We start from the raw sequence: 115,343 nt of genomic DNA, 5'->3' as shown, positions 1-115,343 counted from the left end.
ATAAATCCATGATGTTCTGCCAAATGATGTTTGGCTTATCATTTTACGGTGTATTAGTAAGTCTAACTCGATTTTTTCTAGAGGATCTAAATTACAACGAAGCCGATACGATGATGATCGTTGGTGCTTTTTCGGCGATCGGGCCACTTTTCGCGATCGCGGGCGGCTTTATTGCAGATAAGTTTTTAGGAGCTTATCGCTCACTTTCTATCGCATATTTCGCTTTTGCATCCGGTTACGTATTACTCGTGTTGGGGGCTTCTGCTTCTAACGTTCCACTTTCAATGTGTGGTATTGCGCTCGCCAGTTATGGCCGCGGCCTGATGTCACCCTCTTACCCTAGCCTCTATAAACGAACGTTCAAATCACAAGAAGATTTTGAAAAAGGATACCCAATCAATTATTCAGTGAATAATGTTGGCGCCTTTTTAGGTCAATATTTGTTCCCAATGATTGTCCTTGTGATCGGCTTTAATGGCGGTTTTACCATCTCTGCTGTTATGGCAGCAGCGGCATTGATCATGCTATTGGTATTCCGCAAAGATCTTGTTGGCGTAGCCTCTGAGCTTGATCAAAAAACCGTAAGTTTAAAAAACTGGGTACTCTTTGCATTGATTTCATTGGCAATGATCGCGTTGGTATTTTTCATGTTTTCAAACATGGATATTGGCCAAAATATCGTATACGCCATCGGGGGGGCAGCGATCGCATACTTCATATCTCTGATGCTTAAAGCAAGCAAAGCTGAGTCTTTGAAGATGGGGACCATCTTAATTGTGACCTTGCTGACAACCTGTTTCTTTGTTTACTACGGACAAATGATGACCTCGATGAACATGGTGGCTATCAACACATTAAAAGGCTCTCTATTTGGTTTTATTCCGCTCGAGCCAGAAGCAGCAATGGCAATGAACCCGCTTTGGTGTATGGTTGGTGGCCCTATCGTAGCGGGCTTTTTTGGGTTGCTGGAAAAGAGAGATATCTACCTCTCTACCGCGACAAAAATCGCCTTGGCATTTGTACTGACCGCAATAGCGTTTGGTATCTTGACGTTTGCCGTGACTACCGTGGGTGAAGATGTCGTGATCATGCCAGAAATCTTTCTCGCTATTCACTTCTTCCAGGCGATTGCAGAAGTCATCGTGGGTTCGATGGTCGTAGCGTTTATTCTTTCCGTCGCGCCGAAGCACATCGAAAACTTCTCTGTGAGCCTATTTTCTGTGGCAATCGCATTAAGCGGTATTATTGGTGCTGCATTCTCAACCTCTATCGCGTTAGAGAAAGGACAGACCATCACACAAGACATTGTACAAAACGTATATGGTGATTATTTCCAATTACTCACTGTCCTTGCTGTCGTGATGGTCGCTATCGCAATGGCAGCGTCACTCATTATTCGCAAGATGCTTGATGCGGCGAAAGAAAGCGATACTCAAGCGCAACCAGTCGAGATCGAAGCTGGGGTTGAAGTTCAAAGCTGAGTTTGATGATTTACCTATCTCAAAATATAAAAAATGCCGCGATATTCGCGGCATTTTCTTAACAACAACATGTTCGATTAATCACGTCGACCACGGAGTTCGATTTTTTGTGTAGCAGCATCCGTTTGGATGATTACCCCGCCATAGGCCGTTTCATTCCGACCTTTCAGCGTCAGTTGAGAATCTGCGCGCTCGACGTCGACCTGATTTTTCGTAGCCATCGTCATATCAATCGTGCCCGTGTATGACCCATCGCCAGCTAATGCTATGTTTGTTGAGCAAACCATCAAACCAAGTGCGATTAATTTTTTCATACGTCACCTCTGTTTTTGTTCTTACTTTCTTTCGATGAAAAAACTGTAACAACAGAAACGTGTTCATACGAGGAAAGTCATCATTTACCAAATGGAAATCCAAACCACTAAATTAATATGACCAAGCCTATTTGCTATCCATCGTCGCCTTCAATAAACCATAAGATACGACAGCATGCTTAAATTGACCGAACTTTGTCTTTTATTCAGAAATTCAGAGATATGATTTCTCGGCAGAAGACAAATGAGACGATGTATGAGCATTAATCTGGACATTCAAAACGTATTGGTACTAAAACGGATGTATGAGTTACGTAGCGTCCGATTGGTGGCAGATTCACTCGGAAAGACATCAGGATCAATCAGCAAAAACCTGACAAAAATGAAAGCGCAGCTCGATGACCCTTTGTTCATTCAGACTAAAAATGGCTTTGAACCGACCGCTTTTGTCGAGGCGAACATGCCACATTTTGAGCAAATCCTCACCAGTATTGATTCCATCAAACCACAGAGTTTTTCACCCGCTCATTTTGACGGCTCGATCACTATTTATGCGAATACATTGTTTTGGGATTACTTTGGTGACAAGTTTTACTTAGAATTACTAAAACACGCCCCAAAAGCAAAGTTCGCTTGTTTACGTTGGGGGAGCGACGCGAAAAAGCGATTAACTGAGGGTGAAAACGCTATTGCGATTCATTATTTTGATGAGGATCTTCCGCAATCAATTATTCAAAACGAACTAGGTCGAGGAAAAGCAGTATTTTTTGTTCGAGATGAGCATCCCGCTCAACATTTCCAAGAGCTAGAAAACTACCCCTTTTTACTTTTCAAAACGCCGGGATGGAACGACTACCGATACCCGTTGTTGGAAAGGCTCAATCATATGGGGTTCAGAACCACACCTAAGGTAGAAATTGAACACCCAGCGATGATTCAAAAAGTGCTCCTACAAACGGATCATTTTGGTATAACCATGAGTGGACATGTGCCTAAGGGCTGCCGAAGTATCGCGCTTCCTGGCGGGTTAGAGCTTGATGTTCGCTACGTGATGAGCTGTCGTCGATCACAACAGCAAGCCCCGATAAACCAGTGGCTATTCAATGTCATTAAAGATATCACCCAGCCCTAACCTAAAAGTCCTAGGGTGATGACTTGTCTATGTTTTCTTAGGTACTCGATATCGTTGAGGTAAGCGGTATGATGGCAATCTTCTAGGTTCGCTTGAAACCTATCATCACCTTGAGCTGCGACCCCTCTCATATAATCAACTAACGCGGAGAGTCGATGTGTCATCACCTCCACCAGCTCTTCCCGTTCCAATCTCGAACACCCATAAGCGTCACAGAAGAGTTTTGCACGCTGAATTTGTTGCTCCAAACAGCCCATTTTATCGTGCTCATCGGTTTTAAATGGTGCCCAACCATAGACCGAAAAAGCGACATCCCAAACTCTTGGCGCCGGATGCGCCGTATCAAAATCAAACACACCAACGACAAACTCTCCACGGAGTGCCACGTTATATGGCATGAAATCACCATGACAAATCACCTCTTGTGGTGTTCGTGGTGGCAGCATCCAGTGCAGCGTTTCATTTTGATATTGCTTAAGGAAATCCTCAGATGCATCGTGCATATCGCGTAACATTTTTGCCGCAGATTGGAGCGCGGAAACAGAAGCAATGTTGCCAATCAATGGATAGTTGTAAGTCTCTCCTTCGACATAGCTAACCCACTCTTTTCCTTTTTCAATACCAACCGCTTTAGGGCATGCCGTAAAGCCTCGTGAATGAAGATAGGTAAGTAGCTGATGGATAGTCATCGTCCAATAACTGGCAGGACGAGATATCAAATTCCCTTTTCGATAGATGGCATTTTCTCTACCGCCTTGCATTGTGTCCATAACAGTATCCTGTGTGGATTAAGCGCGCATCAGATAACGTAAAGCTAGATCATCATACACTCAAAGCTTTTAGAGAAGGTTGACTGACCCTATAAGAAACCGCGCATTTTGTTAGGTAAATCGCAAGAATAAGTACCGCTGTAAAAATAGACCGTAAAACATCAAAGGCTTTGTATTAACCATTGGGCAAAGGTGTTTACGTGTGACTTTTCTGATGCTCTAACCATCATATAGTGTGCGCCGGAGCTGGGCATACGCCAATCTCCGATTTGTACTAATATCCCTTGTTGTAACTCATCCTCAACAAGAAAGTCTCTCACCAGCAATATACCAAGTTGATTGGTTGCAGCTTGAATAGCAAGCAATGAATGTTCAAATTCGGCTATCACTTTGCTCACCTTGCCTTGATAACCTTGGTACGCAAACCATACCTGCCAAGATTCATGATAACCGCCGGTGCAGATTTTAGGTGTTTGAGACAGCTTCGTGAGGTCATCAATCGGATTTAACTGAATAAAGCCGGGGCTTGCTACAACGATCCAGTTTTCTTGGGTAAGCTGAATAGCTTGTTGATCTTGCCAATCGCCATCTCCGTTAATAATTTCTATATCTGCAATCGCACTGGCGTTTGGAACCGTATTCGCGGTTGTCGAGATCTTAAAGGAAACATCTGGAAATTGACGCTGAAAATCGGCCATCCTTGGCATTAACCATTGCGAGCAAAAACTGTGGGCGACATGTAAGGTAATTTGCTTGTTCTGTGGGCGAGTAAATAAATGATGGGTCGAGGTTGATAAGGTTTGAAGCACATGGTTAACCACAGGCCAGTATTCTTTTGCTGAGCTGGTCAGCGTAAGGTGCGTACCCTTGCGCTCGAATAATGTTGCATTTAACTGCAGTTCTAGCGATTTCACCTGCTGACTGACGGCCGCACGGGTCACATTTAGCTCCTCTGCGGCTTTAGTGAAGCTCTGTAATCGCGCCGTGGCTTCAAACGCTCGGAGCAAATTAAGCGGCGGTAAACTTTGCATAACACTCTCCCAAATACCTGGCAGCCATGGTATGAACTGGTGATGACAAATTGATGAAAGTGCTGAGTTTGTTAAGCGGGATCAAAAAAGCCAGCGTGATACACGCTGGCTTTTGGAACTGTCTCTTAAGCAGGAATTATTCTGCTTTCTCAGTGGTTTGGTATTCAAACGCAGGGACAACTACTTCAACACGACGGTTCATTTGACGACCTTGACGTGTTTCGTTGCTTGCTACTGGGTTAGCTTCACCCATGCCTTTCACTGTCATACGCTCAGCCGCAATACCTTTTGCTTGGAACTCGTCAGCAACGGCTTTCGCGCGTTTTTCTGTAAGTTGCTGGTTGTACGCAGCAGAACCCGTCGTATCACTGTAACCCGTGATCTCAACTTGAGCTTGTGGGTAAGTGTTCATCAGATCAACGGTACCAGAAAGGGTCGATGCATCTTTCACTTCTGCACTTTCTAGGTCGAATTGTACTGTCGCTGTTGTTTGAGCAGGGTAAACATGCTCAACAATACGTGTTGCAGGGCGTGTTTCTACTACTTCCTCAACCACTTCTTCTTGAACTACTGGCTCAGAGCCGAACTTGTAGTTAAAACCAATACCGAAGAAATCTGAATCCATATCTTCAATCACGTCATCAGACATATCTTGGTAACGTTGGTATTCAGCACGTAGGCTCCAGTTGTAGTTGATTTTGTACTCAGCACCTAGAGAGCCTGTTGGTACGAAATCTTTTTCGTCACCCGCCATCATGTATGCAGCACCAACTTTCGCGAATAGATTCCAAGAATCCGTTAGCGGTAGGTTGAATTTAGGAGCAAGAGTCAACGCCCAAAGATCACCGTCAACGGTGTTTAGGCCCGGCTTTTTGAAGTTTGCAGTGAAGTCACCAAGGTAATCAACACCGTACTCTGCTGCAACGTACTCGTTGAAGCTGTAGCCCAGGTGCATAGATGCTGCAAAACTGTCGTCGTCACAAGGTTCGTTTAGGTAACACGCATCATTTAGAGAGTTGTAACCTACTTTACCGCCCATGTAAGTGTCAGCAAGTGCAACGTTTGAGATCACACCACCAGCAAGTACAGTAGCCACTGCTATAGCGATTTTTTTCATTATTCTTTTCCTTTTTCTTGTACACAAAGCAACACATCGAGGCAGCATACTGCCGTAAAATATGAAGCCGTAACTTTCTCTTTTCTTCGAACAGAAATAGCTAAATAGCGTAGGAAAGAATCAAAAAATGATATTCAAACGCCAATGACGTAAAACGGAGAAAGATAACCTCAAGACCATCTATTCATGAGCTTCATCCGCATACCCAACCGAGAAATAAAGTCTCGTTGCGTTGGTTTAGCCATAGTCAATTCGTTGCGGAGAATATCACAAAATAGCCAGTTTTCTGTGACGCAAATCACCATAAAAACCCATTTTCTCAAATTTAAGAATCGACATTTAAGCCTGTGAATGGCAACAAATTTTTACAGGAGAGAATGGATATCGAAGGCATAAAAAAACAGCTCATTTAAAATGAGCTGTTTTCGAAATAATGAACAGACGTGAACTTATCGAACTAGATTTTATCCGCCACGGTAAGCGTTGCAGCTAAGACATCTTGCCCAAATAATACACTGCGTTCTGGTGACCAACCATAAAGCGGATCTGGGTGATTGTTGTTATCTTTAAATGGCATCTCGATCGTGTACGACAGGCATTTGAACTGCTCCGCGACCCAGTTTGAGCCTACCGTCAAATTCGCTTTACCCGGCTCATCTTTATCATAACCAATCTCATCTTGGAACTCAGGTGTAATAGTTAGTAGCGCTTGCTTAAATGATGCCTCTAAAGCGGCAAGATTTTCATCGTAAGAAGGAATACCTTCTGAGCCAGCGACGAAGTTGTAAGGAATTGCTTCATCACCATGGATATCTAAAAACATGTCAACACCCGTTTCCAGCATACGTTGACGAACAAGGTAGACTTCTGGACTTTTCTCCATAGACGGAGTTTGCCATTCACGATTCAAGTTCACGCCTACCGCGTTCGTACGCAAGTGGCCGCGAATACCACCGTCTGGGTTCATGTTTGGTACCACGTAAAGCACTGCTTTTTCCAGTAATGCACGCGCAACCGTGTCATTTTCATCCAGTAAACGTTGGATCATGCCTTCCATGAACCATTCAGCCATGGTTTCACCCGGATGTTGGCGTGCAATCATCCAGATTTTCTTTTTGCCTTCTTCTGGCTCACCAAACGTTAGCAAGCTCATGTCATTGCCGTCTAATGTGTGGCCTAGTGTTTCTAGTTGGCAGTGGTGCGCGCTTTGTGCCATGTGTAACAAATCTAAATGACGATCGTATGTGTAAGGTGCAAAGTACGCGAAGTAAATTGAGCTACGCTCAGGGATAACAGTGAAAGTCAGCGTGTCGCCATCGAACTCTGCTGGTATACGGAACCATTCTTCACGGTCGTAAGACGCCACGACATCGTAACCTTGCCACCCTTCTGGATAAGCCGACTTAGCCAAATCAAGCAGTTTGATCGTGTGCGACTGCTCGGCTTCGGTTTCTAGACGGAAATGGAACCACTGGTAGAATTCCGACATATTGTCATTAGGGATTTTAAGTTGGATGTCATTTTTGTCGTCCGCTTTCACTACGTGAATGCTGCCGCTATCGAAGTTGCTGAATACTTTCATTATATTACTCACCTTTTAAATCTGAGCTTGAAAGACAGAGGCTAACACAAGGCTACATCGCCCCCCAATGACTTTCACTGCAAACTGTCTCGTTTGTGGCTAAAGTCTTCAGTTTAGTCGAGCTTATCCGCTTTGCCTGCTGGTCCTGCGAGTTTCGCTAGCCATTTATCCCAAACAAACGGATGTTTCTCATTGTCTTCCGCTTCCTCTTTTCGGCGAACAGCATTTCGTACCATCATTGCTCCCAGCCAACGTATTGGTTCTGGTGGAAAATACCCAAGCGGTCCTTGCGCTAAACCACTTCGCGTCCATTCGTTATCTAGCCCTAACACCAACGACGATAAAATTTTTCCACCCATTCTAGTTTGGGCAACGCCGTTACCTGAGTAACCAAATCCGTAAAAGACATTGCTTTGCTTATCCAATTGGCCAAAGAAAGGAAAACCAGTTGCGGAGCGATCCGAACCGCCAGTCCAAGAGTACTCAAATTCAGCCCCTTTTAAGCGAGGAAAAAGGTTGTCGAATGATTTTTTTAGTAGAGTTTGATAACGCGTCGGCTTGTTAAACATCGCGTCAACTCGGTTGTTGAAAGAGAACTGATTACCGCCTTTGCCTAGCATCAAACGGCCATCTGGCGTATCTCGGTAATAATGTACGAAGATGCGTGAGTCCAAGACACTCGAACCCGCTTGCCAACCAGATTGAGACAAAGTATCACCAAGCGGTTTGGTAATACCCATATCAGAAGACACCACAACAATACTGTTTTTGAACTGCTTAAATTGCTCCACCATCCATGCATTTAATGCCAACACCACCTGCTGCGCTTGAATGTTTCCTTTAGGTGTACAGACGGTGGCAGGGCTTCCATAATCTAGACGCGTCATTGGCGTGTTCTCATAAACTTCTACACCCAGATCAATAGCAACACGGCGTAACCCTCGCGCGAGTAAGGCGGGTTGTACGTTAGCAGCAACCGGAGAGTGATAGCCTTCAATATGACGAGGTGAACCCGCATTGGCACGCAGTTCCTCCACCGAGCAACGACGCCAACTGTTCACATCTAGCCGTTGTAACTCGTCGACAACTGGCTGCATTCCACCTTTCTGAGCCTGATTGGTTGCGGTGTAATAAACCCCTTTTAACGATAATTGCGCATCGATATTGTATTGCTGACAAAAGTCGTCAATCTCCAACACCGCTTGTTCCGACTCTTTTACCAACCAAACAGCATGTTCTTCACCGAATAACCGTTTCAACGTTGGGAACTTGGTAGACCATGTCAGCATACAGCCGCCATTCGCGCCAGATGCCCCACTGCCACACAAGCCCTTTTCGATAACAACCACCTGTTTTTCAGGAGATTGCTGCTTAATCATAATCGCTGTCCAAAGTCCGGTGTAGCCACCACCGACAATAGCAACATCGGTATCAATATTTTGATGTAATGGTTGCGGCGTTTCTGGATGTTCAGCTTCAATGGCCTGTTTGAACCAGTATGAACTGTGTGTCATCGGATATCCTTGTTAGTGCGTTGCATCGTTTCTGTAAACACTTTACAAACGATGAGCACAATCAACGAGCAAGAATATCTAACGCTGAGCGATAGCAAATGTTGCGCTGAGAGAGTGGAAGTTTCCGAATACAAAAATGGGGAGCAGCGCTCCCCAAAACAAACAGCAAGGATATAAATTATCGGAAAATCGAGACCGTCTTACTGGTTAGTATTTACCAGTTTCACGCATGCGGTACTCGTATTGAACATTGAGAATAGGCTGGTATACAACTTGCCCGTCACTTTGCAAGAACTCATTCACCATGACTTTTGAGTCGGTGATAGAAAACGACTGGCGATCAACATACTCTGTAAGGCTTGTAAACTCGTCACGAAGCTGACCTGGTGATTTGCTTTGATAGTTCTGAATCATGTCACGACCCATTTCATAAGCCGCTTGTTTGCTATCCATAACATCACCATGGATCGTTTCGGTATCGTTTGTCCACTGATAACCACCAGCAAAAACAACAGAAGGTGCAGCAGTCAGAGCAATCATACTTGCTAAAGTCATTAAGCGTTTCATAAACCTCTCCTTACTTACCTTTATATCGGGCCTAAATTGGCTCGATATTTATAAGGTACGTATAAAGACCAGAAACACGTCAAAATAATTTCAAATAACGTTCAATTCTTGTTCAACTCATTTCACTTTAACTTAGCAACACGGCATCATACTCTGCCAACACGAGCATTTTTCCACCTCGTAATCACAACGTTCAAAGTGGCTTCCAAACTGACATTTCCTTACCAACCCATACAATACCTAAGGTCAATTTTCTCTTAGAATCCCAACAAAAGAACAGTGTTCAAAACCTTATATAAACGTCGGGCACAGCAAAACCTCCCCTTTTAGTAGTGCTTTGCATTTCCCCCTTTTTCGGGTTCTTCGCTGCTCGTCCGTCGGTTCTTAATTGTGGCTGTTGAGCACACGTTAATCTGGAGTGAAAATGACCGCGAACAAATCCATTTTTTACCATAGCAAATCAATTTACTCAGATGATTATGCTGATGTCTATAAGCCAATTTGGACCTACAGAGCGAAGTTCATCTTGCGCGCACTTTACTACAAACGAGCGTTTAAGCACCTGTCAGATAATATTGAATCGTCATTGCTAGAGATGCTTTGTGCACGTACGCACCGATTTTTAGAAAAGCCGTTTCGTCCCTACATCATCAAAAATAACTCAGCGTTCGATCGTTCAAACCTAGTGGTTGATCACTACAAAACCATTTCAGAGCTGTTTTCTAAACAGACCATTGAAGAGATCTATACCGATTCGACTGGCTTAACATTAGCCTCTTTTGAAATTGACGAAATACTGTACTCGGTGAGATTAGTATACGAAGCACGTTATCAAAAAGAAGGCGACATGAGCCTAGTGCTACACAGCGCGGAGGATGGCAACTTCTATACGCTCTCATTTACTCTCGGCCACATAGAGTCTGGACGCAGCATTATGATTGGCGGCTTGCAAGGGCCACGCAGCAGTGAAGAGAACAACGCGAAAATTAAAAAGTTAACTCGTAAGCTTTACGGGCAAAGACCAAAAAGCTTGATGGTGAGTTTGCTCACTTTACTCGCGCAAATTTGGGAAGTGAATACGATTCTAGCGGTAAAAACACAATCCCATACTTATGCTGCACGACGCTACAGTAAAGGACGAATCAAAACGGATTACGATGCACTCTGGCAAGAGTTGGGCGGCACCGAATACAACCGTCATTTCTACTCACTCGATGTGAATGCCCCGCGTCGTGATATCGAAGGCATGTCGCGTTCTAAGCGTTCGATGTATCGACGTCGTTACGAATGGTTAGACAATACCAAAGCGGAGTTCATGACAAGGCTACGTTAACCCAACGCAGCACATGACGCTTTGTTTTTCATTTTATGATTCGGAGTTTTTATGTCTTACAAGTACGCCGTTGCATGCTTACTGTCCGCACTTTCCTTAACGGCTCATGCACAACCAACCCAACATGTTGTTGGAGCAAATTTAGGCTACGGTAATGTTAGTTACGATGTGAACAATAGCCATGATGAAGGTGACATGTTCCTTGGTGATGTATATTACCGTTACATGTTCGATCACAACTTTGGTATTGAAGCCGGCTATAAGGGCGCATTTAACGGCATTGGCTCCGTACTTATCAGTCCCTTAACAGAAATCACCGATGTCAGTTATGGCGGACCTCGACTCAGCGGTTACGCAAGTTACCCTCTGGGAGCTGGCTTTGAGCTTTACGGGAAAGGCGGTGTCACTTACTACACGTTAAGTTATACATTTAAAAATAATGGTCAGAGCAAAGAATATGATGAGTCCAGCCTTGGAGGCGAGGCCGCCGCTGGTGTCGCTTGGGCCTATAAACACTTTGGTTTGAACTTAGAGTACAACTACGCCAAGAATAGCGATTTTGATTCTGGCGGTGTGATGTTTGGTGCACAATTGCGATTTTAAAAATTTAGCTGTGCCAAGGCACCGAATCGACATCGGTGCCTTATACCTCAAGCAGAGCTCAATGACATAATGATTCCGCTCAGGATCAACAGCACCCCGACGCCTCGCGTGAAATACCATTTTTCAGCCAACAACCACACGCCCATTAATAAACCAAATACAATGCTGATTTGTCGCAAAGCCACAACAAGGCTGACGTTATCAGTCATAGTCATCGCAAACAGCACCAAGCCGTAGGTGGATGCCATCATGATGCCAGCCATGCTCGCACTTTTGCGAATCATCCAAGCGGTTTGTAGTTCTTGCTGACTCCCCGAAACAATACACCACAATAAAACCGGTACTCCCATAACCCAAAACTGCACGCCTAGATAAAAAATCGCGCTATAGTGGTCGTTAAGAATGGTCGATGTTTGTTGAGTTAGCAGATTCAGTGCTTGCTTGTCCACAACGGAGTAACCCGTCGTGCCAAACGCCGCAATCAAGGCCCAAAACACACCAACATTCAGGTACTCCCCAAGAGTAATTTGACGAAAACTGGTCACTGGAACTAGGATACAACCTAAAGTAATAAGCAGGAAACCCAACCACTGCTGAGCATTCAACTCATAACCTAAGGCGACGGTGAGTGCGCCCACCATCATTACAGGAAGTGCTCTCGCAATCGGATAAATCACTCCCACATCGGCGTGCTTGTAGGCCACGATCAAACCAACCAAATAGACGATTTGAGATAAACCACTGATAAACAGCATTCCCCAAAACACGCTGGGCAACGTCGCCCAGCCAATGTTAAAGAGATACCAAATAAGGTAGGGCGTGAGCAGAAGGCAAGCAGATAAACTTGCCGCCATCGTAAACGCGAGCCCTGAACCAGCGTTGCTTTTACCAAGAATATTCCAGCCAGCATGCATAACCGCAGACAATACAACGAGTGCTATTGCCAAGAGATCCATTCCGTTTTCCTGTTTATGATATTTAGATACCCTCATGGTGCTTGGGTACAACAAAGGCCCCAATATGGAGCCTTTGAATTTGAGATATAAACTGCTCGCCGCCAACTAGACAGATGACCAGCAAACAGAGATTAATTCAGCTCTGCGACAGACTCGATGCTGATGGCATCATGACGCCAGTATTCGATGTCACAGTCAATCAACTCACCATGTTGGTTGTAGTTGATACGTTCAACCACCATTGCAGGCGTACCAGAAGTCGCGCGCAATGCCTGTGCCACCTCACCCAACAAAGTACTAGTCGAAATGCGGTAACGAATTTTTTGATACGTCACACCATAGTGTTCACGATAAATGTCGGTTAACGAGTTTGATAAATCATAAGACAATAAGTTGGGAAATATGTCTGGTCGAATGTAGTTCGTGACATAAACCACCGGACGCTCTTCTAGGTAACGAACGCGGTCGACACGAAATACGTCTGAAAACGGCTGAAGGTCCAACAAACGAGCGGCCAATTTATTAGCCAAGGTGCCTTTTGCGGCTATCACTTCTGTTTTTGGCACGCGATTTTGCGCTTTTGCCATGTTTGGGAAGTTCAACGTTTGGGTTGGGTCGTAACGCAATGGCTCAGGTGAGATAAACCAACCTCGGCGATCTTCGCGATAGATTCGACCTTCCGCTTCTAGCAATGATAAAGCTTCACGCAGAGTGACGCGTGTAGTATCGAACGACTCCGCCAACTTACGCTCTGCTGGCAGTTTTTGACGCGGCGATAGCATGCCCGCTTCAATCTGTTCAACAATCGAATCTTTAATTTTTACGTATTGCACGAAGTGTCCTTATCTTTTGCGCCAAGCTTGTGTGCGATTCTCTAACAATTTACCCAAAGTCATCTGAACAATCTTCGCAATTGCGGCAGCAATCATGATCATCACCGCCATTGCCGCTGCAGCGCCAGTTTGACCTGCATCGTCCATATTCAGAATCGAGACCGAAGCCGGAATCGTATCGGTTGAGTAAAGGAATACTACCGCAGAAGTGGTGGTCAATGCATTAACAAACAAGTAAGTCGCAATGTCCAAAATCGCAGGTAAACACACAGGTAATGTCACTTTAAAGAACAACTTGTATTGAGGAAGCTTCACTGATGCTGCTGTGGCTTCAATCTCCGATGGCAACTGCTTTAGCGCTGTCAGGGCTGTCATGTGACCCACGGTGTAGTAATGCACTACCGTGTTAATCACCAAGAATGCCATGGTGCCATAAAGCACGTTCAAAGGATTGTTCGCATCATTGAAGTAAAAGATGTAACCCAAGCCAAGCACCATACCCGGAACTGCCATTGGCACCACACTGAGCATTTGCATCACCTGACGAATTGGACCAAACGCACGCCCTTTCTCAATGCAGTAAGCACCGACAAAGATGATGGCTGTACCAATAACCGCTGTCCAACCTGCCAGCGTTAGCGAGTTGAAGAATGGGCTCCAACCGTAAGTGCTCATTTCGGCAAAGTTGTAGTTATTTAGCGTCAGCGCTTTGTTCCAAGGCCAGAACGTAACTAACGAGCCATACACTGCCATGCCAAGCACAGCCAACACTGCGATAGAAATGATACTGCAGTAAACCAAACAAATGCTGTCGCGCGCTTTGTTAGGTTCTGGCTGATAAGGCACTGAACGCGTGTCGAATAAGCTCTTTTGTTTTTTCTGTACCCAGCGGTCTGCACCAAATGCCATTACCGCAGGAAATAAAAGCATAATGCTGGTTACCGCCCCCATAGCAAAGTTTTGCTGTCCCACCACTTGCTTGAAGATGTCAGTTGCCAGAACGTTGTAGCTGCCACCAATCACTTTCGGCACACCAAAGTCCGTGATAACCAGTGTAAAGACGACGATAAGCGTACTGATCAAACCATATTTCGCCGCAGGTAACGTCACCATAAAGAAGGTTTTGATGGGTGAAGTTTTCAGCGCGCGGGCTGCTTCATACAAACGGGCATCAGAAGTGCGCAGCGAAGTGGTCAAAATCATCAATGCATGAGGGAAGGTCCAGAAAATCAAACCCATCGAGATACCAATCACGCCGTACACCGAGTTTCCTAACAGCATCTCTTTGGCAATGCCTTGATTACCGAAAAGGAAGATCAAACTGATCGCTGGTAACAACGAAGGCGCGAGAATCGGCGCAGTACCTAGGATTTGAAACAAACCTTTAAACGGCATACAGGAACGAGTCAGCGCGTAGGCATAACCAAACGCAAGCACACCCACTACCGAGGTCACAATCACGCCCAAAGTGAAGGTGTTGCCCACCGACACCCACAAGCTTGAAGAAGAAAAGTACGTCGCAAAGTTTGCCAATCCGACAAATTCGCCATTGGCATTTTGCACACTCTTGGTCAACATTGCCCAAAGCGGCATTAAGATGAACAGCACCATCATGGTCGACAAGCCAGCGAGCAAACCAAACAACACAAGGTTGTCGCGGCTAACACGTCCGAGTAGGGATTTTGCTTTGTCTTGTGTGGTCAGGCTATTCATCGTCATTGTCTTCGCATCCATGTTTACACCTACGCCGCTAGCGCTTTATCAACCGAGGGCACGGCGTAACCATGCAGCCCTTCTTCAGCAAACTGGATGTAACGTACATCGCCCGCTTTGATATTGAGTTTTTGAACCGTTTCCACGGGCACATCCACTACGATGGTTTTCGTTGAGCTGTCGTTTTGCAATACACAATCAATGCGGAAAAACGCCCCCAGAAACTCGGTTGCGGTAACTCGCACTGGTAAAGAGTTGGTATAGTTTTCAACAAACTTGATGCTTTCAGGACGCACCGCAAGGTCGAAGCGGTCACCACGTTGGATCTTACGATTGGTCAAGCTTGGCGCTGGCATTAAGGTTTCTGCAATGCGTACTTGGGAATCCGTTGCGACTGAGGTTTCAATAAAGTTCATGCTGCCGACAAACTCAGCGACAAAGCGCGTAGCTGGTTGCTGGTAGATCTCTTGAGGTGTGCCGACTTGCTCAATCACGCCATGGTTCATCACCACAATACGATCCGCCATCGACAACGCTTCATCCTGATCGTGCGTAACCATGATGGTGGTGATGCCGAGTTTGCGTTGCAACTTACAAATCTCGTCACGCAAGTGAACACGCACTTTTGCATCCAGCGCTGACAGCGGCTCATCCAGTAGCAGTAGACCCGGAGATAACGCCAATGCACGAGCCAAAGCAACACGTTGCTGCTGACCACCAGAAAGTTGGTTCGGGAATTTCTCGCCAGAGGTTGGAAGACCAATGGTTTCTAACCAGTAGTCCACCTTCTCTAACGCTTCTTTAGTCGACATGCCTTGGTTCTTCAAACCCACCGCAATGTTCTCTTGCACAGTTAGGTTCGGAAACAGCGCGTAAGATTGGAATACGATGCCGAAATCGCGCTTCTCTGGTGGTAGGAATGTGGTCTCTTGACCGTTTTGAAAAATCGCACCAGACGTTGGCAAGTCTAAACCTGCAATGGCACGTAGCAGAGTGGTTTTACCGCAGCCAGAAGGGCCAAGAAAACAAACGAACTCGCCCTTTTCAATCGCTAGCGAGATTTTCTTTAATGCAGTGAACTGTCCGAATTGCTTCACTACATTTTCAATATTTAGGTAATGTTGGTTAGTTGACATAACACACGCTCCAAATGGTATATACCAACTTTAGTTTTGGAGTGTTACGTTCCAATGACAAATTTATAGCCAGAAGATGACAAATAGATGAAGGGCGGGAGGTTTGTTCAAGTGGTAATTAGAGATTCCCGACTCACTCCTTCGTCGCTCTCGAGAATGACGTTGTGAGTGCGGATAGAAGCTCCCAACTTTCTTAAGTCCGTCATTCCAGCGAACCTAGGTGAGACTAGGAATCTACTTGCAGCAAACTTTGAAATAACAGAGAAAACAAAAAATCCACCTCAACCGAGGTGGATTTCAGCATTCAACTCAAAGCAAATTCAATTAAGATTTTGGCTCTGATTTCGCATCGAACTTCTCAGACCATGCTGCTAGAATCTCTGCACGCTTGCTGCCCATTTGCGCGAAGTCCATCTTCGCCATGTTCTCTTGAACGTTCGGGAAGTTAGACACGGTCGCTTTCACGTCTTTATGTGCAACCACTGGGTACATTTCTACGTAAAGCTCGTTTGCTGCTTTAGAGATTGACCAGTCGACAACACGCTTCGCTGCATCCGATTCTTTTACTAGACCAACCGCTTCTGATTCCCAGCCGATGCCTTTTGGCGTGATAACCGCCAGTGGTGCACCTTGTGTTTTCAGCTTCGCGCCGCGGCTCGCCATCGAAATACCGATAGCCACTTCACCCATACCCGCTTGAACACATGGCTTAGAACCAGAGTGCGTGTAGTGTGCAATGTTCTTGTCTAAGTCACGCATGTAGTTCCATGCCTGATCTTCACCCATGTTTTGTAGCCAAGCAGAAACTTGCATGTAGCCAGTGCCTGAAGACGCTGGGTTAGGCATTGCTATGTGACCTTTGTAAACCGGCTTTGTTAGGTCTTCCCAAGACGTTGGTTTAGGCAGATTAAGCTGTTTCGCTACCGCTTCGTTGAAACAAACTGCGTTAAAGAACGCATCGTTACCAAACCAAGCTTGGTTTGATTGAGGGTCGTTTAGGTTCGCATGCAGCTCTTCCAAACCTTTTGGTGTGTAAGGCTTAAGAAGACCTTCATCTTTAAGCAGTGCCATTGACGAGCCAGCCAGACCCCAAACCACTTCCGCTTGAGGGTTGTTCTTTTCTGCCAGCAATTTCGCCGTCATGATACCGGTTGAATCGCGAACCCACTTAATCTTGATATCTGGGTTATCTTTCTCAAACGCAGACTTGTATTTAGCAAGAATGTCAGTTTCGAAAGCGGTGTAAACCGTGACTTCCTGTGCTGCCATTGCATTCGTAGCTAGCAGAGAAACAAGTGCAGCCAGCGATCCTTTCATCAAACGGTTTTTCATCATTTTCTCCAGTTAATTTGGCTAAGTTTTAATTTGGTCTGTACCAGTTGACGATAACCACCCTACTGAGCCTTTGTGACGAAATTATGACCATTAAATGGCAGTTTTACGAAAATTCGCGCTGAATAATCGTTCAATTGATCCGCTATTTTCTGGATATTAAAGTTTTATGAAATTGGAGATTCGCCTATTTACTGCCCTTTTCTTCCTCGTTAGAGTGAACTCGAAATTTGGTGTAGACCAATTAGCCTATTCTGATGGAAATCGAGATGAAAAACGAATACCTACTACTGACTCCAGGTCCTCTATCTACTTCTGAAACGGTACGTGAAGCCATGCTTAAAGACTGGTGTACTTGGGATGATGAATACAACAAAGACATTGTAGAAGTGATCCGCACTAAGCTTGTAAAACTGGCAACTCAACAAGACGGCTACACCAGCGTACTAATGCAAGGTAGCGGCACCGCATCAGTAGAAGCGACGATTGGCAGCGCCATTGGCAAAGATGGAAAATTGTTGGTTGTCGACAACGGTGCTTACGGTGCGCGTATCGCTCAGATCGCTGATTATCTAAATATTCCATGCCATGTAGTTTCCCCAGGCGAAACATCACAGCCACACTTGAACGAGGTGGAAACTGCATTGGCATCGGATCCTACAATCACACACGTGGCGATTGTTCACTGTGAGACAACCACTGGCATGCTTAACCCAATTGAAGAATTTGCTTCTGCAGCAAAAGCGCACGGCAAAGTTGTGATTCTGGATGCCATGTCGAGCTTTGGTGGCATTCCTATCGATATCGCTGAGCTAGGCATCGATTTTATGATCAGCTCTGCAAACAAATGTATTCAAGGCGTACCGGGCTTTGGCTTTGTGATTGCAAAACAAACTGAGCTCGAAAAGTGCAAAGGTCAGGCACGTTCTTTGAGCCTTGATCTTTACGACCAATGGCACTGCATGGAAGTGAATCACGGCAAATGGCGTTTCACGTCTCCTACGCACACGGTGCGCGCTTTCTACCAAGCATTGCTAGAGCTAGAACAAGAAGGCGGCATTGAGGCTCGTCATAACCGTTACCAAACTAACCAGAAAACACTGGTTGCAGGTATGCGTTCTCTAGGTTTCGAGCCACTACTAAGTGATGATCTTCACTCGCCAATCATCACTTCTTTCTACTCTCCGACGCACAGTGATTACCAATTCAAAGCGTTCTACACACGTTTGAAAGAGCAAGGTTTTGTGATTTATCCGGGTAAGGTATCGAATGCAGATTGCTTCCGTATCGGCAACATTGGTGAAGTTTACCCAGCAGATATCGAGCGCTTAATCGGTGCGATTGAAAAAGCGATGTACTGGCAAGTTGCTTAAAGCAGCCTTCTGATTGAGAGAGCGCTATGACTCAGAATATCAAACCGACCCATTTTCGTAGTGAAGGCGATGTCAACACGACACCGGCGCGCCAAGCTTGGAATGCATCGATGGACGACGAACGCACGCAAGCATTATTGAAGCGCGATTCGGAGGTCTTTCTTCATCAAGCCATGTCGACGCCTTGCTTAGATACCTTGGAAGCAGCGGAAGGCATCTACATCCAAGATGCTACAGGCAAAAAGTACATGGACTTCCATGGCAACAACGTCCATCAGCTGGGCTACGGTCATCCGCATGTGATTAAACGTGTGCAAGAGCAAATTGCCAAACTGCCGTTTTCACCACGTCGTTTTACCAACGAGACCGCGATTGAATGTGCCGAAAAACTCACCCAAATCTGTGGCGGCGAATTGAACCGTGTGTTGTTTGCTCCGGGTGGCACATCTGCGGTTGGCATGGCACTTAAACTAGCGCGCCACATCACGGGCAACTACAAGGTGGTGTCTCTGTGGGATTCCTTCCACGGCGCATCGCTAGATGCCATTTCAGTGGGTGGCGAAGCGTGTTTCCGCCAAGGCATGGGACCATTAATGGCAGGTGTTGAGCGCATTCCACCAGCGGTGTCTTATCGTGGCGCTTTCCCAGTCGCGGACGGCAGTGATGTGCATTACGCCGATTACCTTGAATACGTGATCGAGAAAGAAGGTGGAGTGGGCGCGTTTATCGCAGAAGCGGTTCGCAATACCGACGTACAAGTGCCGAGCAAAGCCTACTGGAAACGCATCCGTGAAATCTGTGACAAACACAATGTCATGCTGATCATCGACGACATCCCTAATGGTATGGGTCGCAGCGGTGAATGGTTCACCTACCAAGCCTACGACATCGAGCCAGATATGCTCTGCATCGGTAAAGGTTTGGGCGGAGGCTTAGTGCCTATCGCAGCCATGGTAACCAAAGACAAATACAACACCGCCGAGCAAATCTCCATGGGTCACTACACTCATGAGAAAAGTCCTATCGGTTGTGCTGCAGCACTGGCAACCATGGAAGCCATTGAGCAAGACGGCTTGCTAGATAAAGCCAAAGCCGACAGCCAGTTCATGCGTGAAAAGCTGCTAGAGATGAAAGCTAAGTACCCAGTGATTGGTGATGTGCGTGGCATCGGCATGTTATGGGGCATTGAGTTGGTCACTGACCACGAAAGCAAAGCACGCGCGTATGACGAAGCGGAAGCTGTGTTGTACCAATGCCTCAACAATGGCGTGAGCTTCAAGGTATCGCAAGGCAATGTGATTCAACTCAGCCCAACGCTGATCATCACTCGCGAACAACTGACAGAAGCGTTGGCGATCTTCGAAGAAGCGATCGCCAACGTGTGTAAAGACTTTAACTACTTTTAGGGTCAATAGACCTCAACAAAAACCAATTTACCCAGAGCGCGGTTCAACGTGTAGGCAAGCGCCCTGGCAAGCAAGAAAAAGGATTGAACATGAGCAACTCACCTATTCAAGCAGTGATCTTTGACTGGGCTGGCACTATCGTCGATTTCGGCTCTTTCGCGCCAACCAGCATTTTTGTGGAAGCGTTCAAACAAGGTTTTGATTTCGATATCAACCTTGAAGAAGCGCGTGAACCAATGGGGCTTGGTAAGTGGGACCACATCCAAGCTGTGGGTCGCATCCCTGCGGTTGATAAGCGTTGGAATGAGAAGTTTGGTCGCTCAATGACCAGCGAAGACATCGACGCTATCTACGCAGCCTTTATGCCTTTGCAAAAAGCAAAAGTGGCTGACCACGCAGAACCAATCCTCAATGCGATTGAAGTTGTGAACGGTCTGAAAGACAAAGGCATCAAGATCGGTTCTTGTTCTGGTTACCCGCGTGAGGTGATGGACGTATTGATTCCAGTTGCAGCGGACTACGGCTACCAACCAGATTACGTTGTCGCGACAGACGATCTGCCCCAAGGTGGTCGCCCAGCACCATTTATGGCACTGAAAAACGTGATTGAGCTTGGTGTAACCGACGTTAAAGCATGCGTCAAAGTGGACGATTCAGCACCAGGCATCTTTGAAGGTCACAATGCGGGCATGTGGACGGTGGGTCTGCTGCTTTCTGGTAACGAAGCGGGTCTGACATTTGAAGAATACCAAGCCGCAGACGAAGCAACCTTAGAGAAAGCTCGTGAAAAAGCACGCGCGAAGTTTATCAAGAGTGCACCTCACTACTTAATCGACACCATCTCCGATCTGCCAGAGGTGATCGTAGATATCGAACAACGCCTAGCCGCGGGCGAACGTCCGTAGTTTTCGCTCGCGAATTCAGAATGTAAAAAGCCTCTCCATCTTGAGAGGCTTTTGTATTTATGGAAAGCGGAGGTGTCAGTTAATCGCGGTACTTGCTCGACGCTTTAGCTTAAAGCCCATACTGGTCGGCCGTTCTTCTGACTCACCTTTGATGGCATGCAACAGTTTTTCTGCCGCCTTGGTGCCCATGCGCTCGTAATCAAATTCTGCCGATGTCAAACTTGGGTAAGCGTGCTCCCCCATAGAAGAGCCTTCAAGACAAATAATGGCAATGTCGGTCGGGACTTTGAGCACGCGGCGATGGCACTCAAAGAGCGCACCAATTGCTATCTCCTCATGGCTACACACTAAAGCATTCAAGCTTGAATCGCGCAGCAATAACTTCGCCAATCCTTCCGCACCCAATTGTGAAGATGGCGCTTCATGAGTCGTTAGAAAATGATCTGGGGTGAGATAGTTTTCAATCATCGCACTTTGCCAACCGTGTAACTGGCGTTGCAACGTTGAGTGATTCCCGCGCGCCCCAATAAAACCAACGTTCTTAAAACCTTGTTCAATCAGGTGTCTGGTACAGGCCTTACCCACTTCGAAGTGATCCACGCCAATGTTGAGATAACTGGCCTTTGAGCTCAGTTCGGCAATCTCTAACACTGGCGTATTTGACGCCTCTAACAGTTGATGCGTTCGCTGACTATGCTCACTTCCAAACAGTACGACGCCCGCAGGACGGCTCTCTAAAAAGGTCGAAAGCAACTTTTCTTCTTGCTCAATCGAGTAGTCGCTGTAACCCAATAATAATTGATAACCCGCTTTGTTTAACGCCTGTTGGAAGCTTGGTAAGAAATGCGCGCATGCCTTTTCAAACAGTGACGGAATGATTAGAGCGATGGAATAACTTTCTGCAGATGCGAGTGCCCCTGCGGCTTTGTTCGGGATATAGCCGAGCTCATCAACCACTTGTTGAATTTTTTCTCTCAGCTTATCGGATACCAGCTCTGGCGTTCGTAATGCTCGCGACACCGTCATCGTGCCTACGCCTGCTTGTTTGGCGACATCAGCCAAAGTGACATTGCCGGTACTTCTTCGTTTGCGAGGTTCGCTCATTGTTTTTATTTAATGTTCTCTAATTTCAGCTGCGACATCTTATCACAGCGCTTTAATGGTTTTGATATTAGCGCATTAGAACTCGAACACCAGCACATGAAACTTCGATGCCTAATAAAAATGATAGCGCTATCACAATTAATGGTAGCGCTATCAGATAGCGCTACCATTTGTGATCACTCTCAGGTTTTTCTGGCAAATTGATCGATAAAGTACGCAGCAACAAAACAACAAATCGGAAACATTCCAATGCTATGTGAACTGATTACCTCTGATGTCATTCGCATCCATTCTGACGCAACCGACTGGAAAGATGCGATCAGCAAATCTTGTGAAGCTTTGATTGAAAATGGCGCGATAGAACCAAGTTACGTTGAAGCAATTTACCGCTCGCACGAAGAGCTTGGCCCTTACTACGTGGTAGGTCCGGGCATGGCGATGCCACACGCTCGCCCTGAAGATGGCGTTAACCGTTTATCACTGGCGATCACGGTGATCCAAAACGGCGTCAATTTTAACTCTGAAGAAAATGACCCAGTAAAAATGCTGGTCACGCTAGCGGCAACGGACAGTAATAGCCACGTTGATGCGATTTCGAAACTGGCGGAATTGTTTATGAATGAATTGCATGTAGAGGCCATCTGCAACGCTCAAAGCAAAGAAGATGTTCTTGCGATCATCGACAAATACTAAGTTTTACTCCTGACATACCCCATTCACAAATGGGTATACCCCCTATAAAAAAGAAAAGGTCTGAATTATGAAAATTATGGTTGTTTGCGGTCACGGTCTTGGTACTAGCCTAATGATGGAAATGAGCATCAAAAGCATCGTAAAAGAATTGAACGTCGATGCCGCTGTGGATCACATCGATCTTGGCTCAGCAAAAGGCACAAGTTGCGACATTTTCATCGGCACAAAAGACATTGCAGAACAGTTGGAAGCACTTGGCGTTGAGCAACGTATCGTAGCGCTTGATAACATGGTCGACAAAGTCGCAATGAAAGAGCGTTTATCTGTGGCACTTCAAGAGCTTGGCGCTCTATAAGGTGGCGTTATGGAATTCTTCAGTTTCTTAATGAACGATGTCCTATCAGAGCCAGCGGTTCTGGTCGGTCTCATCGCTCTAATCGGCTTAATTGCCCAGAAAAAACCGGTCACCGAGTGCATTAAAGGCACGGTAAAAACCATTCTTGGTTTCATCGTGCTTGGCGCGGGTGCAGGTCTAGTTGTGACTTCTCTGGGTGACTTTGCGACCATTTTCCAACACGCATTTGGCATCACAGGCGTAGTTCCAAACAACGAAGCTATCGTCTCTATCGCGCAAGAAGCGTTTGGTAAAGAGATGGCGATGATCATGTTCTTCGGTATGTTAGTGAACATCTTGATCGCTCGCTTCACGCCATGGAAATTCATCTTCCTAACCGGTCACCACACACTATTTATGTCGATGATGGTAGCAGCGATTCTGGCATCTAGCGGCATGAAAGGCGTTCCACTGATCGCGCTTGGCTCTGTGGTTGTGGGTTCTGTAATGGTGTTCTTCCCTGCGATCGCTCACAAGTACATGAAGCAAGTTACAGGTTCTGACGACGTTGCGATTGGTCACTTCTCTACCCTTTCTTACGTGCTAGCTGGCTTTATTGGCAGCAAGTTCGGTAACAAAGAACACTCTACTGAAGAGATGAATGTCCCTAAAAGCTTGCTGTTCCTACGTGATACACCAGTGGCGATCTCGTTCACCATGGGCATCATCTTTGTGGTGACGTGTTTGTTCGCTGGCGGTGATTTTGTCCGTGAAGTCAGTGGCGGTAAACATTGGTCTATGTTTGCGCTAATGCAATCCATCACATTTGCAGGTGGTGTGTACGTTATCCTGCAAGGTGTACGTATGGTTATCGCAGAAATCGTTCCTGCATTTAAAGGCATCTCAGACAAACTGGTTCCAAACGCAAAACCTGCACTGGATTGTCCGGTTGTGTTCCCATACGCACCAAATGCGGTATTGGTGGGCTTCCTATCTAGCTTTACAGCCGGTCTAGTGGGCATGTTCCTACTTTACGTGATGGGTCTTACTGTGATTATCCCTGGTGTAGTTCCACACTTCTTTGTGGGTGCGGCTGCGGGTGTATTTGGTAACGCAACAGGTGGTCGTCGCGGCGCAATTCTAGGTGCGTGTGCACAAGGTCTACTGATTACTTTCCTACCTGTCTTCCTAATGCCAGTACTGGGTGATCTTGGCTTTGCAAACACAACATTCAGTGATGCTGACTTCGGCATTGTAGGTATCCTACTTGGCCTGATTGTGCGCTAAGCTTTTATTCTTATGAATGCAGAATTAGGCTCGTCGGCATTCATCTCTAAGAAAAGCATTCAAACAAAACGCCCCTCACGTGAGGGGCGTTTTTCATATTGAGGCTATCTTATTGAGACAACAACTTTCTCGTTGGTTCTTGCTCGGTGTATTCAACGGATTCGTTACCAGATAGTTTATCGACGTCCGCTTGTTCGCCGCTCACCACCAGTACCTGTTGCTTCACCAACGCATCAACCACTTTAAGGTTATGTTGACGAAGAAGCGCTCTCACTTCGCTCTCTTTCCCTTTGTGATACTTAACAAAGTAACGCGTAGGTTGTTGCTCAGCTTGTTCAGAACGTTCATCCACGAGCGGAAATCCTTGATTGTTCGCCAAGCTGGCCGAGCTTAGTCCGATTGCCAATAGTGCGGTAGCACTCACCGCAGACAAAGAAAGTAAGGTCAACTTCTTCATAGCCACTCCTTATTGAAAAGTCAGAGTCCAACTGTTGATTGTGCCTGTGTCTCTTCTGGCACTGTCTACCGCTTTTAGTTCCCAAGAACCTTGTGATTCAAAACCAGAGAAATCCGCTTGGAAAGTGGCTTTGATATCGTTAGCGCTGCCGCCAGTATTATCGTGAAGCACGACTTCTCCACCAGTCGGTGAAGTTAGCGTCACTCGTAGGTCACCGATGTAAGTGTGGCTAATATCAACGTCAATACTTACTGTACCTGAATCACCAGAGCGATCGACATCTACTGCGCTGATTGCGCCAGAAGATTTGTTGTCAGGAATCGCAACAGGGCTGGTGTTTGAGAAGCTAGAGTCCGAAGAGCTACCGCCACCGTCAGGACCGTTACAGCCCGCATCCAAGAACAGTTTCGCCGCTTCCGCATTCACTAGGCCGTGACCTGTGCGGTTGTCTCGTCCAGCGACATCAATGTCTGTTGCCGTTTGAACTAGGGCATTACGTACTTGCGCTGCTGTACACGTTGGGTGGTAACTCCACACCAAGCCTGCTACGCCAGTTACATGAGGTGTTGCCATCGATGTACCATTGTAGTACTCGTAATCTTCACCAGAGGTGGTTGAAACCGTAATTTCTTGACCAACATACCCCAACAGCTCTTGACCAAATGCACGGTCAACCGTCACCGAAACCATACGATAAGCGTTGTTTGTGTCAACCAAGAATGGGTTTTGTAAACCAGGTAGTTCAGAGTTGCTGTATACGATTGCCGCTCGTGCACCTGCATTGTAACAAGCTTGAACCGCATCCACTTCTGGGTAGTTACCTGAAGACTGGTTGCCAATACGTTCAGTCAAACAGATTTTGCCTGACATATCACCACAGTTAAAGTTACCGCCAGATACATCACAGCTATCTAGCATTGCTGTTACTGAACCAGCGATTGGATCTGGCACATACGAAGAACCGTTATTAATCAAACGATTGTGAGGAACAATCCCACGATCAAACTGACTTACACCATTCAAGGTAATATCAGAAAGTTTACCTTCGCCTACCGTAACCGTTGATAAAATCGCCACCCCAGGGCCAGAGATCTCAACTTGATCAGTAGATTGCGAGAACGCCGCATGATCATTTTGGTTATCGACAGCAGCAACAGACATAACTGAATCGTAAGAAGCTGGGTAGCTGTGTGCTGTGTTACCGTCATTACCAGCTGCGGCGATTAGCAGAACGCCTTGATCGTAAATGTTTTGCAGTGCATTTTGCTCAGTTCGGCTTGATTGACTACCACCAAGACTCATGTTCACAACGTTGGCACCATTATCTGCACACGTTTGGATCGCTTTAACAAGCCCAGATGAGTAACCCCAACCTGATTCGTTAAATACTTTCACGATGTGCAAATTCACATTCTGGTTTGGCATCACACCCTTCACACCTTCGGTGTTGGCAATCGCTGCGATAGTACCTGCTACGTGAGTACCGTGGGCGTTATTGTTACCCGGATCGCTCCATGATCCTGTACCACTATCGTTAGTACCTGCAACACGGTTACCGCTTAGGTCGTTGTGCGAGATGTCGTACCCTGAATCGATAATACATACAGTGCGATTACCAGCATTGAAGTCGTCTAACTGTTGAGCATTAACCGCTTCATAACCCCACGGGGTAGTTTCGCTGAGCAAATAGCGAGGCGGATCGACTTCGACATATTCCACATCACTGCGATTACGAAGTGGTTCTAAGTCATCACCATCCAACTCAACGCTGTAAATGGCGCGATTACCCAATTTTTCCACCTTACGTGCCTTCACCTGTTGTAAAACAGACTCCTGCGCGATTCGTGGTCCCCAAAATGAGTTACCACCCATTGAAGATCGGCTGACTGCATCTTCTTTGAATTTGACGATGTACTTCGTCGGTAACTTAGATTCATCAAATCCCATTGGTGGAGCCGCAAACGCTGACATAGAAGTGGTCAGTGCTATCGCTACGGCAGACAACGAAAATAAGCCTTGTTTTTTGCTTGTTGTGTAGTGCATTTGCCCTATTCCTTATTTGAGCTAATTTTTATTCACTATATTCTCATGAAAAGTCATCACCATGATGTTCGCATGAGAGCTTCAGCTATAGTTTATAGGCCAAAAATGCCAAACAATTTGTTTCATGAATATACAACTTTGTACAAAAGATCATTCAATAAACATTTTTAGTTAACATCAAAAAGCATAAACAAAACCTTATAAAGCAATCACTTAATTAACAAAAAGTGCATGTTAAATTAATGTTAGTGAGTAATTATTCTAAATAATACACATTTAATCGATTGCTATGCTGAATGGATTTTTTGACTGTGGTGCCAAAACTGAAATATTGAATATTTAGTTGTTGACTGTCTTGAGTATTTACTCAGAATTAGAAGGTTTAGTGAGAAAAATTCTCATCTAAATACTGTTATAGCCGAGCGTATTCACGTATTCGGAACCATAACCATTACAAGAAGAGTGAATGATGAAAAAAACAATCACACTATTAACTGCATTACTTCCGCTTGCCTCTGCCGTTGCAGAGGAGCCAACATTATCACCAGAAATGGTTTCTGCGTCTGAAGTGGTCAGCACGCAAGAAAATCAAACCTATACTTACGTTCGCTGCTGGTATCGTACGAGCCACTCTAAGGATGATGCGGCTACCGACTGGAAATGGGCAAAAAACCAAGATGGTAGTGACTTCACTATCGACGGTTATTGGTGGAGCTCTGTTTCATTTAAAAACATGTTCTACACCAACACTTCACAAAACGTGATTCGCCAGCGCTGTGAAGAAACACTAGATCTGGCGAACGAGAACGCAGACATTACGTTTTTTGCTGCTGACAATCGCTATTCTTATAACCACACGATCTGGAGCAATGATGCTGCAATGCAACCAGATCAAATCAACAAAGTAGTGGCTTTGGGCGACAGCTTATCTGATACAGGCAACATCTTTAACGCTTCCCAATGGCGCTTCCCTAACCCAAACAGCTGGTTCTTAGGTCACTTCTCGAACGGTTTTGTTTGGACGGAATACGTGGCTAAAGCCAAAAACTTACCGCTTTATAACTGGGCAGTTGGCGGCGCAGCAGGTGAGAACCAATACATTGCGCTAACAGGTGTCGGCGAACAAGTTTCTTCTTACTTGACCTACACAAAACTGGCGAAAAACTACAACCCAGCAAACACATTGTTTACGTTGGAGTTTGGTTTAAATGATTTCATGAACTACAACCGTAGCGTGCCGGAAGTAAAAGCGGATTACGCTGAAGCTCTGATTCGTCTAACAGACGCGGGCGCGAAGAACTTCATGTTGATGACACTGCCAGACGCAACCAAAGCACCACAGTTCAAATACTCAACGCAGGAAGAAATTGAAACGATTCGCGCGAAAGTATTGAAAATGAACGAGTTCATCAAAGCACAAGCGATGTACTATAAAGCTCAAGGTTACAACATTTCATTGTTTGATACGCACGCGCTGTTTGAGACGTTAACCTCGGCACCAGAAGAACACGGGTTCGTGAATGCAAGTGATCCTTGTCTGGACATCAACCGCTCATCTTCTGTGGATTACATGTACACCCATTCATTACGCTCAGAGTGCGCGGCATCTGGCGCAGATAAGTTTGTGTTCTGGGATGTGACTCACCCAACCACAGCCACGCATCGTTATGTTGCTGAAAAAATGTTGGAAAGCAGCAATAACTTAGAAGAGTTTCGCTTTTAATAAGTATTTCTTATAAGCTAAACTCTTAATCATCATAAATACTTTGATGATAAAAATGGCCACGAAATATCGTGGTCATTTTGTTTTCATATACATGAGTCTACTTTTATATTTAAATATAGATGAACAATAATTAAAATACAAAATTCCAAGTTATAAGTATTATAAACAAAACTTTTAAATACCAGCAAACCAGTAAAATCTAAACTTATTCAACATGCAATCCATTTAAATTTCATCATGGTCATTTTTGATTATTGAATTTAAAGAAGAGTTAAGTGACAAGTTAATAAAAAATACCCACATAACACAGGTAAGACCGAGAGGAGTGTGTCATGTGGGTTTAAACGATAGTTCTCTTGCTGATTCGAACTACCAACGTTGGGATGCAATGGAAATACAAATGACTCAGAGTTTCCATCACGGACACTTTATCGCTGGATTTCCCTCTATTTGTTAGGGAACAGTCAGCACAATAAAAATAGAGAAGTAATACCGCAAAAATAAAAATAGAGGCTCTGAGTTTAATTTACACGCAAAATAATCACCACATTCACGATATGAACCATTAATAAATTCATCAATAAATATTTATTAAGTTAATTTTATTTATTGTCAATATACTGTTAGTTTTACTCATAAATATACTGGTCAGATTTGTTTATTTTACTGCTTTTCGTTGCAATACAATTTCTAATTAATTTATGAGAAAAAACATGCAGCGACAATTCACTCTTTCACCGATTTATTTATTAATCGGTTTAGCCTCATCGACGGCTTATGCCGGTGGTTTTCAAATTAACGAACATTCGGCGACGGGTCTTGGTCGTGCTTTTGCTGGTGATGCTGTTATTGGTGATAATGCGTCTGTAGTCAGCCGCAACGCCGCAGCGATGACGCTGTTTAAACAAAATGCCTTATCGTTCGGTGTCACTTACGTCAAACCTGACGTTACCGTTAAAAATGCGCAATATCATCGAGCTAACATTAATGCGGATGTCAATGTTGGTATGGGCGGTTTTCCTCCGTCCCCTCAAGTTGACATTACCCCGTCCTTCTCTCAAACCGTGACCGACATTGATGACGTCGATGGCGTTGGTCAACCAGCCGTTGTACCCAATTTTTACTTTATTCACCCTATCAACGACGACTGGTATCTAGGCTTATCGGCATACTCCAACTTCGGAACCGACATGGAGTTTAAACCAAACTATGGCGCACCTGTTTTTGGCGGTGTCACCAGCGTCGCGAGTGTCAACCTTGGCGCAAGCTTGGCATACAAGGTGAACGATCGTTTTAGTATCGGTGGTGGTATTGATGTGATTTACGGCTCTGGTGAGCTGTACCGCGATATGGACGTGGGTGTTTGCGTTGGTGGGAACATACTTGGAAACGAACTAGAACAACGCTGTGGATCCGTAAAAGGCAACGCACTTGATGTGGAAGCTGGCGGCATTGGGCTTGGCGCGAACATTGGCATGATGTACGAGTTTAACGAACGTCATCGCTTAGGTTTAAGCTACAAGCACAGCCCTAACATAGATGCCAAGGGCGACATCCACTTTGCTGGCGAATCGTACGACTCGCTTGCTATGCCGCTACCGGATATTGCGGAGTTTTCCGGTTATCACCGCGTCTTACCTAAATTTGCCCTGCACTATTCTGTGCAGTGGATTGGTTGGTCAGCATTTGACAGCTTGAAAGCTGATGATCAGTTGCTAAAAGATTTTCAGTGGCAAGACTCCGCGCACTACTCCATCGGTGCGACTTGGTACGCCAATGAACGTTGGACACTTCGCACGGGTTACATGTTCGACAAAACACCTGTCGATGAGCTGACTTCGCTTTCTATTCCAGATTCGAACCGTCACTGGTTATCTGCGGGTGCCTCTTACCAATGGTCATCAGATACCACGGTTGACATCGGCATGACGTACTTGATTGGTGAAGATGTCAACGTAGAAGAGTACGCGTATGAAGGTGTTCCTGCACCGATGGTAACGGGCGTGACCCATTCAAATGCGTTCCTAATTGGTGCCCAACTCAGCCACCGTTTCTAATTTGTCAGGCAGTGATCAAACCTCTAGGTCATTGCCTTGTAACAACGCTTATCAAAGCGACCGAACAGAGACATTATTATGAACAAAACACTACTTGCTTTTTCACTCTCACTTCTCACTCTAAGCGCGGCTCAGGCTTCGGAATGGGGCTATGGCAATGACAAACACGGGCCAGAACACTGGGGAGAAATCGCCAAAGACTGCGCAACCACGAAAAACCAAAGCCCAATCAACATCGACAACCCAGCTGATGCAAAACTGGAAGCACTGAACCTTTCGTACACTGGTCAGGTCATTGGTTTAACCAACAATGGTCATACGCTGCAAGCGCAAGTGAACGGACGTAACAGCTTCACCATCGATGGCGAGACGTTCGAACTGCAACAGTTCCATTTCCACACACCTTCAGAAAACCAAATCAAAGGCCGCCAATATCCACTTGAAGCGCACTTTGTACACGCCAACGAAGACGGCGAGTTGGCGGTAATTTCGGTGATGTTTGATGCTGGTGATCAAAACGCAGCGCTGTCTAAACTGATCAACGCAATCCCACAAGAGAATCAAACCACCTTCTTTAAAGATACGTTTGAGATTAACGACTTACTGCCAAAAACTGCAAACTACTATCGATTTAACGGCTCTTTAACCACACCGCCATGTTCAGAAGGTGTGCGCTGGTTTGTGCTTAAAGACACTCAAACCTTATCCAAAGATCAAGCCGCGAAACTGATGGAAGTCATGGGACAAAACAATCGTCCGCTGCAACCGCTAAATGCGCGCGTTGTACTTTCTAACTAATCGCCACATTCGATAAGGGGCATCGTATTTGCCCCTTGATTTAATTCGCTCTAACCTCACTTCGTTACAGGAACCCCCAATGAAAACTCCATCTGTTCTGTCACTCTTACTCGCACTCGCCCCGACACTCGCCTTCCCTCATAACCTTTCTGTCGGTCAAACCACCCCTTCCGTCAGCATTGATACCTATGGCGAAATGACGCTGCGAGGAGACGATGTGGCTTATCAACCTTGGGCAACTCAGCAGATGTTAGGCAAAGTCCGTGTGATACAAGCCATTGCAGGTCGTAGTAAAGCTAAAGAGATGAACGCGCCGCTGATGTCAGCAATCACTGCCGCTCACTTTCCTAAAGATCAGTATCAGACCACAACCGTGATCAACCAAGAAGACGCCATATGGGGAACCGGTACATTTGTGAAATCGTCGGCAGAGGACAGCAAAAAGACATTCTCTTGGTCTTCCATGGTGTTAGACAAAAATGGCGTATTAGCAACAACTTGGGATCTACAGCAAGAAAGTTCTGCGATTATCGTACAAAATAAACAAGGCGAAATTTTATTCGTGAAAGAAGGGGCTTTAACTCAAGACGAAGTCACACACGTCATCGAACTGATTAAACAGAATATCTAAACCTAAGGTAAGGAAAAGCTATGAAACTGTTCAACACCATCGCACTCTGTCTTTTAGCGGCTGTAGCCTCTTTCCAATCGGTTGCTGGAGACAACGATTGGGACAAGATTGCAGATAAAACCGTCAGTTTTAAATCGGAAACCGACACAGTCAATCCACTGTCACCATTTGCTAACGCTCGTTTCAGCCACATCAAAATCAAATGTACGCAAGGTACGGTCGATCTGAAAAGCGTTAAAGTGATCATGAAAGATGGTCAGGAAAAGACGTTCGACAGTTTAGGTGTTCTGACTAAAGGCATGTCATCAAGAAGCTTAAGTCTACCAACGAAAGATAACGCGAAATTAGACAAGATCGAGTTGAACTATGAATCGGTTGGCAGCACAGCGCTGCAAGTCGCGGGGGTGACCAAGAAAGCAAAAGTAGAAATTTTAGGTAAGAAAATCGACGAGTAAGCGATGGCTCAACGAGCTCTCCCAAACTAAAAACAGCGGCACTAGGCCGCTGTTTTCATTAAAAATTATCATTAAATGAATTTCTTCAGCTTCGCCAAACCATAAGCCGCGATAGTGACACAATCTTTGATCGTGCCGTCGATCATCATTTGTTCGAACTCCTCAACAGAAAAAGCGCGAGTGATCAAATCCTCTTCTTCACTGTCGAGTTGATTGCCCACGTCCGTTAAATCACTGGCGAAGTAGACGTGACATGTCTGATTCAAAAAGCCGTATGCGATAAACTGCGCGCCGACATACGCCATGGCGCTCGCCTGCATGCCCGTTTCTTCACGCAGCTCGCCTTTGGCAAGCTCAAGATGATCCGCATCTGGGTTTGATTCCCACGCCCCTTGTGGGATCTCCCAACAACGTTGACCTACGGTGTAACGGTACTGCTGAACCAAGTGAATCATCCCGTTATCGATAGCCAGAATCGCAGCACAATCAGGTTTGTCGACCACACCATAGATGCCCTCTGCGCCGCTCGGACGTAAAATTTTGTCCTCACGCACCGTCATCCACTTGTTCTGGTAAACGACTTTGCTGTCTAACTGTTTGATGTCTGACATGGTTATTCCTTGATTTTTCTGAGGGTTACAGCGGAATAATACCCGATTCGGTTACGCCACCAAAATGTTCTTTAGTTCACTCAAAGACTCAACGGTGTAATTTGGTGCGATACGCTCATCGACGCTTGTGCCTGTGGTATTTAACCAGCAAGTTTCAATACCAAAATTATTACCACCCAGAATATCGGAATGCAGGTTGTCACCCACCATCAGTACGCGCGTTTTGCATGGGTTGCCCATTTGCTGCATCGCGTATTCAAAAATACCTAAGTCCGGTTTTGCTACGCCCACTTGTTCAGAGATCACCACTTTATCGAAGTACTCAGTCATCCCTGTGCGCTCAAGGCGAATCGCTTGCAACTCTGTAAAACCGTTGGTGATGATGCCCATTTTGGCTTTGCCTTGCAGTGCTTCCATCAACTCTTTTGCACCTGGCAACAAGCTGCAAATATCGGCCATCGCTTCTAAAAATGCGCTATTGAGATCTGCTGTTGTGGTATTCAACTTCTCAGCCCACTCGGTAAAGCGGTTATGTTTTAGCTCATCTGCCGTTACTTTGCCGTCTTGGTAATCCACCCAAAGCGGTTTGTTTACGGTTTGGTAATGAGCAAAATCTTGTTCAGTAAAATCTACGCCTTTGCGAGAAAACATAAGCTGCAAACCTTTGAAAGCATCAAAGTGGAATAAGGTTTCGTCAGCGTCAAACAGGATCCAATCGTACTTCATTTTCTTCTTCCCAAAGTCAAGGTCGTAATACTGGTGCATAGTCTAGATTGTTTTCTTCTTGAAGATAATCTCTATAATTGGAAATTAATTGTATCCTTGTGCTCAACAATAAATGCTTCACGATGATAGGAGATTGATGTGAACGCGATTGCCTCCCTGCCCGTTTTTGTTGCTGTTGTCGAATGCGGCAGCTTTTCCCTTGCGGCCAAACAGCTGAATCTGACGAAATCGGCGATCAGCAAACGCATCAACCAACTAGAAGACGATTTGGGCATTCGTCTCCTTAACCGAACCACGCGTAAGCTGAGCCTGACCGAAGCGGGAGAACGCTATTTTGAGTACGCCTCTCAAGCGCTCAACCTAGCCCAGCAAGGCGTGGACGCGGTATCGGAGCTGCAAGGCTCTCCACAAGGTCGGCTCAAAATTACCGTGCCGATGTCTTTCGGTGTGCTGCATATCGCGCCTTTGATCAGCGAGTTTCTCGCTCGTTACCCGAAAATTGAAGTGGATTTAAACCTCGAAGACAAAATGGTCGATTTGGTTAAAGACGGTTTTGATTTGGGGATCCGTATTGGTGAACTCACCTCTTCCAATCTAATCGCAAAACGTCTCGCCCCTTGTAAAAGTGTGCTTTGTGCCTCACCAGATTACTTAGAGGAGTTTGGAACACCACAAAAACCAAGTGATTTAGTCGGTCACAACTGCCTGCGCTACTCCTATTTCCGTGGCGGCGTCGAATGGATGTTCATCAACAACGGCAGCGAATACAAGGTGCTTCCAAAAGGAAACTTTATCGTCAATAACAGCGAAGCCATTCGCCAGTTGCTGTTAAGAGGTTCGGGCATTGCGCAACTGCCAACGTTTATTGCAGGAAGAGACTTTGCCGCAGGAAATCTAAAACCGGTGATGGAAGAGTATTCTCTACCAGAACACGCCATTTATGCGGTGTTCCCTGAGCGCAAGCACATGCCGTTGAAAGTAAGAGCCTTTATCGATTTTATCAGCGAAAAACTCGGCACAGATTTACCTTACTGGGATCGTTACAACCGCCCAGAAAAATAACCGTATTGATGATAAGTGAGTGAGATTTCACTACTGACATATTCTGACATTCCATCCGCGTAACCTTATTTGGAACTCAACAGGCAATCCGCCAAAACCAATAAGGAATCACAATATGGAAACCGTTATCGAAACTGTGCAATTTCGTCTAACCGCAGGCACAACAGAGCAAGACGTGATCGCCGCCGCCAAGCAGTCACAAACGTTTGTGAAGAATCTGCCGGGCTTTTTGTATCGCTCACTCAGTCACGAAGCGACGGACGATGTGTGGACAGACATCATTTACTGGCGTTCAATGGACGATGCCAAACAGGCGGGAAAACAGCTTAAGCAAGCCGCTGAATTTCAGCCTCTGTTATCGATGATTGACTGCGAAAGTTTCGAGCTTAAACATCACAACTTAAAAATGTGCAGTGAGCTAGAGAAGTAATCAGCCACACTACCACTAACAACCAGTAGGTCTAGATAAGGAACATCATGAGCAAATCAGAACGACTGTTTGAGCTACTGACGCTTTTGCGCGCAAAGCGTTACGCCGTGACAGCGAAAGAGCTCGCAGAAAGAATGGAAGTCAGCGAACGTACGATTTATCGCGATATTCAGTCGTTGCTCAGTTCTGGTGTTCCTATTCAAGGTGAAGCAGGTGTCGGCTACTTGTTGCAAGCTGGCTCTCATCTGCCGCCTTTGATGTTCTCAGAAAAAGAGATGATGGCGCTTGAACTGGGTATGCGGATGGTTCGAGCTTGGTCGGATGCCGAACTTGCCGAAGCGTCTCACTCTGCGTCCACCAAAATACTTTCGGTATTGCCAGATAAGCTCAAACAACAAGTGGAAGATTGTCCGCTGATTGTGCCCGATTATCACACCCAATCCGAGACTGCCAAACGAGGGCAGCTTCTGCGCCACGCGATTGATCATCAGTTTAAGGTCAGTTTGGATTATCAAGATGAAAACGGACAAGTGACCGAGAGAAAAATCCAACCGTTAGGCCAGTTCTTTTGGGGCAAAGTCTGGACGCTGGTCGCCTGGTGCGAATTGCGCGATGACTACCGCCAGTTCCGCCTCGACCGTATCCAAGCACTGCGTATGCACGATGAAGAGTTTCAGAGTGCGGAAACCAAATCTCTCAAACATTATATTGCGCAGTATGAATCGAAAGATTGAGTGTTTTTCATCCTTCCATCACAAGGATTCTAAATTGCTCTGCTCAATGCGCGATATTTGGAAAGGCACATTTGGTTAAACTAATGCTTCATTTTTAACAGATGCGCAACCAACCTAAGATCGTTAACTTAAGTAGCACGTCAACCACACCGGAGCGTGAAGCTATGAAAGTACTGATTCAATACACCCAAGCAGGGAAATATCGAGATCAAGCGTGGGAGTCTTTAACTCTTCGATCTAAAGGTGATATGCAGGCCGTTACCCCTTCTTATGCAGCCCAACTTATCGAACAAAGCAAAGCGACACTTGTGATGACAGAAGATCAACAAATCGTTATTCATCCATAACCGACTATTAGCCTTGTTTAACCAACCTTTGTTAGTTACGCAAGGCTTACACCTCGCCATTACACGTTATCAATTTTATATACGACCACCTATATTTACAAAAAACCAATAAGATAGTTCTTATTTTCATTCTCGACATTCTTCTAAAACGCCCTTCCATTCATAGCTAAGATATAGGCTATCTGTTAGTCTCTTTATTTCTTCATGATAAATATTAGGATATTGATATCCTATAAATAGGATAAACCTTGAAAAAGCATCGGTTTATTATAAGGACAGGTGTAATATGCAATTGATCTGGAACATTATTGGATACTTAATGTTCTCTGGTGTATTAGTTATTTTTTTCCAGACATTCTTTATAGGTATCATGCATATTTTAATGCCAAAAAAAATTGTCAATAGCTACTTTACAGAACCTTATTTTAACACTTTCGAACTAGCTCTATTTACGGGATGGCCTTACGCATTTTTCCGAACATTGATGTTTGTTCGTTTAATCGTCCAACCTAGCTCAGGTAAAAAGCGAAAGTTACCCGATATATCCAAAGAAGTGCCTAGATGGTACCGCTCACTATCACTTCTATTAATAGGAATAATTATTATAAACTCTTCTATGCTAATAGTCGTATTCTCTTCAGCTGGAATACTAGCATTAGTAGATAGTTTAAATGCTTAATACCTTATTATTTTTCAAGATCAAGTTGAAACTTTGAAGTTGAATAATGTAGAAATAGCTTATTTGGGCTTAATGTAACTCGAATAAGCTATATTCTTCTCGAAAGCTATATAATTGTCACAACGACGCTTGCTCTCTTACAATAATTCTTCTTCGCTGAGACGACGAATCAACTTAGCAGGTGTGCCTCCGTATAGACAATCTGGCGGCACATCATGGTTGACGACCGAGTTCGCCGCAATCACCGAGCGAGCACCAATCGTTACACCTTGGTTAATGACGGAGTTACCACCAATCCACACATCATCTTCAATCGTGATAGGTTTACAAAACGTCTCCCAACGTCGGCGACTTCGGTAATCCACAGAATGAGAAGCGGTATACAATTGCACGCTTGGACCGATTAGCACGTGGTTCCCGATGGTAATTTTAGCGCCATCAAGCATGACCACATTCATGTTGATAAAGGTTTCTTCGCCGATTTCGATGGTTTTACCGAACTCGCAATGGAAAGGTGCTTGAACAATGCAAAGACCCGCTTTGCCAAACAGCTGTTTTTGTAATTCGTCGCGCTGACTTTCGTCGGTATTGTTATTGAGCGCTCTAAGTGCTTGAAGAGCATGACTTCTAATGGCGTCAATTTCTTTGTCCATTCCATCAAAGATTTGACCAGACATCATTTTTTCGAGTTCTGTCACTGGGAGACTCCTAAAACCTGCAATTACTACTTTCAGATTAATCACACGGTACGTGAATTGCGGAATAAAAAAAGAGAAAAGCCTGCACTTTTCTCTTTCCTGTTTTTATATTTTGTGGAGTCTGTCGACTTACACGATTTCCCAGCTGTGGGTCATCTCAACACCTTCACCTAGCATTAAGCAAACCGAGCAGTATTTTTCTAGCGAGTCAGCCGCCACTTTTGCTACGACTTCTGGGTCAAGCTCGTCACCTGAAACTTCAAAGTGGATATTCACTTGCGTAAAGATACGTGGTGCGGTTTCACGACGCTCTGTGGTTAGCTTGGCATTAACTGACAAGACCTTTTGTCCTGCCGTTTTCAAACCGTCGACAACATCGACAGAGCTACAGCCACCAGCGGCCATTAGTACCATTTCCATTGGGCTTGGTGCCGTTGCACCGCCATTGCCATCCATCACTACGGAGTGACCCGACTGAGATTGCCCAAGGAATTTAAAATCTTCTACCCATTTAACTTCTGCTTGCATGATTTACCTCATTTAGCATCGCTCGTTGAAGACATCGTTGCCCTATCAAGCGGTGTATTTCGTGTCGATACTTTAGCTTTCTCGCATAAAAGGGCAACGGAATTTTCAACATTGCTGTAATTTTTTCGCTCGGTTGCCTTTCTCTATACGTAACACTTTTTATTTCAGTCACACTTTCTACGGAAAACAAAGTTGAGGTAGCTATGAAGAATATATCTAAGTTATTGGTCGGATTCTCTTTCGCACTTCCTGTCTTGTTTCTACTTTTGAGTAAAGCAGGCACCGCCGATACGATGGATAAGATGAAGACTTCAGAGAATGCAGAAATCGCCACACTGGCTGGCGGCTGTTTCTGGTGTACAGAATCTGATTTGGAACAGTTGACTGGCGTAGTCGATGTCGTATCAGGCTATTCTGGTGGTCATGTTGAAAACCCAACTTATCGCCAAGTTTCATCAGGTAAATCAGGTCACATAGAAGTGATCGAAGTTAAGTACGATCCAAAAGTGGTTAGTTACGAGCAAGTGTTGGACTACTTTTTTCGTCATATCGATCCTACTGACGATAAAGGCTCTTTTGTCGACCGTGGCCCACAGTATCGCCCTGCTATTTTCTATCATAACGCGGAACAAAAGCAGATCGCAGAACAGTTTATGATGGAAATCGACAAGGCGATGATCTATCCAAAACCGTTGAAAACAGAACTGATCGAGTTTGAGAAGTTTTATCCTGCAGAAGAGTATCACCAAGACTATTACAAAAAGAGCAGCTTAAAGTATAAGTATTATCGCTATGCGTCTGGTCGAGATAAATACTTGGATGAAGTATTTGGTGATGATCGTAAAGAGACCCCAAAAACGCTTCGTCAGTTGATCGAAGAAAAAAAGTTGATATCAAAAGTGAAAGCGTACAGTAAGCCTGCTAAGTCCGAGATCAAATCAAACTTAACGGAGTTGCAATACTACGTAACGCAAGAAGAAGGCACCGAGCGTCCGTTCGACAACGAATATTGGGACAACAAAGAAGCGGGGATTTACGTTGATATCGTAACTGGTGAGCCGTTGTTTTCTTCTATCGATAAATACAAATCAGGGACGGGTTGGCCAAGTTTCACTAAGCCAATCAACCCAGGTTACATCGTTGAAAAAACCGATTACAAGCTGATTTATCCAAGAACGGAAGTTCGCAGTAAGTTTGGCGATTCTCACCTTGGTCATGTTTTTAAAGACGGTCCGAAGCCAACAGGATTACGCTACTGCATGAACTCTGCGGCAATGAAATTTGTACCTGTAAGTGAAATGAAAACGCAGGGGTATGAAGAGTATCTGTATCTCTTTGATAAATAGTTCGTATTCATTCAACTTCAAGGGCATACGATGGCGAATGGGGAGGACCAGATGAAAGGTTTTAAAACACAATTACCAACCAAAATCTGCTCTGTTTGCCATCGCCCATTTTCTTGGAGAAAGAAATGGGCAAGAAATTGGGACGAAGTCGTTTACTGTTCTGAGCGCTGCCGAAGAAACAAATCAGTCAAAAGTTAGAACCACAAAAACTTTATGCCGCACTGCTAGCCTCATTTTCCAAGGTAACGTGGCCCAGACCAAGCTGCGCTTCACCAAGGTAACAAGGCACCATCATAAGCCCAAAATGCCCCGCTATCCTGCGGGGTTGCTTTGTCAATCAATCCCCATAAGTCTCGCGCGACACGCTCTGGCCTAAACAGCTTTCCTTCAGGTACATTCGCTTGAAAAGGTGCCGACAAAGCCGTATCTGTTGTGCCTGGGTGAAGAGCGAGTACAGTCCCGTGTTTGACCATTCTCCGCCATTCAATCGACATGGTTTTGAGGAACATATTTAACGCGGCTTTCGATGCACGATAGCTGTACCAACCGCCTAAGTGATTATCACTAATACTGCCAACTTTGGCCGAAATGGTCGCAAACTTGGGGTTGGTACTGCGTTTTAACTTGGGCGTGAAGTATTTCGCCAACAGTAAACTCGGCAAAGTATTAACCATGATGGTTTGCTGAAAAAAGTCTGCGTCGAGCGAGCTAAGATTCTTCTCAGGACCTTTATCTTGGGTATGCAACATACCAACGCAGTTCACCAACCAATCAACATGTTCAATTTGCTCACTGAGTGCTTTCACCTGCTCGTCCTGCGATACATCCACTTGATGCCAAAATACATTTGGGTGTTGCCAATCTGGTTGGTGATTACGATAAGTGGCATGCACGCGAGCTTGGGGAAAGCGAACTAGCGCTTGTTGAACCATCGCCAATCCAATGCCGCCATTTCCACCAACGATCAGTATGTCCATTACAAGCTCTCCAAGTTTTCCATATAGTGCTCTGCGGTATCTAATATCGCTTGGCGTTGCTGCTCTTCCATATTGTCCCAAGATCGGAAAATCATCCCTATACGTGGATTCGTTGCTAAGCGTTTGTCGTGTTTGTTCATAAAGCGCCAATACAAGCTGTTAAACGGACACGATCCTTCCCCGCTCCTCGCCTTATTGTCGTAATGGCAACCCTTACAGTAGTCGCTCATTTTGTTGATGTAAGAACCACTCGCCGCGTAAGGTTTGGTGCCAACAATGCCGCCATCCGCAAACAATGCCATGCCACGTGTGTTCGGCATTTCGACCCATTCAATCGCATCAACATAGATACCGAGATACCACTCATCCACTTGGTCTGGATCTATCTCGGTTAGCAAACAAAAGTTACCAGTGACCATCAAACGCTGAATGTGGTGCGCGTAAGCGTAATCAAGAGACTGGCCAATCGCGTTTCGCATACAGGCCATTTTGGTTTCGCCGTTCCAGAAGAAGTCTGGCAGCTTTCTACTCGCTTCCAGTTCATTCTTTTTCGGGTAATGAGGCATGTTCGCCCAATAAACGCCTCGGATGTACTCTCGCCACCCCAAGATCTGACGAATAAAACCTTCTACTTGAGAAATATCGATGTCGGCATTGGCATGAAATGCCTTAAGTGAAGCGTCAATCACCTCTCGCGGATTCAGCAGCTTGCTGTTCAGCGAGAACGAAATCCGGCTGTGATACAAGCTCCATTTAGCCTCGTGCTGACCTGTCATGGCGTCTTGAAAACGACCAAACAGTGGCAAACAGACCTGACAAAAATGCGCGAGTAAAGACAAGCTTTGAGAGCGACTTACTGGCCAGAGTAAATCACCATTTAATTTACCTATGGTTTGAATGTTATGCCGACCTAAGCGCTCGACAATATCACTGACGTCGTGACTGAACATTAATGGCTTTGGCAGCTGTTCAATGTCTTTTGCTTTAAGTTTATTTCGGTTATTGGCGTCGTAGTTCCACTTTCCCCCCATAGGCTTACCGTCTTGCATCAAGATGTCGAAGCGCTTACGCATCCGGCGGTAAAAGTGCTCCATCATGATGTGTTTACCTTGGGGAAACTGCGATTCTATTTCCTCAAACGGTAACAAAAAGTGTTCCGAATCGACGCTGCGCATCACGACCCCATCAAGCTTTAGTTTGGCTAACTGCTCTAGTAAACGGTATTCGTCGGGGCGTTGATATTCAAACTTACTTGCACCAACTTCACTCACGTAGTGTTGTAAGACTTGCGCAAGATCCTCGAAAGATTGTGTGTCATCCAACGTGAGGTGTAAAACTTGATACCCTTCTTCCTGCAACTCGTTGGCAAAATTCGCCATCGCAGAGAAAAAAGCACACACCTTTTGAATGTGATGCGTAACGTAAGTATTTTCTTGTTTCAACTCAGCGACAAGGTAAAGCACCGAGTCGTCTACACGTTGAAACCACGAATGCTCGCTATTAAGTTGGTCACCAAGAATGAGCCGAACCGTCTCGTAATGCATTGGTTATCTCCCGCTCTCTTTTTTTGGCGCAATCGGCCAATCCACCATATCGACACTATCAAGATGTACGCCTACGCATCTCCCCTGCCATTTGTCGATAAATGAAAAATCTGGGTCATAAGTTTGTGTCTGCTTTTCTAGATTAAACTGACGTGAGCCACGTGGGTCAGCGCCAACACCAGCCAAATACTGCCAGTTGCCCCAATTAGAGCCGACATCGTAATCAATCAGCTGAGTTTCAAAATAAGCTGCACCATAACGCCAGTCGAGTCCAAGTTCATGAACCAGACAGCTCGCGACCAATTGGCGCCCTCGATTAGACATATAACCCGTTTTATTAAGCTGATGCATACATGCGTTGACTATTGGAAAAGGTGTCTCGCCTTTCTTCCACTGTTTGAAGCGTTGCGCATAAAAACTGGTCAGTGGTGGCTGGTTGGCGATACCGCCAAATCGAAACAACTTCTGTTGATACTTTCTCGCGTACCAATAAAAGTATTCCCGCCACAACAACTCGAAATAGATCCAATAGGTTGAATCATTTGCTCCGTTCTTCCGCTCATATTGTTTGAGCATGGCATAAATGATTGTAGGAGAGACGCAACCATGAGCTAACCAAGGTGAAAATTTAGTTGAATACTCCACCCCATCAAGCCCATTGCGCGTCTGTTTATATTCACTCGCTAAACTTGAAGCAAAATAGCGTCGACAATGTTCAAGACCGCTCAGTTCTCCGCCATCAAATGCTGGTTTGGTGTCAAAGTAATATGTCGTGGCGGTAGGAAAATTCATACCTGAAGGTGCTGGCGGTAAAGCATGAACGCCCTCGTAAGGTTGAGAGAGGTCTAAACCTTCGACCTGCTTTCTAAATTTCGTGAAGGTCGCAGGCAGTTGCCTTAATTCAAATGGTAACTGTTCTTCGCACAACAAAGTACGGATCGCTTGCTGTTTTATGTTCACATGGGGAGTGCCTTCAATTACACGCTCTAGTGCCTGTTGCTCATCCGAACCAGCAAACGCATCAGCATAAATATGAGTGATACCGAAATGACTGATGGCATATTTGATCGCTTGATAGGGCGTCAGTTCAACCGTCCATAATCGTTGCCCCAATTTAGCTAAAGATTGATTAAGTTCATTAAGCGATGCCTCGAGAAACTGCAATTTCGCACGCCCTAAAGAGGTCTCCTGCGCAAAGTGCTGCAAGTAAGGTGTCACCGAGGGGCGACAATACAAACAAATTAACTCATCCATTTCTGCATAAGCGTCTATCAACAGCGGGTTGTCATGCAAACGCAGGTCATTAGTGAACCAATACAGTCCTATTTTCTTATCCAAGTCGCACCCTCTTTTTGTAAACTCGTTTTTTGTAAACTCGGAGTCCCGCGTTCTTGTTGCAAATAGCCTAAGCGCTAAGTCTTTTATTCCACTCGTTGTTGTACGGGCAATAGAGCTTTACGATCATTAGGTTACTGACAATCTCACTAAACCAATTGGCTGGTCATCTTAGAGCCCTTAACACCAAAACATCGTTCGCGCATGTTTCATACTAAGATTTTATAAAATTAAAATTTGGCGATATTGATAACGGTCTTAATCACTCATTTTTTATATAAACCATGCAAAAATGATAAAAATTAAAGCGATATTGGTTAATATCCGTTAATCTAAGTACAATTCCATTTTGCTAGTACCATCGCAGAAATGACCGACGAGTTTAAAAAATCGACCGCTAATTTGAAAAAAGCGGTCCCACTAATGATCAAAAATCATGTTGCTGCCACGCCAGCCAACTATGCGCTTTGGTATACCTACGTTGACAAGACCATTCCTGAACTCAACTTTGAGTTAGATACGGTGTTAGAAAACTACGGTATCTGCCCGCCTGCAACCAATAAACAGCTTTATAACAACTATGTTGCCAGTAAAGCAGAAACTAGCCTTGAAGATCTTAGAACCAATGTAGAAGTTCTGCTGCATGAAGTGTCCAGCTCGATGAGCGATACACTTTCAGATACTTCTTCCTTTTCTGAAATGGTAGACAAAAGTTTTAATAAGCTAGAAAAAGTTGAAGACAACAGCTTAAGTATTGAAGAAGTGATGGTGGTGATTCGTCAACTTGTCGCAGAGTCACACGAAATTCGTCACTCGACAAAGTTTTTGAATAGCCAATTAACTAATGCGAGTGAAGAAATTTCTCGCCTCAAAAATCAGCTGGCTGAAGTACAGCAAGACGCATTATTTGATGGTCTATCCAACCTTTACAACCGTCGAGCTTTTGATAAAGATCTGTCTTCGCTTATCGCATCAAATCAAGCAATGACCTTGATCATGCTTGATATCGACCATTTCAAGTCATTTAACGACAATTATGGCCACCTTTTCGGCGATACGGTACTAAAAGCCATTGCCCGTCGACTACAACAAAGCTGTCGAGATGGAATATGCGCGTATCGTTTTGGTGGTGAAGAGTTCGCTTTAATTGTGCCCAATAAATCTCTGCGAATTGCTCGCCAATATGCAGACACCCTACGCCGCATGATAGAAAAACTGCGCATCAGAGATAAGCGTTCTGGTACACAAGTTCACAGCATTACCGCTTCTTTTGGGGTAGCAGAATATGAGGTGGGTGATACACCTGAAGCTCTGGTCAATAAAGCCGATAAGCAACTTTATGAGGCAAAACAACTCGGTCGTAACCGCGTAATGCCCATTTAAATCAACTTGTTATGTAAGCTTGGTTAATAGGACCGACTTTTTCGAAATAGAATAAAAACCCCGCACTATTGAGTGCGGGGTCTATTTATCTGGCGCTTCACATCTTAATCGACACTGTAGCAGTAGCTTAGAATATAGTCGTCACCGTTTTTCGCAGTGTATTCTTTATCTTCACTACATGCCATCGGCTTACCTTTTTTGTCGCCTTTGATTAGGCTGATCCAGTGGCGCATCGCCGTCGGCGCATTACCCGTTAGTTCAGGATTAAACGTAATGCGGGTTTCCAGTTGAATGTCATCAATATCCATCAACTCCACACAACCGGTGCCTTTATGACAGCCAAATAGCACTTCTACGTGGTTACCTGAATCGTCTTTAAACAAGATCGATTTTGGATCTTCTTTCTCACCCGTATACGCCACAAAGTGTTTTGGGCTTTTCAGGCCGCTGTGTGTGCCGTCTTTGAAGTAAGCCAATACATGGCGGTAATCAATTACGTAACTTGATACATCTTGGTGCGACCCGTTCTCCAATGGGAACATGCGGTCTAGTAGTTGCTTCGCTTTTACTTGCTTCTCGCTCTGCTGCTCAGCACTTACCGCTTCGACGGCAAATACAGCTTCAGCGATAAATGGGCGTTGTTGTTGTTGCATCTCTTTTTTATCGAAGTTCAGCATATTCATCGTCATATCCTCGCACTTAAAAAAACTCGTCCTAGAGTAAAAACTTAATTCCTTCGTTTAAGTTTCAGGCAATTCTGTGAAGTTGATGGTTAATTTCCTTGCCTGCTTATTATGTAGACTAGCGAAATATTGACTACAATTTCACAACAAAAATTTTACAATGTGAATTTTACAAAATGTCTGTGTCAAAAAGCCTTATTCGTCAGTCCCATTTTCTAGGTACGAAAATTCGCAACCTAAGGAAAAACAACCATTTAACTATGGAGGATTTATCTGCACGCTGTGTAAGGATCAATCCTGAGTACGCACCGTCGGTATCTTACCTTTCGATGATAGAGCGCGGAAAACGCGTTCCGAGTATTGATATGCTCGAAGTAATCGCGGAAGTTTTTCAAAAAGATCCTGCCTGGTTTTTAGATGATGAACCGGAACTAGAAGCCATTACACCCAACAAAGGGAATCGTGGCGGTATCAACGGTATGGCATTGGAGCCGAGCTTTTTGTTCTCCAATGATATTCTCCAAATCGCGATTCCAGAGATGTTGTCTCAAACGGGTATTACTGGACGTCAATTCGCCCACTTATTGATCCGTGCGCACCAAGAAAACCATCAAAACCATTTTCCTGATTTAGAACGCGCAGCCGAAGAGGTCGGCTTGAAACGCCTGAATCTATCGGTAGAAGATCTGATAGATATTGCGAAAAGCATGGGGTTGGATATTCGCTGGGTAGACCGAGCACCACAGGATGTGATTGATGAACTGGGCGTCAGCGCCAAACAGTTGATTACGTCTTTCATGGAGCCACCTGGCACCATTTATCTCAATAAACGAATGCGTGACTACCCAACCCGATTGAAATATGACTTGGCGGTATACATCGGCCATCGCGTGCTCCATAGCAGTGATGCAATGAATAACGTTTTATCTATTGGGCATCAAAACAACTGGGAGCAAATGGACAGCCCAGTTTCCAACTCTGAGCTCAACTCGCAAGATATCCTACAAGCTTGGCGCGATTTTGAGTCCAGCTTTTTTGCTGGTGCCCTGCTTTGCCCCAAAGTACCATTTCGTCAGTTGCTTGACCGTTCCGGTTACGAAATTGATGTTAACAAAAAGGCCGGCGTTTCTCCTTCCGTTGCGATGCGTCGTATGACCGTGGTTTCTCCGTACCCTCATTGGCACTACTTTGATGCCTATGGTCCGGGCAAGTTGAAAGCGGTATATCGTGGAAATGGCATCCCGCTTCCTTGGGGCAATATGCGCAAAGTGAACGATCCCTGCCAACACTGGGCTGTATTTAGACGTCTAGCCCAACCTTTGGATACCAGTTCAGCGCAAATTTCGATTTTGAATGTGGGCGACGAGCCACGTATTTACTGTTGTGAATCAGTCAACGTATTTGACCCTGCGGGGAACAACCGAGTGTTGTGCGCGGGGATAGATTTAAACCCTGCGATTTCTGCACAAGGTGGTGATGCGGTTTCTATTGCGGAAGAGCTGAAGTCACTTTGTGTCGCTTCCGGCGGAAGTAGTGTCATTCCTCCCCACATCAAAAAAGACTTAACAACCATCGCTAAGATATTAAACATCAATTGGATAGAACGAGGTATTCAAACCCAAGCTAGGCTAATCTGCTCAAGAGGGGCCGTTTGTCCAAGGCAGCCTAGTTGTTACAGTAAGTGCGGAGAAGCCGATGAGACAGGTGACGACGTGAATATTATTGGTCTCTAGAAAGAAAAAACGCCAATCACAATAATCGTGATTGGCGGTATATATTTGTGAACAATGTGTATTCACTAACAACGTCAGTTGGCTAGGTGACCCTCGGCTTAATAAGGGTCACTCTAGATAAAGCACGATGCGTGCCAACTTTAAAAAGGCCGTTTTTTAATAGATCCAGATGCATATCGTTGCTTTATTGACCACAAATTTCGCAAACTGCATTTGCAAAATGCAACAACATGCAAATATGCCACTTCATGCACTGCTAATAATGACTCTCTCAGCAAAGAGTCTATTAACATGTAAAGTCATATATTCTTATACCCAAATGATGGTGAGATTTCGGATTCTTAACCTTACAACTGCTCCAAAGCCCTGATTGAAACTGGGCTCAGGTTCATCCGCCATGTTTTTGTTGATACATTCTCTCATCGGCTATTTTCATCATTTGCTCTGGAGATGACATGTCCGGATCAAATATCGCGTACCCAATGCTGGTTCTCAGGTAAATGAGCTCTTCATCGTAAATCACGGGCGTCGAACATAAAGCTAACCTGAGCTTTTGTAGCAGAGACTGAACATTTTCTTCCGTCCCAGGGTTATGAACGACAACTAAAAACTCATCCCCTCCCATTCGGGCCACAATATCTGATTTACGAAGAGAGCTTTTCACTCTTTCAGCCGTAGCGACTAAGACCTTGTCGCCTGCGTCATGACCATAGGTATCGTTAATATGTTTAAACCTATCCAGATCTATATTGATTAAGGCGAAGCTGTAACGCTTTTTGTAACGTTTCGCTATTTCAAACTGCTGCTTGTAAAACTTCATAAAATAGCGACGGTTTGGTAAGTGTGTCAGTTCATCATGCAGTGCTCTATCATCCGCAATGGTGTACAAGCGATAAATCGCAATAAGCGCGAGGCTCAGTGCAAAAACAATGGGATAACCGATAAGCCTTGCTAAATAAAGCTGATGCCAAGGAATTTGACGGTCGAGTTTGTCTCCGGAGAAAACCACCATACTCCACCCACCATAAGGAAAATGAACCATTTCTTTCGCGTATGGCTTTTTGGTTTCACTCAGTGCGCCAAAGAAAACGTCACCAAAAGCACCGCCACTGTCGTAACCACGAATCATCAAAGGGTAGCGATAAGAGAAATCGATCACGCCAGTTTCTCGCATCAGAGCATCAAAATTAATCACCGCACTGATCACCCCCCAATAATCTTGGTTCAACGGTGGATCAAGAAAAACCGGAACCCGCACGATCAAACCTTTGCCGCCTTGAATCAAGTTGACAGGCCCTGCTATAAATATTTCTTGTATATCTTTAGCTTTTTGCACCTGTACCCACTGCTGTGGCACCGTTCGGTAATCGAGGCCGATTAAACGCTCATTACCTTGGCGGGGAAATATATGACTGATAACATCATTCTTCGCAATGCCAATGATCGTAATATGTTTGCTTTTGCTCAGGATACGGTGAGCCGCAATGTTCAATTCGTCTTCTTGGTTTTTAGGAAGTAAAGTAATGAGTGTCGCCAAGGTACTGGCTTTATAGATATCCGCCATAAGTACCGCTTCCAAATTGGAACGGAGGGTGGAAAGTTGCTCTTTGGCCTCAACTTGAACTCGCTCTTGGTGAAGCTCTTGCTGATTTCGATGCAACAGCTCAATAACCCCAACGCATAAAGCGAAAAAACTGAGGAAGAACAATGCAAAATAGCATCGCTTTCTGGGTAAATAACGCATTTTCTCCCCACAACTCGTATATCGTTACGAGATTTTTATTTATTGTTAAAATTCTTATTATCACAAGAATAACCAATCCCAATCGGAAAGGTAACAGTGATTAAAATTTTTTATGTTTTAGGTATGAGATGATGCATCAACAAGGCGATTTATTTGGCGGTACTCAGTGGCAAGAAGTAGAAAGGGGGAAACTCTATTACGATCCTTATTTTCTTAGCCATCTAGAAGCGGATCACTACTTTGACCAACTTCTGAAAACACTGCCATGGCATCAAGAGCGCATTACCATGTTCGGCAAGTCAGTACTTCAACCTCGTTTACAAGCGTGGCATGGTGATGCAGCATATACTTACTCTGGCTTGACCATGCAGTCTCACCCTTGGACTCCTGAGTTAACTCAGCTCAAAGTGCGCTGTGAGACGATTGCGGATGTAGCCTTCAACTCTGTACTTGCCAACCTATACCGACACGGCCAAGATTCGATGGGCTGGCACCAAGACAATGAACCAGAGCTAGGTAGAAACCCGGTTATCGCCTCTTTGAATTTAGGTGAAACACGTCGATTTTTGCTCAGAAATTTACATTGTAAAACTGAGATTGAATATGAGCTTTCTCACGGCTCCTTACTGGTTATGGCTGGCGAGCTCCAACATCACTGGAAACACTGTGTACCAAAAACCGCGAAAACCAAAGGTGAACGTATCAATCTGACTTTTCGACAGATTTTTAACTATTGACTCAGCTTTTACATTCTTAATTAATATTGATGGTAGGTTTAGATTCAGGACTTCATAGGGAATGGATTTATGCGTATCAAACCTCTTAGCTTAGCGGTCTTACTATCTTGCTCACTTACCTTTGCTGTTCAGGCATCACAGGAAGAGATACCGCTCCTAAATAATGCTCAATCAGCACAGTTGATTCGTAGTACCTACGAGCAGGAACTGTTCACTTTACCTGCGTTTAAAGAGGGGCACTTTGGCTTACGCATGTACCGCCAGACGTTAGATGAGAAATATCACGCTGCCGTTTGGACCGACATGGCACAAGTAGCTAGCCGATTAAACCGATTTGCTAATGAAATCGTTGAACCTGAAGACATTATTCTTTATTCATCACAAAGACTGACCGCGTATCAAGAGAAAGAAAGTGAGCGAGGGCAACGACGCTATACCGTCACTAAGCACCATCCTGAATATCTTTATCTTGGCGTGGATTTGCTTGGCGCAATGGCAAGAGCAAACGAATATGGTCTGAAACATAAGAAAGACAAAACGCTGAGAAAAATTATTAGGCGCTACGATTTCTCGCGTTACGTTACGGACAAAGAGATGATAGAAGCATGGGCAGCTCAGCTTGCAAACCAAGTCTACTGGCTTCGTCAGCTAGGCGAGCAAGATGTGGTTGAGGAATTCACTCAAACCTTCCGTAACACCTACCCCGACGATAAAGATAAGATGCTTTCAGCTCAGCAGTATTGGAACAAACTCTATGGGATGACGCACATCATCTTTGCCGATTCACAGTATTATCAGGAGCGAGTAAGCGAAAAGAAACACCAATGGATTTATGATTACTTTCGCAACAACATCGACACTATCCTACTGCGCGCCAAAGAAGACGTGATTGCAGAAGTAGGCATTTCGTTTTTGTTAGCAGGCTTGGATCACGATCCGGTCGTCGAGAAAACCCGCCAAGCTATTCGTCACGCAATCAACGCTGAAAAAGGGATGGTTCCATCGGTCGATGGGAGTTTTGATCTCAAGTACGGCGAGCACCGTAATGTGCTAGCCATCATGCTGCTCGATTGGAAAGGGGTACATAAAGCGCCAACTTATCAAGAGCACCCTGACGCTTTTAAATCAATACCCTACGGCTTAATACCTAAGCCTTAGAAATAATAAAACCCGCCATTTAGGCGGGTTTTTTAGTGTGCATCTTCAATCTAAATTAGAGCGAGATGAAAATACCCGCTAAACACGCACTCATCAGGTTAGCGAGTGTGCCAGCAGCAACCGCTTTTAGGCCTAAACTTGCTACATCTTTGCGGCGCTCAGGTGCCATCACGCCGATAGAACCCAGCTGAATAGCAATTGAACCAATGTTTGCAAAGCCACACAACGCAAAAGTGATGATGACTTGAGTATGCTCAGACAGCGTCGCTTTGTGCTGTACAAAATCGATGAACGCAACAAACTCGTTCATCACAACTTTCTGACCAATGTATGAACCCGCAGCAAGAATTTCGTGGCTTGGCACACCAATCAACCACGCTAGAGGTGCAAACAAGTAACCAAAAATCGCTTGTAGCGTCACACCAGAGAAACCAAGTATGTCACCTAAGTTTTCTAGTCCCGTGTTCACCATCGCGATAACACTAACAAAAGCGATAAGCATGGTACCAACAGCAACGGCCACTTTCATACCGCCCATGGCACCGCTTGCTAGCGCATCAATAACGTTGCTTTCTTCTGATTTATCTAGCTCAATATCGTTGTAATCGCTTGGCGTTTGGCGTTCAGGAACAATGATTTTTGCCATCATCAAACTACCTGGAGCTGCCATAAAGCTTGCCGCAATCAAGTATTTTAGGTCGACACCTAAACCGGCATAACCACCAAGCACACTGCCCGCCACTGAAGCCATACCACCAGCCATCACAGCAAACAGTTCAGAGCGAGTCATGTTCGAAAGAAATGGACGAATAAGAAGTGGGGACTCGCCTTGAGATAAGAAAATGTTACCTGTTGCAACCAGAGACTCTGCTTTACTCGTACCCAAGAACTTCTGGATAGCGCCGCCAATAAATTGAATCACTTTTTGCATGATGCCCAAGTAGTAAAGGGCGGAGATAAGAGCACTGAAGAAGATGATGATAGGAAGGACACGAATAGCGAAGATAAAGCCAGAAGAAGCGAGGTCACCAAAGAGGAATTTAATCCCCTCATCAGCAAAGCTGAGTAGCCCCGCGACACCATTACTTAAACTCGCCAGCGCCGCCTGACCTAACGGGAAATAAAGCACTAAGGCAGCAAATCCCATTTGTAGCATCAAGGCGCGAGATACGGTTTTCCAATTAATGGAAGAACGGCCCTCAGAAAGTAGGAAAGCACAACCTAGCAGTGCAACAATACCAAATAGACTAAATAGAACACTCATGAGCTGGACCTACTGAACGTTGAAAAAGAAAAAAGAGCCAAAGGAATTGGCAGAAGAAAGGGACAACGCAGCGAGTGATAACTCGCCTTCAGATCCAGAATGTAGACAGAACGAATAGTTCGACATCTTATTTTTACCTTATACAAGCAATTGAACGTAGCTGGTCCGGTCCGTGGGGTCATTCACTGCTGGCGAGCGTATTGCTTGGCCTGCTCCATGTGACGGCTTGTATGGGTAAGGGTCCTGAACAACTAAACCCTAATTCCCGCTTAAACGGGACGCAAGTATAGCCAACAAAAAGAGATATTCATCACATTTATTTACGCAAACGTTCAAACGTTCAAAATTTAGGCAAAAACGTTCTTTTGTCGTCATACTGTTAATAAAAGTAAGGGCATAAGGACAGACTTTGATGGTAAAAAACGCAAAAGTGACCAATAAATACGCAATCAAACTCGAAAGATCCAAAATTCGTCATTTTGCTCTCGCCAACAGATGGATTTTGGTTATACAATTCGCGGTGCTTCTTTTCGAGGCCTCTGAGTATTCAGAGCATCATGATGCCGAGATGGTGAAATTGGTAGACACGCTAGCATGAGGTGCTAGTGCCTTTGGTGTGAGGGTTCGAGTCCCTCTCTCGGCACCATTATCCTTCTTCCCTAATTTTGTTCGAGTGTAATGCAAAGTTCTAAGCAGGCAAGACAGTCTACAGATGCTAACCAACTTCTGAGTGAGCTTGCGGTTCACGCTTTATTGCACCTGCACTTTAAAATTCACGCGTCCTCGCATGGTCTCTCCCTTAAAGAGCGTAACGACTTACTGCAGAAATGGCTGAAGCCAAAACTGAAGAGTAATCGCTATAAGCTGATTAAAAAGCCGTTAAAGTCTTTGACTCAACAGGCAAAAGGCGAGAACGGAAATCTGGAAGCGTTACTCGAACGTTGCGTGGGTGCAGATAAACCAAGTAACCCTCAACCTGATCTAGATAGCTACTTGCTGTTGATTAACGAGATTGAGAAGAAGTTGGGGACTACTATATTATTATCTCGACCGGAAGACGTCGACTTATCTCACGACCAACACGGCTGTTTGCTATGTGTGCTTTCTGAGAACTTAAATCAGCATTTCGATGATAATAACGCCCTAATCGCTCCTATTTCGATGCTGTTCCGCGGACCAATGAGTCAACGCTCACTTTTCCTTGGCAGTATTTACGCCAGTGGCACCTTCAATTATGAAGTGCAGTACCAGGACGATCAGTTCGTTCGCATTACATTAGAGTTGGCGTAAGTGTAACGCTAAGAAACAAATCGAAAAAGGCCGCGAAACTCGGGGCCTTTTGATTTTCTATATTCAAACCTTAATTAATCGATTTCTTTAAACCGAGCAGTAAAGTGGCGCAGCACTGGTGGTTCATACTCAAAAGTGAGCCCTTTTAACTCATGTGCACGATTTTTCAGTTCGATAATCGCATCCGCAATGTAATCCATATGATCGTTTGTGTAGACACGGCGTGGAATGGTCAAACGCATTAATTCTAACTCTGACGCTTTTTGTTTACCTGTTTCAGGGTCACGACCAAGCAATAGTGATCCTATCTCTACTGCTCGAATACCCGCCTCCAAGTACAAGGCATTACACAATACCTGCGCAGGGAACTGATCCGTTGGAATATGTGGCAAAATCTTAGCGGCATCCACAAACACTGCGTGACCACCCGTTGGGTATTGAATTGGAATACCGCCTTCACGTAAGCGCTCACCTAAGTATTGAACTTGGCTAATTCGGTAGTGAAGAAAATCTTCATCTGCCGCTTCATACAAACCGCGAGCGAGCGCTTCCATATCACGCCCAGCCATACCGCCGTATGTCACAAACCCTTCCATGGGTACACAACGTGTCTGCACTGCTTGGAACAACTCTTTATGATCGCGAATACAACACATACCACCAATGTTTACCATCGGGTCTTTCTTAGCCGACATCGTCAACATATCGCCGTATTGATACATCTCGCGAATGATTTCCAGAATCGATTTATCTTCGTACCCTTCTTCACGCTGCTTAATAAAGTAGGCGTTCTCACAGTAACGAGCCGAGTCAATCACCACCGGAATATCGTACTTCGTCGCGATTTCGTACACGCTGCGCATGTTTTCCATCGACACAGGCTGGCCACCGGAGCTATTACAAGTAATCGTGGTGATAATCGCACAAATGTTATGTGAACCGTGCGCTTCAATTGTTGCCACCAGCTTATCGATATCAAAGTTGCCCTTCCAATCATAAGGCGTAGTGGTGTCGAATGCTTCTTCCGTTACCACGTTAATCGCTTTACCGCCATTGAGCTCGATGTGACCCGCGGTGGTATCAAAATGGTAGTTCGATATAAATACTGGCGTTTCACCACCACGAACCTGACGCATACGCTCAATCAAAGCTGGGAACAAAATTTGCTCGGCACCACGCCCTTGGTGCGCAGGTACGGTGAGCTTGTAACCAAAGAAGTGCTCTACTGCATCACACAGGTTGTAGTAATTTCGGCTACCCGCATAGGATTCATCCCCCATCATGATGCCAGCCCACTGATTATCACTCATGGCACCAGTGCCAGAGTCAGTCAGCAAATCGATATAAACATCATCACTACGAAGAAGAAATGGGTTATAACCCGCTTCTTTTAACGCGACTTCACGGTCTGCCAAAGTGGTCATTTTGATTGGCTCAACCATTTTGATACGGAAAGGTTCTGGAATACGTTTCATTGTTAATTTCCTTATACGCATTGCCCTACGCGCTATCACGTAAGACTAAAAAAACAAATAGATAAAATGCTTTTCAATGCGGTTGCATTGAGGAAATCAACGAGAAGAGATTTTACTAAGAAGAGACAAGCAGTAGTCTAGATTGTACCAGAACGACAGCACCAAACGGCTATCGAGAATATCCTTTATTCTCATCGTCTTCGTCCTCCTGATAAAAATAAAAAGCCAGAAACCCCATGTTTCTGACCTTTTCAATATAGTGCAGTTTTCAATCAACTTTCAGTGAAGTCACCCTCATTTTAAGAAGGTCTCGCCCTTTTCATTCTGCGTTTGATATTACTTTCTTTGACTAAATAATCGAAAAGTGGCGCGAATAAGTTAGCAAATAGAATCGCTAACATGATGCCTTCTGGATAAGCTGGGTTCAGCACTCGGATAAAAATCGTCATCACACCGATTAATAGTCCGTATGCCCATTTACCGTTATTGGTAAAAGCCGCCGAGACGGGATCTGTCGCCATAAAGAAGGTACCAAACGCAACCCCACCAATCACGAAGTGCCAGTAAAACGGCATGGAGAACATTGGGTTAGAGTCCGAACCGATCGCATTTAATAGTAATGAAGCCGCCACCAAACCGACCAACACGCCCGCAACGATTCGCCACGACGCTATCTTCATAAAGATAAGAATAAAGCCTGTTAATGCAATCAACAGCGTGGAGACTTCACCCATCGAGCCTGGCAAATTACCAACAAGAGCATCTCCCCATGAAATTGGCTGTCCCGTCATATTATTTATCAAGGCACTTTGTCCACCTTCATACCATTGGCTCAGCGGTGTAGCGCCTGAGTAACCATCAGCCGCGACCCACACGGCACCACCGGACATGTTGGCAGGATAAGCAAAGTACAAGAACGCGCGCCCTGCCAGAGCTGGGTTTAGGAAGTTTCGCCCCGTACCACCGAAAATCTCCTTCGCCACAACAATACCGAAAGTGATACCTAAAGCCGCTTGCCACAGTGGAATTGTAGGTGGAAGGATCAGCGCAAAGAGTATAGAGCTGACAAAAAAGCCTTCGTTCACCTCATGCTTTCGCACAATAGCAAACAGAACTTCCCAGAAACCACCAACGATAAACACCGTCGCATAAACAGGAATAAAGTAAGTAGCACCAAGCCACATTTTACTTGCCCACCCCGCCTGTAAAACTGCATCTAACGAGCCCCATACCCAACTCAGTTGCCACGAAGAGGCCAGCGCTTGCTGAGCTGAGGCTTGATCCATTCCATACAACAAAGCATCACTGGACTGCTGACCTATGTTGTACATACCCCAGAACATTGCAGGGAAGACCGCCAGCCACACCATGATCATAATACGTTTTAAATCGATGCTATCTCGAACGTGAGTCATGCCCTGATTAACCTTACCAGGCGTGTAAAAAATGGTTTCGACAGCTTCGAACAGTGGATAGAACTTGTGATACTTACCACCTGGGCCAAACTTAGGTGTCGCTTTCTCAAAGTAGTGTTTAAGGCTCATAACAACTCCTCCTTTACCTAAAAGATGGTACGCACTGCCGTAAAAAGCGATCGTTTTTTAATCTCTTAGCCTTCCTTCTTCGTATTCCATTTTGTTCGTCGCTCTTCCCTCATCTCTTCCAATTCGGCGAACTGTTAATTCGAAACTAAAAAGGGAATGCCCATGGACACACTCGCCATCGATTTAGCCAGATTCCAATTTGCCTTTACTGTCTCTTTCCACATTATTTTTCCAGCTTTTACGATTGGTTTGGCAAGTTACCTCGCTGTATTAGAGGGCTTGTACTTAAAAACGGGCAACAAACAGTACATGCAAATCTATAAGTACTGGCTCAAAATCTTTGCCATCAGTTTTGGTATGGGTGTGGTGAGTGGCATCGTGTTGAGCTATCAATTCGGGACCAACTGGAGCGTATTTGCCGACAAAACAGGCCCAATCCTAGGCCCGCTAATGGGCTATGAAGTTTTTACTGCGTTTTTCCTCGAAGCGGGGTTTTTAGGCGTGATGCTTTTCGGTATGGATAAGGTAGGTAAGAAGCTTCACTTCGCCGCGACTTGTATTGTTGCATTCGGGACGTTCTTGTCTGCGTTTTGGATACTTTCGGTTAATAGTTGGATGCAAACACCAGCGGGCTATAGTATCAACGAAACCGGACAGTTTATCCCAGAAGACTGGTGGGCGATTGTCTTCAACCCTTCCTTCCCTTATCGGCTCGTCCATATGTTGCTCGCCGCTTACCTCACTACCGCCTTTGTTGTAGCGGGCATTGCCGCTTATCACTTATTAAAAGCAAACCATAATCCACTAGCCAGAATTATGTTCTCGATGGCAATGTGGGTGGCAGCCATCGTGACACCAATTCAAATCGTTGCTGGAGACATGCACGGATTAAACACCCTTGAACATCAACCCGCCAAAGTTGCCGCGATGGAAGGGCACTATGAGTCTCACCAAGGCGCGCCATTGATTCTCTTCGGTATCCCTAACGATGAAGAAAAACGTATGGAATACGCACTGGAAATCCCCAAACTCGGTAGCTTGATTTTAACTCATGACCTAAACGGCGAAGTAAAGGGGTTAGATGCTTTTCCAGAGGAAGAACCCCCTCCTGTATCCATCGTTTTCTGGTCTTTCCGAATAATGGTCGCGCTTGGTTTTGGCATGCTTGTTATTGGCTTGTGGAGCCTATGGCTAAGAAAACGTCGCAAACTTTTTGATTCAAGGGCACTTCAACGTATTTGTGTGCTGTTTGCCCCAGCTGGGTTCATTGCAGTTTTAGCAGGCTGGATAACCACCGAAGTCGGTCGCCAGCCTTACACCGTATACGGTCTTTTAACCACAGCCGATTCGGCATCGCCTATTGATGCCGCCGCGGTGAGCGTCTCCCTGACGGCGTTCATCGTGGTTTACTTTGTGGTTTTTGGAGCAGGCTTCTTCTATCTCCTACGTTTGATGCGCAAGTCTCCAACTCGTTATGAAGAAGGCTTAGACAGCCGACTTCCTGATGGCACGAAAACCGATGCTATCACACACTCTAACCATCTAACCTAGGAGGCTAGCTCATGGATTACGCATTAATTTGGTACGCTTTGATTGGGCTCGCCGTTCTGATTTATGTCGTGTTAGATGGCTTTGATCTCGGTATTGGTATCCTATTCCTCAGCGCGAATGACGATGAAGAGCGCGACATGATGATGAACAGCATCGCTCCTGTTTGGGATGGTAATGAAACTTGGCTAGTTCTTGGCGGTGGTGGGCTTTTTGCCGTGTTCCCCCTCGCCTACGCGGTCATTATGCCAGCACTCTATGCTCCCCTGATTTTAATGCTGCTCGGGTTAATTCTGCGCGGGGTTTCTTTTGAGTATCGCTTCCGAACACAACGCGGAAAGTTTTTATGGGATAGCGCTTTTTTCATTGGTTCACTCACCGCGGCATTGATGCAAGGCATTATGCTTGGAACCCTGCTCCAAGGTATAGAGGTTAGTGAACGAGCATACGCAGGTGGATGGTTTGATTGGCTTTCGCCATTTAGCGTATTTTGTGGCCTGGCGCTTGTTTGTGCTTATATTCTGCTCGGTTCATGCTGGTTATTAATCAAGCTTCCAGAAGAGCTGATGGGGCGCTATTACGTGGTCGCGCGACGATGGGGACTAGCGATGGTAGCCTGTATATTCATCGCCAGTTTGTGGCTGCCATTGAGCCAAAATATCGTCTTTGAACGTTGGTTCTCATTACCAAACTCGCTACTGTTTTTCATATTACCAATTATTGCAGCGGCACTCATTTGGCAGCTATTCAAAGCCTTACTCGACCACAAAGCCGTCCGAGCCTACGTTCTTGCGATCGGCCTGTTTCTTGTGTCCGCGATGGGTTTCGGTGTCAGTACATTCCCTTACTTGGTCCCATTCGCACTCACTTATCAAGACGTCGCCGCGCCAGATAAAAGTTTGGCATTTTTACTTGCCGGTGCGGTGGTATTACTTCCTCTGATCATAGCCTACACGGCTTATTCGTATTGGGTTTTCCGCGGTAAGATGAAACGTGGAGAGGGATATCACTAATGAAACTAAAACCCATTTTGTGGTTCATTGGCATTTGGCTGGCAAGCGTGGTCGCCTTGTTTATCGTCAGTTCGCTGATACGAGCTGCGATATTGTAGGCCAAGAGTCTACTGCACCACATCTGAAGTCATTGAGGTCTATACTCAAGCAAGAGTAAAACAACGGAGTGTTTTTATGACCTTAAAGCGGTTTCTGGTAACTTTGATTCCTTTGACGGTTCCACTGTTTTCACCAAATGCATTGGCCGTAGACAAGCAGATGTCATCCGCCATGAAAAGTAAAATGCGGTCTATTTGCTCCGCAACAGACGATCAGGGCCATTGGCAAGTTGCTCAAGCAACTCCTGACGCCAGACGCTCACTCAACATGGTGCTTTATCAAATGAATGCCGATGATAAATTGAAAGCAATTCATGAGGTGAGAACGAAAATGGTCGGCGGCACCCATTATGCGTTTGAGTTCGAGTTGCAAGATGGCCAAGTCTGGAACGCGATAGTCTTGCATAGTGCCCGAGGCGATTACATGATCGAAAGACACGCTAAGAAAGGCGAACTCTGCCCTAAAGAAGGCGAGTCATAAAACCTCGCTTCAAATATAGCAAAGGCGACAGTTACGTCGCCTTTGTTTTATACCGTTTTAGCCTCTATCTTCTCATTCACTTTATCGCAAATGTACTCCCCAATCGGCATTGCCGATGTCGCTGCGGGAGAGGGGGCGTTGCAAACGTGTAGGCTTCTTGCGCTCTCGGCAAACAGGAAGTCATGAACCAAAGTGCCATCGGATAACACTGCTTGCGCACGAATACCCGCAGGATATGGTTTGAGATCGTCGACCTTGATGCTTGGGCAATATTTGTTGACCAACTTGAGGTAGCCCGGCTTCCACCATGAGTTCTTAAACTCATCCAGTCCGGTTTTTAGATGCTTTTGTGTCACTTTCCAGAAACCGGAGAAGCTCAGCATTTGCATGGTATCTTGCAGGCTAAAGTTGACCTTATCGTACCCTTCTCGCTTCCAGCCTTGCACCGCATTTGGACCAACAGTCACACTGCCATCAATCATGCGAGTTAGGTGGACACCTAAGAATGGCAAATCAGGGTCGGGAATTGGGTAAATAAGATGATTCACCACTTGGTCGTGTTTGCTATCTAAGCGGTAGTATTCACCACGATAAGGGATGATCTGAAAATCGGTTGGAATACCCATCATCTTAGTCATACGATCCGCCATCAAGCCGCTGCAAGTAACCAAGAACTTGGTATTAAGCTGCATGGTTTGACCGTCTGAAATGCAGGTCAATTGGACTTCTTCGTCCTTCTCTTCGGCAGCCACCACTTTGGTTCTCAGGCTAATTTGCCCGCCGAGTTTTTGGAACTCTTCCGCCATCTGCTCAGTGACCAAACGATAATCGACAATACTGGTGGTTTTGACATAAATCGCACCCAAGCCTGTGATGTTTGGCTCAGCCAGCTTGAGTTGAACTTCATCGAGTAGCTTTACGTCGATGCCGTTGACATGGCAGCGCTCATAAAGCGCATTCATACGTTCGACTTCTTGCTCATTGGTCGCAACCAGTAACTTGCCACAGTTCTCCACCGGAATATCGTGCTCAGCGCAGAACGAAATGGTTCGCTCTACCCCTCGCTTACAAAAATCCGCCTTTAAGCTGCCCGGTGCGTAGTACACCCCGGCATGAATCACGCCGCTATTGTGTCCGGTTTGGTGCTTGGCAAAACCGGACTCTTTCTCAACCAATAAAATGGATTTGTCTGGGTGACGTTGCTGCAGTTGCCATGCTGTCGACACGCCAACGATACCGCCACCGACAATGATGTAGTCATAGACTGATTTCATACGACCTCTTATAAAACCGATAGTTGAGATTGTTGCAATTTGAACTTGCGACCACTGTAAATGAACACCGCGACAAATACCGCGCAGCTTGCCACACGAACCAACATTGGGATGTCGTGCCAAACCAGCAATGTACCCACCACTACCAACAAGAGACGCGTCAGAATGTTTAGAGGACCTTCCAAGTAGCCTTCAATCGCACCAATCAATGCATAGGTACCGATGATGGCAAAGAAGCCCACGGTAATCACTGACGTCACATCCCAACTGACTAAGCCTGTGTAGGCAATAAGTAATGGTACAAGATACAAACCCTTAGCGATTTTCCATGCCATCAAACCGGTGCGCATTGGCGGTGTTTTCGCGATGGTTGCCGCTGCAAATGCGGTCAAACACACTGGAGGCGTTACGTTACTGTCTTGCGATAACCAGAAGATGATGAGGTGAGCAGCCAGCAATGCCAAGCCTACTGCTTCCATACCCAAACTTTGCTCTAGTAGCGTCTCCATAAAGTCCGCAGGTACTAGCGCCACCATTTCTTGCGCGGTTTCCAACGCCATTGGTGCATTTAGCAGTTCCAACTTTTCTGGCGCCGCCAACATGAAGATGGCTTTTGCTTGTTCAGGCAATTGACCCGACACCATCAATTCAAGCAATTGGTTTTCCGCAATCAACTTGTAAAGCGCAGGGGCGGACAGTGTGCCCAATACAATATACGCCGCTGTCACGGGTAAACCCATACCTAAAACAAGAGAAGCGAGCGCAATCAGAACGATCATGATGAACAAATCACCATTCGCCCAACCGTCGATCATCAATGAGAAGGTGTTGCCGATGCCCGTTGTACTGATCACGTTGATCACCAAACCGATACCCACCAGCAATACGGCTGTTGTCGCCATGTTTTTCGCACCTTGCGATAGCGCTTCGATGATCGCTTTTGGTCCCATCTTATGATCTTTCGAAAACCAAGAAGCCACCACCACTGAAATGATCGACAAGCCCGCAGCGTAAGTCGGTGTAAAGCCTTGAACCAATAAAGTGACCAATACCGCCAGTGGGATAAGGTTGTGCCAACCGCTGATCAACACTTTAAGTAATGATTCATCGCTGGTCGTGATTTTTTGAACGCCGCTGCGTTTGGCTTCGATACGCACAAAGAACGCCACAGACAAGAAATAGATAAGAGCAGGAATGAAAGAAACGGCAATAATATCAACATAAGGAATTTGCGTGTAAGACGCCATGATGAAAGCGCCCGCTCCCATCACTGGTGGCATCAACTGACCACCTGTCGACGCCGCAGCTTCAACGCCCGCCGCGAAGCGCGAAGGGAAACCTGCTTTTTGCATCAAAGGAATACTGATAACACCGGTTGAAACCGTATTTGCCACACTTGATCCAGATACTGAGCCCATCAAACCGGAGCCAATCACGGCAATAAAACCCGGACCGCCGATGATTTTGCCTGCCGCAGCTCGTGCTACATTGATGATGTAATCACCTACACCAGAACGAACGAGAAACGCACCAAACAGAATGAACATGAATACGAAAGTCCAGCTGATGCGTGAAATCGAGCCAAACATGCCCTCAGAAGAATAAAAGCTGCGGTAGAGCAAGGTTTCCATGCTCAAACCCGGGAAATGGAAAATGCCTGTTGCCCACTTACCCCAAAGCACAACGTAACTCAAACACACCACAATCAGCACTGGAATAAACCAGCCCATGGTCCGTCGGATCAGCTCAATAACAATCAAAATTGCCATGATGGCAAAGACCCAATCGCTGGTCACGAACTTCACGCCACGCTCATACAGCGCGTCTTCGGCATAGGGAATATAGAGCAAACACGCGACCGCGCCCATGGCAATTAACACATCAATGCCGATTGCAATCTTACTCTGCTTGAGGGAGATATGAGCCGGATACCAAAGCGCACAAATAACCGCAAAGCCAGCAAAGTGGGTCGCGGAAATCCATAACTCCGGTAACGTCGATAAGGTATTAAACCAAATGTGCAAAGCAGACAACACCACGCCAAACACAGTGATTGTAGTGGTTACCCACGGAAAATCAGTGCGCGTGGGCAGCTCAAATTTCTGCAATTCCTTTTCTATTGAGTCGCTCATCTCATACTCCAAGCTCTGGCGGCTTTTTCCATCTTAGAAATCGGTAGGGATAAAATGCCCCGAGCCGAAACTCGGGGCGAAGTTGGCGTTATTTCGCCATTAGATCTGATGGGATTTCGATGCCCATTTCTTTGTAGTAACGCGCCGCGCCTGGGTGAAGAGGCACTGGCAAACCAGCAATCGCTTTCTCAATCGCCATTGCTTTTGTTGCTTTGTGGATGCCTTGTAGGAAAGGCAGGTTCTCGTAGATCGCTTTGGTTAGCTGGTAAACGTCTTCTTCCGAGATATCTTCACGAACTGCCAAGAAGTTTGGCTGTGCAATGGTGGTGATCGGCTTATCTAAACCCGGGTACGTGTTCGCAGGAATTTCGTACTTCGTCCATAGGTTATAACTGCCATTCGCCTCTTTAATCTGCTCATCGGTAAACGAAAGAATCGAAATATCTTTGCCTAGCGCAGCAAAAGCTTGGGTTACTGCACCAACTGGCACACCCGCAGGCGTGTTCATGCCGTCAATGGTACCGTTTTGAAGTGCGCTCGCACTGCCGCCGTAGCCCATGTAAGCAAGATTGAATTTATCAGGGTCTACCTTCAGACCTTTCATGATTTGGCGACCCGAGTTCTCAGTACCAGAATTCTTCTTACCGATAGAGAACTTTTTACCGTCTAGGTTGTTCAGATCTGTCACCGTGCCAGTTTTTGCTAAGTCAGAGCGAACAATAAAGTGCTCAACGTTTTGCCACAGCATAGAGACTGAACGCAGCTGCTCTTGGCGACCGCTTTTCTCATAAGGACCTTCGCCAGACCAAGCCCATGCACCGTAAAGACCTTGTAGAATTGCGAACTGTGCTTCGTTTTCGTTCAGCAGTTTGACGTTTTCACCAGAGCCCGCAGAGCTGATTGCAGAAAGGGAGAAGTGGTGCTTTGGTGCCAATTTCACTTTGCTTAAAGTCGCCAACGCTACGCCCACAGGGTAGTAAGTACCACCTGTCGATGCCGTTGCAAGAATGTAGCTACGATCCTCTGCGGCAGCGTTAGCAGCAATACCAAAAGAAGTCACAGCGACAGCCAAAGCTTTTACCAGCTTATTCATTTTCATTATTACTCTCCGTGTAGTCGTTTCACGATTGGGGATTTACATCATGTTAAATCTTTATTAACAACAAATTCCCTAGAGCAATTGAAATGCCAACTTTTAAGTCATTGTATTTGTTGATCTAAGCACAGAAAGACATCAAAAATGAGCAAAATTCTGCTGATTTGATAGCAAAGCGATAAGCAAGATCTTGCTTATTCAAGAGAAGAAGGTTGCACGCCTAGATCGCAAAAGGTTAATAAAATGTGATCAAGACAAAATAAATGGACGATTCGCTGATAAGCAATATTTTGCCGACGTGATTTTAGGTTGAACCGCAACTAATGAGCGTCTTAACAATAAGAATAAAAAGCGCATCATTCTAAACTGCTCACTTTATCAGCGGAAGCTTATAGCCTAAACGACTACAAATAGCACAAAAATACAGCAAAACAAGCCATGTTAAAGAAATGAAAAGTCATTTATTCTAATTTTGAATTTAAAAACCAGTTCGATCCACCAGTTCAGAAACAAACATTGACCGTATCAACTTATTTTCTACTTCGGGGTTGTGCCAATAGCCCTATGTTCGTTAGGGTAACAACACGCCAAGGCAAACGTATTCCTTGGTGCTTTTTTGTCATTAAGGATCACTCATGTCAGCAACTGCGCAATTACAATTCGCTTTAAAACGCCCATCTGGCGTTGCTGCTGCGATCCTCCTGCTCTCTCTGAAACTGATTCAGAGCTGACAGGCTATATCTAAACTTTCTGTCAGCTTGAGAAGAAGCTGACGGGAACACCACATACTCCTCCCATTCCTTTCAGTTTCTTCCAAGCGAAACATAAGAGGAATAACAATGTTAAGCGCACGCAATATCGCCGCTTTGGGCTTCATGACTTTCGCCATGTACTTAGGCGCGGGTAACCTGATCTTCCCTCCATTTTTGGGTTACCAAGCAGGTGAAAACTTTCTGAGCGGGATGTCTGGCTTCCTCTTAACGGGCGTCGGTCTGCCTGCAATGGCATTAGTGATGGTGGCTATCGTAAACGGTTCAGACAAACTAACCGCCGCCCTACCTAAACCTTTGGCAACCAGTTTTTGGGTGATGGTGTTTATCGTGATTGGCCCTGCGTTCGTAATCCCACGTGCGATTACCGTCGCTTACCAATTTAGCTTTACACCAATGTTTGGTGATGCCGCTTTGGTGCCTTTCACTATTGCCTTCTGCGCTATCACCATTCTATTTGCCCTATATCCGGGTAAATTGGTCGACAACCTAGGCAAGATCTTAACGCCTGCATTAATGGCTATCTTAATCATCATGTCCGTGACTGCTTTGGTTTCTCCTGTAGGAGAGCTAACTGCCGCAACGGGACCATACGTATCTGGCGCATTTGCTGAAGGCTTGACCCAAGGCTACATGACGATGGATGCGCTAGGTTCTATCGGTTTTGGTTGGATTATCTTCCGCGCGATTCGCAGCATGGGTGTGGATTGTCCGAAAGCGACCGCAAAATACACGCTAATTGCAGCTTTGATGTACGCGGTTGCCATGGCATTTGTTTACATCTCATTGGCTTACATTGGTTCGACAAGCTCATACTTGGGTTCTGAGTTCAGCAATGGTGGCGACATTTTAACGGCATTCACCTTCAGCCACTTCGGCGCATTTGGCTCACTATTACTAGGTGCCGTGATGGTATTGGCGTGTTTGACTACTGCTATCGGCGTAACCACAGCAGGCAGTGAGTTTTACGACAACACTTTCAGCAAAGTGAACTACAAAGGCTGCGTTATCACGACCATGGTATTGGCTGGTTTGATCGCCAACGTAGGTCTAGAGCAACTATTGGCTATCACATTGCCAGCGGTTGTGGCGCTTCACCCAGTAGCGATTGCGTTGATGATCATGGCACCAGTGCGTAACAAGATGTCGCAAATCATGGTGGTCGTGACCGCATTCACTGCTCTAACGTTTGGTTGTGTTGATGCGCTGCACATCCTAGGTTACATGCCAAGTTCCACTGATGAGTGGATGGGTAATTACATGCCTCTGTACAATGACTTTGCTAGCTGGATTGTGCCTAGCGTATTTATGATGATTGTTGGTCTGCTGTTTACGACGAAAACCAACCAAACCGAACAATTCGAGCTGGTGAATGAATAGCCGTTTAACATAAGACATCACTCAATAAGTAAGTTAATATGTAGTTCGCTTATTGATATCAGGCAAAGGAGTTGCCTGAACTATGGATTGATGTGGAGCGCTTATGGACAATCAGTATTTAGACATCAGAACGCTCAACTTTATCGTTATTCTGTTCTCTTGCATTTACTCAATCAGTCTACTTTGTTACCAATACACACAAAAAAAGATCAAAGGTTTAAAGACTTTCTCTCTCTCGCTGTTATTTATTGGCTTTGGGCCTTTTTTACTAGGATTTAGAGGCTCTGCACCAGATTGGCTTACCATCGTCATAGCGAATACGCTCATATTAATCGGCTTCTTGCTTACGCTTTACAGTGTGAGCATTTTTCGTCAATTCCCTCTAAAACCGGCCCACTCACTCGCTTTTTTAACGCCCATTTTCAGCGGTTCGTTCTATTATTTCACCTTCCATGACCATTCAATTAAAAGCCGTATCATTTACTTAAGTGTTTATATCTGCATCGTTACGTTTTTTAGTGGGATCGCCATGCTGAAAGGCACCAAGCAAGACCAAAAACTCCCAACCATAGTGATGGCGTGCTCCTTCTTTTGCTTCAGTATTTTTATGGGCTTCAGAGCACTTTGGAGCGCTTTCGCCAATGAAGTGCCAAATTTTATGACCGCAGGTTTTATCCACCAGATGACGTTTTTACTTAGCATCTGTCTGATTGTCGCTATGAGCTTTAGCATGTTGTGGCTAATTAATGGCCGCTTGATACAGTCAATCAATGATCTCTCACATTTAGACGCCCTCACAGGGCTTCATAATCGTCGCGCGATGGAAGAAATTGTTCCAAACCTTGTTAATCAAGCGCACAAACGGAAGCAATCAATAAGCATCATCATGACCGACATGGACGAGTTCAAAGCGATTAATGATCATTATGGCCATACGGTAGGCGATTCCGTCATGGCTACGATTGCCGCTATCTTTAAGAAACACCTCCCGGAGTCAGCTTGCACAGTACGATTTGGTGGTGATGAGTTCATGATTGTTTTACTTGAAAAAGCACACCGAGCCAAAATTGTTGCCGAGCAAATTCGCCTAGCGGTAGAAACAGAAGCCTCACTGCAGTCATTCGAAAATGAGATCACCATGAGTTTTGGAATCAGTGAGTTATCAGAGGGACAATCGCTTCACGATGTCGTTGCTGAAGCAGACGAAGCGCTGTATAGCTCTAAACATACGGGCAGAAACCAAGTCACCTTGTTTGGAGAAGGGAAAGGCCTAACTTATAAGTTTGTCCCGACTCCCTCGAAAAGCGCATAATCATATTTGTGACGCCCATAGCGGTAAGTCAGCTTAAAAATTGCGTTAAGTATAATCCGAGCGATTTAAACCAAACTTTTGCATCTTTTGGTTAAGGGTTCGACGTGGTAAATCCAACTCCTGCATCACCTCATTGATGCGTCCATGATGCCTGACTAATGAATCATGTAGCACCTTACGTTCAAAGTTATGTAGCTGAATCGCCAACGGCACGCCCGCATGCGTCTCTTCGGTTGTTGAGGATGGTCGACTCGAGAGAATTTCCATCACGGAGACGGTTTCATCCAATGCAAAACGCATCGCTACATTCCTAAGCTCACGTACGTTACCGGGCCAAGAGTAAGCAAGAATGGCCTTTCTATCGGCTTCACTCAGCGGACGACTCTCAGGATTACTTTTCAAAGCAAAGTGTTCGAACAAGATCAACGCATCTTCTTCTCGCTCACGTAGCGGTGGCAAATAGATCTGCGCCACATTAAGACGATAGTACAAATCCTGACGAAACTCGTCATGATCATTGAGATCTTCTTTCGCGGCGGCGATCACTCTTAAATCAACCGAGATCTGTTGGTTACCCCCAACGCGCTCAACCGTATGTTCCTGTAATGAACGCAACACTTTCACCTGCATCGACAGCGGCATACTCTCGATTTCATCAAAGAATAAAGTGCCTTTATCCGCGTATTCCAACTTACCAATGCGCTTTTTACCCGCTCCGGTAAATGCCCCTGCTTCATGCCCAAACAGCTCACTTTCAAACAGATTCTCAGGAATTGCACCACAGTTGATTGGCACAAAATGATGGGTTCTGCGTTGGCTTTCATTGTGCAAACTGGTCGCCACCAGCTCTTTACCACAACCTGTTTCGCCGTAAATGATCACGTTAGTATCAATGCGTGCTAACTTGGCTACTTGTTCTCTAAGCTGTTGCATCACTCGGCTTCGCCCAATCAACACCTCTTCTAAGCCGCTAACGCTAGATAGGTACTCTTGGCGATCTTGAGTAGACGTTTGTGCGCGATAGCTCTCGACCGCTTCGGTTACTCGTTGGGATAAACGCTCAGGTTGGAAAGGTTTCTCAATAAAATCGAACGCACCGTTTTGTAACGCCCCTACTGCCATATCGACGTCACCATGTCCGGTGATCAAGATAACTGGCGTTGGGATGTGATTAGCAATCAGGCTTTCTAGTATCGACAAGCCGTCGGTGTCCGGCAGGCGAACATCACTGACAATCGCATCAAATTCTTGGCTAAGAATGGCCGCTTTCCCCTCTTCTCCTAAACTGAATGCGGTCACGTCGAACCCCGCCAGTTGCAGCCATTGGCTGGTAGCCTGACGAACAATGTCATCGTCTTCGATAAGTGCAATTTTAGGGGTGTCGTCAAAAGCCATGAGTTACTGCCTGCTTTATGGGGTAGGAAAGAAATCGCTCTTTATTAACGGTAGCAAAAACCACTGAGGAGAAAAGGAGCTAGATCTCACTTCTTACTTACAAGTCTTTAACATCCAACCAGTTAGGCGCACTCTTTAATGACTGTCGATGAGAACGCACTAGCTGAATGGAGTCGGTATGCAGCGCAAAAGGAATGGCAAAACATGGCTTGTGGTCGTAATTGCAGCAGTGCTGATGTTGTCTTGTTATAGCGCCAGCAGAGAGGTTGCTCGTCAATGGTTGAGCGTACAAACTCAAACCGAAGCTCAACAAAAACTGCTCGACTATATTGGTGAAGTTCGCCGTGCACTCAAACGCTTCTATCACTTGCCTTACCTTGTCACCAATAACCCGGAAACCATCGCGTTTGTGAAAGGAAACCGGACTTATTACGAACCGTTGCAAACCCAACTAACTCAACTCGACAAAGCCGCCAATACGGAAGGTTGGCTAATCCTGTCTAACTCTGGCGAAGTATTGGTCTCAAGTTTGATCGAAGAGCGCTTTAGCCTGTCTGACCGAAAAGCCATTGTGGAACAAATTCATAATCAAGGCGGCGGTGTTTCCTTGGTGAACAAAACCAAAGGTTCGAGCCCGTTGTATTACCTTGCAGCCCCTATCTACGACGGTCTGGATATCGCAGGCATTGTGGTGGTGCAAATCAACCTCAGCTTGTTGACCGAACAGACCATTACTAGCCAAGACATCATTACGTTGCAAAATCGCCAGCAACGCTTTTTCCTATCAAGCAGCTCGCTCTATAACGCTGACTGGTTTAACGAACCGAGCAACACCGTTCAGTTAGAAACGCAGCGCTTATACGACAACACCAATATCAGTGTGTGGACGCTCAATCAGCAACGCTATTTTGCGCACACCGTAAAATTGGATGATTTGAATTGGTACGTAAGCTACCTCACCCCTTCTAAGCCGATTCAGCAAACCATCAACGTAATTGGTTGGAGCGTAGCAGCGCTACTCTTATTGGTTATATTACTCGTCATCATTGGTCTACAACGTCGCCAAAAGCACATCAATCAACAGCGAATTCAAGCCCTGTTGGAAGAGTCTCAACGCCGCTTGAAACAGATGATCAATAAAACCCACGTTGGTTTGCTATTGATTGATGAACAAGGACAACTGTTCGATCTCAACCCAATGGCGAAGCGTTTGTTCTGTTTACCAGAAAGCGTCAATCGACACGCTTTTGCTTGGGAGTTATTCGATGCAGGCAATCCTAATTCCACCACACTTAAGTTGCTCAAGGACTTACCTAAACATAAAGAGCTCGCAGAGATCAGTACGGTCGAAACCATTGCCAGACGCAGTGACGGTAGCGTCTTCCCTGTCTTGTTCTCACTGACCAGTTTCCCTTGGCATGGCGAGCAGTATTTCCTTGCGACGATCATCGACATCAGCAAGCGGAAAAAAGCCGAGCAATCACTGCAACAGGTCAACCAAGAACTGGCGCAGCGAGTAGAAGAGCGAACTCAAGCACTAAAAGAGGCGCAAAGCCAGTTGATTGAATCGAGCAAAATGGCCGCCTTAGGTCGCATGTCGAGCGCGATTACTCATGAGCTCAATCAGCCACTGACAGGCTTGCGTACCCTGCTCACAACAAATGAACTGTTAGCAGAACGTGGCGAAACCGAGATGATGAAAGCCAACAACGTATTGGTGCAGAAGCTGATTGATCGCATGGCAAGCATGACCAGCCAGTTAAAGACGTTCGCCTATAACAAACCAGAAAGCCTACAAGCGATTTCTCTTACCTCCGCACTCGAAGAAACCTTGCGCGTCTATCAATCCCAATTAGATAAGGTGGATGTGCGTGTTCGGGTTCCTCATGACTTACCTAACATCATGGGTGAAGAACAACGACTGCTTCAGGTGCTCGGTAATCTTGTCTCTAATGCGCTAGACGCAATGAACCATACCACCAACCCGCAGCTCAGCTTGATCGTCAACCCAACCGACAATCAGGTCGAACTGATCGTCAGTGATAATGGCTGCGGCGTGTCGAATGAGATGCTTGAATCCATGTTCGAACCCTTCCAAACCTCAAAGAAAATTGGTGAAGGATTGGGGCTGGGTTTAGCGATTACGGCCAACAATATGCGTGATATGCAAGGGAAAGTCAGCGCACAGCTCAACACTACTGAAGGAATGTCCTTCATCTTAGTATTTAAACTCGCTCCTCACCGAAGCTGACCTAACTTCTCCCATCTCTCAATCTTTTTCTCTCAATAAGAGAGCAATATAAATCCTGTTCAACTTTATAAAGCGAGTTGCCTAACCTACGCTTAACTTGATGAATCGCCACATACCATTCATCAGAACAATTTTTGGTGGTTGACACCAGTTTTAGCTCCCACCGTCTAATTTAATGATAAGTAATTATTTAAAAGTAAGAATGGATGCGTTATGAGAAAAATAACTTTAGCTGCAACAGGAGCGCTTTTTATATTATCACCTCACGCTTTTTCTGCACCTTACGCTGCCGACGCTCGAAGTCATGGAATGGGAAATACAGGCGTCGTTTCTGCTGACTATTTAACCGCTCCTCTACACAACCCAGCCCTAGGCGCTCTCTATCGAGAAAATGACGATATCGGCCTACTCATTCCTGCTCTCGGCGTCAATATTCACGATGAGGATGAAGCTTTATCAGCCGTTGATGATGTTCAAGACCTTTACGATAGTATTCAGGGCATTCCCACACCTGCGAACGAAGCCGAACTTAATCGACTACTCGATCAATTAGATAAGAGTGCTCCAGTCGTCATTAACGGAGGTCTGAGCCTCGCGATTGCGATTCCGACACGCTACATGTCGGTAAACCTTTTTAGCGCTGGTTATGTGGAGATACTTGCGGCACCCGATATCTCAGATTCAACAAACACCGCAGATCGATACCTCAATTCTGCCGTCGACCTAGCGGCTTTCGGTAGTGCGGAATATGGCGTTGCCTTGGCTCGCGCGTACACGATAGGTGGGCAGCAATTCGCATTTGGTATTACGCCCAAATACCAACAACTTAAAACCTATACGCAGCGTACAACACTAGATGACTTTGATATCGAGGATTACGACAAAAGTGAAGTATCAAAGAACACGTTCAATATGGATCTTGGGGTCGCTTGGTATCACAACGCATTTAGAGCTGGTCTCTCGTTAAAAGACGTCTTCGAGCAAGATATAGAAACAAAACTAGGCAACTATACCTACGAACTCACGCCACAAGCGACCCTTGGTATCGGCTATGTCGGGGACTATGTAGCTCTGAGCCTAGACGCCGATCTCACCAAACAAAAGCGCTTTAAAGAGCTCGACGATGACACCCAGTTTATTCGCGTTGGTATCGAGGGGAATGCTTGGGGATGGGCGCAACTCCGCGCTGGTTATGAAGTTGACCTAGAAAATAACCTCGATAACTCGGTGACAGGTGGCATTGGCATCAGTCCTTTTGATGTGATCAGTGTAGACCTAGCAGGGTCTTACGCTGGCGATAACCAGTTTGGCGCGGCGGCGAATTTAGCATTTACGTTTTGAATACGAATGCCAACCTAAATTAACTTAGGTTGGCATTGTTAACAACCATCCTATATCTCAATGTTTATCATTACTGACGTTTGGTGATGAACTGATAAAAACACGATCTCGCTATAAGTATCGAGATGTCTCCTACACTATTCTCAAGCAATAAATCCACAAACATTTCCTAAATATAAAGAGTGAGAAACATGATTAAGTTTCCAGATAATTTCCTTTGGGGTGGTGCCATTGCGGCAAACCAGGTAGAGGGGGCATACAACCTTGGGGGGAAAGGTTTATCAACATCAGATATGTTGCCAAACGGCATTCTAAGCCCGCATCAAACGCGTGAAGAACGAACGCCTGGTATCAAAGATCTTGCGATCGATTTCTACAATCGCTACCCAGAAGACATTGCCCTGTTTAAAGAGATGGGATTCACCTGCCTGCGCTTATCCATCGCTTGGAGTCGTATTTTTCCTAATGGCGATGAACTGGAGCCAAACGAAGAAGGACTGGCGTTTTACGACAACATTTTTGATGAGCTAGCCAAACACGACATGCAGCCATTTGTGACGCTTTCTCATTACGAGATGCCTTACGCCTTGGTTGAGAATTATGGTGGTTGGGGCGATCGTCGAGTGATCGAGTTTTTCGAGCGTTACGCTCGCACCGTGCTGGAACGCTACAAAGACAAAGTGAAGCTGTGGCTTACCTTTAACGAAATCAACATGTCACTTCATGCGCCATTTACGGGAGTGGGTTTGCAAGAAGACGCCAGTGAACAAGAGATTTATCAAGCGATTCACCACCAGCTAGTCGCAAACGCAAAAGCGGTAAAACTGTGTCAGCAAATCGTACCAAACGGCAAGATTGGTAACATGCTGCTTGGCGCAATCAACTACCCATACACCTGCAACCCTGATGACGTGCTTGCTGCAATGCATGAAAACAATAAGTGGTTGTTCTTCGGTGATGTGCAGACTCGTGGCCAGTACCCAGGATACATGAAACGTTACTTTCGTGAAAACGGCCTTGAAATACAAATGGAAGCTGGCGACTTACAAGAAATTGCATCGGCAAGTGTCGATTTTATTTCCTTCAGCTACTACGCAAGTGGCTGTGCGAGTGCCGATCCGAAACAGAAAGAAGTGGGTAACATCGTCGATAGCGTACCAAATCCATACCTTGAAAAGAGCCAATGGGGCTGGTTGATCGATCCAAAAGGCCTGCGCGTTTTGCTTAACTTCCTTCACGATCGTTACCAAAAGCCGCTATTTATCGTCGAGAATGGCTTAGGCGCTCGTGATGAATTCGATGAAAACGGGGAAATCCAAGACGATTATCGAATTTCATACCTTAATGATCATTTGGTTCAAGCACACGAAGCGATTCTTGATGGCGTTGAGTTGATGGGCTTCACCAGCTGGGGGCCTATCGACTTGGTGGCTAACTCAACAGCCGAAATGAGCAAGCGTTACGGTTATATTTATGTCGATCGTCATGATGATGGGCAAGGAACGCTAGAGCGTAAACGCAAGAAGAGCTTCTACTGGTATCAAGACGTGATTCGTACTTCAGGCGGTTCATTGAAAAGCTAAGCCTGTTGTCTGGATATAAAGTGCGACTAGGCATTCGCCTAAACCATCAAGCCCTGCATTTGCAGGGCTTGAATTTTAAGGTGTTAATGCATTTAGAGATTAAACTGCAATCTCTCCACCGTCTTCACGTCGAATGACAACCGTCGCAGCTCGTGGACGCACAGAAACACCAGCAGGCGTTTCTTCGGCGGCATCTTCACTGTATGGCCAGTTGCCTGGGTGCTGAATATTCACAAACAATGATTTGTAATCAGGGCTGATAGTAAAGCCTGTCACTTCACAACCATTTGGTCCAACAAAGAAGCGTTTAAGCTCCGCTTGGTTATCCGCACCAATCACTGCTTGGTCACCATTCTCATCTGTTAGCTTAGATGGCACAACGGCCAACATTTGATCATTAGTGTAAGACGTAACTTCATCTGCGCCGTTATCGGTCTGAATCCACAAAATACCACGGCCATCAAACGCTAATCCGTCAGGGCTAGCAAACTGGTTTAGCTCATTCAGGCCAGAACGGTTAGTATCTGCATCACCATGTGCTGGCGAACCAAAGACAAAGATATCCCAAGTAAAGTCTGTAGCTGAAGCCCCTTCATCCCAACGAATAACGTGACCAAACTTATTGTTCAAACGTGGGTTCGCAGGATTGGTTTCATCAGTACGGCGCGTATTATTCGTCAATGTTAAGTAAACCGAGCCTGTGAATGGATCAACCGTACACCACTCTGGGCGATCCATTGGAGTTGCCCCAACGAGGTCAGCCGCGCCTGCCGTATTAATGATAATTTCAGCCAATGAGTTAAAGTGATCCGCTAACGTACCACCAGATTTTGTTACGCTATCAAGAGTCAACGGCAACCAAGTACCTGTACTGTCTTCATTGAAACGCGCAACATACAGTGTGCCTTCGTCCATGTACTTATCGCCTGCCGCTAGGCGGTTTTCCGAGTTTGCATCTGCTGGATCCCACGCTGCCGCAGATTCAAATTTGTATAGGTACTCAAAGCGAGAGTCGTGACCAGAGTAGAATACCACTGGTTTGCCTTCTTCAAGCTTACCAAAAGTACAGCCTTCGTGACGGAAACGACCTAGTGCAGTACGCTTCTTCGCACGCGAGTTTTGCGTGTAAGGGTCAATTTCGACGATGTAACCGTGACCATTGGCTTCATTACGGTAATCATCCATTGCACTTGCTCCTGTTGGAGCCACATTAAAGCGAGAGAACTCATCAAGACGCTCTTCTGCATTTCCTGCAAGTGTTTCCCACAAGTAGCGTGTGCTTTGGTCATCAACACCAATGCGATCTTGTTCTTCTGTACGAGTCCCGGCGTTAACAAAGTAACCTGGCCAGTTCTCTTCACAAGTTAAGTAAGTGCCCCATGGCGTGTAGCCGTTGCCACAGTTGTTTAACGTACCACGTGCTTGGCTGCCATCTGGCGAGAAACGAGTGACGGTTAGTGACGTGTGCGCGACTGGGCCAGATAAGTCCATTGCTGTCGCACCAGTGTAACGGCGGTTTAGTGGATCGGTATCAACCAACTTCCACATGTTGTCCTCCAGTTGAATGCGAACCACTGACACACCGTGCGCATTAATCTCTTTACGCACTTCATCTACAATGGTACGTACGCCATTTTCAACCGTCGGACCGTTTGGATGCAGTGCTGATGTATCAATGTACTCGTGGTTGATGCAAAGCAGACCGTCGGTCGTACTGTCATTTAATGGGAAAAAGTGCATGCCATCATGGTGCATGCCCAACGCGTTAAGTTGGTCTGAGCTGGTATTGCTGCCATCATTTTTCCACGCGCTGCCTTGTGCATTAAGTGGTGTTCCCCAAGGTACCAATACTTGTGCGGTGTAGCCTTGTGGAATTGAAACGGCGTCAGTGAGTGAGCCAGGGATAGATTCAAAGTTAAGAACGGCTTTAGATACGCCCGAGCCACTGCTTACTGTACTTCCTGAGTCAGACGAATTACAACCAGCCAATCCGAAAGCACCAAACGCTGTCATCGCACTGATACCTAAACCACCTTTTAGAATGCTGCGTCGAGATAGGCTCGCTTCTAATACTTCTTCAAATGGTTTGTTTTCACTTTGGTTATAACGCGTCGCGTCAAAGGTTTCCTTGCTCATTTTTACTTTCCCGATCTTATAGTTTAATTAATAAATAAGTGATTAGTTGAACGGCAAGAAGTTTGGAGAAGAAAAATGACAAAAGTGCTTAAAACATATGAAACTTGTGTTTCAGCAGTGCAGCAAACTCAGCAGCGTTACCAATTGAGCAATTAAGTTTTGGTCACATAATCACCAACTGTATCGCTTCATTCTGATTTTACTTGGGCTAAAGTGTGATAGAAGGTATAAGGTGTACGAATTCAAATCATCTACGAGAGATAATCATGAAATTAGACAAGATCGATAACAAGAGCCGTCGTATCCGTAAAAAGCTGTTCTTAGGTGAGTTCGCAATCCTAGGTTTCGAGATCAGCTGTGAAACAGACATCAACGACTTCGACCGTTACGATGCATTCGTTGATGACTTTATCGACTATATTGATGGGCTTGGCCTTTGCTTCGGCGGCGGTGGTCTAGAACTGTTTGAAGGCTTCCTATGCTCTACTGACCGTTACGGCAGTGCTACTGAAGAGCAAAAAGCACAAGTTATTGCATGGTTAGAAGCACGTCCAGAAGTGAAAAGCGCAAAAGCTGGCGACTTGGTTGACGCAAACTACCTGTAAGTAACAGAGTCATACTGACAATAATAAAAAGCTGGTCTCCGGACTGGCTTTTTTACTTTTGGAAGTGTGTGATAGTAAAAGTAGAGTGCTGGGAGGTTGTGCGGAGTGAATGTGATTGTGGCGTTTTTTGAGCTGGCAATCAGCGGGAAACGGCGTTCCACTGCCAGCTCGTGCCTTTAGGTATCATTAACTATGATTTTTTAGCTGGTGCGTCTTTCGTGTCTTTCCAGTATTGAATACGCACACGATGTAGCTGAGCTCTTCTAGTCTTTTTCATAGTAAAATCCCTCATCTTATATAAGTAACGCTCCTTATGGAGCTTATTGTCTAAGGTCGAATCCCCTTCAATCTATAAGGGAACCAATTATTTAACCGTGACCAATTTCACAACATAATGATAATTACCGATTTCTTGCAGTCATCTTTGACTAGTAAACGGCGTATTATCTCTCTGACACGGTTAACTTACTCACCAGATATGACAGAAAAATGGCAATCAAGTTCCCTATATTATCTGTCACTGAATCTTAATAATGATTCCTGAAAAATTTTGCAAGTAAGATATCAATTGCCCATCACTTTCAACCGAGCAACTCTTTTCGCGTTCGTGATCGCAGTTGTGTGCAACCCAATTAAGGCTGGATTCGCTGCTGATATTGCTGGCGGTACTCGCGTGGCGTAAGCCCTTTATACGTTTTGAAGTGACGATTAAACAGGGCTTGGTTTCGATACCCTACTCTCTCAAACACAATTCCAATCGGCAAAGGCGTTGATTGCAGCAAATCTGCGGCATGATTGATCCGCAATTTCATTAGGCGTTGGCTAAACGGCTCTTTAAAGTGCTTTTGAAACAATCTTGTGACCGCACTTTCACTCAGCGATAAGTAGTTCGCCAAGTCTGCGAGCGTCACCTTAGTTGCAAAGTACTGTTCGAGATACGCGTTGACACTTGCCACTCGTTCTCTTTCCTGTAATTCGTGTTCACTCATCGATAAGTAAGAGTGAGTCATCAGTGTTTTCGCCCCTTCGTCGTGAGCAATCAGAGACAAAACATGGAGAAATCTCGATAGTTGCTCCATTGCAGGAAACGTCATGAGCTCATGTAGAAGATCCACAACGTGCTGAGCTGTCCGCTCAGAAAACACTACACCTTTGTTGGCCGCCTTTAAAAGCGGATCAAGCTTTCTAAGCTCTGCGCAATAGAACATCAAATTGGCAATCCACTCACGCTTAAACCAAATCACATGAGTCTCGCACTTGCTTTCGACCAATGTGGAGTGAATTGAATGAGGCACACCAGGCGCGATCAATAGCATTTGGTTGTGAGTCACTTCTAATTCGTGATGACCAATATGCAAACTGCCAGTGAAGTGGCGATGGATGACTAATTCAAACACATCATCGTGAAAATGGAGATCGTACTCTTTTTCTGGCTCATCAATGCGACGATAGCGCCAAGAAAAACCTGGTCTTTGCGGTACTTTTTCGATGTGTGCCATTGGCTACTCCACAAAATAGTATTGTTTCACGCTCAAATAATATCAGTATTGCCAGCTTAATCTTCATCACGCCGAAATAGTATTGATATTAAGCGGCATACTATCAACTTTGTGTCGTCACGCTCCTTATTGTTGCCTTGAAAGACAAGATAACTAAGGAGGCTTTCATGAGTCACTTCACTGTCAAGCTACGCCAAGTCCTGCACAAAACACGTGATGAATGGGCAACATTCGCCATCAAAGAAATGGAAATTCCACCTGACACTATCGCCAAATTTTATGGCTACAAATCGAGTTGTGATCTTGAGCAAATTCTTAAACAGGATGTAAACGACGCCAATTCGGACATTTGCTCGATACCTTGTGCGAGATCTCTTACAAGCAATGTAAGCAAAACGACCATCATTGACTAAGACAAAATCGAAAAATAAATATAAGCAATTGAAAACTATCACTTATGCCATTTCACACAATATTCACTGCCAAAGTTTTTTTACCTAGCTAATTGAGAGTAATCAGCAAAACATCAATACTGATTGTGTCGACAGGATGTTGGCGGGAACAGGAAAAAAACCTAATGGACTAGGTATCTTCAGGATGAAGATTTGGTAGCTTAGGATGAGTTATCAGCAAGGATGTAGTTAAGCTCTAGGATAGAGTTCGCCCGTCAGGATGATAGGCAAGAATGGACACCGCTAGGAAGGCGATGAACAAGGAACTCGGTTAAAGGACTTAGCCACAATCAAGGATAGATGCAGGGAGCACCTATAGTAGCCGGATTGCTGCGAAAGAGAATAAGCCCCGTCTGGGAAACCAGGCGGGGTTTTATTTTGTCTGGTATTTATTATTCACGAGGCACCCGATTCTCTTGCGTCGATTTATTTCGTGCCGTGCTATCATTTTCTCTACGTCTTTCAGCAAGCTCACAGCAAATCTCACATTATGCTTAATCCTGTTTGGTTACATACATTTAAGACATTGATTGAAGTCGGTCATTTCACACAAACGGCAGAAAAACTTTTTATGACCCAACCTGGTGTCAGCCAACATATCAAAAAGTTAGAGCAAAGTTGTCAGCATGCGCTGATCAAACGTGAAAACAAAAGCTTCGAATTAACAGAGCAAGGTCGGATTGTTTACGCCTACGCGCTGGAGTTAGAAGAAAGAGAGAAAGCGTTGCTCGAAGAACTCAGTTTTGATGATGCATTTTCAGGTCACTGTAAACTGGCCTGTTCTGGCGCAATGGCATTGATGCTGTATGGCCCTCTTTTAGAAAAGCAAAAACAGCACTCAGGCTTATCGCTGCATTTAGAAGCCGCACCCAATCACTCGATTCTCAATGCAATAACGGAAGGAAGCATTGATATTGGAATCGTAACTGATGTTCCTCACAAAGGTTTATTTCACAGTGAAAGAATTGGTAAGGAGCAGTTGTGCTTAGTCCTACCTAATCAATACCGCGAAAGGCAGATAACACCACAACTCTTGCACGACTGTGGTGTCATTGCCCATCCTGATGCCAAGCACTACATGACGCTGTTTTTTGACCAATGCGCGGAACAAGAGCTCCAAGAAATTAAGATGAGCGATTTACCATTGTCCGGCTACGTGAATCAATTAAGCCAAATTTTACTACCTGTGAGTAAAGGACTCGGCTTCACCGTGCTGCCTCAAAGTGCTGTCGACAACTTCCCACAAAAAGATACCTTGCACATCGCACAACTGAAAAACACCGTGTGTGAAGAGTTATTTTTAGTTCGCAAACGCAGTCGTGTTCTGCCACTGCGCTATCAAACAATTAAAGATGTGTTATTGGACGTCATCACAAACTCAAAACAAACTACAGAATAGCCTAGCGTTTTAAACTCGTCGTAATCCGTTTGCTTAAAAAAGTCCACAGACAACTTCCGGCTTACAACGCTGAGAATGTCCGATGATTCAACAAATTATTTTTGTCGTAACGACGAGTTTTTTTCGTTTTCTTCTCGCGAGAAAAAAACCTAAGGTGCGCACCTCTAACGAAGTGGTTGTCCAACCACACATCTAAATCGTTGAAGTCAGTAGGTAATATCACCTAAATATCACATACCTGCTGCATTCTATACTCTATACTTATATTTTTAATTTGGTACTGACTTACTAAGGAATTGCCATGCGTATTGCTATTCTCTCTCGTAATGAGAATTTATATTCAACCATGCGCCTAAAACAGGCAGGTGAAGAGCGTGGACATCAAGTAGACGTCATCGATACTCTGCACTGTTATATGGACATTACGAGCAACAACCCTAAGATCCGCTATAAGGGTGAAGAATTGCCACAATACGACGCTGTGATTCCTCGCATCGGTGCATCCATCACATTCTACGGTACCGCGGTTGTACGTCAGTTTGAAATGATGGGCACATTTTGTGTCAACGAATCGGTCGCGATCAGCCGCTCTCGTGACAAATTACGCTCGTTGCAACTGTTATCGCGTAAAGGCATCGGCTTGCCGCGCACTGGCTTTGCTCACCACCCTGATAACATTCAGGACGTGATCAAAAATGTTGGTGGCGCACCTCTAGTGATTAAATTACTAGAAGGCACTCAAGGCATCGGTGTTGTGCTTGCTGAAACCAACAAAGCAGCAGAAAGCGTGATCGAAGCATTCATGGGGTTGAAAGCAAACATCATGGTGCAAGAGTTCATCGAAGAAGCTAAAGGCGCAGACATACGTTGCTTTGTTGTCGGTAATAAAGTGATTGCAGCGATGAAGCGCCAAGCGAAAGAAGGCGAGTTCCGCTCTAACTTACATCGCGGCGGCTCTGCACAGTTAGTGCGACTAAGCAAAGAAGAACGCGCTACTGCGATTAACGCGGCAAAAGTCATGGGGTTAAACCTATGCGGTGTAGATATCCTTCAATCTAAAAACGGCCCAGTGGTAATGGAAGTGAATTCTTCACCAGGTCTTGAAGGTATCGAGCTCGCTACAGAAAAAGACGTTGCTGGTATGATTTTCGACTTTATTGAGAAAAACGCAAAACCACACGCAAACCGTACTCGTGGTAAAGGTTGATAATTGTTTGAGTGAGAGCCTGCTTAGTAGGCTCTCGTATTACTCATCGCTAGGATGACACTATGAATCAGAAAATGATCATTGGGAACGCCGAAGCTATTTGCTTACCTGAGTTAGGGATTACTCACCTTGAAGCGCGCATTGATACGGGCGCGCAAACCTCTTCATTGCATGTAGATAACATTGATTGCTTTGAAAAAGATGGTCAGTCTTACGTTGCATTCGATCTACACCCGGATGTTTATCATTTAGAACAAGTGGTTCGCTGCACAGCGAAGCTAAAGGCAAACCGTAAAGTTAAATCTTCAAACGGTACCTTTGAGCATCGCTGCGTTATCACCACCATGCTGCGCATGGGTGACAAACAATGGCCAATCGACATTACATTGACCAACCGTGAAAAAATGACTTACATGATGCTGTTAGGTCGTCAGGGCATGGCAGACAAAGTGCTGGTAGACCCTAGCCAATCTCATTTATTGGCATCTTAACCCCGTAGCTTCAGATGAGTGATCGAGCATCTTTGTTGAGCATCACTCGTCTGGCTTTATCTTCGTCTACTTCCTGCTAAATAGCGCAAACAACAAGCCCTTCGCTTTGACCTTTGTAACACGCCAATGGGTCATCGGCTTAGTCGGCGCAGTATGCAGAATGTGCTGATACGCTTTCTCATCAAAAGTCACCTCTCCCCCATGCGCCAAAAGCAAACATTGCGGATTCATCTCAAACACACGCTTTAATGATTGGCGATATTGGTTTGGATGAAATATGGGAAACGGCGCAATCAGGTGTTTCTTAACCTGCACCATCAAATCCGCCACATACAATACATCTTGTTCAGAATGATAAACCGACAAATCTCTATCGGTATGTCCCTGCGTTTCTAGTACCTGCCAATCATCAAACCCCGGAATACACTCACCATCGATGAGTTCGATATCGGGCTTTAACTTGCGCGAATACCACAGGTTTTGCTTTGGTTTACGCATCCGGTTCGCCATCCAGCGCGCTAACATCAAATCGGTCAAATGCATTAGCCAACCATCTACACCGCTATACCATTGGCTCTCTCGCTTTGCGGCCAATAACTTACATCCAGTTAAATCACGCAGTTTGTGCGCGCCACCAGCGTGGTCTGGATGCATGTGAGTTACAACGACCAACTTTAGGTCAGAAAAAGGACGATGGAGTTGATGTTCAATAAAATCTTTAAGGTGAGGAATATCTGCTCGACTTGCACCATCAAGCAACATTAATTTATCGGGATATTCGGCGAGATACATGGTCTGAATGTATCCCTGAATTCTGTGCAGCTGCAAAATATGTCCTTATTTGAGTGAGATTTTTCATGACCGCTTCCATGCTGGTCAGACCAACTATAACAGCTGAATGGACGCACTGGTAAACAAATGTTCACATCAGCGCACGACAAGAAATCATAATCGAGATGATAGATTTTAATCATTAGACTCAGCGGCACTTTTATCCGTTAATGCGCGCACACGGAGTTCGTGTCAGGGTATGAGGTTAATGCCTCATGATTTGCTTTTTTGTACTTTTCCTTCTAATTAATTAAGGACTTAAGTACATTTTTGTGAGAATCGAGTTGGAAAAAGCAACTAAATTAGACCGCATCCGCGCGGACTACAACGTTCACTACTGGAGCCAAGGTTTCTACGGTATTGATGACCAAGGCGAGGTTTACGTATCACCTCGTAGTGATCGTGCACATCAAATCCCTTTCAGTGCCATTGTAAATGAGCTAGAAGCGAAGCAGTTAAATCTGCCTGTATTAGTGCGCTTCCCGCAAATCGTGCACCAACGTGTGCATGGAATTTGCCACGCTTTCAACCAAGCAATTGAAGAATACCAATATCCAAACAAATACCTGTTGGTGTACCCAATTAAAGTAAACCAACAACGTGAAGTGGTGGATGAAATTCTAGCGAGCCAAGCTCAACTAGAAACCAAACAGCTTGGTCTTGAAGCGGGTAGCAAGCCAGAATTGTTGGCAGTACTTGCATTGGCTCAACAAGGCAGCTCCGTGATCGTGTGTAACGGCTACAAAGACCGTGAGTATGTGCGTCTTGCACTGATCGGTGAAAAGCTGGGCCACAAGGTATTCATCGTACTAGAGAAGCTTTCTGAGCTGGATCTGGTGCTAGAAGAAGCGAAAAGCTTGGGCGTAAAACCGCGCCTTGGTTTGCGCATTCGCCTCGCCTCTCAAGGCGCGGGGAAATGGCAAGCAAGTGGCGGTGAAAAATCGAAATTTGGTTTGTCTGCATCGCAAGTGCTTAGTGTTATTGAACGTCTGAAACGCGAAGGCAGCCTAGATGCGATGCAACTGGTTCACTTCCACCTTGGCTCACAGATGGCAAACATCCGTGATGTACGTAATGGTGTGAATGAGTCTGCACGTTTCTACTGCGAACTGCGCGCACTGGGTGCAAACATCGAATACTTCGATGTGGGCGGCGGTTTGGCAGTCGACTACGACGGCACACGCAGCCAATCATCGAACTCGATGAACTACGGCCTTGCAGAGTACGCACGTAATATCGTCAACACAGTGGGCGACGTGTGTCAGCAATACGAACAACCGATGCCAGTGATCATATCTGAATCCGGTCGTTCACTGACAGCGCACCACGCTGTGTTGATTTCTAACGTAATTGGTACAGAAACATACCAACCGGAAGAAGTGCATGAACTTGGCGCAGATGCTCCACTTTTACTACAAAACATGTGGCGAAACTGGGAAAACTTACAAGATGGTACCGACGCTCGTGCGTTAATTGAGATCTACAACGATACCCAAAGTGATTTGGCAGAGGTACACTCTCAATTCGCAACTGGCGTGCTTAACTTGGAGCAACGTGCGTGGGCAGAGCAACTGTCACTGCGCATTTACTTCGAACTAAGCCGCAAGATGAGCACTAAAAATCGCTTCCACCGTCCGATTCTGGACGAGTTGAGCGAACGTCTTGCAGATAAGTTCTTCGTGAACTTCTCTCTCTTCCAATCTCTACCAGATGCTTGGGGTATTGATCAGGTGTTCCCTGTTCTACCACTTTCTGGCCTTGGCGATGCGGAAGAGCGTCGTGCGGTAATGTTGGACATCACCTGTGACTCTGATGGCGCGATCGATCACTACGTTGATGGTCAAGGCATCGAGAGCACGCTACCTGTACCAGCTTGGAGCAAAGACAAACCATACCTAATGGGCTTTTTCCTAGTAGGCGCATACCAAGAAATCCTTGGTGACATGCACAACCTATTTGGTGACACCCACAGTGCAGTAGTCAATGTTGATGAACACGGTCAATTTGAGATCAGTTACATCAATGAAGGTGATAGTGTAGAAGACATGATGCGCTACGTTCATATCGACGTGGATGCGATTCGTGACAATTACAAACAATTGGTTTCCCAACGAGTTGAAGCCAATGAACAAGCACAAATCCTAGCAGAACTAGAACAAGGTCTAGCGGGATACACCTATTTAGAGGACTTCTGATATGAATGATTTGTTTACTAAAACCGATTATTCGCTTTACTCCAACTCTATGTCGTTTTTACGTCTACCGTACATTCGTAATCCGGTATTGGCAGACGCAGACGTTGTGGTGCTAGGAGTTCCTCTGGACATGGCTACATCTGGTCGTCCAGGCGCGCGCATGGGGCCAGATGCGATTCGCCGTGCCTCAGTCAACTTGGCATGGGAAGGTAAGAAGTTCCCGTGGGACTTCAACGTATTGGATAAGCTGAAAGTGATCGACGCGGGTGACCTCGTGTTCGATTGCGGTGATGCGGAAGATTTCACTTACCGTCTAGAGGCGGCAACCAGTGAAATTCTAAAAAGCGGTAAAACCATGTTGGGATTGGGCGGTGACCACTTCATCACACTGCCTATCCTGCGTGCCTACGCGAAGCATCATGGTCAAATGGCTCTGATTCACTTTGATGCTCATACGGATACCTACGCAAATGGCAGTTCATACGACCACGGTACAATGTTCTACCATGCGCCGAAAGAAGGTTTGATCTCAGCGAAGAACTCCGTACAAATCGGTATTCGTACTGAATACAAACAGCAAGATCACGGCTTTAATGTGATTAATGCGATGCAAGCGAATGACATGTCGGTGAACGAGATCTTAGAAGAGATTCGTCGTACCGTCGCAGATAAGCCAGTGTATGTTACTTTTGACATCGACTGCTTGGACCCAGCCTTCGCACCGGGAACAGGTACACCCGTTTGTGGTGGCTTGAACTCAGACAAAGCGCTGAAAATTATTCGTGGCTTAGCCGGTATGAATATTGTGGGTATGGATGTTGTAGAAGTATCGCCTCCGTACGACCACAGTGATGTTACCGCATTAGCGGGAGCAACCATCGCGCTAGAAATGCTTTACGCATACGCATCTGGCCGAGAATAAACATAATCATTTCTAAGGGAGCTTCGGCTCCCTTTTTATTCATGGTGCCTTCTCCAGTCTTTTCTTCGTTCGAACCATGTCTTGCTCTGGCTAACCAAAACAATTCTTCTCCCCTCGATTTTAACCATAAAAACCAATGACCTATAAGTAGGTTTACATTCACAACAAATAAGAGATTTAACGTAATTCAACAAAGAAAAGCAGCCTATTTCCGAATGCAAATTAAGATTAGTTTTTCTAATGCATATTATAGATTTTTATCTTGCTCAACTTCACACTTTTCGATTGCTAATTGTACACGCAAAGACTAATATCTCGCGCAAATAGCCCCGTAACACCAAAAGTCTGTTGGCACTCTGCATTAGAGCGCTAAGGGTTTTTACGTCTTAAATTTTTTGGAGAGATACGCAAATGTCTGCTTCGTTTCCATTAGCGAAACTTACCTTTTTAATCGCAATATTGACTGCCGTGGGTCAAATGACCCAAACAATGTACGTGCCTTCAATCGGTCATATGGCGGGTGAGTTTTTGGTGTCTGCGTCATCACTTCAAGCTGTGATGGCTTGTTACCTGATTCCATATGGCTTATCGCAATTCGTGTACGGTACGTTATCGGACCGCTTAGGTCGCAAGCCAATCATCATAGCAGGCCTACTTATCTACATCGTAGGTACATTGGTGGCGCTCTTTGCACACCAATTTGAATGGTTCTTGATTGGTAGTTTCATCCAAGGTTTAGGTATTGGCTGCGGTGGTGCGATGTCACGTACTCTGACTCGCGACTGCTTTGAAGGTTCTGAGCTACACAGAGCAAATAGCTTAATCAGCATGTGTGTGATTTTCTCACCATTGTTGGCTCCCGTACTTGGCGGCTACTTAACCGAAGCGTTTGGCTGGCGCTCTAGCTACCTATTCTTAGCGCTGTTTGGCATTGCAGTGGTGATTACCATGATGACCAGCATGATGGAGACGCTACCAAAAGAGAAACGCAAGTTCGAACCAGTAGCCAAAAGCTACAAACACGTTTTGTCTGACCGCCGCTTCCAAGGCTTTTTGATCTGCCTAGTTGCGACGTTTGCTGGCGTAGGTGTGTTCGAGGCAGCAGCTGGGGTATTGCTAGGTGGTGTATTGGCATTACCAGCAACAACGGTAAGTTTGCTGTTTATCTTACCGATCCCGGGTTACTTGGTGGGTGCCGGCTTATCTAGCTACATCGCGCAGCGTCGCTCTGAGCGTCGTGCTTTAAATGTGGGCTTGGTATCGATTTTTGTTGGTTCAGCTATTGTGCTCATCCCTGGCTTGTTTGGTTTAACCACGGCGTTAACGCTGGTTGGTGGCGCAACCGTGTACTTTTTGGGTGCGGGTATCCTATTCCCAGCCGCAACAACCGGAGCAATTGCGCCATTCCCATACCATGCAGGAACAGCAGGCGCGACATTGGGTGGCATGCAAAACTTGGGAGCAGGTATTGCGACCTTGCTTGCATCACTATTTCCAGCGCATAACCAGATGCCACTAGGTGTTTTGATGATGGCAATGTCGGTAATTGCAATGCTTGGGCTCATGTGGGTAAATCGAGCGCACAACCACTCAAACGAAGTGCCGCAAGTCATCTGATTATCGACTAACGTTCAAAATCCAAAAGGGACACACTAAACTAGTGTGTCCCTTTTTCATATCACACTATATCGATTTACCGATGAGAATGATTTAACTTTCGAATTGATATTTGTTAAAAATAACAGCTGCTTACACAATGTGTTTTCAGCTCCCTTCAAATTGAGTAGCCAACTCGGAAATATTGAGAATTCTCACTTTTTCGGCACACCCCATAACAAAGAATGGACAACTGAAAACCACTAACGAAATGAAAGCCCAGCCCTCAGGATGAGGCCACTTGGGTGTACAATAAGGATAAAAACAGATGCGTTTCACTTTAACTACGTTGGCCGTCTCGGTTGCGCTTGTCGCCGGATGCAGCAATCAAGGAACCCCCAGCATGACTCAATACTCCCAATCACAGATCGTTGCTCAACAAACTCAAGCTCCGGTTGCGAAGAAAGTCCCTCACGCGATGACTACTCATGGTGATACTCGCGTTGATAACTACTACTGGATGCGTGACGACGAGCGTAAAGATCCGGAAATTTTGCAGCACCTAGAGCAAGAAAATCAGTATGCGGAAACCGTTCTCAAGCACACTGAAGCTCTTCAAAATGAGCTATTTGAAGAAATTAAAGGTCGTATAGCAAAAGACGACAACTCCGTTCCTGTGCGTAAAGGCAACTACTTCTACTCAAGTGAAGTGACCGGAGATAACGAATACGAAGTTCACCTTCGAGCTAAAGACTTTGCAGGCAAAGACAAGCAAGTCATTTTAGATGTCAATGAACTTGCAAAAGAACATGAGTTCTTCAGCATTGGCGGCTTGTACGTTAGTCCGAATGAAAACTTACTAGCGTATGGCGAAGATACATTAAGCCGCCGCGTTTACACTCTTAAGATCAAAGACCTGAAAACAGGCAATTACCTACAAGATGAAATCGAAGGCGCCTCAAGCGCGATTGCATGGCAGAACGATAACAACGCCTTTTACTACATCAAAAAAGATCCACAGACCTTGCTGGGCTACCAAGTGTATCGTCATGTTTTAGGCACGCCACAAAGCAGCGATGAGTTGATTTTTGAAGAAACCGACAGCGCCTATTACACCTCACTAAGCAAAAGCAAAGATGGCGAAGATATTTATATCTGGCATTCCAGTACAGAAACCAGCGGCGTCTCCATCATCGATGCGAACAACCCTAAAGCAAAGGCGAAGCCTTTTTATCCTCGTGAAAATGGCATTGAATACAGCATTTCTAAGCTAGGCGATTGGTATTACATTTATACCAACTATCAAGCCGTGAACTTCCGTTTGATGAAAGTTAAGCAAGAAGAGATGCACGATCGCTCTAAGTGGCAAGACGTGATTGCCGCAGATGACAACACTCAACTTGTCGACTTCGAGCTATTCGATGATCACCTCGTCTATGAGCAGCGCTCTAACGGCCTAGCGAGCGTCACTGTGCGTCAGCTTTCAACAGGAAAAGAATTCCCACTCACATTTAATGACGATGCGTTCGCGGCATACTTAACAGGCAACTTCGAACTGGATAACAAAAAAGTTCGCATTTACTACAGTAGCTTGACTACTCCAGGAACCTACTACGACTTCGATCTGAAAACGGGCGAATCTGAAATCATGAAGCAGACACCTGTATTGGGTGACTTTGATGCGGATAACTACCAATCAGAGCGCATCATGATCAAAGCACGTGATGGAAAAGAGGTCCCTGTGTCACTGGTGTATCGTAAGGACTTGTTTAAGAAAGATGGTACAAATCCGCTTTACCAATACGGTTATGGATCTTATGGCGCAACCATTGAGCCAACTTTCCGCTCGACACGTTTGAGTCTATTAGACCGCGGCTTTGTTTACGCCATCGCTCATATCCGTGGATCTGAAATGCTTGGCCGTCCTTGGTATGAAGATGGTAAAAAACTCACCAAGCAAAACACATTCAACGACTTTATTGATGTGACTAAAGGTTTGGTTGAACAAGGCTATGGCGCGAAAGATAAAGTCTTCGCTGTTGGTGGCTCTGCAGGTGGTCTCTTAATGGGGGCTGTCATCAACCAAGCACCAGAACTGTATCGCGGTATCGGCGCTCATGTTCCGTTTGTGGACGTGGTAACCACTATGCTCGATGAATCAATTCCATTGACCACCAATGAATATGATGAATGGGGTAACCCAAATAACAAAACATACTATGACTATATGTTGAGTTACTCGCCTTACGACAACATCAAGGCACAAAACTACCCGAACATGTTGGTAACGACTGGCTTGCACGACTCTCAAGTGCAGTACTTTGAGCCAATGAAGTGGGTCGCCAAACTTCGTGAAATGAAGACAGACGATAACGTCTTGTTGTTCAAAACCGATATGGAAGCCGGACACGGCGGCGCATCTGGTCGATTTAAACGCTTAAAAGAAGATGCGCTAGAGTATGCGTTCTTCCTCGATTTACTCGATAAAAAATAATCGTTTCAATTGAACTGCATCTCTAACAACAAAAATGCCCGCAACTTGCGGGCATTTTTTATAGACGCGCTCTCTAAACAGAGAGTTGGGGTACCTAAGCACATCATTACCAGTGTCTCTTATAGCCAACGGAAAGCAGAAAGAAAAACGCCTACTCACAACGAGTAGGCGTTAACACAATAAATGTGTTTAGGCAGTAGAAACTGGCCTATTTATTAGAAGTAGTAACGAGCACCTAGAGTCCAGTAGTCGTTCTCTTCGCTAGTGTAATCGTTACCTAGGTCAAACTGGTAAGCAGCAAACGTTACGAAAGCAGGAGTTACAGCGTACTCTGCTTGTAGCGCAGTTTCGCTTGAAACTGTCTTGTTGTCTTCTTCGTCTTCTACGCCTTCGTAGTTAACGCTGAATGTCCAATCGTTCACGCCGTATGCCAAAAGAGCTTCAATTTGAGAAGTCTCTTTACGCATCTCGTAGAAGTAATCGTTCATACCGTATACTACTGCTGCGTATAGACCTGAACCGTACTGACCGTAGTTTACAGAGAATAGGTGTGATTCAGCGTTCTTAGTACCTAGAGTCGCGTTTTTAACATCACCGCCGCTGTATACGTAGCCTAGGCCAAAGCCAGCTACAGAACCGCTCAGTGCAACTTGACCACGTTGCTCGTATGTTGTTGCATCTGAAGTTTGCTCACCTTGCCAACCTAGACCTAGGTTGAAAGCAAAGCCTTCACCAAATTCAAAACCTTTACGGTAGCTAAGCATTTTATCAGCACGAGCTGAGCCTAGGTTGCCGTGGTTGTCGTACAAAAAGTCGTTCGCAAACGCGATTGGTAGATCCGCAACACCAGCGACATCGTAGTAAGGTGACCATTGAGTACCTGCAACAAGGCGACCGTACTGCTCGTGAGTTGCACCGATGTAACCTAGACGAGTTTTGAATGACTGTTCACCACCATTTAGGTAGTTAAGCGCCCATTCGCCTTTAGCGTCGATAGTGATACCGTTGCCAATGTCTTTCTTACCCGCGACGTTAATACGTGGAGACACTTGATGAACTTTCACATCTTCCTCGTAGTACTCACCCACGCCAACTGAAACGTGACCGCCGATCGATAAAGATGTACCATCGCTGTTATAAACTTCTGCTGCGAAGGCCTGTGAACCACATGCTAGTGCCGCCACTGCAACGGCTAGAGTTTTCATTTTCATTGTTAACATCCGTATAGTTGTTTGTACCGGTTCGCTTAGAGACAGATTAAATCCGAATCAATCGCAACGAACACATAACAAAGTAGTAATGAAATAGAAATGAAACAAACACTTTCTTATGCAACCAGTGGTATTAATGCTCACGTTTTGAACTAAGTCACAAAAAAATAGGGAACTTTTCATTCCCCATCATAAAATCTGTGGCTTTTTACGTGTCACATCTCCCAACGTGCGAGTGGCTTCTCAGTTTTGATACCCTTACTGCCCCAGCGGTCAATAACATCAATTTGCAGTATACGACTCGGTTTAATAAGCGATGTCAAGGTTTTCGACGGTCGTTTATCCGTCACTAACCATAGCGTTTTATCTTGTTCAAACTGAGCTTTTAAAGATAATTTGTCTTCTTCTGTCCACTCGAGTTCTGGCTTAAATTCGCGCCCAACCACAAACAATTGGTTGCCAGAGGCAAAGTCCTCTAGTGACTCACTCATCAGTACCACTGAATCGATGCCTTTATCAAAGATCTCTGCCTGTTGTTGGTTGATCAGTTCACGCACATTGAGCATAAGAGCCTGTTGATTCGTTTGAATCGCCTTTTGGTGTTCAGGATATACACGTTGTAGATCCTCTCCAACAATGCCCGCCATTCGGATTAAGTTTGTAGGGTTCAGCCACGCGTACTTCGATGTTGACCCGTTTTCCAATGTCAGTACTGCAACTCCTTGAGCTCTAGGAGAAATGGCCTGCGATGCATCGATTTCAATCAAGTGAATGTTGCCCTGTCGAGCGTAAACATAAGTCGGGTCTTGTTTCCAAATCGCACCAAGAGTAATAGCAACCGTCGCGGCTTGACCCGCTTGCTTAACTTGCTCTGTACCTTTATTTGCGAACCAGTTCTCAAGACGCTCAACGCCGTAACGCTTTGGAGGCAGATACTGAGTCCCTATCCCTGTACCTTTCATGAGTTGCTCAGACAACATGTACGTGACGGGAGTGCTGGTTAAAATGTCTTTGGCGCTTGCCAACGATGGAAATGTCGTCGCTATAACCAAACCAAAAGTTATCGCTAATTTTTTTATCTTCATGTTCATTACTTTATAAAAAGGGTTACGCTTTTTGGATAATTCGGTAAACCGTTGCTGTTAGGAAAAATGCCGCAGAAACAATGATGATGGATGCGCCTGATGGCACTGGTAGCTCAAGCTCCATCGGCAGTATGGTTCCGACTAAACACGCAATGGTTGCCAATAAAGAAGAAAGGAGAACGAAACTGCCCATGCGTTTAGTCAATAACCTAGCCGTTGCACCAGGAATCAGTAGCAATGCACCAACCAATACCGCGCCAATAATCTTTACCGCGGCGATGGTGACCAAGGTGATCATCATGACAAATAAGTAATCATAAAAGCTGGTATTAAAGCCGCGTACACGTGCAATATCCGGGCTAATACAAGTCAGCAAAATGCGGTTAAACGTTGGAATAAGAAGCAGTAATATGATCAAACAACTGATCGCTAAAATAAGGATATCGTTGTCCGTCACAGTCAAGATCGAGCCAAACAACACGTTCTCCAACATGTGAATGTTGATCTTACGAGCAACGTACATTAACAGCGCAGCACCAACCGCTAACGCTAGCGCAAGAAAAACCCCAACCAGTGTGTCGTAAGGTACATTCGTACGATTACGAACAAAGTGAAGCAACAGCGCAAAAATCATACAAAAGCTAAACAATCCGATGATCGGATTCTCTGGCGGCTCACCGAGCAACACACCAATCGCGATTCCGGTAAGCGCAGCGTGCCCAACCGCTTCAGAGAAAAAAGCCAGTCGCTTGGCGATGACTAATGTCCCAAGACCACCAAGTAACGGTCCTAATATCAGCGCTGCCACAATTGCGTTCACCATAAAGGCATAAGAAAAGCTATCGCTTAACCATCCAGCTTCAACGCCGCTAACCGCTAACTCTCGTAACCAATCCATTATGCAGCCTCCACTTTTGCTGTGTAGTGCTTGAATAATGTTTCTATACGATCAGGACTTAGCACATCTGAATGGTGCCCTGACGCCACAATTTGACGATTTACAACATGGACCTGCGCATCTAAACGGCGCACTGCGGTCACGTCATGGTGTACTGCCAGTACCGTTTTGCCTTCTCCAACGACTTCATGAATCAAACCTTCAAGATATCGAACACCTTGCTCATCCATGCCAGTTGTAGGTTCATCTAAAACCAATAAATTGGGCTCATCCAGTAAAGCTTGCGCAAACAAAACACGCTGTTGCTCTCCGCCAGAGAGTTGCCCCATACGACGATCGCAACGCGTTGCCATGCCCACACGATCAAGCTGGGCCAGAGCATGTTGAGTTTGCTTTGTTTTACGTCGCCAAAATAGAGGGATACGGGTTTGATTAAGCAGCACAAAATCCATCACGGTTAACGGGAGGCTTGCCTCGAACATCGCCTTTTGTGGTACATATCCTATCTTACCCGATGCAGCTGATTGCTCTGGCCAATTGAGTGCAATGTTTCCCGAAAATGGTGTTAGCCCAAGTATCGAACGAAGCAAAGAGGTTTTCCCACCACCATTCGGCCCCATGATAACGTGGCATTTCGCGCTCTCGAATTCAGCGCTGATGTTCTGCAAAATGATATTGTCGGCGTATTTTAGGCCCACGTTACTTAAGGAAACGGAAGGTCCAGTCATTACGCCTTTTCCCCTGCTCGCTTACTCGCCACAAATTTCATGGCTTCGATTAGTGTTTCCACATTATCTCGCATCTCAACCTCGACTTTATCAGCCTCATACTCACCGTGAGTCATGTGGGAAAAGCGATAAAGCTGCACCCCTGTCGCCTCTTCGATGGTATCAACAAAACGGTTCGGCATATTGAGCTCATAAAACAGCACATCAATACCCGATTCACGAATTTTCTCAATCGTTTCCTGCAACTGACTGGCACTTGGTTCAACACCATGAGCAGGCTCAATGACAGCGGCAACGTCAACACCAAACTCCTGAAGGATATATCCGTAAGCATTGTGGGTTGTCGCCACCTTCATACCAGCCGTGTCCAACTCACCAAGAGACAACATTGCATCACGCTTCATCAGGCGGAAAGTTTTCGCATATTTACGAGCATTTTGGCGATAAAAAGTAGCGTTGTCTGGGTCCAGTTTACTTAGCTCACTCGCGATGGTGTAAACCTTTTGAATAGTGGTCGATAGACCAACAAAGGTGTGAGGGTTCACTGCACCTTGACCAACTGACTGCCCCATCGCCGGTAACAGAGGCACTTCTTTGTTCGCTTCGATAACCACGAGATCATCACGCTGAGAGGCTTTGATCACTTTCAGTGCAAAATCGTCATGACCAATACCATTGATCACTATCGCATCCATTTCATTCAAACGTTTAAGATCATTGGGTTGCGGTAAATAATTATGAGGGTTAAAACCAGCATCGACCAGAGGAATGATGTTCGCCTTGTCATCAACAACAGCTTTGACATAGCTGTAATAAGGTTGAAGCGTAATACCAATACTGAGTTTATCGGCAGCAAAGCCTGTAGAAGACACCGTCAATAACACGGTGGCTGTAAGAATACGACGTAAAAGAGAGCGTTTGAGCATAGTACTTATCAATTATGTTGTCTTAATGGGCGTGAGAATGGGAAGAAGAGGAATCTGACAGAACGATTTGTTGCCAGCCATGCTGGCGGCGTTTTGCTAGATCGCTTAGTACCTCCGCATTTAACGATCGGCTAGAATCACTAAACCAAATATCAGCTTGAGAGCCACGGCTATCCAGAAGCATAGAGGCAGAACCTTGGGCATTTTTCTTCATGCCAATGTAGACTCCGTCATCGATTCGTTTCCACTGATGAGACCCTTTGCGCTTCCAATTTTGGTCTTTTACGAATGGAGCAACCCAAAGCGCCTCCATGTCAGAGACCTCAGGCCAAGTTCCAGTTTCTAGCTGCAAATCACGAATCTCTTCATGAGCAAGCTTAAGTTCAGCTATCAAACCCAACTCGTTTTGATGTAAGTCCGTGATTAAAACTTGATGAGCCTGTATGTCTGGCTTTTCAGTCGCGACCTGATGGTAGGGCATAAGTATGGCTGCTGAACTGAGAATCGCTGCGATTGTCAGTACGACCCACTTTCCTTCTCGGTTACCATCATCAGGGCGAACTTTCTGTACACTCATTTCTCTTTCAGCTCAACGATATCCACTTCCACCGGGCTTTCATGTCCGGCATCAAATACCAAATAGAAATCTGTTTCAGGGTGAGTAAATTCTGCGATGGAACGCTTATCTGTTTTTTCTTTGGCGATCAGATTGTCGTCGTAATCGTACATTTCGACATCGTAGTCGACCGCTGTCGATCCATCCGAGTAGCCCGCTTCACAAATCACTTTATCTTGCGCCAAGTGACAACTCATCAGAGGGAAGTGTGCAGCAGCGTGAAAAGAAGCAAATCCAGAAAAAAGCAAAGCAGCTTTGAGAAGAGAAGTGTTATTCATGATGATTCCAAAATGGCCCAGCGATTGCTGAGCCCAATTCGATTAGTTAAGTTGAGTTTCAAACGTAAGGTGAACATTGGCACTCGCTTTATCCGCCAATGGATTATCTTTTAATTCACCTTTGTAGTTCGCTTTCATTAAGTAGCGCCCTGCGACCTCTGGCGTGAAGATCACTTTGCCATCTTTATCACTCACCACATCGATTTGTTCTTGATGGTTTCGATACATGGTGCCTTCACGTGTGATCTCCGCTGTGACGCCCTCTTGTGGCTCACCATTGAAGAAAAACTGGAAAGTGACTGGTTCACCTTCAATGATGTCCGATGGATGCGTGATCGGTTTCATCTCCAGCATTTTGCCTTCAATCTCCAACGCTTTGTCCGTTGGCATACCAACCGTAATGTAGCTTTCTGCTCGGGTGTAGCTTAGTTGAGTAACCACATCACGTGCTTGCTCGGGAAGCACATCACCACGCTCAGCTTTGTTTGCTCGCGCCCACTTCACCGTATCACGACGACCCGCTTTGTATTGGGTGTAGTAACTCGGCTGATTATTGATCGCGACTTTGTGCGTACCTTCTTCCGTAAAAAAGAAATCAAACATAGAACGACGTTTGCCACGAACAACAAAGTTAGGACGCTCAGAACGGCCATCCGGCATCACCACGAACGCTTGGTCACTACCCGCAGGCTTGTCAAAAACAAACGTTCCGTGAGAAGCAGTAACATCAAATGTCAGCCAGTCACCGCCTTCTTTTGAAACCGTAAAGTGAGAAGGCAGAACCCAACGTGGATGCGCTTGTGCGGTGGTTGTTGCAGCTAATCCCATTGCCATTACACTCGCCAATGCCACTGCTTTGATTTTGGTTTTCATTGTTGTGTCCTTTAATCACTTAACTTGATAATTGACGGTGATGACACCCGTCTCTTGTGTTGGTTTAAGCTCATAGCGCACGTCACTGTCCGCTAGCGTTATTTTTTGACGTAAGTAGTTTCGCCCACCATGTTCACGAACAACTTCGACGTACAACGTGTAATTTCCTTGCTCCAAACGCTTTCCTGCATCATTGGTTCCGTCCCAAACAAAACGGTACTGTCCAGCAGGGCGCGTTGCAGACGTCACCGCATCAACAAGTTCACGATCATAACGACCCGCTTTTCTCCACCAGCTGCGCAGGTCTTTTAGCCATTCGTCTTTTCCTACCCATAGCTGAATGGTTTTAACCGGTTTACGCTGGTCGTTTTCAACCCAAACCACCACATAAGGGCGTGCGTACATTGAAGTGTCTATCTTTGGAAGTTCGAATTCGAAATCGATCTTCGCGTTATCTGGTAGAGGAGCCGCAGAAAGAGAGAAAGGAGCAAAAGCCGCGATCAAAGCGGCTTTACAAAAGTGATTACGGCGGAAAAACCTTCCTGTGTTCAACATAAGTGTTCTCTAAAAAAGCTGTTATGGAACAGCAACAAAATAAATCACGAGCGACAGTAACGTACCAAAGCTCATCCATTGCATTGACGTTCTAAGCGTCTTCTTCTTAGGCAGTAATAAGCACACACCTGTTAGAACAAAAAACACCATCAAAAGCGCAGTGACGTCGATAAACCACTTCCAAATCCCACCACTGTTGCGGCCTTTATGTAGATCGTTCAGCAGCGCAACAATACCGTAGTGCGTCGTTTCAACCTCTGCCGCACCGGTGGTCATATCAATAAAGACCGTAGCGTTATAACCTGGGCCTTTAAAATCCATAGACAGCTCTCCGAGTAACAACTCACCTTGCTCAACTTCGGTATACACATCTAGTGCGGAGGGAGTGCCGCGAAGCTCGGTTTCTTTAGTCAAGAAAGCAAGCAGTTCTTCACGGTTAGGTTGAAAAGTATCTGAATGTGAGAATAGAACTGAGTGTGGAACCGTAAGAGTATGTTGTTGAATGATAGGTTCACGGCGTTCAAATAATTCGGGGCGATTGAGGGTAATACCAGTTATTGCAAAAAACAGCGTAACTAAGAGAAGAGCCATCGATATATAGATATGTAGGCGTCGAGCCCAAGTTTGAACACCTTTGCTTTTAAGCAGCATAGAAACAATCATCACCAATAAATGTGGGGCATAATTTAGGTGATAATCATTCGTATTGGCATTTAATTTACATTGTTTACTTTCTCAATTCAGCTTGGCTGGCGCATATTGTAACTATTTGAGCCAATATGAGTGACCAATTGCCTACCCTCTAGAGAATAACCCTCTCAATTTTAATGACTCAAAATTTAATGATATTTCCAATACTAAAAAGTGGGATAGACTCCACCAAAATGCGCCGTTATGTATATTTAATGAAAAGCTTAAAAGCTATCGATAAACTAGATAAAAAAGGTAAGCTAAGAAGTTAGTGTAGGGTTAGATAGAGAAGATTTTCTGATGCTAGCCAAACGTTATGGTGCAGTTCAGAAGGAAAAATATGAACAAGAATGTTGGAATAATTCTCTTATCACTTTTCTCAAGTGTCACTTTCGCAAGTGAAAAGTTTGAAGCCAGTTTGTTTAACAACGTAAGCCAATCTATCGATAATTATGGTGCTAAGATAAAGCTGTGCGAATCTATGGCAGACCAGAATACACCTGACAAACAAACCCTAGAGTATTCAAAGAAGCATATAGAAGCATTAACTCCTGTTCTGCCGTTTTTAAGCGAGAAAGCTTTTGAGGCTTGTGTATTAAAAGAGAAGCAAGAGCTAGCATATTATCTATTAATAGCAAAAAATAACGCTTCAAGAACCTCAACATTAAAGCTTGTAGAATCGACTGAAAGCCTTACTTTTCATATCGAACCTACATCGAGAGAAAAGTTTGAAACACTGAGCAAGGTACATCAAGAATATATAGAGAAAAGCCCTTTTTTCTCCCGACCATTTGATGCATTAGCTTTTTATGAAAAGCTCATACAGTAAATAGCCTTTATGACTTTAGACAAAAAATACCCGAGACTGAGCTCGGGTATTTAATAAAAATGTTCGCTATGAGTTTTGCGTCGATTCTACTTTGCGTAGCTGAGATAGATACTTAACCCAACTTTTTGCCTGATTCGACGGTTTTATCTCATCCGCTCTTTTGGCATTAGCAAGTGCATCGTCAAACCGCTTAAGCTTGTAGTAAGCGCGAGTTTTGATAAGTGCGACATCCGCTTTACGACCGCTGACCTTATCGAGCGCGGCAAGGGCATCTTTATAGTGGCCTTCTTGCACCAATAATTGAGAGTAGTTCCAGTAATACTGTCGGTCTAACTGAGCAGCAACACGCCAACTATCGATAGACTCTTCCCACTCTTTTGCCATTTGCCAATACGTCGCTTGCTGAGCTTTCAGTTTACTATTCGAGTTTACATCCTCTAGCTCGTTCATCACCAACGCAGCTCTCTCAGGAATACCTCGTTTCGCGTACAATTGTGCCAACAGCTTTAAGTCATCTTGGCTAAGTTGTAATCCTTTCAGTTTTGCCAACGCCAAAGAGTCCAGAGCACGTTTGTTGTCATCAACACGCAGGTAAAGAGCAACAAGCTGACGCCACCATTCAATTCGCTCAGGTTCAATCGCGATCAAGCGTTTGATGGTCGAGATTGCCGGCTTCCACTTTTTCAGTTCTAGCTCAGCAGAAAGCTTTATCGACAATGCGCCAAGCTTGTCTGGCTGACCAAACTTCTCATAACGAGCCATTGCTGAAAGCACTTTCTGCCACTGACTCAGTTGATAATGAGATTGGGAAATACGCAGCCATAGCTCATGCGCTTTTTGACCTTTAGGAATGTTTTTGCTCAAGGCATAGTAATGAGGTAACGCCTTAGAAAAGCGTTGCTCGTTCAGCAGTATATCTGCCAACATCTTTCGGGTTTGCCATGCTTGCTCATCTTGTAGCAAACCACTATTGACTGCCAACTCAAGTTGCTTAATTGCTGCTTGAGTTTGTTCATTCTGCCAGTAAAAAATACCCAACATTCGAGCGACATAAGCTTGGTCATATCCACGAGAAAGCTCCATAGCTTCAAGAGATGAAATCGCTTCTTTTAGTTTCTCCTCTTGAGCCAAGTTGTGTGCTCGTTGAACTCTCGCGGCAGTGTATTGGCTTAACTCACTGGCAATGGTTGAAAGTGCACTCAGGCTTAATACCGTACCGATTAAGAATTTTTTCATCATTTGGCTAACTTGAACTCCACTTTAGCGGTTTGTCCGAACTGCTCAATTGACACACCATCCTCAACTTTTGGCTGATACTTCCATTTTTTAAGCGCACGAATCGCTTCTCTTTCGAACATACGCTGTGGCTCAGCCTCGATCACTTCAATATCTTTTGGTCGTCCTGTTGCATCGATCGTGAAACGCATAATGACATAGCCTTCAACTCTACGTTTCAGCGCCTTACTAGGATAGCGAGGATCAACACGATACAACGGCAGTGCTTGTTGGTTGCCCATTGTTCCCTTCAAGTTTGGCGCACTGATCGCGATACCTTCAAGAGCAGTGTTCAAACCTAAAGCACTGACTGGCGTCATCTGGCTCATTGGCTCCATTTGAGTGTCAGCTTGAGACAGATCCATTGGCTCCGGCGCTTGGGGTGGTTCTGGTTGCTCCGGCACTGAACGTTGACGACGCTGCACGTCTGCTTCATTCTCTACCATCACCATATCAAAACGAACCGCTTCCGAAGCTTCTGGCGCTCGCTGGTTGCCTTTATCAACCATCCACGCCATAAAGCTAAACAGGCTCACAGAAATTAACAGTGATGCTGGTAGTGCAAGTAACAGCCTGCCCATTAAGGTTTCTCCGCCGCCAATGCGATGTTTTTCACGCCCGCCGCTTTTGCAGCGTCCATCACTTTCACGACAGTGCCATTATAAGCATGCTCGTCAGCTTGGATAACTAACGAAGCATCAGGCTGATCAAGTAACAGGTGCTCAATAGAAGCCTCAACACGCTCAATATCAACCACTCGTTTGTCGATGTACACGTCATTTGCTGCCGTTACCGCGATAAAAATGCCCGCATCTTTTTGGCTTACCACATTAGAAGCCTGAGGGCGATTCACTTCTACACCGGACTCACGTACAAACGAACTGGTCACAATGAAGAAGATCAACATGATGAAGACGATATCAAGCATCGACGTTAAATCGACTTGAGCTTCATCTTGTTGGTTAGGTCTGCGTCCGAGTCTCACTTTTGACTCCTTAAAGATTGTTCTAACTGGATAGCTTTTCGTTCACACACTTTGCTAAGGCGAGCATGAATAAACATGCCCGCCAGCGCTGCTACCATACCCGCCATGGTTGGCAGCGTAGCAAGTGAGATACCAGAAGCCATCAATTTCGGATTGCTGCTGCCTTGCGATGCCATTACGTCAAACACCGTAATCATGCCCGTCACCGTCCCTAACAACCCTAGCATTGGGCAAACCGCCACAAGCAGCTTAATAGTCGATAGGTTTTGGCGCAGTTCGATTTGCGCTTTTGCAATCCATCCTTCACGGATTTGATGCGCGTACCAAGAGTGGTGCTCTGATCTTGCTTGCCACTGCTCACAAAGCTGTTTCTTTACCCCAGGGAAAACCGTTGTGAGATAAATAACTCGCTCCATAACCAACAGCCAGCACACCGCCACGACGGCAGCCAGCCACCATAGGATTTGACCACCTTGCTGCATAAAGCTCATCAAGGTTGTGGCCCAATCCTCACTGATCAAACCCAATGTGTTGAGTAGGATCTGCTCCATTACGCTGCGTTCTCCGCTAAGGTGTTAGAGTGACTTTTGTTGCTCGGCATATCACGCTCAGCTTGTTCTGCAACTAAACCGATGCCTTGCTTTTCTAAGATACTGCGAATATTTTCTGCTTGAGAGCTCAATACGTTGTGCGCCAATAACAATGGCATGGCTGAAACAAGGCCAAGTACAGTAGTTACAAGCGCCATCGAAATACCACCCGCCATTACTTTCGGATCACCATTACCAAATTGAGTGATGACTTGGAAGGTTTCGATCATACCCGTTACCGTGCCCAGTAGACCAAGCATAGGAGCCAGCGCAGCAAGAAGCTTCAGCATCGACAACCCTTTTTCTAGGTGGGTTTGCTCATCAACAACGGCTTCCAAAAGACGTAGCTCTAACGCTTCTACGCTGCGATGCTTATCTTTCTGATACACCGCAAGCACACGACCCAAAGGGTTGTCTCCTGGCTGTGCTGGAGTTTTCAGTTGCTTCATGATTTTCTGGCGCGAAATCATCAGAGATGCACCACGTACGAGAGCAATCAATAGGCCGATAGCTAATAAACCAAGGATGATTTTACCGACAACGCCGCCTGCATTTAGGCGATCAGCCAAAGTCGGTGAGTTTGCGAGCTGCTCAAGAAGAATGCCGCGTGACGGGTCAATGACAAGCGCATCAATGTCACCAGAGGAAATAGTATTCGCTGTTGGACCGCTTTCAGGCTGACGAAGATAGTTTACCGCATCTCCGCGTTGACCATTCCACTTAACGTAGCCAGTGTCATCCAGCAGCGCCATAGAACCAAGACGAACACCATTAACCGTTTGTTCACGACCTTCGCCATTTAGCAGTGTGAAAGAGACGTTTGCCATCTCACCACTTGCTTTGATTTGTTCTTCCATGCTGCGCCACATCGCCTGAAGTTGGGTCAACGTTGGCAGTGATTTAGCTGCAACAATAGCATCGATATCTTTCTGATATGAGTTTGCATCAACACCCGTTACTGAGCTCTTGAGCTCTGACTCTAGCTCTTTTGCGTTCTGGCGAACGACGCCAAATAGCTCACCTAAGCTCCCGGTTTCTAGACGTAGCTTTTCTTCTAGCTGCGCCAGTTCCGCTTCATTTTCACCGAAAGTAACACTTAATGAGTCCGCTTCTGCTTGAAGAGCCGCTCGCTCTGCGGCCAATTTATTCTTTATAGCCTGTAGCTCTTGCTCTGTTTTCTTAAAACCTGATTCACGCGCGACATTGTGCGATTGCTGTTGACGATTTTCTTGCTGCGCCTTTTGTAACAACGCATCACTAGCAAAAGTTGTATGAGGCATTAATGCGGATGTCGAGATTAGTGCAACCGATAACCATTTTTTCATCATTTATTTGCCCTCCGCAGCGGTTAACGACACTGGCAGAGTTAACATACTCGGCGCGATCTGTTTATTCGCCATAGCGAACGCTTTATCTAGCTCTGATTTTTGCTCAGAACCCACTTGTTGCCATGCTTGTTGTTGCTGTGACCAGCTCCAGAATGTATCACCAGATAAGCTACGTGCTACCAAAGACAAACGCCCTAAATAGAGAATGTCCGCCTCCACAGCTTCATTGTCACCCAGGTTAATCTTGCCTTGGTAAACGCCAAGCTTGGTGCCGTAATCCATTTCAATTTGGTACGCTTCTAAAATACGACGAAACTTCTCTGCATCCGCAACGTCTGCACGCGTCATCATGGAATCCAGCTTTGCAATTCGCTCCTCACGTTGCGCTTTGCGTATAGGTTTGTCGTTAGCGACGAGCACTTTTAAGCCCTCAAGCATGTGGTACATCAAAGGCACGACACCTTGACGAGTTTGAGCAATCTGCTCAATTTGCTCGTTCAAGCTATCAACTTCTTGATTTTGGCTCTCAACAAGGCTTGCAAGATGATCGCGATAAATCTTCAAGTTACCGACTTCCTCTTGCAGCTGCTCAATTTCAGCTTCTAGAGTAAGTGATTTTTCTGCGCTTGCATCAATACGTTTTTGGCTTACCGCCGACGACTGGTTTGTTTTACTCTGCACAGCTTGTGCATCGTTTAAGTTCGCCGCGTGAGCGGGAATCAAAACCGATGATATCAACAGAGCGATACTTGATTTCATTAGATTCATACGAGTTATATTTCTGTGTTCCAAAAACGACCAAAGGGGAAGACTACCCTTCCCCTTTAATAATCAAATTGTTATCAGTACTTGAACTGGATTGTTGCCATGTAGTTGCGGTCTTCTCCAACCACAACCCCACTCGCACCTTTTTGCTCGCTATTCGTGCTACCACCACCTGCGAAGTAGTCGGTATCGAATAAGTTCTCTACATTGAATCGAGCAATGATATCCAAGTTTTCATCGTACTTATGTTTGTATGACACGCCCATATCAACGCGAGCGTAGCCATCTTTCTTGAAGGTGTTCTTTGCATCACCGTAGCGATCACCTTCATAAATCAAACCAAGGTTTAGGTTCGTATTGTCTTGAACCTTGTAGCTAGACCATAGACTTGCCGAGAACTCTGGCACATCTACAGGGCGGTTACCCTCGAATTTTTTATCCGCTTTCGTCAACTCTGCATCCAAATACATTGCAGAAGCGGTTAGCGACAACTCAGGGGTCACAAAACCTTGGGCCATTAGCTCAGCACCTTTGTGTACTTGCTCACCACCTTGAGTTTTCTTATGTAGAACCTTATTACTAGCATCTTTACCACTTTCAACATCTAGCGACATGTTCTCTAATGTGATATCAAACACAGCACCTGATACAAATAAGCGCTGATCAAACAGTTCCCACTTCGTACCGATTTCATAAGAAATTCCGCGCTCTGCATCTAGCTTCTCGCCATCGTTCACGTAAGTTTTGCCACGACCACTGCTGACTTCACCTTGCGGCATAAAGCTTTCAGAGTACTGAACGTAAACCGAGCCATTCGTCGCTGGGTGGAAAATTACACCAAATTTTGGAGAAACCTGGTTTTCAGTCAGGTCATCATCACGCTTTTCGTCATAACGAACACCTGCAAGCACTTGCCAGTAATCATTAATCGTCATCATGTTTTGCGCGTAGATACCCCAAGTGTCGTGCTCGCTTGTGGACTGCTTAACTTTCCCAGAGTAGCCAGGACGAGGCACTGACTGACCGGCTTCTATACTTATAGGGTTGTAATACTTTTGGAAACGGTCATAGGTATACTCTAGATAGTTCGCACCTACCAAAAACGTGTTATCTGTACCAAACAGAGAAAAGTCCGTCGTCACATCTATATATGCAGTATCAAACACCCAATTATCTTTGCGTTCGTTACCAGAATGGTCGATCTTAGTATCTTGGTCATAAGTATCGAAACCTGGGTAAGACTCTACATCAAAACGCTTAAAGTCTTGACGGTTGTAACCCGCTTTTACGTTTACATTGTCAGTCACTTGAGCATTAATATCGATACCGTAGTTTTCTACTTCGTTGTCAATCTTTGACCACTGGGCATCCCAGATGTGCTTGTCACCGCGAACCGCTTTACCATCCACAATGTAAGCACCAGAATCCACGCTACCATCGTCTTTCGTGCGATCGTAATGCGCTGATACCATAAAGTTGTCGGTGATGTCGTACTCAACCACTAGGCCCGCAACCGTACGATCCGTTTCTGGCTCGGTACCATCGCCGTAGCTGCGCCAAGAGCCGTAGCTTTCTTTGGCAAAAATTGCGCGCGCGCGCAGTGTCTCTGCATCATTTAGCGCGCCACTCACATCAAGCACAGTGCGTGAGTGATCATTCGAACCTAGATCTTGACTCAAACTAGCTTGTGTTTGAGTTGTTGGTTTTTTCGAAACCATGTTTACCAAGCCACCCGGCTCAGATTTACCGTATAGCAAGCCTGATGGACCTTTAAGCACTTCAACACGCTCTAAAAGCTCAATTGGCTGACGGTAGTGTGACCAGTGTTGACGGCCATCACGAAGAAAACCGTCTGAACTACTAAGTTCAAAACCACGTAGAGAGAAACGTTCGCGGTTACGGCTTGTACCACCCGCGCTAACACTTGCATCGTTACGTAGCACTTCACCAAGTGTACTTGCACGCTGCTCATCAATTACCGTTTCATCGATAACCGCTACTTGTCCTGGCGTTTCCAGTTGCGTCATTTCCATGCGCATTGCTGTACTGTTTGTATCCGCCTTGTAGCCGAACTCTCGACCTTCTACAACTACATGTTCGTCTGTTTGAACGTCCGCCACTGCAGGTGTTGCTAACACCGTACCGATCACTAGCGCCAAATGGCTCTTAGTAAACATATCCTTTCACTCCGATTATTATTTTTCGGGTCACATGCTTGTTGAATGCGATTCCCTCTTAATTATTTCGCGGGTGAATATAAGTGATAAGCATTACCATTTGCATTAAATTTACATTCTTTGCATTTGCAAACTTTTGTAAAGCACTCTCTGATGATGAGCCACAATAACGTGATCAGCATCACAGTTAATAAGACTTAACCATACTTACTGCTTGAACACCAAAGTAACACTCAGACCTCCTTGTTCACGATTTTTCGCCGTAACTGATCCACCCATAATGCGCATGGATTCTTTGACAATCGCGAGACCTAAGCCGTAGCCGCCAAGCTTCTTATCTCTTGATGCATCTAAGCGAGTAAACGGGTCAAAAATATCGACCAACTTGTTCTCTGGAATACCAGGCCCATTGTCGGATACAGACATGGAAATCAATTGCTGCCCATCTTTGACATGATTAGCCAGAGAAACTTCTATCTGAGATGCTTGCCCTGAATATTTGATGGCATTTCCAACAAGGTTATTCAAACAACGAATGATGAGCGTTTCTTCGCAAAAAGCTTTGGCGCATGTTGCTTCTGAACGGAATGACAATGTTTGTTCTGGTTTTAAATCGATTTTGCACCGCTCTACTTGCGGTGCGAGCAACACCTCTAAATCACGGCGTTTCGCACCTTTGTCGAAACGCGCATTTTCCAAGCGACTGAACTCCAAGATATCGCTTATCAAATGGTTTAGCTCTTTAGCTTCGTCTTCTAGCCTGGTCACCAAGCTTTGCTCGTTCTCCCCAACTCGCTTCCGTAAAAGGTGTAGAACTAAATTCTGTCTTGCTAACGGCGTTCGGAGCTCGTGGGAGACATCTCTTATAAGCAATCGCTGCTTTTCGGCAAGAGAATGAATTTGCTGTGTCATGTGGTCGAAGTCTTGCGCCAGCTCGTTAAACTCGCGCGTATTCGATTTTAACTCTTTCACCACACTGACATTAAAGTCGCCGTTAGATAGCTTTTTGCTTGCTTCTCTTAAGCGATCAAGCGGCTGTTGTAAGTTACGTGCCATTAGCAATGAGAACAACGCCAAAATAACTACCGCAATCACCACTTTGAGAATAGAGAAATATAAAATGAAGTCATGTGCGGGATGCAGTCGATGTGGCAGTTGAATCACCAAGCTATTATCTTTAACCAAAGGGATATTGATAATCGGGCGATTTACCTTTCCCTCAAGTTGATCATCAATACTTCTTTTAAATTGAAGCTTGAACTCGAAGTGTGGATGCATTAAACGGTGAGTGACGGGTTGCTGGTGCTCATTCAGCACAAACAGATAAAAGTTTTGCGCGTTCGCCCAGTCAGCAAGTTCATCCATGTCTCCGTGCTCAATCAGCACATTGGCTTGATGTGCAAGATCGAGCATTTCTTCTCGCACACGGTCCGGCACTTTTAGCATGGCTTTCACGAGAGCTTGCTCCGCCATTGCTTGTACGACCAAAATACTTATCACAATTGCAGTCATATAACTAAACAACTTAAACGCTAAGCTATCTTTACGTTTCGCGATAAAAGGTGGGCACGTGAGCTTCATTAATTGTTTACAGCCTCTAGGTAGCTGTAACCTTTGCCACGGAAGGTTTTGATATGTTGCTTAGAGAGCCCTGCTTCTACTAGCTTGCGACGTATATTACTGATGTGCATATCAAGGTTGCGGTCAAAAGGGCTTAGCTCTTTCTTTAATACTTCGGTTTGGAGTTCCGCTTTTGAAATCACCACACCTTGGTTTTTGACTAAATAGCTCAGTAATTCGGCTTCCGTGCTTGTGAGTGGTAAGCTATTGAGCTGAGCACTGATCGTTTGAACGGTACTGCACATCGCCTGACGTTGGCGCTCTAAACCAACACGACGAAGAATCGCTTTGATGCGCATCAGAAGCTCAGCAACATTAAAAGGCTTTCCTATGTACTGATCGGCTCCCGCTTGGTAGCCATCAAGCATCGAGTTTTCATCATTAAGAGCAGTAAGCATTAGAATAGGTGTCGCGAAGCGTTGACAGATTCTACGGGCAACTTGCATGCCGTTAAGGTTTGGTAACATGACATCAAGCAGTACAAGATCTACCGGCGTTTTTTCCATATATTGCAAAGCACTTTCACCGCAATGTACAGAAGAGACAATATAGCCCTCCTCTTGCAAAACTGCTTCTAATAGCTCACACAAAGGAACGTCATCATCCACTATCAAAACTCGAGACATTACCACTCACCATTCAAATAAAAATGGTTCGCATTCTATTACTCATTTACAAATTAAACAACTACACACCCTAGGGCTTTAGTACAAATAGCTCTATAGCAGTAGACCGGAGTGCTAAGCTAACTATCACCTGATAATGAGGGTAGATCAGGGCTTTAGCTTCGTCTCCTTAGCGACATTTTCGACGATGTGTTTTAAGTGGGCGCTGATCGTTTTTAATGTGACAAGCTCCTCTTCAGTGAAGGGATGCATCAGAACTGAATTTGCTCCGTTTTTTCCAATAACCGTAGGTAGGCTGAGAACAACATCATGCAAACCATATTGCCCCGACATCATCGTACCGACGGGCAACACCGATCGTTCGTTAATCGTCACGGCTTGAATGATTCGAAAGACACTGGCGGCAATGCCATGAACGGTGTTCTGCTTACGCCGAAAGATTTCGTATCCCGCCTGTTTCACCGCCTCAAGAAGTGCGTGCGGATCAATTCTCTCAATGTTATGGGTATCGCAGTAATAGTCGGCCGGTTGCCCAGCGATAGAAATTAAGCTCTTAGGAGTAAAGCAATGGCTACCATGCTCTCCTAATACATAACCAAACACGTTCTTCGGGTCTAGGTCTACACGGCCAGCAACAATACTCATTAAACGAGCGGTATCAACTACACAGCCACTGCTAATAACTTTACTCGGCTCAAAACCGGTGTTGGTGACAATAAAGTGCGCCACGATATCGCATGGGTTTGACACAACAATCAACACCGCATTTGGCGCTACACGTTCTATTTGACGCGCAATATCAACTCCAATTTGAGCATTAACCTCAGCAATATCTAAACGAGTTTGGCCTTGTTTAATCTGCGTACCAGCGGTGATAACAACAAGAGAGGCTTCGAGTAAATCTAAGTAATCATCCGACGGCATAATGCGTGTGTTTTTTGAAAAAGTCAGTGCCATCGTGTGACGAAAATCAAACACTTCACCCTCGGCACGTTCTAAATTTTTATCAAGTAGAACAAGCTCACTAAAACCACCCAGAGTGAGTAGATAATTACACACCCCCACACCGACAGCCCCTGCACCAATAACACCGATCTTCATATTTCTCTCTCCCGATAACCATGATGCACTCGCAACTACCTTGCTCTTTAAAAATGAGCGGCAGGAGAATAAAAGTCCAACTTTGGTTCATGATTCGACAGGAGTGCTTCCAACGACCTACCTTGACGAATGGGCGATTTGGCTTTTATTAAGACGATCTGACAACATGCACCTTGAGGTATACCTTCAAAGCAAAAAACGAGTACAATCTGCTCAACACAAAGCAGAAGATGAAGAACATGGAAACATTAGTAATTGGTCATCGTGGTGTTGCTGGCTCATACCCAGAAAATACAAAAGTGAGCGTTCAGGCCGCCATTGACCTCGGATTAAATTGGGTTGAAGTTGATGTACAACCGACCAAAGATAATGTTTTAGTGGTTTGCCATGATCACACCATAAATCGATGCAGTAATGGACAAGGGCGTGTCGATGAACTGACTCTGGAAGAGTTAAAGGCGTTGGATTTTGGTAGCTGGTTCAGCGCAGATTTTTCAGGTGAGAAAATCATGACATTAGATGAGCTGCTCACTTTAGCTACTGAGCACAAGCTTAACTTGAATATTGAAGTTAAGGTAGATCGCCACCCAGCAGAAGAAGTGGCACAAGCTCTCGCCAACGTACTAGCAAAAAGTCCCATGCCGCAAGAGAAGGTACTACTCTCCAGTTTTAGTCATGATGTCATTAGAGCGCTGCATAAATACTGCAATGAGTATCGATTAGGTGTATTGAGTGAATTCTTAACGAGAAAAGATAAACGCCTTTTGGAAGAAGTTAACGCCTATAGCTGCAACCTAAACATTAACTGGGTTCGCTCGCGCCAAATAAACAAACTCCAGCAGGCGGGTTACAAAGTGATGTGTTATACAGTGAACAATCCAAACAAACTGAAGTACCTACCTCAGTTAGACGGTATATTCAGTGATCATCCACAACGCTTTATGCCATAGCACATACCACCTTGAGCTTCAGAGGCACCATTTCGTTACCACTCAATCTGAATTGGTGTCCCCATCTCTACAAGCTGGATAAATTCATCCATCTCTTCATTGGTAATCGCAATACACCCATTGGTCCAATCAAAGCTTTGGATATAAATCGGCAACTGACTCTCACCGTTTTTTAAACCATGAATTTTGATGTTCCCTCCTGGGGACACACCTCGGCGCTTCGCTTCCAACGTATCAATCGCATCAGGGTAGCTAATATGCACAGAACGATAAAAAGCCGAGTCTTCTATGACGTAATCTAAGGTGTATTCGCCCTCAGGTGTACGATTGTCTCCCTCTTCTTGTTTATGCCCTTTAGGGTTCGCTCCTAAAGCAATGCGGTATTCTTTTAGTATTGTGCCTTGTTCCATTAAATACATTCGACGCTTTGACTTGTCGACTTTAACAAAATCTACAGCTGCATGGACGCCAGAAGCCAACACACAACACAAGAACATAGAGCACCATTTCACTGACATTGCCGGAACGCCTAACCTAACTAAAGTGAACAAGAAAAGAGCGATTATGCTAGTCAGTTAGCGCCCGTAAAGCAAACAGTATCTAGGGTAGAACCTGTATTACCCCAGGAGCTAAAGGGATGAACGCACAAGTGCAGAATCGTAAGATAATACTCATTGAAAGGCGTGATCGTTATCGTTGTTTGATATGGCAAAAGTTAAAGAGAAGATTTCTCTATTCATTCCGCCTAAGTTGCATTACTTTATAAGTATATTTATTTATAAAGTCCGCACTTTTTGAGAGGGAACCATGATTAATATTGCTTTTTTTAGTGCAAAATCCTACGACGAGGCCTCTTTTAATAAAATTAAAAATAACCGAAATTTTGAATTCCACTATCACGACTTCCGGCTAACCGAAAAAACCGCCAAAATGGCACATGGTTGCGATGTCGTGTGTGCTTTCGTCAATGATGACCTTTCAGCTCCCGTTCTTAAACAGCTTTCTCTAGGCGGAACTAAGCTTATTGCCATGCGCTGCGCGGGTTTTGATAAAGTTGATCTACAAGCCGCTAAAGAACTTGGCTTACAAGTGGTTCGAGTTCCTGCTTACTCACCAGAAGCGGTGGCTGAACACACAGTCGGTTTGATGATGTGCCTAAATCGTCGCCTTCACAAAGCCTACCAACGTACACGTGACGCCAACTTCTCGCTAGAGGGCCTAGTTGGCTTTAACTTTTACGGGAAAACCGTTGGTGTCATTGGTACAGGTAAGATTGGTATCGCGACGATGCGTATCTTCAAAGGGCTTGGCATGGAGCTGCTTTGCTATGACCCTTACGAAAATCCATTAGCACTAGAAATGGGAGCGCGTTACTGTTCGCTTGAAGAAATCTACGCTAATGCGGATATTATCTCTCTCCATTGTCCAATGAGTGAAGAAAACTATCACCTATTGAACGAAAAAGCCTTCGCGCAAATGAAAGATGGTGTGATGATCATTAACACTAGTCGAGGCGAGTTGCTGGATTCACTAGCGGCGATAGAAGCCTTGAAACAAGGTAAGATTGGCGCGCTTGGTCTAGACGTGTATGACAATGAAAAAGACTTGTTCTTCCAAGATAAATCTAACGATGTCATCGTAGACGATGTTTTCCGTCGCTTATCGGCTTGTCATAACGTGCTGTTTACTGGCCACCAAGCATTCTTGACTCACGAAGCACTTAATAATATTGCCTCAGTTACGCTCGATAACGTCGAAGCCTTTTTCTCTGGTAACGTATCGGGCAATGAACTGATTAACTAAAGCCAGACAATCGAGAAGTATAGTAGAGCGTGTGATCTCAGCTATGCTATACTTCTCGACTATTTAAAATTTGAGCCAAATTACCATGAGCATAAAAACTGATATTCAAAAGCTGCACAACCGTTTAGATACATGCCAACGTAAACTTGATGCGGCACGTTCTCGTGGTGATCACGAAATGATTACAAAGTTCACGGATGAAGTAGAACAGCTAACCAAAAAGCTTAATCAGTTAAAGCATAAGCAAAACTATGAGCTGAACAAAGAACGTAAAAGCTTACTTGATATGCCATTCTCCCGTGAAATCACCAAAGCAGAACAAGCGGACATCGGCAAACTGAAAAAACGCGTACGCGGCTTAGTAATCGTTCACCCACTAACAAAAGTTGGTAAAGAGCTTCGCCTCGATGTCATGACAGGCTTTGCGCCAAAAGAGTTTTAAACTCATATTAATACTCGTTGAGCCTAAGCATTTGCTTGGGCTTTTTATTTTGTACTGCTTCATTAAATTTCATCGAAATATCAACCCATAAGCTCTTAAAAAGGCCAGCGACAAAGCCACTGACCAAATTCAAAATGCCAGTCTGCATTACTCGCCTACGACAGTTGCTGCAACTTGTGCTCCACAACGGGATCATTCGGAACCAACTGCTGAGCCACTTCCAAAAGCTGTACTGCATCTTGCGGGTTGTCATACTCATGCTTAAGTGCAATATCAACAAGTGGCTGAATATCGATTTGCGCTTGATGCTCTTTCACATGTTCTTTCTTTTCTTCAATTAACACATTATGAGCGGTACTCAGTAAGTTCAAACGATGCTGTGAACTCGCATTCGCCTTGTTAAGGCACTGATAGTAATCTTCTTTTAATCGCAGCGTTTTAGTCTGATGACGAAACTGCGCTATATCTATCTTCTGATAACGTATAAAGTCTACAGCCACTTGCTTATAAAAACCGAATTTATTCAAATACGTCGCGTGGGTGCCATGTCCCATACCGAAGACTCTCAAGTGAGTGAGCTCTGGGTAGCGTTTGGCGTGAAGGCGGTCGATTTCATTGGTTGGATCATAAATGATGTAACCTTTTGCATCTCCAAGGTTGAGGTCGTGGTACTTTCCTTCCCAATCAAATTGTTGGGCAAGTTCAGTACTGGGCCTGTCATCCCATGGCACTAGCACTTTGTTTTTTGTACTGACCGGGTGAAACATCAATACTTGATCCAACTTTAATAGATTGGAAAAGGCGCCAATAGCAAAACCACCGCGGCTAAGGCCATAACCTAAACGGCATTCAAAAGGCTCAAGTAATGTCGATAACTGCTCTAGAAAGAAAATCAAATTACGGCTGCGAAACCAGTTACTTTTCCCAAGGTGCTGAAAAGAAATAATATTTACTTTTTGTTTCTGGGCTAAGCGATAGCCCCAAGGCGCAAAGTCTGAGTGTAAGTCCTGTACTTGTAGATTCGTACCAGCAGGGGAAAAGGTGAACAACAGTGGTTTATTTCGGTCGACAAACTCATACTTAACAAACACATCATCAAGTAAGTCCTCCCCGGACATCGGTAGCCTGGTTTGCTGTTCTTCACGAGAAAGAGCCAGCCATTCATCCAACCAGTACAGTAACTTCATTAATCCTCCATCTAAATTGCGCCTAGCAATTGTGTTAAAAATCTAGTTTTTAGTGTGTGATCATCTCCCCCTGGTTACAGGGGACTCTGATATCAGTCCTCTTTTAAAACAAAGCGTGAATTTGCTTATTAAATTGGTCAATATCTATGGTTTGATGACGAACAAACTCCTTCGCCACCAGATTAAAAAATTCTAATTTATCTAATTGTGTGGATTGAGTGCCGTGCCCCATACCGACGACTTTTAAATGAGTTAGCTCTGGGTAACGTTCAGCATGAAGACGATCAATACGATTGGTGGGGTCATAAATAATGTAACCCTTGGCATTGCCCAAATCTCGATCATGGTAGCCGCTTTCCCAATCGAACTGTTGAGCAAGCTCAGTGCTGGGCCGATCATCCCATGGCACTAACGCTTTATTTTTTGTGCTAACAGGATAAAACAACAAAAGATGATCCAACTTCAGTAAGTCAGCGAATGCGCCAATAGCAAAACCACCTCGGCTCTGCCCATAACCCAAACGACATTTGAAGGGCTTAAGCAACTCAGACAACTGCTCCAGAAAGAAAATCAAATTCCGGCTACGGAACCAATTGCTTTTACCTAAATGTTGAAAGGCAATAATATTTACTTGTTGTTGTATTCCGAGGTCGTAGCCCCAAGGAGAAAAATCCGGAGTTAAGTCTTGTACCTGAGCATCAGTACCGGAAGGAGAAAATGTGAACAACAATGGCTTGTTAAGATCGACGAGTTCATACTTCACAAAAACATCATCAAGTAAATCGTAGCCAGAAATTGGTAAAGCAGCATTTTGCTCTTTTTGAGTAAGCACTTGCCATTCATCTAACCAGTAAAGTAGCTTCATTTTTTCTCCAAGTACATCAGCAGTATTTAGACTGAAACTCTATCAAAATGCTTTTAAGCATCCCACGTTGAGACTTAACAAAGCTCTACTTAAAGCCCAAGTGACCTATGGAAATGTCTTCGATTGAAGATATTACTGCGTAAACTACACCCAAAGTGAGTACGCTAAAGAACTTAGAGAAAGGGCCGGAGAAAAGCCAATTAGAAGTTTTCGATAACAGCTGTTAAAAAACAGCAGATACAAAAAAACCGCTGTAAGAACAGCGGTTTTTTAAAGGTGGCGGAGAGATAGGGATTTGAACCCTAGATACGCTATTAACGTATGCCGGTTTTCAAGACCGGTGCTTTCAACCACTCAGCCATCTCTCCACAAATTGTCACTAAAACTTAGTCTTATACTATCGATGCTAATTTTTAGTTTTGCCTTCAGTTATCTTAATTAAAAAGAAAACTTGAAAGCGATGTTTAAAGCCTGGCGATGTCCTACTCTCACATGGGGAAGCCCCACACTACCATCGGCGCTATTTTGTTTCACTTCTGAGTTCGGCATGGAAATCAGGTGGGTCCAAAACGCTATGGTCGCCAAGCAAATTCTTTAATCTGGAAAGCTGTTTCTTAATTCTCGTTCTTACACATTCAATGTTCTTTCATTGAGTCCATCAAAACCCCTTGGGTGTTGTATGGTTAAGCCTCACGGGCAATTAGTACAGGTTAGCTCAACGCCTCACA

General features: G+C 45.2%; 106 protein-coding genes, 2 tRNA genes and 1 rRNA gene (1 of these 109 running past the window's edge). 50 read left to right on the top strand and 59 right to left on the bottom strand.

Annotated elements, in window-relative coordinates; translation table 11 throughout:
• Window positions 1-1,481: the 3' portion of a peptide MFS transporter gene (locus L3V32_RS17785; protein WP_005395321.1), read on the top strand. The gene continues 16 nt to the left of window position 1, outside the view; 1,481 of the gene's 1,497 nt are visible here — the last part of the coding sequence; its start codon lies beyond the left edge, outside the window; its stop codon occupies window positions 1,479-1,481.
• Between the two features lie 77 nt (window positions 1,482-1,558).
• Here L3V32_RS17785 and L3V32_RS17780 read toward each other — a convergent pair whose 3' ends face one another.
• Window positions 1,559-1,795, bottom strand: a complete 237-nt coding sequence (locus L3V32_RS17780) for a hypothetical protein (RefSeq protein ID WP_005395322.1) — start codon at window positions 1,793-1,795, stop codon at window positions 1,559-1,561.
• A 256-nt stretch (window positions 1,796-2,051) separates the two neighbouring features.
• Between L3V32_RS17780 and L3V32_RS17775 the strand changes: the two genes are divergently transcribed.
• Window positions 2,052-2,927 (top strand): LysR family transcriptional regulator, encoded by an 876-nt coding sequence (locus tag L3V32_RS17775; protein ID WP_164665386.1) that lies wholly within the window; start codon window positions 2,052-2,054, stop codon window positions 2,925-2,927.
• Here L3V32_RS17775 and L3V32_RS17770 read toward each other — a convergent pair.
• The 6 genes from L3V32_RS17770 to L3V32_RS17745 form a co-directional block, all read right to left on the bottom strand.
• Window positions 2,924-3,697: a phosphotransferase enzyme family protein gene (locus tag L3V32_RS17770; RefSeq protein WP_237284823.1), complete on the bottom strand. Its 774-nt coding sequence runs from the start codon at window positions 3,695-3,697 to the stop codon at window positions 2,924-2,926. The genes L3V32_RS17775 and L3V32_RS17770 overlap by 4 nt on opposite strands.
• A gap of 161 nt (window positions 3,698-3,858) precedes the next feature.
• Window positions 3,859-4,728 carry a LysR substrate-binding domain-containing protein gene (locus L3V32_RS17765; protein WP_046873851.1) on the bottom strand — a complete coding sequence of 290 codons (870 nt, stop codon included), beginning with the start codon at window positions 4,726-4,728 and terminating at the stop codon, window positions 3,859-3,861.
• 136 nt (window positions 4,729-4,864) lie between these two features.
• Window positions 4,865-5,845 carry an OmpA family protein gene (locus L3V32_RS17760; RefSeq protein WP_005395330.1) on the bottom strand — a complete coding sequence of 327 codons (981 nt, stop codon included), beginning with the start codon at window positions 5,843-5,845 and terminating at the stop codon, window positions 4,865-4,867.
• 457 nt (window positions 5,846-6,302) lie between these two features.
• Window positions 6,303-7,427 carry a M14-type cytosolic carboxypeptidase gene (locus L3V32_RS17755; RefSeq protein WP_005395332.1) on the bottom strand — a complete coding sequence of 375 codons (1,125 nt, stop codon included), beginning with the start codon at window positions 7,425-7,427 and terminating at the stop codon, window positions 6,303-6,305.
• A gap of 113 nt (window positions 7,428-7,540) precedes the next feature.
• The gene (locus L3V32_RS17750; RefSeq protein WP_237284822.1) at window positions 7,541-8,941 is read right to left on the bottom strand and encodes an FAD-dependent oxidoreductase; all 1,401 of its coding nucleotides are present in this window, start codon (window positions 8,939-8,941) and stop codon (window positions 7,541-7,543) included.
• Window positions 8,942-9,148: 207 nt separating this feature from the next.
• A complete protein-coding gene (locus tag L3V32_RS17745; RefSeq protein WP_005395335.1) occupies window positions 9,149-9,508 on the bottom strand; it encodes a DUF3316 domain-containing protein in 360 nt (119 codons plus the stop codon).
• A 424-nt stretch (window positions 9,509-9,932) separates the two neighbouring features.
• On the opposite strand from L3V32_RS17745, the gene L3V32_RS17740 reads away from it, so the two are divergent.
• The gene (locus tag L3V32_RS17740) at window positions 9,933-10,841 is read left to right on the top strand and encodes a VirK/YbjX family protein (protein ID WP_237284821.1); all 909 of its coding nucleotides are present in this window, start codon (window positions 9,933-9,935) and stop codon (window positions 10,839-10,841) included.
• A gap of 51 nt (window positions 10,842-10,892) precedes the next feature.
• Entirely contained in the window at window positions 10,893-11,444 is a 552-nt protein-coding gene (locus tag L3V32_RS17735) for an outer membrane beta-barrel protein (protein ID WP_139060778.1), read from the top strand.
• Between the two features lie 47 nt (window positions 11,445-11,491).
• Here the strand turns inward: L3V32_RS17735 and L3V32_RS17730 are convergent, their stop codons facing one another.
• From L3V32_RS17730 to L3V32_RS17710, 5 genes are all read right to left on the bottom strand, one after another.
• On the bottom strand, window positions 11,492-12,400 hold the full coding sequence (locus tag L3V32_RS17730) for an EamA family transporter (RefSeq protein WP_237284820.1): 909 nt from the start codon (window positions 12,398-12,400) through the stop codon (window positions 11,492-11,494).
• A gap of 131 nt (window positions 12,401-12,531) precedes the next feature.
• Window positions 12,532-13,233 carry a phosphonate utilization transcriptional regulator PhnR gene (phnR, locus tag L3V32_RS17725; protein WP_053808131.1) on the bottom strand — a complete coding sequence of 234 codons (702 nt, stop codon included), beginning with the start codon at window positions 13,231-13,233 and terminating at the stop codon, window positions 12,532-12,534.
• Between the two features lie 9 nt (window positions 13,234-13,242).
• Window positions 13,243-14,967, bottom strand: coding sequence for a putative 2-aminoethylphosphonate ABC transporter permease subunit (locus L3V32_RS17720; protein ID WP_193447462.1), 1,725 nt, complete (start codon window positions 14,965-14,967; stop codon window positions 13,243-13,245).
• Window positions 14,968-14,975: 8 nt separating this feature from the next.
• On the bottom strand, window positions 14,976-16,082 hold the full coding sequence (locus L3V32_RS17715; RefSeq protein WP_005432488.1) for a putative 2-aminoethylphosphonate ABC transporter ATP-binding protein: 1,107 nt from the start codon (window positions 16,080-16,082) through the stop codon (window positions 14,976-14,978).
• 324 nt (window positions 16,083-16,406) lie between these two features.
• Window positions 16,407-17,417 carry a putative 2-aminoethylphosphonate ABC transporter substrate-binding protein gene (locus tag L3V32_RS17710; protein WP_029830462.1) on the bottom strand — a complete coding sequence of 337 codons (1,011 nt, stop codon included), beginning with the start codon at window positions 17,415-17,417 and terminating at the stop codon, window positions 16,407-16,409.
• A gap of 266 nt (window positions 17,418-17,683) precedes the next feature.
• Between L3V32_RS17710 and phnW the strand changes: the two genes are divergently transcribed.
• From phnW to phnX, 3 genes are all read left to right on the top strand, one after another.
• Entirely contained in the window at window positions 17,684-18,787 is a 1,104-nt protein-coding gene (phnW, locus tag L3V32_RS17705) for a 2-aminoethylphosphonate--pyruvate transaminase (protein WP_182034448.1), read from the top strand.
• Between the two features lie 26 nt (window positions 18,788-18,813).
• The gene (locus L3V32_RS17700; protein WP_237284819.1) at window positions 18,814-20,193 is read left to right on the top strand and encodes an aspartate aminotransferase family protein; all 1,380 of its coding nucleotides are present in this window, start codon (window positions 18,814-18,816) and stop codon (window positions 20,191-20,193) included.
• Between the two features lie 89 nt (window positions 20,194-20,282).
• Window positions 20,283-21,098 carry a phosphonoacetaldehyde hydrolase gene (gene phnX, locus L3V32_RS17695; protein ID WP_237284818.1) on the top strand — a complete coding sequence of 272 codons (816 nt, stop codon included), beginning with the start codon at window positions 20,283-20,285 and terminating at the stop codon, window positions 21,096-21,098.
• A 75-nt stretch (window positions 21,099-21,173) separates the two neighbouring features.
• Here the strand turns inward: phnX and L3V32_RS17690 are convergent, their stop codons facing one another.
• Window positions 21,174-22,202, bottom strand: coding sequence for a LacI family DNA-binding transcriptional regulator (locus tag L3V32_RS17690; RefSeq protein WP_237284817.1), 1,029 nt, complete (start codon window positions 22,200-22,202; stop codon window positions 21,174-21,176).
• A gap of 249 nt (window positions 22,203-22,451) precedes the next feature.
• On the opposite strand from L3V32_RS17690, the gene L3V32_RS17685 reads away from it, so the two are divergent.
• The 3 genes from L3V32_RS17685 (at window position 22,452) to L3V32_RS17675 (ending at window position 24,516) form a co-directional block, all read left to right on the top strand.
• Window positions 22,452-22,895, top strand: a complete 444-nt coding sequence (locus L3V32_RS17685; RefSeq protein ID WP_237284816.1) for a PTS sugar transporter subunit IIA — start codon at window positions 22,452-22,454, stop codon at window positions 22,893-22,895.
• A 67-nt stretch (window positions 22,896-22,962) separates the two neighbouring features.
• Complete coding sequence (locus L3V32_RS17680; RefSeq protein WP_005463968.1) at window positions 22,963-23,250, top strand: PTS sugar transporter subunit IIB; 288 nt, start codon at window positions 22,963-22,965, stop codon at window positions 23,248-23,250.
• 9 nt (window positions 23,251-23,259) lie between these two features.
• On the top strand, window positions 23,260-24,516 hold the full coding sequence (locus tag L3V32_RS17675; protein ID WP_237284815.1) for a PTS ascorbate transporter subunit IIC: 1,257 nt from the start codon (window positions 23,260-23,262) through the stop codon (window positions 24,514-24,516).
• 109 nt (window positions 24,517-24,625) lie between these two features.
• Here L3V32_RS17675 and L3V32_RS17670 read toward each other — a convergent pair whose 3' ends face one another.
• Together L3V32_RS17670 and L3V32_RS17665 are read right to left on the bottom strand one after the other, a co-directional pair.
• Window positions 24,626-24,973: a hypothetical protein gene (locus L3V32_RS17670; protein ID WP_005395359.1), complete on the bottom strand. Its 348-nt coding sequence runs from the start codon at window positions 24,971-24,973 to the stop codon at window positions 24,626-24,628.
• A gap of 9 nt (window positions 24,974-24,982) precedes the next feature.
• On the bottom strand, window positions 24,983-27,016 hold the full coding sequence (locus tag L3V32_RS17665; protein ID WP_046873865.1) for a S8 family serine peptidase: 2,034 nt from the start codon (window positions 27,014-27,016) through the stop codon (window positions 24,983-24,985).
• Between the two features lie 466 nt (window positions 27,017-27,482).
• On the opposite strand from L3V32_RS17665, the gene L3V32_RS17660 reads away from it, so the two are divergent.
• From L3V32_RS17660 to L3V32_RS17640, 5 genes are all read left to right on the top strand, one after another.
• On the top strand, window positions 27,483-28,739 hold the full coding sequence (locus L3V32_RS17660) for a type 2 secretion system lipase (protein WP_005395362.1): 1,257 nt from the start codon (window positions 27,483-27,485) through the stop codon (window positions 28,737-28,739).
• 716 nt (window positions 28,740-29,455) lie between these two features.
• Window positions 29,456-30,799: an OmpP1/FadL family transporter gene (locus L3V32_RS17655; RefSeq protein ID WP_017819742.1), complete on the top strand. Its 1,344-nt coding sequence runs from the start codon at window positions 29,456-29,458 to the stop codon at window positions 30,797-30,799.
• A gap of 78 nt (window positions 30,800-30,877) precedes the next feature.
• Window positions 30,878-31,597 carry a carbonic anhydrase gene (locus tag L3V32_RS17650; RefSeq protein ID WP_025521866.1) on the top strand — a complete coding sequence of 240 codons (720 nt, stop codon included), beginning with the start codon at window positions 30,878-30,880 and terminating at the stop codon, window positions 31,595-31,597.
• A gap of 79 nt (window positions 31,598-31,676) precedes the next feature.
• Window positions 31,677-32,228, top strand: coding sequence for a YtfJ family protein (locus tag L3V32_RS17645; protein ID WP_237284814.1), 552 nt, complete (start codon window positions 31,677-31,679; stop codon window positions 32,226-32,228).
• A gap of 20 nt (window positions 32,229-32,248) precedes the next feature.
• Entirely contained in the window at window positions 32,249-32,683 is a 435-nt protein-coding gene (locus L3V32_RS17640) for a hypothetical protein (RefSeq protein ID WP_005393700.1), read from the top strand.
• Between the two features lie 71 nt (window positions 32,684-32,754).
• Here L3V32_RS17640 and L3V32_RS17635 read toward each other — a convergent pair whose 3' ends face one another.
• Together L3V32_RS17635 and yjjG are read right to left on the bottom strand one after the other, a co-directional pair.
• A complete protein-coding gene (locus L3V32_RS17635) occupies window positions 32,755-33,294 on the bottom strand; it encodes an NUDIX hydrolase (RefSeq protein ID WP_020834877.1) in 540 nt (179 codons plus the stop codon).
• 51 nt (window positions 33,295-33,345) lie between these two features.
• Entirely contained in the window at window positions 33,346-34,020 is a 675-nt protein-coding gene (gene yjjG, locus L3V32_RS17630) for a pyrimidine 5'-nucleotidase (RefSeq protein ID WP_237284813.1), read from the bottom strand.
• A 138-nt stretch (window positions 34,021-34,158) separates the two neighbouring features.
• On the opposite strand from yjjG, the gene L3V32_RS17625 reads away from it, so the two are divergent.
• From L3V32_RS17625 to L3V32_RS17605, 5 genes are all read left to right on the top strand, one after another.
• Window positions 34,159-35,082 carry a LysR family transcriptional regulator gene (locus L3V32_RS17625; RefSeq protein ID WP_029800867.1) on the top strand — a complete coding sequence of 308 codons (924 nt, stop codon included), beginning with the start codon at window positions 34,159-34,161 and terminating at the stop codon, window positions 35,080-35,082.
• A 115-nt stretch (window positions 35,083-35,197) separates the two neighbouring features.
• Window positions 35,198-35,512 carry a hypothetical protein gene (locus tag L3V32_RS17620; RefSeq protein ID WP_029861917.1) on the top strand — a complete coding sequence of 105 codons (315 nt, stop codon included), beginning with the start codon at window positions 35,198-35,200 and terminating at the stop codon, window positions 35,510-35,512.
• A gap of 47 nt (window positions 35,513-35,559) precedes the next feature.
• Window positions 35,560-36,246 (top strand): YafY family protein, encoded by a 687-nt coding sequence (locus L3V32_RS17615; RefSeq protein WP_023583886.1) that lies wholly within the window; start codon window positions 35,560-35,562, stop codon window positions 36,244-36,246.
• Between the two features lie 164 nt (window positions 36,247-36,410).
• Window positions 36,411-36,593 (top strand): hypothetical protein, encoded by a 183-nt coding sequence (locus L3V32_RS17610; RefSeq protein WP_047008158.1) that lies wholly within the window; start codon window positions 36,411-36,413, stop codon window positions 36,591-36,593.
• Window positions 36,594-36,879: 286 nt separating this feature from the next.
• Entirely contained in the window at window positions 36,880-37,272 is a 393-nt protein-coding gene (locus L3V32_RS17605) for a hypothetical protein (RefSeq protein WP_237284812.1), read from the top strand.
• A 137-nt stretch (window positions 37,273-37,409) separates the two neighbouring features.
• Here the strand turns inward: L3V32_RS17605 and L3V32_RS17600 are convergent, their stop codons facing one another.
• Window positions 37,410-37,970 (bottom strand): sugar O-acetyltransferase, encoded by a 561-nt coding sequence (locus tag L3V32_RS17600; protein WP_237284811.1) that lies wholly within the window; start codon window positions 37,968-37,970, stop codon window positions 37,410-37,412.
• Window positions 37,971-38,099: 129 nt separating this feature from the next.
• Window positions 38,100-38,498, bottom strand: a complete 399-nt coding sequence (locus L3V32_RS17595) for an OsmC family protein (RefSeq protein ID WP_005393675.1) — start codon at window positions 38,496-38,498, stop codon at window positions 38,100-38,102.
• Between the two features lie 203 nt (window positions 38,499-38,701).
• Here L3V32_RS17595 and msrB point away from each other — a divergent pair, with 203 nt between their 5' ends.
• Both msrB and L3V32_RS17585 read left to right on the top strand, forming a co-directional pair.
• Window positions 38,702-39,844: a peptide-methionine (R)-S-oxide reductase MsrB gene (msrB, locus tag L3V32_RS17590; RefSeq protein WP_237284810.1), complete on the top strand. Its 1,143-nt coding sequence runs from the start codon at window positions 38,702-38,704 to the stop codon at window positions 39,842-39,844.
• Window positions 39,845-39,895: 51 nt separating this feature from the next.
• On the top strand, window positions 39,896-40,042 hold the full coding sequence (locus tag L3V32_RS17585) for a DUF2256 domain-containing protein (RefSeq protein WP_074189751.1): 147 nt from the start codon (window positions 39,896-39,898) through the stop codon (window positions 40,040-40,042).
• A 71-nt stretch (window positions 40,043-40,113) separates the two neighbouring features.
• Here L3V32_RS17585 and L3V32_RS17580 read toward each other — a convergent pair whose 3' ends face one another.
• Genes L3V32_RS17580 through L3V32_RS17570 form a run of 3 tightly spaced genes read right to left on the bottom strand, consistent with a single transcriptional unit; the run spans window position 40,114 to window position 43,703 of the window.
• Complete coding sequence (locus L3V32_RS17580) at window positions 40,114-40,821, bottom strand: SDR family oxidoreductase (RefSeq protein WP_237284809.1); 708 nt, start codon at window positions 40,819-40,821, stop codon at window positions 40,114-40,116.
• On the bottom strand, window positions 40,821-42,365 hold the full coding sequence (locus tag L3V32_RS17575; protein WP_237284808.1) for a cryptochrome/photolyase family protein: 1,545 nt from the start codon (window positions 42,363-42,365) through the stop codon (window positions 40,821-40,823). Before L3V32_RS17575 ends, L3V32_RS17580 begins: the two co-directional genes overlap by 1 nt.
• 3 nt (window positions 42,366-42,368) lie before the next feature.
• Window positions 42,369-43,703, bottom strand: a complete 1,335-nt coding sequence (locus tag L3V32_RS17570; protein ID WP_237284807.1) for a DASH family cryptochrome — start codon at window positions 43,701-43,703, stop codon at window positions 42,369-42,371.
• 366 nt (window positions 43,704-44,069) lie between these two features.
• Here L3V32_RS17570 and L3V32_RS17565 point away from each other — a divergent pair, with 366 nt between their 5' ends.
• Complete coding sequence (locus tag L3V32_RS17565) at window positions 44,070-45,083, top strand: GGDEF domain-containing protein (protein WP_005393654.1); 1,014 nt, start codon at window positions 44,070-44,072, stop codon at window positions 45,081-45,083.
• A 104-nt stretch (window positions 45,084-45,187) separates the two neighbouring features.
• On the opposite strand, the gene L3V32_RS17560 is transcribed toward L3V32_RS17565, so the two are convergent.
• Complete coding sequence (locus L3V32_RS17560) at window positions 45,188-45,766, bottom strand: hypothetical protein (protein WP_237284806.1); 579 nt, start codon at window positions 45,764-45,766, stop codon at window positions 45,188-45,190.
• Window positions 45,767-45,942: 176 nt separating this feature from the next.
• On the opposite strand from L3V32_RS17560, the gene L3V32_RS17555 reads away from it, so the two are divergent.
• Window positions 45,943-47,499 carry a DUF3612 domain-containing protein gene (locus tag L3V32_RS17555; RefSeq protein ID WP_237284805.1) on the top strand — a complete coding sequence of 519 codons (1,557 nt, stop codon included), beginning with the start codon at window positions 45,943-45,945 and terminating at the stop codon, window positions 47,497-47,499.
• 388 nt (window positions 47,500-47,887) lie between these two features.
• On the opposite strand, the gene L3V32_RS17550 is transcribed toward L3V32_RS17555, so the two are convergent.
• Window positions 47,888-49,243, bottom strand: a complete 1,356-nt coding sequence (locus L3V32_RS17550) for a diguanylate cyclase (protein WP_237284804.1) — start codon at window positions 49,241-49,243, stop codon at window positions 47,888-47,890.
• Window positions 49,244-49,374: 131 nt separating this feature from the next.
• Between L3V32_RS17550 and L3V32_RS17545 the strand changes: the two genes are divergently transcribed.
• Together L3V32_RS17545 and L3V32_RS17540 are read left to right on the top strand one after the other, a co-directional pair.
• Window positions 49,375-49,980: an alpha-ketoglutarate-dependent dioxygenase AlkB gene (locus L3V32_RS17545; protein WP_237284951.1), complete on the top strand. Its 606-nt coding sequence runs from the start codon at window positions 49,375-49,377 to the stop codon at window positions 49,978-49,980.
• A 69-nt stretch (window positions 49,981-50,049) separates the two neighbouring features.
• The gene (locus tag L3V32_RS17540; protein ID WP_237284803.1) at window positions 50,050-51,138 is read left to right on the top strand and encodes a DUF3541 domain-containing protein; all 1,089 of its coding nucleotides are present in this window, start codon (window positions 50,050-50,052) and stop codon (window positions 51,136-51,138) included.
• A 55-nt stretch (window positions 51,139-51,193) separates the two neighbouring features.
• Here the strand turns inward: L3V32_RS17540 and L3V32_RS17535 are convergent, their stop codons facing one another.
• Window positions 51,194-52,402 carry a NupC/NupG family nucleoside CNT transporter gene (locus L3V32_RS17535; RefSeq protein WP_005393641.1) on the bottom strand — a complete coding sequence of 403 codons (1,209 nt, stop codon included), beginning with the start codon at window positions 52,400-52,402 and terminating at the stop codon, window positions 51,194-51,196.
• A gap of 562 nt (window positions 52,403-52,964) precedes the next feature.
• Between L3V32_RS17535 and L3V32_RS17530 the strand changes: the two genes are divergently transcribed.
• Together L3V32_RS17530 and L3V32_RS17525 are read left to right on the top strand one after the other, a co-directional pair.
• Window positions 52,965-53,048 (top strand) — tRNA-Leu (locus tag L3V32_RS17530).
• Window positions 53,049-53,080: 32 nt separating this feature from the next.
• Complete coding sequence (locus L3V32_RS17525) at window positions 53,081-53,692, top strand: DUF2913 family protein (RefSeq protein WP_114323487.1); 612 nt, start codon at window positions 53,081-53,083, stop codon at window positions 53,690-53,692.
• A gap of 74 nt (window positions 53,693-53,766) precedes the next feature.
• On the opposite strand, the gene L3V32_RS17520 is transcribed toward L3V32_RS17525, so the two are convergent.
• Window positions 53,767-55,167 (bottom strand): tryptophanase, encoded by a 1,401-nt coding sequence (locus tag L3V32_RS17520; RefSeq protein WP_005393637.1) that lies wholly within the window; start codon window positions 55,165-55,167, stop codon window positions 53,767-53,769.
• A 299-nt stretch (window positions 55,168-55,466) separates the two neighbouring features.
• The gene (locus L3V32_RS17515) at window positions 55,467-56,711 is read right to left on the bottom strand and encodes an NADH:ubiquinone reductase (Na(+)-transporting) subunit B (protein WP_046873880.1); all 1,245 of its coding nucleotides are present in this window, start codon (window positions 56,709-56,711) and stop codon (window positions 55,467-55,469) included.
• 162 nt (window positions 56,712-56,873) lie between these two features.
• On the opposite strand from L3V32_RS17515, the gene L3V32_RS17510 reads away from it, so the two are divergent.
• The 4 genes from L3V32_RS17510 (at window position 56,874) to L3V32_RS17500 (ending at window position 59,851) form a co-directional block, all read left to right on the top strand.
• Window positions 56,874-58,262 (top strand): cytochrome ubiquinol oxidase subunit I, encoded by a 1,389-nt coding sequence (locus tag L3V32_RS17510; RefSeq protein ID WP_237284802.1) that lies wholly within the window; start codon window positions 56,874-56,876, stop codon window positions 58,260-58,262.
• A gap of 11 nt (window positions 58,263-58,273) precedes the next feature.
• The gene (cydB, locus tag L3V32_RS17505) at window positions 58,274-59,272 is read left to right on the top strand and encodes a cytochrome d ubiquinol oxidase subunit II (protein WP_005374173.1); all 999 of its coding nucleotides are present in this window, start codon (window positions 58,274-58,276) and stop codon (window positions 59,270-59,272) included.
• Window positions 59,272-59,370: a DUF2474 family protein gene (locus L3V32_RS26330; protein WP_080955913.1), complete on the top strand. Its 99-nt coding sequence runs from the start codon at window positions 59,272-59,274 to the stop codon at window positions 59,368-59,370. Before cydB ends, L3V32_RS26330 begins: the two co-directional genes overlap by 1 nt.
• Before the next feature lie 76 nt (window positions 59,371-59,446).
• A complete protein-coding gene (locus L3V32_RS17500; protein ID WP_145472593.1) occupies window positions 59,447-59,851 on the top strand; it encodes a cystatin in 405 nt (134 codons plus the stop codon).
• Window positions 59,852-59,898: 47 nt separating this feature from the next.
• On the opposite strand, the gene lhgO is transcribed toward L3V32_RS17500, so the two are convergent.
• From lhgO to L3V32_RS17485, 3 genes are all read right to left on the bottom strand, one after another.
• Complete coding sequence (lhgO, locus tag L3V32_RS17495; protein WP_237284801.1) at window positions 59,899-61,125, bottom strand: L-2-hydroxyglutarate oxidase; 1,227 nt, start codon at window positions 61,123-61,125, stop codon at window positions 59,899-59,901.
• An 8-nt stretch (window positions 61,126-61,133) separates the two neighbouring features.
• The gene (locus tag L3V32_RS17490; RefSeq protein WP_237284800.1) at window positions 61,134-63,257 is read right to left on the bottom strand and encodes a TRAP transporter permease; all 2,124 of its coding nucleotides are present in this window, start codon (window positions 63,255-63,257) and stop codon (window positions 61,134-61,136) included.
• Window positions 63,258-63,345: 88 nt separating this feature from the next.
• Window positions 63,346-64,356 carry a TAXI family TRAP transporter solute-binding subunit gene (locus tag L3V32_RS17485; protein ID WP_010453237.1) on the bottom strand — a complete coding sequence of 337 codons (1,011 nt, stop codon included), beginning with the start codon at window positions 64,354-64,356 and terminating at the stop codon, window positions 63,346-63,348.
• A gap of 836 nt (window positions 64,357-65,192) precedes the next feature.
• Between L3V32_RS17485 and brnQ the strand changes: the two genes are divergently transcribed.
• A complete protein-coding gene (gene brnQ, locus L3V32_RS17480; protein ID WP_237284799.1) occupies window positions 65,193-66,503 on the top strand; it encodes a branched-chain amino acid transport system II carrier protein in 1,311 nt (436 codons plus the stop codon).
• 103 nt (window positions 66,504-66,606) lie between these two features.
• Entirely contained in the window at window positions 66,607-67,815 is a 1,209-nt protein-coding gene (locus tag L3V32_RS17475; protein ID WP_237284798.1) for a diguanylate cyclase, read from the top strand.
• 45 nt (window positions 67,816-67,860) lie between these two features.
• Here the strand turns inward: L3V32_RS17475 and L3V32_RS17470 are convergent, their stop codons facing one another.
• Window positions 67,861-69,210 (bottom strand): sigma-54 dependent transcriptional regulator, encoded by a 1,350-nt coding sequence (locus L3V32_RS17470; protein WP_237284797.1) that lies wholly within the window; start codon window positions 69,208-69,210, stop codon window positions 67,861-67,863.
• A 178-nt stretch (window positions 69,211-69,388) separates the two neighbouring features.
• Between L3V32_RS17470 and L3V32_RS17465 the strand changes: the two genes are divergently transcribed.
• From L3V32_RS17465 to L3V32_RS17455, 3 genes are all read left to right on the top strand, one after another.
• The gene (locus L3V32_RS17465) at window positions 69,389-71,461 is read left to right on the top strand and encodes a sensor histidine kinase (protein WP_237284796.1); all 2,073 of its coding nucleotides are present in this window, start codon (window positions 69,389-69,391) and stop codon (window positions 71,459-71,461) included.
• Between the two features lie 213 nt (window positions 71,462-71,674).
• Entirely contained in the window at window positions 71,675-72,802 is a 1,128-nt protein-coding gene (locus tag L3V32_RS17460) for a conjugal transfer protein TraF (protein WP_237284795.1), read from the top strand.
• Window positions 72,803-72,993: 191 nt separating this feature from the next.
• The gene (locus L3V32_RS17455) at window positions 72,994-74,385 is read left to right on the top strand and encodes a glycoside hydrolase family 1 protein (protein ID WP_237284794.1); all 1,392 of its coding nucleotides are present in this window, start codon (window positions 72,994-72,996) and stop codon (window positions 74,383-74,385) included.
• 99 nt (window positions 74,386-74,484) lie between these two features.
• Here the strand turns inward: L3V32_RS17455 and L3V32_RS17450 are convergent, their stop codons facing one another.
• Complete coding sequence (locus L3V32_RS17450) at window positions 74,485-76,521, bottom strand: PhoX family phosphatase (RefSeq protein ID WP_237284793.1); 2,037 nt, start codon at window positions 76,519-76,521, stop codon at window positions 74,485-74,487.
• 266 nt (window positions 76,522-76,787) lie between these two features.
• Here L3V32_RS17450 and L3V32_RS17445 point away from each other — a divergent pair, with 266 nt between their 5' ends.
• The gene (locus L3V32_RS17445; RefSeq protein ID WP_005393599.1) at window positions 76,788-77,126 is read left to right on the top strand and encodes a YggL family protein; all 339 of its coding nucleotides are present in this window, start codon (window positions 76,788-76,790) and stop codon (window positions 77,124-77,126) included.
• A gap of 632 nt (window positions 77,127-77,758) precedes the next feature.
• Here L3V32_RS17445 and L3V32_RS17440 read toward each other — a convergent pair.
• On the bottom strand, window positions 77,759-78,625 hold the full coding sequence (locus L3V32_RS17440) for an AraC family transcriptional regulator (RefSeq protein WP_085344215.1): 867 nt from the start codon (window positions 78,623-78,625) through the stop codon (window positions 77,759-77,761).
• A 167-nt stretch (window positions 78,626-78,792) separates the two neighbouring features.
• Here L3V32_RS17440 and L3V32_RS17435 point away from each other — a divergent pair, with 167 nt between their 5' ends.
• The 4 genes from L3V32_RS17435 to L3V32_RS17420 all read left to right on the top strand — a co-directional run bounded on the left by L3V32_RS17435 (window position 78,793) and on the right by L3V32_RS17420 (window position 82,174).
• Window positions 78,793-79,038 (top strand): hypothetical protein, encoded by a 246-nt coding sequence (locus L3V32_RS17435; RefSeq protein WP_237284792.1) that lies wholly within the window; start codon window positions 78,793-78,795, stop codon window positions 79,036-79,038.
• 529 nt (window positions 79,039-79,567) lie between these two features.
• On the top strand, window positions 79,568-80,476 hold the full coding sequence (locus L3V32_RS17430) for a LysR family transcriptional regulator (protein ID WP_237284791.1): 909 nt from the start codon (window positions 79,568-79,570) through the stop codon (window positions 80,474-80,476).
• 301 nt (window positions 80,477-80,777) lie between these two features.
• The gene (gene rimK, locus L3V32_RS17425; RefSeq protein WP_005393586.1) at window positions 80,778-81,683 is read left to right on the top strand and encodes a 30S ribosomal protein S6--L-glutamate ligase; all 906 of its coding nucleotides are present in this window, start codon (window positions 80,778-80,780) and stop codon (window positions 81,681-81,683) included.
• Between the two features lie 62 nt (window positions 81,684-81,745).
• Window positions 81,746-82,174, top strand: a complete 429-nt coding sequence (locus tag L3V32_RS17420; RefSeq protein ID WP_005393584.1) for a RimK/LysX family protein — start codon at window positions 81,746-81,748, stop codon at window positions 82,172-82,174.
• A gap of 66 nt (window positions 82,175-82,240) precedes the next feature.
• Here the strand turns inward: L3V32_RS17420 and L3V32_RS17415 are convergent, their stop codons facing one another.
• Window positions 82,241-82,966 (bottom strand): MBL fold metallo-hydrolase, encoded by a 726-nt coding sequence (locus L3V32_RS17415; protein WP_046873896.1) that lies wholly within the window; start codon window positions 82,964-82,966, stop codon window positions 82,241-82,243.
• A 323-nt stretch (window positions 82,967-83,289) separates the two neighbouring features.
• Here L3V32_RS17415 and speA point away from each other — a divergent pair, with 323 nt between their 5' ends.
• The 4 genes from speA (at window position 83,290) to L3V32_RS17395 (ending at window position 90,212) form a co-directional block, all read left to right on the top strand.
• Complete coding sequence (gene speA / locus L3V32_RS17410; protein WP_161444533.1) at window positions 83,290-85,200, top strand: arginine decarboxylase; 1,911 nt, start codon at window positions 83,290-83,292, stop codon at window positions 85,198-85,200.
• 1 nt (window position 85,201) lies between these two features.
• Window positions 85,202-86,122, top strand: a complete 921-nt coding sequence (speB, locus tag L3V32_RS17405; RefSeq protein WP_237284790.1) for an agmatinase — start codon at window positions 85,202-85,204, stop codon at window positions 86,120-86,122.
• A 411-nt stretch (window positions 86,123-86,533) separates the two neighbouring features.
• Window positions 86,534-87,739: a multidrug efflux MFS transporter EmrD gene (emrD, locus tag L3V32_RS17400; protein WP_005393574.1), complete on the top strand. Its 1,206-nt coding sequence runs from the start codon at window positions 86,534-86,536 to the stop codon at window positions 87,737-87,739.
• A gap of 307 nt (window positions 87,740-88,046) precedes the next feature.
• Complete coding sequence (locus L3V32_RS17395; protein ID WP_237284789.1) at window positions 88,047-90,212, top strand: S9 family peptidase; 2,166 nt, start codon at window positions 88,047-88,049, stop codon at window positions 90,210-90,212.
• Between the two features lie 215 nt (window positions 90,213-90,427).
• Here the strand turns inward: L3V32_RS17395 and L3V32_RS17390 are convergent, their stop codons facing one another.
• From L3V32_RS17390 to L3V32_RS17345, 10 genes are all read right to left on the bottom strand, one after another.
• Window positions 90,428-91,423: a porin gene (locus L3V32_RS17390; protein WP_006741232.1), complete on the bottom strand. Its 996-nt coding sequence runs from the start codon at window positions 91,421-91,423 to the stop codon at window positions 90,428-90,430.
• Between the two features lie 215 nt (window positions 91,424-91,638).
• The gene (locus tag L3V32_RS17385) at window positions 91,639-92,508 is read right to left on the bottom strand and encodes a metal ABC transporter solute-binding protein, Zn/Mn family (protein ID WP_237284788.1); all 870 of its coding nucleotides are present in this window, start codon (window positions 92,506-92,508) and stop codon (window positions 91,639-91,641) included.
• A gap of 22 nt (window positions 92,509-92,530) precedes the next feature.
• The gene (locus L3V32_RS17380) at window positions 92,531-93,406 is read right to left on the bottom strand and encodes a metal ABC transporter permease (RefSeq protein WP_005393560.1); all 876 of its coding nucleotides are present in this window, start codon (window positions 93,404-93,406) and stop codon (window positions 92,531-92,533) included.
• Window positions 93,406-94,134: a metal ABC transporter ATP-binding protein gene (locus L3V32_RS17375; protein WP_053807975.1), complete on the bottom strand. Its 729-nt coding sequence runs from the start codon at window positions 94,132-94,134 to the stop codon at window positions 93,406-93,408. The genes L3V32_RS17380 and L3V32_RS17375 overlap by 1 nt, the downstream gene beginning before the upstream one ends.
• On the bottom strand, window positions 94,134-95,060 hold the full coding sequence (locus L3V32_RS17370) for a metal ABC transporter solute-binding protein, Zn/Mn family (RefSeq protein ID WP_170901992.1): 927 nt from the start codon (window positions 95,058-95,060) through the stop codon (window positions 94,134-94,136). Before L3V32_RS17370 ends, L3V32_RS17375 begins: the two co-directional genes overlap by 1 nt.
• 22 nt (window positions 95,061-95,082) lie before the next feature.
• Complete coding sequence (locus L3V32_RS17365) at window positions 95,083-95,637, bottom strand: DUF6162 family protein (RefSeq protein ID WP_237284787.1); 555 nt, start codon at window positions 95,635-95,637, stop codon at window positions 95,083-95,085.
• The gene (locus tag L3V32_RS17360; protein WP_046873904.1) at window positions 95,634-95,954 is read right to left on the bottom strand and encodes a hypothetical protein; all 321 of its coding nucleotides are present in this window, start codon (window positions 95,952-95,954) and stop codon (window positions 95,634-95,636) included. The genes L3V32_RS17365 and L3V32_RS17360 overlap by 4 nt, the downstream gene beginning before the upstream one ends.
• 42 nt (window positions 95,955-95,996) lie before the next feature.
• Entirely contained in the window at window positions 95,997-96,827 is an 831-nt protein-coding gene (locus tag L3V32_RS17355; protein ID WP_114323508.1) for a DUF4198 domain-containing protein, read from the bottom strand.
• Window positions 96,828-96,842: 15 nt separating this feature from the next.
• On the bottom strand, window positions 96,843-97,382 hold the full coding sequence (locus L3V32_RS17350; protein WP_237284786.1) for a DUF2271 domain-containing protein: 540 nt from the start codon (window positions 97,380-97,382) through the stop codon (window positions 96,843-96,845).
• A 21-nt stretch (window positions 97,383-97,403) separates the two neighbouring features.
• Window positions 97,404-98,033, bottom strand: a complete 630-nt coding sequence (locus tag L3V32_RS17345; RefSeq protein ID WP_139060115.1) for a PepSY-associated TM helix domain-containing protein — start codon at window positions 98,031-98,033, stop codon at window positions 97,404-97,406.
• A gap of 379 nt (window positions 98,034-98,412) precedes the next feature.
• Here L3V32_RS17345 and L3V32_RS17340 point away from each other — a divergent pair, with 379 nt between their 5' ends.
• Window positions 98,413-98,901: a hypothetical protein gene (locus L3V32_RS17340; RefSeq protein ID WP_042523421.1), complete on the top strand. Its 489-nt coding sequence runs from the start codon at window positions 98,413-98,415 to the stop codon at window positions 98,899-98,901.
• Window positions 98,902-98,967: 66 nt separating this feature from the next.
• On the opposite strand, the gene L3V32_RS17335 is transcribed toward L3V32_RS17340, so the two are convergent.
• The 10 genes from L3V32_RS17335 to L3V32_RS17290 form a co-directional block, all read right to left on the bottom strand.
• Complete coding sequence (locus L3V32_RS17335) at window positions 98,968-100,140, bottom strand: hypothetical protein (protein WP_046873906.1); 1,173 nt, start codon at window positions 100,138-100,140, stop codon at window positions 98,968-98,970.
• Window positions 100,137-100,757 carry an energy transducer TonB gene (locus L3V32_RS17330; protein WP_005393542.1) on the bottom strand — a complete coding sequence of 207 codons (621 nt, stop codon included), beginning with the start codon at window positions 100,755-100,757 and terminating at the stop codon, window positions 100,137-100,139. The genes L3V32_RS17335 and L3V32_RS17330 overlap by 4 nt, the downstream gene beginning before the upstream one ends.
• The gene (locus tag L3V32_RS17325) at window positions 100,757-101,161 is read right to left on the bottom strand and encodes a biopolymer transporter ExbD (protein ID WP_005374257.1); all 405 of its coding nucleotides are present in this window, start codon (window positions 101,159-101,161) and stop codon (window positions 100,757-100,759) included. The genes L3V32_RS17330 and L3V32_RS17325 overlap by 1 nt, the downstream gene beginning before the upstream one ends.
• Complete coding sequence (locus L3V32_RS17320) at window positions 101,158-101,712, bottom strand: MotA/TolQ/ExbB proton channel family protein (RefSeq protein WP_006741219.1); 555 nt, start codon at window positions 101,710-101,712, stop codon at window positions 101,158-101,160. The genes L3V32_RS17325 and L3V32_RS17320 overlap by 4 nt, the downstream gene beginning before the upstream one ends.
• Window positions 101,712-103,079, bottom strand: a complete 1,368-nt coding sequence (locus tag L3V32_RS17315) for a MotA/TolQ/ExbB proton channel family protein (RefSeq protein WP_005393538.1) — start codon at window positions 103,077-103,079, stop codon at window positions 101,712-101,714. The genes L3V32_RS17320 and L3V32_RS17315 overlap by 1 nt, the downstream gene beginning before the upstream one ends.
• Window positions 103,080-103,847, bottom strand: coding sequence for a DUF3450 domain-containing protein (locus L3V32_RS17310; protein WP_005374260.1), 768 nt, complete (start codon window positions 103,845-103,847; stop codon window positions 103,080-103,082).
• Window positions 103,848-103,921: 74 nt separating this feature from the next.
• Window positions 103,922-106,021, bottom strand: coding sequence for a TonB-dependent siderophore receptor (locus L3V32_RS17305; RefSeq protein WP_237284785.1), 2,100 nt, complete (start codon window positions 106,019-106,021; stop codon window positions 103,922-103,924).
• A gap of 207 nt (window positions 106,022-106,228) precedes the next feature.
• The gene (locus tag L3V32_RS17300; protein ID WP_237284784.1) at window positions 106,229-107,602 is read right to left on the bottom strand and encodes a sensor histidine kinase; all 1,374 of its coding nucleotides are present in this window, start codon (window positions 107,600-107,602) and stop codon (window positions 106,229-106,231) included.
• Window positions 107,602-108,267 carry a response regulator transcription factor gene (locus tag L3V32_RS17295; RefSeq protein WP_005393531.1) on the bottom strand — a complete coding sequence of 222 codons (666 nt, stop codon included), beginning with the start codon at window positions 108,265-108,267 and terminating at the stop codon, window positions 107,602-107,604. Before L3V32_RS17295 ends, L3V32_RS17300 begins: the two co-directional genes overlap by 1 nt.
• A 147-nt stretch (window positions 108,268-108,414) precedes the next feature.
• Window positions 108,415-109,368, bottom strand: a complete 954-nt coding sequence (locus L3V32_RS17290) for a lactate dehydrogenase (RefSeq protein WP_005393528.1) — start codon at window positions 109,366-109,368, stop codon at window positions 108,415-108,417.
• Between the two features lie 239 nt (window positions 109,369-109,607).
• Here L3V32_RS17290 and L3V32_RS17285 point away from each other — a divergent pair, with 239 nt between their 5' ends.
• The gene (locus L3V32_RS17285) at window positions 109,608-110,318 is read left to right on the top strand and encodes a glycerophosphodiester phosphodiesterase family protein (RefSeq protein WP_048625142.1); all 711 of its coding nucleotides are present in this window, start codon (window positions 109,608-109,610) and stop codon (window positions 110,316-110,318) included.
• Between the two features lie 35 nt (window positions 110,319-110,353).
• On the opposite strand, the gene L3V32_RS17280 is transcribed toward L3V32_RS17285, so the two are convergent.
• Window positions 110,354-110,836: a murein L,D-transpeptidase family protein gene (locus L3V32_RS17280; RefSeq protein WP_048624649.1), complete on the bottom strand. Its 483-nt coding sequence runs from the start codon at window positions 110,834-110,836 to the stop codon at window positions 110,354-110,356.
• A 289-nt stretch (window positions 110,837-111,125) separates the two neighbouring features.
• On the opposite strand from L3V32_RS17280, the gene L3V32_RS17275 reads away from it, so the two are divergent.
• Entirely contained in the window at window positions 111,126-112,121 is a 996-nt protein-coding gene (locus tag L3V32_RS17275; protein ID WP_054866878.1) for a 2-hydroxyacid dehydrogenase, read from the top strand.
• An 85-nt stretch (window positions 112,122-112,206) separates the two neighbouring features.
• Window positions 112,207-112,563 carry a YibL family ribosome-associated protein gene (locus L3V32_RS17270; RefSeq protein WP_005374274.1) on the top strand — a complete coding sequence of 119 codons (357 nt, stop codon included), beginning with the start codon at window positions 112,207-112,209 and terminating at the stop codon, window positions 112,561-112,563.
• 155 nt (window positions 112,564-112,718) lie between these two features.
• Here the strand turns inward: L3V32_RS17270 and L3V32_RS17265 are convergent, their stop codons facing one another.
• From L3V32_RS17265 to rrf, 4 genes are all read right to left on the bottom strand, one after another.
• On the bottom strand, window positions 112,719-113,750 hold the full coding sequence (locus L3V32_RS17265; RefSeq protein ID WP_182036935.1) for a cytosolic protein: 1,032 nt from the start codon (window positions 113,748-113,750) through the stop codon (window positions 112,719-112,721).
• 103 nt (window positions 113,751-113,853) lie between these two features.
• A complete protein-coding gene (locus L3V32_RS17260) occupies window positions 113,854-114,615 on the bottom strand; it encodes a cytosolic protein (RefSeq protein WP_237284783.1) in 762 nt (253 codons plus the stop codon).
• Window positions 114,616-114,892: 277 nt separating this feature from the next.
• Window positions 114,893-114,983: transfer RNA gene (locus L3V32_RS17255), tRNA-Ser, on the bottom strand.
• A gap of 101 nt (window positions 114,984-115,084) precedes the next feature.
• Window positions 115,085-115,201: ribosomal RNA gene (rrf, locus tag L3V32_RS17250) — 5S ribosomal RNA — on the bottom strand.
• Window positions 115,202-115,343 lie beyond the last annotated feature (142 nt).

The organism is Vibrio sp. J2-4, assembly GCF_021728155.1.
Taxonomy (GTDB): Bacteria; Pseudomonadota; Gammaproteobacteria; order Enterobacterales; family Vibrionaceae; genus Vibrio; species Vibrio diabolicus.
The sequence above is the reverse complement of the archived record's forward strand: the minus strand, read 5'-3'. Positions and strand labels throughout refer to the sequence as shown.

Excerpts from the sequence above, each read along its gene's own strand:
- L3V32_RS17780 (WP_005395322.1), bottom strand. The coding sequence starts at position 1,795 with ATGAAAAAATTAATCGCACTTGGTTTGATGGTTTGCTCAACAAACATA.
- L3V32_RS17775 (WP_164665386.1), top strand. The coding sequence starts at position 2,052 with ATGAGCATTAATCTGGACATTCAAAACGTATTGGTACTAAAACGGATG.
- L3V32_RS17770 (WP_237284823.1), bottom strand. The coding sequence starts at position 3,697 with ATGGACACAATGCAAGGCGGTAGAGAAAATGCCATCTATCGAAAAGGG.
- L3V32_RS17765 (WP_046873851.1), bottom strand. The coding sequence starts at position 4,728 with ATGCAAAGTTTACCGCCGCTTAATTTGCTCCGAGCGTTTGAAGCCACG.
- L3V32_RS17760 (WP_005395330.1), bottom strand. The coding sequence starts at position 5,845 with ATGAAAAAAATCGCTATAGCAGTGGCTACTGTACTTGCTGGTGGTGTG.
- L3V32_RS17755 (WP_005395332.1), bottom strand. The coding sequence starts at position 7,427 with ATGAAAGTATTCAGCAACTTCGATAGCGGCAGCATTCACGTAGTGAAA.
- L3V32_RS17750 (WP_237284822.1), bottom strand. The coding sequence starts at position 8,941 with ATGACACACAGTTCATACTGGTTCAAACAGGCCATTGAAGCTGAACAT.
- L3V32_RS17745 (WP_005395335.1), bottom strand. The coding sequence starts at position 9,508 with ATGAAACGCTTAATGACTTTAGCAAGTATGATTGCTCTGACTGCTGCA.
- L3V32_RS17740 (WP_237284821.1), top strand. The coding sequence starts at position 9,933 with ATGACCGCGAACAAATCCATTTTTTACCATAGCAAATCAATTTACTCA.
- L3V32_RS17735 (WP_139060778.1), top strand. The coding sequence starts at position 10,893 with ATGTCTTACAAGTACGCCGTTGCATGCTTACTGTCCGCACTTTCCTTA.
- L3V32_RS17730 (WP_237284820.1), bottom strand. The coding sequence starts at position 12,400 with ATGGATCTCTTGGCAATAGCACTCGTTGTATTGTCTGCGGTTATGCAT.
- L3V32_RS17720 (WP_193447462.1), bottom strand. The coding sequence starts at position 14,967 with ATGGATGCGAAGACAATGACGATGAATAGCCTGACCACACAAGACAAA.
- L3V32_RS17715 (WP_005432488.1), bottom strand. The coding sequence starts at position 16,082 with ATGTCAACTAACCAACATTACCTAAATATTGAAAATGTAGTGAAGCAA.
- L3V32_RS17710 (WP_029830462.1), bottom strand. The coding sequence starts at position 17,417 with ATGATGAAAAACCGTTTGATGAAAGGATCGCTGGCTGCACTTGTTTCT.
- phnW (WP_182034448.1), top strand. The coding sequence starts at position 17,684 with ATGAAAAACGAATACCTACTACTGACTCCAGGTCCTCTATCTACTTCT.
- L3V32_RS17700 (WP_237284819.1), top strand. The coding sequence starts at position 18,814 with ATGACTCAGAATATCAAACCGACCCATTTTCGTAGTGAAGGCGATGTC.
- phnX (WP_237284818.1), top strand. The coding sequence starts at position 20,283 with ATGAGCAACTCACCTATTCAAGCAGTGATCTTTGACTGGGCTGGCACT.
- L3V32_RS17690 (WP_237284817.1), bottom strand. The coding sequence starts at position 22,202 with ATGAGCGAACCTCGCAAACGAAGAAGTACCGGCAATGTCACTTTGGCT.
- L3V32_RS17685 (WP_237284816.1), top strand. The coding sequence starts at position 22,452 with ATGCTATGTGAACTGATTACCTCTGATGTCATTCGCATCCATTCTGAC.
- L3V32_RS17680 (WP_005463968.1), top strand. The coding sequence starts at position 22,963 with ATGAAAATTATGGTTGTTTGCGGTCACGGTCTTGGTACTAGCCTAATG.
- L3V32_RS17675 (WP_237284815.1), top strand. The coding sequence starts at position 23,260 with ATGGAATTCTTCAGTTTCTTAATGAACGATGTCCTATCAGAGCCAGCG.
- L3V32_RS17670 (WP_005395359.1), bottom strand. The coding sequence starts at position 24,973 with ATGAAGAAGTTGACCTTACTTTCTTTGTCTGCGGTGAGTGCTACCGCA.
- L3V32_RS17665 (WP_046873865.1), bottom strand. The coding sequence starts at position 27,016 with ATGCACTACACAACAAGCAAAAAACAAGGCTTATTTTCGTTGTCTGCC.
- L3V32_RS17660 (WP_005395362.1), top strand. The coding sequence starts at position 27,483 with ATGATGAAAAAAACAATCACACTATTAACTGCATTACTTCCGCTTGCC.
- L3V32_RS17655 (WP_017819742.1), top strand. The coding sequence starts at position 29,456 with ATGCAGCGACAATTCACTCTTTCACCGATTTATTTATTAATCGGTTTA.
- L3V32_RS17650 (WP_025521866.1), top strand. The coding sequence starts at position 30,878 with ATGAACAAAACACTACTTGCTTTTTCACTCTCACTTCTCACTCTAAGC.
- L3V32_RS17645 (WP_237284814.1), top strand. The coding sequence starts at position 31,677 with ATGAAAACTCCATCTGTTCTGTCACTCTTACTCGCACTCGCCCCGACA.
- L3V32_RS17640 (WP_005393700.1), top strand. The coding sequence starts at position 32,249 with ATGAAACTGTTCAACACCATCGCACTCTGTCTTTTAGCGGCTGTAGCC.
- L3V32_RS17635 (WP_020834877.1), bottom strand. The coding sequence starts at position 33,294 with ATGTCAGACATCAAACAGTTAGACAGCAAAGTCGTTTACCAGAACAAG.
- yjjG (WP_237284813.1), bottom strand. The coding sequence starts at position 34,020 with ATGAAGTACGATTGGATCCTGTTTGACGCTGACGAAACCTTATTCCAC.
- L3V32_RS17620 (WP_029861917.1), top strand. The coding sequence starts at position 35,198 with ATGGAAACCGTTATCGAAACTGTGCAATTTCGTCTAACCGCAGGCACA.
- L3V32_RS17615 (WP_023583886.1), top strand. The coding sequence starts at position 35,560 with ATGAGCAAATCAGAACGACTGTTTGAGCTACTGACGCTTTTGCGCGCA.
- L3V32_RS17610 (WP_047008158.1), top strand. The coding sequence starts at position 36,411 with ATGAAAGTACTGATTCAATACACCCAAGCAGGGAAATATCGAGATCAA.
- L3V32_RS17605 (WP_237284812.1), top strand. The coding sequence starts at position 36,880 with ATGCAATTGATCTGGAACATTATTGGATACTTAATGTTCTCTGGTGTA.
- L3V32_RS17595 (WP_005393675.1), bottom strand. The coding sequence starts at position 38,498 with ATGCAAGCAGAAGTTAAATGGGTAGAAGATTTTAAATTCCTTGGGCAA.
- msrB (WP_237284810.1), top strand. The coding sequence starts at position 38,702 with ATGAAGAATATATCTAAGTTATTGGTCGGATTCTCTTTCGCACTTCCT.
- L3V32_RS17585 (WP_074189751.1), top strand. The coding sequence starts at position 39,896 with ATGAAAGGTTTTAAAACACAATTACCAACCAAAATCTGCTCTGTTTGC.
- L3V32_RS17580 (WP_237284809.1), bottom strand. The coding sequence starts at position 40,821 with ATGGACATACTGATCGTTGGTGGAAATGGCGGCATTGGATTGGCGATG.
- L3V32_RS17575 (WP_237284808.1), bottom strand. The coding sequence starts at position 42,365 with ATGCATTACGAGACGGTTCGGCTCATTCTTGGTGACCAACTTAATAGC.
- L3V32_RS17565 (WP_005393654.1), top strand. The coding sequence starts at position 44,070 with ATGACCGACGAGTTTAAAAAATCGACCGCTAATTTGAAAAAAGCGGTC.
- L3V32_RS17560 (WP_237284806.1), bottom strand. The coding sequence starts at position 45,766 with ATGAATATGCTGAACTTCGATAAAAAAGAGATGCAACAACAACAACGC.
- L3V32_RS17555 (WP_237284805.1), top strand. The coding sequence starts at position 45,943 with ATGTCTGTGTCAAAAAGCCTTATTCGTCAGTCCCATTTTCTAGGTACG.
- L3V32_RS17550 (WP_237284804.1), bottom strand. The coding sequence starts at position 49,243 with ATGCGTTATTTACCCAGAAAGCGATGCTATTTTGCATTGTTCTTCCTC.
- L3V32_RS17545 (WP_237284951.1), top strand. The coding sequence starts at position 49,375 with ATGCATCAACAAGGCGATTTATTTGGCGGTACTCAGTGGCAAGAAGTA.
- L3V32_RS17540 (WP_237284803.1), top strand. The coding sequence starts at position 50,050 with ATGCGTATCAAACCTCTTAGCTTAGCGGTCTTACTATCTTGCTCACTT.
- L3V32_RS17535 (WP_005393641.1), bottom strand. The coding sequence starts at position 52,402 with ATGAGTGTTCTATTTAGTCTATTTGGTATTGTTGCACTGCTAGGTTGT.
- L3V32_RS17525 (WP_114323487.1), top strand. The coding sequence starts at position 53,081 with ATGCAAAGTTCTAAGCAGGCAAGACAGTCTACAGATGCTAACCAACTT.
- L3V32_RS17520 (WP_005393637.1), bottom strand. The coding sequence starts at position 55,167 with ATGAAACGTATTCCAGAACCTTTCCGTATCAAAATGGTTGAGCCAATC.
- L3V32_RS17515 (WP_046873880.1), bottom strand. The coding sequence starts at position 56,711 with ATGAGCCTTAAACACTACTTTGAGAAAGCGACACCTAAGTTTGGCCCA.
- L3V32_RS17510 (WP_237284802.1), top strand. The coding sequence starts at position 56,874 with ATGGACACACTCGCCATCGATTTAGCCAGATTCCAATTTGCCTTTACT.
- cydB (WP_005374173.1), top strand. The coding sequence starts at position 58,274 with ATGGATTACGCATTAATTTGGTACGCTTTGATTGGGCTCGCCGTTCTG.
- L3V32_RS26330 (WP_080955913.1), top strand. The coding sequence starts at position 59,272 with ATGAAACTAAAACCCATTTTGTGGTTCATTGGCATTTGGCTGGCAAGC.
- L3V32_RS17500 (WP_145472593.1), top strand. The coding sequence starts at position 59,447 with ATGACCTTAAAGCGGTTTCTGGTAACTTTGATTCCTTTGACGGTTCCA.
- lhgO (WP_237284801.1), bottom strand. The coding sequence starts at position 61,125 with ATGAAATCAGTCTATGACTACATCATTGTCGGTGGCGGTATCGTTGGC.
- L3V32_RS17490 (WP_237284800.1), bottom strand. The coding sequence starts at position 63,257 with ATGAGCGACTCAATAGAAAAGGAATTGCAGAAATTTGAGCTGCCCACG.
- L3V32_RS17485 (WP_010453237.1), bottom strand. The coding sequence starts at position 64,356 with ATGAAAATGAATAAGCTGGTAAAAGCTTTGGCTGTCGCTGTGACTTCT.
- brnQ (WP_237284799.1), top strand. The coding sequence starts at position 65,193 with ATGTTAAGCGCACGCAATATCGCCGCTTTGGGCTTCATGACTTTCGCC.
- L3V32_RS17475 (WP_237284798.1), top strand. The coding sequence starts at position 66,607 with ATGGACAATCAGTATTTAGACATCAGAACGCTCAACTTTATCGTTATT.
- L3V32_RS17470 (WP_237284797.1), bottom strand. The coding sequence starts at position 69,210 with ATGGCTTTTGACGACACCCCTAAAATTGCACTTATCGAAGACGATGAC.
- L3V32_RS17465 (WP_237284796.1), top strand. The coding sequence starts at position 69,389 with ATGCAGCGCAAAAGGAATGGCAAAACATGGCTTGTGGTCGTAATTGCA.
- L3V32_RS17460 (WP_237284795.1), top strand. The coding sequence starts at position 71,675 with ATGAGAAAAATAACTTTAGCTGCAACAGGAGCGCTTTTTATATTATCA.
- L3V32_RS17455 (WP_237284794.1), top strand. The coding sequence starts at position 72,994 with ATGATTAAGTTTCCAGATAATTTCCTTTGGGGTGGTGCCATTGCGGCA.
- L3V32_RS17450 (WP_237284793.1), bottom strand. The coding sequence starts at position 76,521 with ATGAGCAAGGAAACCTTTGACGCGACGCGTTATAACCAAAGTGAAAAC.
- L3V32_RS17445 (WP_005393599.1), top strand. The coding sequence starts at position 76,788 with ATGAAATTAGACAAGATCGATAACAAGAGCCGTCGTATCCGTAAAAAG.
- L3V32_RS17440 (WP_085344215.1), bottom strand. The coding sequence starts at position 78,625 with ATGGCACACATCGAAAAAGTACCGCAAAGACCAGGTTTTTCTTGGCGC.
- L3V32_RS17435 (WP_237284792.1), top strand. The coding sequence starts at position 78,793 with ATGAGTCACTTCACTGTCAAGCTACGCCAAGTCCTGCACAAAACACGT.
- L3V32_RS17430 (WP_237284791.1), top strand. The coding sequence starts at position 79,568 with ATGCTTAATCCTGTTTGGTTACATACATTTAAGACATTGATTGAAGTC.
- rimK (WP_005393586.1), top strand. The coding sequence starts at position 80,778 with ATGCGTATTGCTATTCTCTCTCGTAATGAGAATTTATATTCAACCATG.
- L3V32_RS17420 (WP_005393584.1), top strand. The coding sequence starts at position 81,746 with ATGAATCAGAAAATGATCATTGGGAACGCCGAAGCTATTTGCTTACCT.
- L3V32_RS17415 (WP_046873896.1), bottom strand. The coding sequence starts at position 82,966 with ATGTATCTCGCCGAATATCCCGATAAATTAATGTTGCTTGATGGTGCA.
- speB (WP_237284790.1), top strand. The coding sequence starts at position 85,202 with ATGAATGATTTGTTTACTAAAACCGATTATTCGCTTTACTCCAACTCT.
- emrD (WP_005393574.1), top strand. The coding sequence starts at position 86,534 with ATGTCTGCTTCGTTTCCATTAGCGAAACTTACCTTTTTAATCGCAATA.
- L3V32_RS17395 (WP_237284789.1), top strand. The coding sequence starts at position 88,047 with ATGCGTTTCACTTTAACTACGTTGGCCGTCTCGGTTGCGCTTGTCGCC.
- L3V32_RS17390 (WP_006741232.1), bottom strand. The coding sequence starts at position 91,423 with ATGAAAATGAAAACTCTAGCCGTTGCAGTGGCGGCACTAGCATGTGGT.
- L3V32_RS17385 (WP_237284788.1), bottom strand. The coding sequence starts at position 92,508 with ATGAAGATAAAAAAATTAGCGATAACTTTTGGTTTGGTTATAGCGACG.
- L3V32_RS17380 (WP_005393560.1), bottom strand. The coding sequence starts at position 93,406 with ATGGATTGGTTACGAGAGTTAGCGGTTAGCGGCGTTGAAGCTGGATGG.
- L3V32_RS17375 (WP_053807975.1), bottom strand. The coding sequence starts at position 94,134 with ATGACTGGACCTTCCGTTTCCTTAAGTAACGTGGGCCTAAAATACGCC.
- L3V32_RS17370 (WP_170901992.1), bottom strand. The coding sequence starts at position 95,060 with ATGCTCAAACGCTCTCTTTTACGTCGTATTCTTACAGCCACCGTGTTA.
- L3V32_RS17365 (WP_237284787.1), bottom strand. The coding sequence starts at position 95,637 with ATGAGTGTACAGAAAGTTCGCCCTGATGATGGTAACCGAGAAGGAAAG.
- L3V32_RS17360 (WP_046873904.1), bottom strand. The coding sequence starts at position 95,954 with ATGAATAACACTTCTCTTCTCAAAGCTGCTTTGCTTTTTTCTGGATTT.
- L3V32_RS17355 (WP_114323508.1), bottom strand. The coding sequence starts at position 96,827 with ATGAAAACCAAAATCAAAGCAGTGGCATTGGCGAGTGTAATGGCAATG.
- L3V32_RS17350 (WP_237284786.1), bottom strand. The coding sequence starts at position 97,382 with ATGTTGAACACAGGAAGGTTTTTCCGCCGTAATCACTTTTGTAAAGCC.
- L3V32_RS17345 (WP_139060115.1), bottom strand. The coding sequence starts at position 98,033 with ATGCTGCTTAAAAGCAAAGGTGTTCAAACTTGGGCTCGACGCCTACAT.
- L3V32_RS17340 (WP_042523421.1), top strand. The coding sequence starts at position 98,413 with ATGAACAAGAATGTTGGAATAATTCTCTTATCACTTTTCTCAAGTGTC.
- L3V32_RS17335 (WP_046873906.1), bottom strand. The coding sequence starts at position 100,140 with ATGATGAAAAAATTCTTAATCGGTACGGTATTAAGCCTGAGTGCACTT.
- L3V32_RS17330 (WP_005393542.1), bottom strand. The coding sequence starts at position 100,757 with ATGGGCAGGCTGTTACTTGCACTACCAGCATCACTGTTAATTTCTGTG.
- L3V32_RS17320 (WP_006741219.1), bottom strand. The coding sequence starts at position 101,712 with ATGGAGCAGATCCTACTCAACACATTGGGTTTGATCAGTGAGGATTGG.
- L3V32_RS17315 (WP_005393538.1), bottom strand. The coding sequence starts at position 103,079 with ATGATGAAAAAATGGTTATCGGTTGCACTAATCTCGACATCCGCATTA.
- L3V32_RS17310 (WP_005374260.1), bottom strand. The coding sequence starts at position 103,847 with ATGAATCTAATGAAATCAAGTATCGCTCTGTTGATATCATCGGTTTTG.
- L3V32_RS17305 (WP_237284785.1), bottom strand. The coding sequence starts at position 106,021 with ATGTTTACTAAGAGCCATTTGGCGCTAGTGATCGGTACGGTGTTAGCA.
- L3V32_RS17300 (WP_237284784.1), bottom strand. The coding sequence starts at position 107,602 with ATGAAGCTCACGTGCCCACCTTTTATCGCGAAACGTAAAGATAGCTTA.
- L3V32_RS17295 (WP_005393531.1), bottom strand. The coding sequence starts at position 108,267 with ATGTCTCGAGTTTTGATAGTGGATGATGACGTTCCTTTGTGTGAGCTA.
- L3V32_RS17290 (WP_005393528.1), bottom strand. The coding sequence starts at position 109,368 with ATGAAGATCGGTGTTATTGGTGCAGGGGCTGTCGGTGTGGGGGTGTGT.
- L3V32_RS17285 (WP_048625142.1), top strand. The coding sequence starts at position 109,608 with ATGGAAACATTAGTAATTGGTCATCGTGGTGTTGCTGGCTCATACCCA.
- L3V32_RS17280 (WP_048624649.1), bottom strand. The coding sequence starts at position 110,836 with ATGTCAGTGAAATGGTGCTCTATGTTCTTGTGTTGTGTGTTGGCTTCT.
- L3V32_RS17275 (WP_054866878.1), top strand. The coding sequence starts at position 111,126 with ATGATTAATATTGCTTTTTTTAGTGCAAAATCCTACGACGAGGCCTCT.
- L3V32_RS17270 (WP_005374274.1), top strand. The coding sequence starts at position 112,207 with ATGAGCATAAAAACTGATATTCAAAAGCTGCACAACCGTTTAGATACA.
- L3V32_RS17265 (WP_182036935.1), bottom strand. The coding sequence starts at position 113,750 with ATGAAGTTACTGTACTGGTTGGATGAATGGCTGGCTCTTTCTCGTGAA.
- L3V32_RS17260 (WP_237284783.1), bottom strand. The coding sequence starts at position 114,615 with ATGAAGCTACTTTACTGGTTAGATGAATGGCAAGTGCTTACTCAAAAA.